121 protein-coding genes (2 of these 121 running past the window's edge) are annotated in these 108336 nt (G+C 70.0%); 30 read left to right on the top strand and 91 right to left on the bottom strand.

All coding sequences use genetic code 11. The annotated features are described in order from the left end of the window. Both ACIBH1_RS26565 and rfbC read left to right on the top strand, forming a co-directional pair. Nucleotides 1-798: the 3' portion of an aminotransferase class V-fold PLP-dependent enzyme gene (locus ACIBH1_RS26565; protein WP_397316626.1), read on the top strand. It extends 306 nt beyond the left edge of the window; only the last 798 of its 1104 coding nucleotides appear in the window; the start codon falls outside the window, past its left edge; it ends in the stop codon at nucleotides 796-798. Next, nucleotides 786-1370, top strand: coding sequence for a dTDP-4-dehydrorhamnose 3,5-epimerase (rfbC, locus tag ACIBH1_RS26560; RefSeq protein ID WP_397316625.1), 585 nt, complete (start codon nucleotides 786-788; stop codon nucleotides 1368-1370). The genes ACIBH1_RS26565 and rfbC overlap by 13 nt, the downstream gene beginning before the upstream one ends. Here rfbC and rfbD read toward each other — a convergent pair. The 4 genes from rfbD to ACIBH1_RS26540 are packed head-to-tail and all read right to left on the bottom strand — an operon-like array spanning nucleotide 1314 to nucleotide 5477. Further along, complete coding sequence (gene rfbD, locus ACIBH1_RS26555; RefSeq protein ID WP_397316624.1) at nucleotides 1314-2123, bottom strand: dTDP-4-dehydrorhamnose reductase; 810 nt, start codon at nucleotides 2121-2123, stop codon at nucleotides 1314-1316. The two genes, rfbC and rfbD, sit on opposite strands and share 57 nt — an antisense overlap. Beyond that, nucleotides 2120-3052, bottom strand: a complete 933-nt coding sequence (gene rfbB, locus ACIBH1_RS26550) for a dTDP-glucose 4,6-dehydratase (RefSeq protein WP_397316623.1) — start codon at nucleotides 3050-3052, stop codon at nucleotides 2120-2122. The genes rfbD and rfbB overlap by 4 nt, the downstream gene beginning before the upstream one ends. Further along, a complete protein-coding gene (locus ACIBH1_RS26545; RefSeq protein ID WP_397316622.1) occupies nucleotides 3049-4110 on the bottom strand; it encodes a glucose-1-phosphate thymidylyltransferase in 1062 nt (353 codons plus the stop codon). The genes rfbB and ACIBH1_RS26545 overlap by 4 nt, the downstream gene beginning before the upstream one ends. Further along, nucleotides 4110-5477, bottom strand: a complete 1368-nt coding sequence (locus ACIBH1_RS26540) for a sugar transferase (RefSeq protein WP_397316621.1) — start codon at nucleotides 5475-5477, stop codon at nucleotides 4110-4112. The genes ACIBH1_RS26545 and ACIBH1_RS26540 overlap by 1 nt, the downstream gene beginning before the upstream one ends. Nucleotides 5478-5808: 331 nt before the next feature. Between ACIBH1_RS26540 and ACIBH1_RS26535 the strand changes: the two genes are divergently transcribed. Beyond that, nucleotides 5809-6621, top strand: coding sequence for a glycosyltransferase (locus ACIBH1_RS26535; protein WP_397316620.1), 813 nt, complete (start codon nucleotides 5809-5811; stop codon nucleotides 6619-6621). Here ACIBH1_RS26535 and ACIBH1_RS26530 read toward each other — a convergent pair. From ACIBH1_RS26530 to ACIBH1_RS26510, 5 genes are all read right to left on the bottom strand, one after another. Next, nucleotides 6573-7691 carry a hypothetical protein gene (locus ACIBH1_RS26530; protein ID WP_397316619.1) on the bottom strand — a complete coding sequence of 373 codons (1119 nt, stop codon included), beginning with the start codon at nucleotides 7689-7691 and terminating at the stop codon, nucleotides 6573-6575. The two genes, ACIBH1_RS26535 and ACIBH1_RS26530, sit on opposite strands and share 49 nt — an antisense overlap. Then, entirely contained in the window at nucleotides 7688-8431 is a 744-nt protein-coding gene (locus tag ACIBH1_RS26525) for a WecB/TagA/CpsF family glycosyltransferase (protein ID WP_397316618.1), read from the bottom strand. Before ACIBH1_RS26525 ends, ACIBH1_RS26530 begins: the two co-directional genes overlap by 4 nt. Before the next feature lie 79 nt (nucleotides 8432-8510). Further along, nucleotides 8511-8861, bottom strand: a complete 351-nt coding sequence (locus ACIBH1_RS26520; RefSeq protein WP_181616626.1) for a hypothetical protein — start codon at nucleotides 8859-8861, stop codon at nucleotides 8511-8513. Between the two features lie 42 nt (nucleotides 8862-8903). Further along, nucleotides 8904-9506 (bottom strand): GntR family transcriptional regulator, encoded by a 603-nt coding sequence (locus ACIBH1_RS26515; protein ID WP_397316617.1) that lies wholly within the window; start codon nucleotides 9504-9506, stop codon nucleotides 8904-8906. After that, nucleotides 9469-10368: a DMT family transporter gene (locus ACIBH1_RS26510; RefSeq protein ID WP_397316616.1), complete on the bottom strand. Its 900-nt coding sequence runs from the start codon at nucleotides 10366-10368 to the stop codon at nucleotides 9469-9471. The genes ACIBH1_RS26515 and ACIBH1_RS26510 overlap by 38 nt, the downstream gene beginning before the upstream one ends. Nucleotides 10369-10430: 62 nt before the next feature. Between ACIBH1_RS26510 and ACIBH1_RS26505 the strand changes: the two genes are divergently transcribed. After that, nucleotides 10431-10787, top strand: a complete 357-nt coding sequence (locus tag ACIBH1_RS26505; RefSeq protein WP_397316615.1) for a ribonuclease domain-containing protein — start codon at nucleotides 10431-10433, stop codon at nucleotides 10785-10787. Beyond that, the gene (locus tag ACIBH1_RS26500) at nucleotides 10784-11077 is read left to right on the top strand and encodes a barstar family protein (protein WP_397316614.1); all 294 of its coding nucleotides are present in this window, start codon (nucleotides 10784-10786) and stop codon (nucleotides 11075-11077) included. Before ACIBH1_RS26505 ends, ACIBH1_RS26500 begins: the two co-directional genes overlap by 4 nt. A gap of 91 nt (nucleotides 11078-11168) precedes the next feature. Here the strand turns inward: ACIBH1_RS26500 and ACIBH1_RS26495 are convergent, their stop codons facing one another. Genes ACIBH1_RS26495 through ACIBH1_RS26485 form a run of 3 tightly spaced genes read right to left on the bottom strand, consistent with a single transcriptional unit; the run spans nucleotide 11169 to nucleotide 12951 of the window. Next, the gene (locus ACIBH1_RS26495; protein ID WP_397316613.1) at nucleotides 11169-11651 is read right to left on the bottom strand and encodes a GNAT family N-acetyltransferase; all 483 of its coding nucleotides are present in this window, start codon (nucleotides 11649-11651) and stop codon (nucleotides 11169-11171) included. Between the two features lie 10 nt (nucleotides 11652-11661). Beyond that, complete coding sequence (locus ACIBH1_RS26490) at nucleotides 11662-12555, bottom strand: phosphotransferase (RefSeq protein WP_397316612.1); 894 nt, start codon at nucleotides 12553-12555, stop codon at nucleotides 11662-11664. Nucleotides 12556-12606: 51 nt separating this feature from the next. After that, nucleotides 12607-12951 (bottom strand): MmcQ/YjbR family DNA-binding protein, encoded by a 345-nt coding sequence (locus ACIBH1_RS26485; protein WP_397316611.1) that lies wholly within the window; start codon nucleotides 12949-12951, stop codon nucleotides 12607-12609. Between the two features lie 60 nt (nucleotides 12952-13011). On the opposite strand from ACIBH1_RS26485, the gene ACIBH1_RS26480 reads away from it, so the two are divergent. Further along, nucleotides 13012-13416, top strand: a complete 405-nt coding sequence (locus tag ACIBH1_RS26480) for a hypothetical protein (protein ID WP_397316610.1) — start codon at nucleotides 13012-13014, stop codon at nucleotides 13414-13416. Between the two features lie 26 nt (nucleotides 13417-13442). On the opposite strand, the gene ACIBH1_RS26475 is transcribed toward ACIBH1_RS26480, so the two are convergent. Continuing rightward, complete coding sequence (locus ACIBH1_RS26475; RefSeq protein ID WP_397316608.1) at nucleotides 13443-15008, bottom strand: ABC transporter permease; 1566 nt, start codon at nucleotides 15006-15008, stop codon at nucleotides 13443-13445. Then, nucleotides 15005-15889 carry an ATP-binding cassette domain-containing protein gene (locus ACIBH1_RS26470; protein WP_397316607.1) on the bottom strand — a complete coding sequence of 295 codons (885 nt, stop codon included), beginning with the start codon at nucleotides 15887-15889 and terminating at the stop codon, nucleotides 15005-15007. Before ACIBH1_RS26470 ends, ACIBH1_RS26475 begins: the two co-directional genes overlap by 4 nt. Nucleotides 15890-15963: 74 nt before the next feature. Here ACIBH1_RS26470 and ACIBH1_RS26465 point away from each other — a divergent pair, with 74 nt between their 5' ends. Beyond that, nucleotides 15964-17247, top strand: a complete 1284-nt coding sequence (locus tag ACIBH1_RS26465; protein WP_397316606.1) for an FG-GAP-like repeat-containing protein — start codon at nucleotides 15964-15966, stop codon at nucleotides 17245-17247. Nucleotides 17248-17272: 25 nt separating this feature from the next. On the opposite strand, the gene ACIBH1_RS26460 is transcribed toward ACIBH1_RS26465, so the two are convergent. Continuing rightward, entirely contained in the window at nucleotides 17273-17794 is a 522-nt protein-coding gene (locus ACIBH1_RS26460) for a winged helix-turn-helix transcriptional regulator (protein ID WP_397316605.1), read from the bottom strand. Between the two features lie 48 nt (nucleotides 17795-17842). On the opposite strand from ACIBH1_RS26460, the gene ACIBH1_RS26455 reads away from it, so the two are divergent. Beyond that, a complete protein-coding gene (locus tag ACIBH1_RS26455) occupies nucleotides 17843-18649 on the top strand; it encodes an SDR family NAD(P)-dependent oxidoreductase (protein WP_397316604.1) in 807 nt (268 codons plus the stop codon). Between the two features lie 14 nt (nucleotides 18650-18663). Here ACIBH1_RS26455 and ACIBH1_RS26450 read toward each other — a convergent pair whose 3' ends face one another. Further along, a complete protein-coding gene (locus ACIBH1_RS26450; RefSeq protein ID WP_397316603.1) occupies nucleotides 18664-19299 on the bottom strand; it encodes a TetR/AcrR family transcriptional regulator in 636 nt (211 codons plus the stop codon). A gap of 138 nt (nucleotides 19300-19437) precedes the next feature. Between ACIBH1_RS26450 and ACIBH1_RS26445 the strand changes: the two genes are divergently transcribed. After that, on the top strand, nucleotides 19438-20991 hold the full coding sequence (locus ACIBH1_RS26445; RefSeq protein ID WP_397316602.1) for an alpha/beta hydrolase family protein: 1554 nt from the start codon (nucleotides 19438-19440) through the stop codon (nucleotides 20989-20991). 290 nt (nucleotides 20992-21281) lie between these two features. On the opposite strand, the gene ACIBH1_RS26440 is transcribed toward ACIBH1_RS26445, so the two are convergent. Further along, entirely contained in the window at nucleotides 21282-21749 is a 468-nt protein-coding gene (locus tag ACIBH1_RS26440; protein WP_397316601.1) for a hypothetical protein, read from the bottom strand. Between the two features lie 632 nt (nucleotides 21750-22381). Further along, nucleotides 22382-23044, bottom strand: coding sequence for a peptide-methionine (S)-S-oxide reductase MsrA (gene msrA, locus ACIBH1_RS26435; RefSeq protein ID WP_397316600.1), 663 nt, complete (start codon nucleotides 23042-23044; stop codon nucleotides 22382-22384). A 98-nt stretch (nucleotides 23045-23142) separates the two neighbouring features. Here msrA and rarD point away from each other — a divergent pair, with 98 nt between their 5' ends. Then, nucleotides 23143-24063, top strand: a complete 921-nt coding sequence (gene rarD, locus ACIBH1_RS26430) for an EamA family transporter RarD (protein ID WP_397316599.1) — start codon at nucleotides 23143-23145, stop codon at nucleotides 24061-24063. Continuing rightward, complete coding sequence (locus ACIBH1_RS26425) at nucleotides 24060-24410, top strand: hypothetical protein (RefSeq protein ID WP_397316598.1); 351 nt, start codon at nucleotides 24060-24062, stop codon at nucleotides 24408-24410. The genes rarD and ACIBH1_RS26425 overlap by 4 nt, the downstream gene beginning before the upstream one ends. A gap of 336 nt (nucleotides 24411-24746) precedes the next feature. Here the strand turns inward: ACIBH1_RS26425 and ACIBH1_RS26420 are convergent, their stop codons facing one another. The 19 genes from ACIBH1_RS26420 to ACIBH1_RS26330 all read right to left on the bottom strand — a co-directional run bounded on the left by ACIBH1_RS26420 (nucleotide 24747) and on the right by ACIBH1_RS26330 (nucleotide 43751). After that, entirely contained in the window at nucleotides 24747-25736 is a 990-nt protein-coding gene (locus ACIBH1_RS26420; protein WP_397316597.1) for a polyprenyl synthetase family protein, read from the bottom strand. A 15-nt stretch (nucleotides 25737-25751) separates the two neighbouring features. Then, nucleotides 25752-27332, bottom strand: coding sequence for an NADH-quinone oxidoreductase subunit NuoN (nuoN, locus tag ACIBH1_RS26415; RefSeq protein ID WP_397316596.1), 1581 nt, complete (start codon nucleotides 27330-27332; stop codon nucleotides 25752-25754). Beyond that, nucleotides 27329-28906: an NADH-quinone oxidoreductase subunit M gene (locus ACIBH1_RS26410; RefSeq protein ID WP_397316595.1), complete on the bottom strand. Its 1578-nt coding sequence runs from the start codon at nucleotides 28904-28906 to the stop codon at nucleotides 27329-27331. Before ACIBH1_RS26410 ends, nuoN begins: the two co-directional genes overlap by 4 nt. Beyond that, nucleotides 28906-30747, bottom strand: a complete 1842-nt coding sequence (gene nuoL, locus ACIBH1_RS26405) for an NADH-quinone oxidoreductase subunit L (RefSeq protein WP_397316783.1) — start codon at nucleotides 30745-30747, stop codon at nucleotides 28906-28908. Before nuoL ends, ACIBH1_RS26410 begins: the two co-directional genes overlap by 1 nt. Before the next feature lie 70 nt (nucleotides 30748-30817). Then, nucleotides 30818-31114, bottom strand: coding sequence for an NADH-quinone oxidoreductase subunit NuoK (nuoK, locus tag ACIBH1_RS26400; protein ID WP_181616606.1), 297 nt, complete (start codon nucleotides 31112-31114; stop codon nucleotides 30818-30820). Continuing rightward, on the bottom strand, nucleotides 31111-31938 hold the full coding sequence (locus ACIBH1_RS26395; protein ID WP_397316594.1) for an NADH-quinone oxidoreductase subunit J: 828 nt from the start codon (nucleotides 31936-31938) through the stop codon (nucleotides 31111-31113). Before ACIBH1_RS26395 ends, nuoK begins: the two co-directional genes overlap by 4 nt. Next, a complete protein-coding gene (nuoI, locus tag ACIBH1_RS26390; RefSeq protein WP_181616604.1) occupies nucleotides 31931-32446 on the bottom strand; it encodes an NADH-quinone oxidoreductase subunit NuoI in 516 nt (171 codons plus the stop codon). Before nuoI ends, ACIBH1_RS26395 begins: the two co-directional genes overlap by 8 nt. Beyond that, nucleotides 32433-33728, bottom strand: a complete 1296-nt coding sequence (nuoH, locus tag ACIBH1_RS26385; RefSeq protein ID WP_397316593.1) for an NADH-quinone oxidoreductase subunit NuoH — start codon at nucleotides 33726-33728, stop codon at nucleotides 32433-32435. The genes nuoI and nuoH overlap by 14 nt, the downstream gene beginning before the upstream one ends. After that, nucleotides 33725-36088 (bottom strand): NADH-quinone oxidoreductase subunit G, encoded by a 2364-nt coding sequence (locus ACIBH1_RS26380; RefSeq protein ID WP_397316592.1) that lies wholly within the window; start codon nucleotides 36086-36088, stop codon nucleotides 33725-33727. Before ACIBH1_RS26380 ends, nuoH begins: the two co-directional genes overlap by 4 nt. After that, nucleotides 36085-37374, bottom strand: coding sequence for an NADH-quinone oxidoreductase subunit NuoF (gene nuoF / locus ACIBH1_RS26375; protein ID WP_397316591.1), 1290 nt, complete (start codon nucleotides 37372-37374; stop codon nucleotides 36085-36087). The genes ACIBH1_RS26380 and nuoF overlap by 4 nt, the downstream gene beginning before the upstream one ends. Further along, the gene (nuoE, locus tag ACIBH1_RS26370) at nucleotides 37371-38027 is read right to left on the bottom strand and encodes an NADH-quinone oxidoreductase subunit NuoE (RefSeq protein WP_397316590.1); all 657 of its coding nucleotides are present in this window, start codon (nucleotides 38025-38027) and stop codon (nucleotides 37371-37373) included. The genes nuoF and nuoE overlap by 4 nt, the downstream gene beginning before the upstream one ends. Further along, nucleotides 38024-39334 (bottom strand): NADH-quinone oxidoreductase subunit D, encoded by a 1311-nt coding sequence (locus ACIBH1_RS26365; protein WP_397316589.1) that lies wholly within the window; start codon nucleotides 39332-39334, stop codon nucleotides 38024-38026. The genes nuoE and ACIBH1_RS26365 overlap by 4 nt, the downstream gene beginning before the upstream one ends. Then, entirely contained in the window at nucleotides 39331-39981 is a 651-nt protein-coding gene (locus tag ACIBH1_RS26360) for an NADH-quinone oxidoreductase subunit C (protein ID WP_397316588.1), read from the bottom strand. Before ACIBH1_RS26360 ends, ACIBH1_RS26365 begins: the two co-directional genes overlap by 4 nt. Further along, nucleotides 39978-40529: an NADH-quinone oxidoreductase subunit B family protein gene (locus tag ACIBH1_RS26355; RefSeq protein WP_181616597.1), complete on the bottom strand. Its 552-nt coding sequence runs from the start codon at nucleotides 40527-40529 to the stop codon at nucleotides 39978-39980. The genes ACIBH1_RS26360 and ACIBH1_RS26355 overlap by 4 nt, the downstream gene beginning before the upstream one ends. Nucleotides 40530-40532: 3 nt before the next feature. Beyond that, nucleotides 40533-40892, bottom strand: a complete 360-nt coding sequence (locus ACIBH1_RS26350) for an NADH-quinone oxidoreductase subunit A (RefSeq protein ID WP_397316586.1) — start codon at nucleotides 40890-40892, stop codon at nucleotides 40533-40535. Nucleotides 40893-40947: 55 nt separating this feature from the next. After that, the gene (locus tag ACIBH1_RS26345) at nucleotides 40948-42201 is read right to left on the bottom strand and encodes a geranylgeranyl reductase family protein (RefSeq protein WP_397316585.1); all 1254 of its coding nucleotides are present in this window, start codon (nucleotides 42199-42201) and stop codon (nucleotides 40948-40950) included. A 96-nt stretch (nucleotides 42202-42297) separates the two neighbouring features. Beyond that, the gene (locus tag ACIBH1_RS26340) at nucleotides 42298-42492 is read right to left on the bottom strand and encodes a DUF397 domain-containing protein (protein ID WP_397316584.1); all 195 of its coding nucleotides are present in this window, start codon (nucleotides 42490-42492) and stop codon (nucleotides 42298-42300) included. A gap of 118 nt (nucleotides 42493-42610) precedes the next feature. Beyond that, nucleotides 42611-42820, bottom strand: coding sequence for a DUF397 domain-containing protein (locus ACIBH1_RS26335; RefSeq protein WP_397316583.1), 210 nt, complete (start codon nucleotides 42818-42820; stop codon nucleotides 42611-42613). Nucleotides 42821-42875: 55 nt separating this feature from the next. After that, nucleotides 42876-43751 carry a helix-turn-helix domain-containing protein gene (locus tag ACIBH1_RS26330; protein ID WP_397316582.1) on the bottom strand — a complete coding sequence of 292 codons (876 nt, stop codon included), beginning with the start codon at nucleotides 43749-43751 and terminating at the stop codon, nucleotides 42876-42878. Nucleotides 43752-43973: 222 nt separating this feature from the next. Between ACIBH1_RS26330 and ACIBH1_RS26325 the strand changes: the two genes are divergently transcribed. Beyond that, on the top strand, nucleotides 43974-44534 hold the full coding sequence (locus tag ACIBH1_RS26325; RefSeq protein WP_397316581.1) for a hypothetical protein: 561 nt from the start codon (nucleotides 43974-43976) through the stop codon (nucleotides 44532-44534). On the opposite strand, the gene ACIBH1_RS26320 is transcribed toward ACIBH1_RS26325, so the two are convergent. Beyond that, nucleotides 44516-45235, bottom strand: coding sequence for a demethylmenaquinone methyltransferase (locus ACIBH1_RS26320; RefSeq protein WP_397316580.1), 720 nt, complete (start codon nucleotides 45233-45235; stop codon nucleotides 44516-44518). The two genes, ACIBH1_RS26325 and ACIBH1_RS26320, sit on opposite strands and share 19 nt — an antisense overlap. Nucleotides 45236-45354: 119 nt before the next feature. On the opposite strand from ACIBH1_RS26320, the gene ACIBH1_RS26315 reads away from it, so the two are divergent. Then, the gene (locus ACIBH1_RS26315; protein ID WP_397316579.1) at nucleotides 45355-46542 is read left to right on the top strand and encodes a hypothetical protein; all 1188 of its coding nucleotides are present in this window, start codon (nucleotides 45355-45357) and stop codon (nucleotides 46540-46542) included. On the opposite strand, the gene ACIBH1_RS26310 is transcribed toward ACIBH1_RS26315, so the two are convergent. After that, the gene (locus ACIBH1_RS26310) at nucleotides 46539-46757 is read right to left on the bottom strand and encodes a DUF4229 domain-containing protein (RefSeq protein WP_397316578.1); all 219 of its coding nucleotides are present in this window, start codon (nucleotides 46755-46757) and stop codon (nucleotides 46539-46541) included. The genes ACIBH1_RS26315 and ACIBH1_RS26310 overlap by 4 nt on opposite strands. A 255-nt stretch (nucleotides 46758-47012) precedes the next feature. Here ACIBH1_RS26310 and ACIBH1_RS26305 point away from each other — a divergent pair, with 255 nt between their 5' ends. Beyond that, nucleotides 47013-47234 (top strand): BldC family transcriptional regulator, encoded by a 222-nt coding sequence (locus tag ACIBH1_RS26305; RefSeq protein ID WP_397316782.1) that lies wholly within the window; start codon nucleotides 47013-47015, stop codon nucleotides 47232-47234. Between the two features lie 38 nt (nucleotides 47235-47272). Here the strand turns inward: ACIBH1_RS26305 and ACIBH1_RS26300 are convergent, their stop codons facing one another. Beyond that, nucleotides 47273-47530 carry a hypothetical protein gene (locus tag ACIBH1_RS26300; RefSeq protein ID WP_397316576.1) on the bottom strand — a complete coding sequence of 86 codons (258 nt, stop codon included), beginning with the start codon at nucleotides 47528-47530 and terminating at the stop codon, nucleotides 47273-47275. A 10-nt stretch (nucleotides 47531-47540) separates the two neighbouring features. Then, nucleotides 47541-48389, bottom strand: a complete 849-nt coding sequence (locus ACIBH1_RS26295) for a hypothetical protein (protein ID WP_397316781.1) — start codon at nucleotides 48387-48389, stop codon at nucleotides 47541-47543. A 77-nt stretch (nucleotides 48390-48466) separates the two neighbouring features. Here ACIBH1_RS26295 and ACIBH1_RS26290 point away from each other — a divergent pair, with 77 nt between their 5' ends. Continuing rightward, nucleotides 48467-48778, top strand: a complete 312-nt coding sequence (locus ACIBH1_RS26290; protein ID WP_397316575.1) for a PLDc N-terminal domain-containing protein — start codon at nucleotides 48467-48469, stop codon at nucleotides 48776-48778. Here the strand turns inward: ACIBH1_RS26290 and ACIBH1_RS26285 are convergent. After that, a complete protein-coding gene (locus ACIBH1_RS26285) occupies nucleotides 48775-49101 on the bottom strand; it encodes a winged helix-turn-helix transcriptional regulator (RefSeq protein ID WP_397316574.1) in 327 nt (108 codons plus the stop codon). The genes ACIBH1_RS26290 and ACIBH1_RS26285 overlap by 4 nt on opposite strands. A 75-nt stretch (nucleotides 49102-49176) precedes the next feature. On the opposite strand from ACIBH1_RS26285, the gene ACIBH1_RS26280 reads away from it, so the two are divergent. After that, complete coding sequence (locus ACIBH1_RS26280) at nucleotides 49177-50040, top strand: NAD(P)-dependent oxidoreductase (RefSeq protein WP_397316573.1); 864 nt, start codon at nucleotides 49177-49179, stop codon at nucleotides 50038-50040. Here ACIBH1_RS26280 and ccsB read toward each other — a convergent pair. The 5 genes from ccsB to ACIBH1_RS26255 are packed head-to-tail and all read right to left on the bottom strand — an operon-like array spanning nucleotide 50017 to nucleotide 54398. After that, complete coding sequence (gene ccsB, locus ACIBH1_RS26275; RefSeq protein ID WP_397316572.1) at nucleotides 50017-50931, bottom strand: c-type cytochrome biogenesis protein CcsB; 915 nt, start codon at nucleotides 50929-50931, stop codon at nucleotides 50017-50019. The genes ACIBH1_RS26280 and ccsB overlap by 24 nt on opposite strands. Further along, nucleotides 50921-52441 (bottom strand): cytochrome c biogenesis protein ResB, encoded by a 1521-nt coding sequence (locus ACIBH1_RS26270; RefSeq protein WP_397316571.1) that lies wholly within the window; start codon nucleotides 52439-52441, stop codon nucleotides 50921-50923. Before ACIBH1_RS26270 ends, ccsB begins: the two co-directional genes overlap by 11 nt. Further along, nucleotides 52411-53154, bottom strand: coding sequence for a cytochrome c biogenesis CcdA family protein (locus tag ACIBH1_RS26265; protein WP_397316570.1), 744 nt, complete (start codon nucleotides 53152-53154; stop codon nucleotides 52411-52413). The genes ACIBH1_RS26270 and ACIBH1_RS26265 overlap by 31 nt, the downstream gene beginning before the upstream one ends. Then, entirely contained in the window at nucleotides 53147-53713 is a 567-nt protein-coding gene (locus ACIBH1_RS26260) for a TlpA family protein disulfide reductase (RefSeq protein WP_397316569.1), read from the bottom strand. The genes ACIBH1_RS26265 and ACIBH1_RS26260 overlap by 8 nt, the downstream gene beginning before the upstream one ends. Nucleotides 53714-53768: 55 nt before the next feature. Beyond that, entirely contained in the window at nucleotides 53769-54398 is a 630-nt protein-coding gene (locus tag ACIBH1_RS26255; RefSeq protein WP_397316568.1) for a histidine phosphatase family protein, read from the bottom strand. Between the two features lie 47 nt (nucleotides 54399-54445). On the opposite strand from ACIBH1_RS26255, the gene ACIBH1_RS26250 reads away from it, so the two are divergent. Continuing rightward, on the top strand, nucleotides 54446-55300 hold the full coding sequence (locus tag ACIBH1_RS26250; RefSeq protein WP_397316567.1) for an EamA family transporter: 855 nt from the start codon (nucleotides 54446-54448) through the stop codon (nucleotides 55298-55300). A gap of 18 nt (nucleotides 55301-55318) precedes the next feature. Here the strand turns inward: ACIBH1_RS26250 and ACIBH1_RS26245 are convergent, their stop codons facing one another. After that, entirely contained in the window at nucleotides 55319-56230 is a 912-nt protein-coding gene (locus tag ACIBH1_RS26245) for a LysR family transcriptional regulator (protein ID WP_397316566.1), read from the bottom strand. Between the two features lie 182 nt (nucleotides 56231-56412). Between ACIBH1_RS26245 and ACIBH1_RS26240 the strand changes: the two genes are divergently transcribed. Both ACIBH1_RS26240 and ACIBH1_RS26235 read left to right on the top strand, forming a co-directional pair. Then, complete coding sequence (locus ACIBH1_RS26240; RefSeq protein ID WP_397316565.1) at nucleotides 56413-57291, top strand: EamA family transporter; 879 nt, start codon at nucleotides 56413-56415, stop codon at nucleotides 57289-57291. Continuing rightward, entirely contained in the window at nucleotides 57288-58463 is a 1176-nt protein-coding gene (locus ACIBH1_RS26235; RefSeq protein WP_397316564.1) for a GrpB family protein, read from the top strand. Before ACIBH1_RS26240 ends, ACIBH1_RS26235 begins: the two co-directional genes overlap by 4 nt. A gap of 58 nt (nucleotides 58464-58521) precedes the next feature. Here the strand turns inward: ACIBH1_RS26235 and ACIBH1_RS26230 are convergent, their stop codons facing one another. Together ACIBH1_RS26230 and ACIBH1_RS26225 are read right to left on the bottom strand one after the other, a co-directional pair. Beyond that, entirely contained in the window at nucleotides 58522-59166 is a 645-nt protein-coding gene (locus ACIBH1_RS26230) for a hypothetical protein (RefSeq protein WP_397316563.1), read from the bottom strand. Continuing rightward, complete coding sequence (locus ACIBH1_RS26225) at nucleotides 59163-59708, bottom strand: RNA polymerase sigma factor (protein WP_397316562.1); 546 nt, start codon at nucleotides 59706-59708, stop codon at nucleotides 59163-59165. The genes ACIBH1_RS26230 and ACIBH1_RS26225 overlap by 4 nt, the downstream gene beginning before the upstream one ends. Nucleotides 59709-59851: 143 nt before the next feature. Between ACIBH1_RS26225 and ACIBH1_RS26220 the strand changes: the two genes are divergently transcribed. Continuing rightward, nucleotides 59852-60901, top strand: coding sequence for a serine hydrolase domain-containing protein (locus tag ACIBH1_RS26220; RefSeq protein WP_397316561.1), 1050 nt, complete (start codon nucleotides 59852-59854; stop codon nucleotides 60899-60901). On the opposite strand, the gene ACIBH1_RS26215 is transcribed toward ACIBH1_RS26220, so the two are convergent. After that, nucleotides 60898-61857 (bottom strand): NAD(P)H-dependent flavin oxidoreductase, encoded by a 960-nt coding sequence (locus ACIBH1_RS26215; protein ID WP_397316560.1) that lies wholly within the window; start codon nucleotides 61855-61857, stop codon nucleotides 60898-60900. The genes ACIBH1_RS26220 and ACIBH1_RS26215 overlap by 4 nt on opposite strands. A 71-nt stretch (nucleotides 61858-61928) precedes the next feature. Here ACIBH1_RS26215 and ACIBH1_RS26210 point away from each other — a divergent pair, with 71 nt between their 5' ends. Then, a complete protein-coding gene (locus ACIBH1_RS26210; protein WP_397316559.1) occupies nucleotides 61929-62753 on the top strand; it encodes an SMP-30/gluconolactonase/LRE family protein in 825 nt (274 codons plus the stop codon). 13 nt (nucleotides 62754-62766) lie between these two features. Here the strand turns inward: ACIBH1_RS26210 and ACIBH1_RS26205 are convergent, their stop codons facing one another. Genes ACIBH1_RS26205 through ACIBH1_RS26195 form a run of 3 tightly spaced genes read right to left on the bottom strand, consistent with a single transcriptional unit; the run spans nucleotide 62767 to nucleotide 64969 of the window. Beyond that, a complete protein-coding gene (locus tag ACIBH1_RS26205) occupies nucleotides 62767-63729 on the bottom strand; it encodes an ABC transporter permease (protein WP_397316558.1) in 963 nt (320 codons plus the stop codon). Further along, nucleotides 63726-64571, bottom strand: coding sequence for an ABC transporter ATP-binding protein (locus tag ACIBH1_RS26200; RefSeq protein ID WP_397316557.1), 846 nt, complete (start codon nucleotides 64569-64571; stop codon nucleotides 63726-63728). Before ACIBH1_RS26200 ends, ACIBH1_RS26205 begins: the two co-directional genes overlap by 4 nt. Beyond that, nucleotides 64568-64969 (bottom strand): GntR family transcriptional regulator, encoded by a 402-nt coding sequence (locus ACIBH1_RS26195; protein ID WP_397316556.1) that lies wholly within the window; start codon nucleotides 64967-64969, stop codon nucleotides 64568-64570. The genes ACIBH1_RS26200 and ACIBH1_RS26195 overlap by 4 nt, the downstream gene beginning before the upstream one ends. Before the next feature lie 246 nt (nucleotides 64970-65215). On the opposite strand from ACIBH1_RS26195, the gene ACIBH1_RS26190 reads away from it, so the two are divergent. Both ACIBH1_RS26190 and ACIBH1_RS26185 read left to right on the top strand, forming a co-directional pair. Continuing rightward, entirely contained in the window at nucleotides 65216-67891 is a 2676-nt protein-coding gene (locus ACIBH1_RS26190) for a hypothetical protein (protein WP_397316555.1), read from the top strand. Continuing rightward, nucleotides 67888-69120 (top strand): hypothetical protein, encoded by a 1233-nt coding sequence (locus ACIBH1_RS26185; protein WP_397316554.1) that lies wholly within the window; start codon nucleotides 67888-67890, stop codon nucleotides 69118-69120. Before ACIBH1_RS26190 ends, ACIBH1_RS26185 begins: the two co-directional genes overlap by 4 nt. A gap of 10 nt (nucleotides 69121-69130) precedes the next feature. On the opposite strand, the gene hemL is transcribed toward ACIBH1_RS26185, so the two are convergent. Further along, nucleotides 69131-70420, bottom strand: coding sequence for a glutamate-1-semialdehyde 2,1-aminomutase (gene hemL, locus ACIBH1_RS26180; protein ID WP_397316553.1), 1290 nt, complete (start codon nucleotides 70418-70420; stop codon nucleotides 69131-69133). Nucleotides 70421-70473: 53 nt separating this feature from the next. Between hemL and ACIBH1_RS26175 the strand changes: the two genes are divergently transcribed. Then, complete coding sequence (locus ACIBH1_RS26175) at nucleotides 70474-70872, top strand: nuclear transport factor 2 family protein (protein WP_397316552.1); 399 nt, start codon at nucleotides 70474-70476, stop codon at nucleotides 70870-70872. Here the strand turns inward: ACIBH1_RS26175 and ACIBH1_RS26170 are convergent. From ACIBH1_RS26170 to ACIBH1_RS26155, 4 genes are read right to left on the bottom strand one after another with little or no spacing between them, the layout of a single operon-like run. Then, nucleotides 70869-71615, bottom strand: coding sequence for an ABC transporter permease (locus ACIBH1_RS26170; RefSeq protein WP_397316551.1), 747 nt, complete (start codon nucleotides 71613-71615; stop codon nucleotides 70869-70871). The genes ACIBH1_RS26175 and ACIBH1_RS26170 overlap by 4 nt on opposite strands. Further along, nucleotides 71602-72585 (bottom strand): ABC transporter substrate-binding protein, encoded by a 984-nt coding sequence (locus ACIBH1_RS26165; RefSeq protein ID WP_397316550.1) that lies wholly within the window; start codon nucleotides 72583-72585, stop codon nucleotides 71602-71604. The genes ACIBH1_RS26170 and ACIBH1_RS26165 overlap by 14 nt, the downstream gene beginning before the upstream one ends. Continuing rightward, on the bottom strand, nucleotides 72585-73319 hold the full coding sequence (locus ACIBH1_RS26160; protein WP_397316549.1) for an ABC transporter permease: 735 nt from the start codon (nucleotides 73317-73319) through the stop codon (nucleotides 72585-72587). Before ACIBH1_RS26160 ends, ACIBH1_RS26165 begins: the two co-directional genes overlap by 1 nt. Then, a complete protein-coding gene (locus ACIBH1_RS26155) occupies nucleotides 73316-74065 on the bottom strand; it encodes an ABC transporter ATP-binding protein (protein WP_397316548.1) in 750 nt (249 codons plus the stop codon). The genes ACIBH1_RS26160 and ACIBH1_RS26155 overlap by 4 nt, the downstream gene beginning before the upstream one ends. 155 nt (nucleotides 74066-74220) lie before the next feature. On the opposite strand from ACIBH1_RS26155, the gene ACIBH1_RS26150 reads away from it, so the two are divergent. Together ACIBH1_RS26150 and ACIBH1_RS26145 are read left to right on the top strand one after the other, a co-directional pair. After that, entirely contained in the window at nucleotides 74221-74985 is a 765-nt protein-coding gene (locus ACIBH1_RS26150) for a nucleoside phosphorylase (RefSeq protein WP_397316547.1), read from the top strand. 94 nt (nucleotides 74986-75079) lie between these two features. After that, entirely contained in the window at nucleotides 75080-75835 is a 756-nt protein-coding gene (locus ACIBH1_RS26145; protein ID WP_397316546.1) for an IclR family transcriptional regulator, read from the top strand. Here the strand turns inward: ACIBH1_RS26145 and ACIBH1_RS26140 are convergent. From ACIBH1_RS26140 to ACIBH1_RS26020, 25 genes are all read right to left on the bottom strand, one after another. Then, the gene (locus ACIBH1_RS26140; protein ID WP_397316545.1) at nucleotides 75826-76572 is read right to left on the bottom strand and encodes an ABC transporter permease; all 747 of its coding nucleotides are present in this window, start codon (nucleotides 76570-76572) and stop codon (nucleotides 75826-75828) included. The two genes, ACIBH1_RS26145 and ACIBH1_RS26140, sit on opposite strands and share 10 nt — an antisense overlap. After that, the gene (locus ACIBH1_RS26135) at nucleotides 76559-77299 is read right to left on the bottom strand and encodes an ABC transporter permease (RefSeq protein WP_397316544.1); all 741 of its coding nucleotides are present in this window, start codon (nucleotides 77297-77299) and stop codon (nucleotides 76559-76561) included. Before ACIBH1_RS26135 ends, ACIBH1_RS26140 begins: the two co-directional genes overlap by 14 nt. Continuing rightward, nucleotides 77296-78198 (bottom strand): ABC transporter ATP-binding protein, encoded by a 903-nt coding sequence (locus ACIBH1_RS26130; protein WP_397316543.1) that lies wholly within the window; start codon nucleotides 78196-78198, stop codon nucleotides 77296-77298. Before ACIBH1_RS26130 ends, ACIBH1_RS26135 begins: the two co-directional genes overlap by 4 nt. Nucleotides 78199-78321: 123 nt before the next feature. Next, complete coding sequence (locus tag ACIBH1_RS26125; protein WP_397316542.1) at nucleotides 78322-79356, bottom strand: hypothetical protein; 1035 nt, start codon at nucleotides 79354-79356, stop codon at nucleotides 78322-78324. Beyond that, nucleotides 79353-80489: a metallopeptidase TldD-related protein gene (locus tag ACIBH1_RS26120; RefSeq protein WP_397316541.1), complete on the bottom strand. Its 1137-nt coding sequence runs from the start codon at nucleotides 80487-80489 to the stop codon at nucleotides 79353-79355. Before ACIBH1_RS26120 ends, ACIBH1_RS26125 begins: the two co-directional genes overlap by 4 nt. Beyond that, nucleotides 80482-81255 (bottom strand): BtpA/SgcQ family protein, encoded by a 774-nt coding sequence (locus ACIBH1_RS26115; protein ID WP_397316540.1) that lies wholly within the window; start codon nucleotides 81253-81255, stop codon nucleotides 80482-80484. Before ACIBH1_RS26115 ends, ACIBH1_RS26120 begins: the two co-directional genes overlap by 8 nt. Continuing rightward, complete coding sequence (pyrF, locus tag ACIBH1_RS26110) at nucleotides 81252-81962, bottom strand: orotidine-5'-phosphate decarboxylase (RefSeq protein ID WP_397316539.1); 711 nt, start codon at nucleotides 81960-81962, stop codon at nucleotides 81252-81254. The genes ACIBH1_RS26115 and pyrF overlap by 4 nt, the downstream gene beginning before the upstream one ends. A 1-nt stretch (nucleotide 81963) precedes the next feature. Further along, the gene (locus ACIBH1_RS26105; RefSeq protein ID WP_397316538.1) at nucleotides 81964-83238 is read right to left on the bottom strand and encodes a M20 family metallopeptidase; all 1275 of its coding nucleotides are present in this window, start codon (nucleotides 83236-83238) and stop codon (nucleotides 81964-81966) included. Beyond that, nucleotides 83222-83896 (bottom strand): dTMP kinase, encoded by a 675-nt coding sequence (gene tmk / locus ACIBH1_RS26100; RefSeq protein ID WP_397316537.1) that lies wholly within the window; start codon nucleotides 83894-83896, stop codon nucleotides 83222-83224. Before tmk ends, ACIBH1_RS26105 begins: the two co-directional genes overlap by 17 nt. Next, nucleotides 83893-84789: a hypothetical protein gene (locus ACIBH1_RS26095; protein WP_397316536.1), complete on the bottom strand. Its 897-nt coding sequence runs from the start codon at nucleotides 84787-84789 to the stop codon at nucleotides 83893-83895. Before ACIBH1_RS26095 ends, tmk begins: the two co-directional genes overlap by 4 nt. A 325-nt stretch (nucleotides 84790-85114) precedes the next feature. Next, nucleotides 85115-86371 carry a dihydroorotase gene (locus ACIBH1_RS26090; RefSeq protein WP_397316535.1) on the bottom strand — a complete coding sequence of 419 codons (1257 nt, stop codon included), beginning with the start codon at nucleotides 86369-86371 and terminating at the stop codon, nucleotides 85115-85117. Further along, the gene (locus ACIBH1_RS26085; RefSeq protein ID WP_397316534.1) at nucleotides 86368-87171 is read right to left on the bottom strand and encodes a hypothetical protein; all 804 of its coding nucleotides are present in this window, start codon (nucleotides 87169-87171) and stop codon (nucleotides 86368-86370) included. Before ACIBH1_RS26085 ends, ACIBH1_RS26090 begins: the two co-directional genes overlap by 4 nt. Further along, nucleotides 87168-88418: a Zn-dependent hydrolase gene (locus tag ACIBH1_RS26080; protein ID WP_397316533.1), complete on the bottom strand. Its 1251-nt coding sequence runs from the start codon at nucleotides 88416-88418 to the stop codon at nucleotides 87168-87170. The genes ACIBH1_RS26085 and ACIBH1_RS26080 overlap by 4 nt, the downstream gene beginning before the upstream one ends. Continuing rightward, nucleotides 88415-88861, bottom strand: a complete 447-nt coding sequence (locus tag ACIBH1_RS26075) for a hypothetical protein (protein ID WP_397316532.1) — start codon at nucleotides 88859-88861, stop codon at nucleotides 88415-88417. Before ACIBH1_RS26075 ends, ACIBH1_RS26080 begins: the two co-directional genes overlap by 4 nt. Further along, a complete protein-coding gene (locus tag ACIBH1_RS26070) occupies nucleotides 88858-89685 on the bottom strand; it encodes an IclR family transcriptional regulator (protein WP_397316779.1) in 828 nt (275 codons plus the stop codon). The genes ACIBH1_RS26075 and ACIBH1_RS26070 overlap by 4 nt, the downstream gene beginning before the upstream one ends. A gap of 17 nt (nucleotides 89686-89702) precedes the next feature. Beyond that, entirely contained in the window at nucleotides 89703-90611 is a 909-nt protein-coding gene (locus ACIBH1_RS26065) for a dihydroorotate dehydrogenase (protein ID WP_397316531.1), read from the bottom strand. A gap of 112 nt (nucleotides 90612-90723) precedes the next feature. After that, a complete protein-coding gene (locus ACIBH1_RS26060) occupies nucleotides 90724-91173 on the bottom strand; it encodes a hypothetical protein (RefSeq protein ID WP_397316530.1) in 450 nt (149 codons plus the stop codon). Then, a complete protein-coding gene (locus ACIBH1_RS26055) occupies nucleotides 91157-91981 on the bottom strand; it encodes an IclR family transcriptional regulator (RefSeq protein WP_397316529.1) in 825 nt (274 codons plus the stop codon). The genes ACIBH1_RS26060 and ACIBH1_RS26055 overlap by 17 nt, the downstream gene beginning before the upstream one ends. A 9-nt stretch (nucleotides 91982-91990) precedes the next feature. After that, on the bottom strand, nucleotides 91991-93235 hold the full coding sequence (locus ACIBH1_RS26050) for an MFS transporter (RefSeq protein WP_397316528.1): 1245 nt from the start codon (nucleotides 93233-93235) through the stop codon (nucleotides 91991-91993). A gap of 292 nt (nucleotides 93236-93527) precedes the next feature. Beyond that, nucleotides 93528-94157 carry a bifunctional DNA primase/polymerase gene (locus ACIBH1_RS26045; protein WP_397316527.1) on the bottom strand — a complete coding sequence of 210 codons (630 nt, stop codon included), beginning with the start codon at nucleotides 94155-94157 and terminating at the stop codon, nucleotides 93528-93530. A 138-nt stretch (nucleotides 94158-94295) separates the two neighbouring features. Continuing rightward, nucleotides 94296-95279, bottom strand: a complete 984-nt coding sequence (hemB, locus tag ACIBH1_RS26040) for a porphobilinogen synthase (RefSeq protein WP_397316526.1) — start codon at nucleotides 95277-95279, stop codon at nucleotides 94296-94298. Between the two features lie 11 nt (nucleotides 95280-95290). Next, nucleotides 95291-96796: a uroporphyrinogen-III synthase gene (locus tag ACIBH1_RS26035; protein WP_397316778.1), complete on the bottom strand. Its 1506-nt coding sequence runs from the start codon at nucleotides 96794-96796 to the stop codon at nucleotides 95291-95293. A 35-nt stretch (nucleotides 96797-96831) separates the two neighbouring features. Next, nucleotides 96832-97731 carry a hydroxymethylbilane synthase gene (gene hemC, locus ACIBH1_RS26030; RefSeq protein WP_397316525.1) on the bottom strand — a complete coding sequence of 300 codons (900 nt, stop codon included), beginning with the start codon at nucleotides 97729-97731 and terminating at the stop codon, nucleotides 96832-96834. Further along, nucleotides 97728-98975: a glutamyl-tRNA reductase gene (locus tag ACIBH1_RS26025; RefSeq protein WP_397316524.1), complete on the bottom strand. Its 1248-nt coding sequence runs from the start codon at nucleotides 98973-98975 to the stop codon at nucleotides 97728-97730. Before ACIBH1_RS26025 ends, hemC begins: the two co-directional genes overlap by 4 nt. Further along, complete coding sequence (locus ACIBH1_RS26020; protein ID WP_181610090.1) at nucleotides 98972-99664, bottom strand: redox-sensing transcriptional repressor Rex; 693 nt, start codon at nucleotides 99662-99664, stop codon at nucleotides 98972-98974. Before ACIBH1_RS26020 ends, ACIBH1_RS26025 begins: the two co-directional genes overlap by 4 nt. Before the next feature lie 118 nt (nucleotides 99665-99782). Between ACIBH1_RS26020 and ACIBH1_RS26015 the strand changes: the two genes are divergently transcribed. Further along, nucleotides 99783-100019 (top strand): glutaredoxin family protein, encoded by a 237-nt coding sequence (locus tag ACIBH1_RS26015; RefSeq protein ID WP_397316523.1) that lies wholly within the window; start codon nucleotides 99783-99785, stop codon nucleotides 100017-100019. 8 nt (nucleotides 100020-100027) lie between these two features. Here ACIBH1_RS26015 and ACIBH1_RS26010 read toward each other — a convergent pair whose 3' ends face one another. The 3 genes from ACIBH1_RS26010 to ACIBH1_RS26000 form a co-directional block, all read right to left on the bottom strand. Beyond that, the gene (locus tag ACIBH1_RS26010) at nucleotides 100028-100237 is read right to left on the bottom strand and encodes a helix-turn-helix domain-containing protein (protein WP_397316522.1); all 210 of its coding nucleotides are present in this window, start codon (nucleotides 100235-100237) and stop codon (nucleotides 100028-100030) included. Between the two features lies 1 nt (nucleotide 100238). Next, the gene (locus tag ACIBH1_RS26005; protein WP_397316521.1) at nucleotides 100239-100838 is read right to left on the bottom strand and encodes a DUF2975 domain-containing protein; all 600 of its coding nucleotides are present in this window, start codon (nucleotides 100836-100838) and stop codon (nucleotides 100239-100241) included. 286 nt (nucleotides 100839-101124) lie between these two features. After that, the gene (locus ACIBH1_RS26000) at nucleotides 101125-102693 is read right to left on the bottom strand and encodes a putative quinol monooxygenase (protein ID WP_397316520.1); all 1569 of its coding nucleotides are present in this window, start codon (nucleotides 102691-102693) and stop codon (nucleotides 101125-101127) included. A 188-nt stretch (nucleotides 102694-102881) separates the two neighbouring features. On the opposite strand from ACIBH1_RS26000, the gene ACIBH1_RS25995 reads away from it, so the two are divergent. The 3 genes from ACIBH1_RS25995 (at nucleotide 102882) to ACIBH1_RS25985 (ending at nucleotide 105089) form a co-directional block, all read left to right on the top strand. Next, nucleotides 102882-103508 (top strand): sigma-70 family RNA polymerase sigma factor, encoded by a 627-nt coding sequence (locus ACIBH1_RS25995; RefSeq protein ID WP_397316519.1) that lies wholly within the window; start codon nucleotides 102882-102884, stop codon nucleotides 103506-103508. 62 nt (nucleotides 103509-103570) lie between these two features. Continuing rightward, nucleotides 103571-104188, top strand: coding sequence for a DUF5667 domain-containing protein (locus tag ACIBH1_RS25990; RefSeq protein WP_397316518.1), 618 nt, complete (start codon nucleotides 103571-103573; stop codon nucleotides 104186-104188). A gap of 19 nt (nucleotides 104189-104207) precedes the next feature. Beyond that, nucleotides 104208-105089, top strand: a complete 882-nt coding sequence (locus ACIBH1_RS25985) for an HAD family hydrolase (RefSeq protein WP_397316517.1) — start codon at nucleotides 104208-104210, stop codon at nucleotides 105087-105089. Nucleotides 105090-105093: 4 nt separating this feature from the next. Here the strand turns inward: ACIBH1_RS25985 and ACIBH1_RS25980 are convergent, their stop codons facing one another. From ACIBH1_RS25980 to ACIBH1_RS25965, 4 genes are all read right to left on the bottom strand, one after another. Then, entirely contained in the window at nucleotides 105094-106089 is a 996-nt protein-coding gene (locus ACIBH1_RS25980) for an alpha/beta fold hydrolase (protein WP_397316516.1), read from the bottom strand. A gap of 33 nt (nucleotides 106090-106122) precedes the next feature. Continuing rightward, nucleotides 106123-107103, bottom strand: coding sequence for an LCP family protein (locus tag ACIBH1_RS25975; RefSeq protein WP_397316515.1), 981 nt, complete (start codon nucleotides 107101-107103; stop codon nucleotides 106123-106125). A gap of 1 nt (nucleotide 107104) precedes the next feature. Next, nucleotides 107105-107686, bottom strand: a complete 582-nt coding sequence (locus ACIBH1_RS25970) for an RNA polymerase sigma factor (RefSeq protein WP_397316514.1) — start codon at nucleotides 107684-107686, stop codon at nucleotides 107105-107107. A gap of 72 nt (nucleotides 107687-107758) precedes the next feature. Beyond that, nucleotides 107759-108336, bottom strand: the 3' portion of a protein-coding gene (locus tag ACIBH1_RS25965; protein ID WP_397316513.1) for a lysophospholipid acyltransferase family protein. Its footprint extends 325 nt past the window's final position; 578 of the gene's 903 nt are visible here — the last part of the coding sequence; its start codon lies beyond the right edge, outside the window; the stop codon is at nucleotides 107759-107761.

Below are 108336 nucleotides of genomic sequence, written 5' to 3'. Positions count from 1 at the left end.
GTGGTGGCGGCGGGCGACTTCCCCTCGGCATCGGACCCGTGGCGGCGCCACGGGATCGAGGTGCGCGAGGCGGACGTCTGGAGCGGCCCCTTCCTCGACCTCGTCGACGACCGCACCAGGGCGGTCTGCGTCTCCACGGTCAACTTCGCCTCCGGGCAGGCCGTACGCGGCCTGGAGGATTTGCGAGAGCGCGGCGTGCTGGTCGTCGTGGACGCCATCCAGACCCTGGGCACGCAACCCTTCGACGCCTCGCCGTACGACGTGGTGGTGGCCGACGGGCACAAATGGCTGCTGGCCCCCAAGGGCTGCGCGCTCATGTACGTCTCGCCGCGGGCGGCCGAGCAGCTGGTCCCTCCGGTGGTCGGCTGGCGCAACATGACGACGGAGCGCCCGTACGGCCCCGGCCTCGATCTGGTCGCGGGAGCCGGGCGGTTCGAGGCGGGCTCCCCCAACGTGCTGGGCATCGCCGGCATGGGCGAGGCGCTGCGCATGTTCGGCGAGGTGGGACTCGACGCGATCGAGGAGCGGCTGGCCGAGCTGCGCTCGGCGCTCGTCACGATCCTGCTGAAGCACGGACTGGCCGACGACGCCTGGGCGCCCGCGACCCCGCTGATCTCGCTGCCGCTGGCGCAGGAACGCGCCGAGAGCCTCTACCGTCATCTGGAGGCCGCGCGGATCAGCACCTCGGTGCGCCACGACGTCACCGGGCAGTGCTATCTGCGCTTCTCACCGCACTTCTACAACACCCTGGACGACCTGGCCCGGCTCGAGGAGGAAATCGGCGCATGGAGCCCCTGAGCATCCAGGGAGCGTGGACGCACACCCCCGTCGTGCACCGCGACTCCAGGGGCGAGTTCCTGGAGAGCTTCCGCGCCGCCGACCTGGCCGCCGTGGCCGGTCACCGGCTGCGGCTCGCCCAGGTCAATTGCTCGGTCTCCGAGCGCGGCGTCATCCGCGGACTGCACTTCGCCGACGTACCGCCCAGCCAGGCCAAGTACGTCACCTGCGTGGCGGGCACGGTGCTCGACGTGATCGTCGACGTCAGGGTCGGCTCGCCGACCTTCGGCCAGTGGACCTCGGTGCTGCTCGACGACAGGAATCGGCGCGGCGTCTACGTCGCCGAGGGCCTGGCGCACGGCTTCTCCGTGCTCAGCGACCGGGCGACCGTCACCTACCTGTGCTCCGAGCCGTACGCTCCAGGGCGCGAGCACGGCATCCACCCTCTCGACCCCGACCTCGACATCGACTGGCGGCTCGACGTCGAACCGGTGCTGTCCGACAAGGACGCCGCGGCGCCCACGCTCAAGGAGGCCTCAGGGCTGCTGCCCGGCTACCAGGCCTGCCTGGATCTCTACGAAAGCCTCGCCTAGGGCCTCGCGCCAGTCGCGCAGCCGCGGGTTGCCCAGGACGCTGTAGGCGGGCCTGGGCGCCGGCACGGGGTAATCGGAGGCCGGGATCGGCTTCACCCTTGCGGGATCGGCTCCGAGCAGCGTGAAGACCTCTCGGGCCAGACCGTGCCAGGTCGTCTGCCCGGCGTTGGTGCCATGGTGGATGCCGGGCGGGGCGTCGCCCAGCGTGGCCACGTAACGCGCCAGATCGGCGCTCCACGTCGGCCCGCCGTGCTGGTCGGCGACCACGCTGACGCTCTCGCGCTCCCGCTCCAGCCTGATCATCGTCTTGACGAAGTTCCGGCCGCTCGCGCCGTACAGCCAGGCCGTACGGACGATCACGTGGCCGTCCGCGGCGAGCTCGCCGACGAGCTTGCTGCGGCCGTAGGCGTTGACCGGCCGCGTCGGCGCGTCCTCGGCGTACGGCACGCGGGAGGTGCCGTCGAAGACGTAGTCGGTGGAGATCTGGATCAGCCGTGCCCCGGTGCCCGCCAGGTTGGCCACGGCGTGCCCGTTGACCGCGAGCGCCTCCTCCTCGTGGCGCTCGGCGTCGTCGACGGCGGTCCACGCCGCGCAGTTGACGATCACGTCGGGCCGGTGCTCACGGACGGCACGCGTCACGGCGTCCTTGTCACGGATGTCGAGCTCGGCCCGGCTCAGGGCCACGGCGTCGTCGAGCAGCCCGGCCAGGTCGGCGGCCAGCATGCCGCCCGCTCCGGTGATCAGCCACCTCACCGGCGTTCCTTCCACCACGACGGGTTGTCGACATACCAGCGCACCGTGGCCGCCAGGCCCTCGTCGAAGCCGACCTGCGGCTCGTAGCCCATGGCGCGCAGCCTGCTGTCGTCGAGGGAGTAACGGCGGTCGTGGCCCTTGCGGTCGGGAACCCTCTCGACCATGTCCCAGCCGGCCCCGAGGGCGTCGAGGAGGCGCTGGGTGAGCTCCAGGTTGGTCAGCTCCGCCGTACCGGCGATGTGGTAGACCTCGCCCGCCTCGCCGCGCTCGGCGACGAGCCGGATGCCGCGGCAGTGGTCGTCGACGTGGATCCAGTCGCGCACGTTGCCGCCGTCGCCGTAGAGCGGGACCTTGCGGCCCTGCAGCAGGTTGGTGACGAACAGCGGGATGACCTTCTCCGGATACTGGCGGGGTCCGTAGTTGTTGCCGCAGCGCGTGATGGAGACGTTCAGGCCGTGGGTGACGGCGTAGGCGCGGGCGATCAGGTCGCCGCCCGCCTTGGCCGCGGAGTACGGCGAGCGCGGCGCGAGCGGGGCGTCCTCGCTCCAGGAGCCGATGTCGACCGAGCCGTAGACCTCGTCGGTCGAGACCTGGACCACGCGCGGGATGCCGGCGTCGAGGCAGGCCTGCATGAGGGTCTGGGTGCCGAGCACGTTGGTGGTGACGAACGGGGCCGCGCCCTCGATGGAGCGGTCGACGTGGGACTCGGCGGCGAAGTTGAGCACCAGGTCGTGACCCCTCACGACGGTCTTGAGCAGGTCGCCGTCGCAGATGTCGCCGTGCACGAAGGCGTGCTCCACACCGTCGAGGTTGGCCGGGTTGCCCGCGTAGGTGAGCTTGTCGAGCACGGTCACCTCGTGCTCGGCCGCGGCCATGCGGGCATAGGCGGAGCCGATGAAGCCGGCTCCGCCGGTGATGAGGATCCTCATGAGGAGATTTGCACCTTGCTGTGGTCGCCTAGGACGAGTCTGTGCGCGCGGGGCGCGTGTGCCGCCGGGGTCACCTCGACGCCGCGCCCGATGAGCGAGGCCTCGATACGCCCGACTCCGACGATAGAGGCCTCGCGCAGCACGATCGAGTATTCGATCTCGCTGCCGATCACGTGGCAGTCGTCGGCGATGGAGGTGAAGGGGCCGATGTAGGAGTCGCGGATGACCGAGCCGGCCCCGATGATCGCGGGACCGACGATGCGGGAGCCGGTGATCGTCGCGCCTTCCTCGACCACGACCCGGCCGATGACCTCCGTGCTCTCGTCGACGTGGCCTCTGCTCTCGATGCTCTCCAGGACCAGCCGGTTGACCTCCAGCATGTCGGAGACGTTGCCGGTGTCCTTCCAGTAGCCGGAGATGACCGTGGAGTCGACCCGCAGGCCCGCGTCGAGCAGCCACTGGATGGCCTCGGTGATCTCCAGCTCGCCCCGCCACGAGGGTTCGAGCCTGGCCACGGCCTCGTGCACGGCCTTGGTGAACAGGTAGACGCCGACGAGCGCCAGGTCGCTCTTGGGCTCCTTCGGCTTCTCCTCCAGGCGCACCACGCGGCCGTCGGTGTCGAGCTCCGCCACGCCGAACTGGCGCGGGTCGGGCACCTTGGTGAGCATGATCTGCGCGTCGGGGCGCTGGGCGGTGAAGGTGGCCACGATGTCGTCGATGCCGCCGACGATGAAGTTGTCACCCAGGTACATGACGAAGTCGTCGTCGCCGAGGAAGTCGCGCGCGATCAGCACCGCGTGGGCCAGGCCGAGCGGGGCCTCCTGGCGCAGGTAGGTGACGTCGATGCCGAACGCGGAGCCGTCGCCGACGGCCGCCTCGATCTCCGCCTGGGTGTCGCCGACGATGATGCCGACCTCGCGGACGCCCGCCTGGGCGATGGCCTCCAGGCCGTAGAAGAGCACCGGCTTGTTGGCCACCGGCACGAGTTGCTTGGCCTGCGTGTGCGTGATGGGGCGCAGCCGGGTGCCCGAGCCTCCGGCCAGCACGATCGCCTTCATCAGTACGCCCCTTCGCCGCCGATGACGGCGGAAATCGTCTTCCACAGGATCTGCAGGTCCAGCATGAGCGACCAGTTCTCGACGTAGCGCAGATCCAGCCTGACCGACTCCTCCCACGACAGGTCGCTGCGGCCGCTCACCTGCCACAGTCCCGTGATGCCCGGCTTGACGACCAGGCGCCGGCGCACGTCCGCACCGTACTGTTCCACCTCTGAAGGTAGCGGCGGCCGGGGACCGACCAGTGACATGTCGCCGCGCATCACGTTGAACAGCTGCGGCAGCTCGTCGAGCGAGTAGCGGCGCAGGAACCCGCCGACCCCCGTGATCCGGGGATCGTTGCGGATCTTGAACAGCACGCCGTCGAACTCGTTGTCGTCGGTGAGCAGGAGCTTGACCTGCTCGGCGTCCTGCCGCATGGTGCGGAACTTCACGACCCTGAACTCCTGGCCGTTCCTGCCCACCCTGATCTGGTGGAACAGCGCGGGACCGGGGCTGGTGCTCCGGATGATCAGCCCGATGACGAGCATCGGCAGGCCGATCACCAGCAGGATCAGCGAGGCCACGATCTTGTCGAACACCGACTTGACCAGCTGGGCCGCGCCGTCGAGCCGCGGGTGCTCCACGTACAGCAGCGGCATGCCCGCCATCGGCCGGATGCTCGTGCGCGGTCCGGCCACGTCCAGGAGCGCGGGCGCGACGAACAGCTCCGTGCCCTTGGTCTCGATGCTCCACGCCAGCCGCCGCAGCGCGGCGCCGTCGAGCTCGGGACAGGCCAGCACCGCCACCGCGTCGGCGCCGGTCTTGTCGACCACGAGCGCGACGTCGCTGAAGTCGCCCATCACGGGCACGCCGTCGAGGCCGTTCCTGCGACGGCCGAACTCGATGTACGGCACGCACGCCGCGACCACCTTCATGCCGTGGTGCGACTGCCGCTTGAACTGCCTGACCAGGTCCAGGACCGACGACTCGTGCCCCACCGCGACGACGCGGCGCACGTTGATGCCCACCGCGCGCCTGCGGTGCAGCCGCCTGCGCATGCGGTGGTGGAAGACGAGCGTGAAGAGCGTGGCCACCGGCAGCATCGCCACCACGTAGCTACGCGCGACCGTCGCCTGCGTCATATAGGACGAGATCGCCACGACCGCGGTCAGGCCCAGCCAGGCGTTGACGACCGCGCGGAACTCCTCGCTGCCCTCTCCGAGGACGCGGCGCCGGTATCCGCCGCTGATCGCCAGCGCCAGCGGCCAGGCGAGGCCGATGGCCGTACCGAAGACGATGTCGTCGGTGGTGATGTAGATGTCCAGCCACAACCGCACGGCGGTGCCCCCGGCCAGCGCCAGGAAGGCGCAGCCGAGATCTCCCGCCACCAGCGCCCGACGATACGACCGCGTCCACGAGCCCCCCTCGGGCCTGACGATCGTCTCCTCGGCTAGCTCATGAACTTTTGATAACCCTGTCCGACCATTCACGCGTCGCCCCACCCGCTACTAAAACTCGATCACCTAGGCCATAGACGCCTAATGCACCTCATGGGTTGTCATGTTTCACAGAATTCACATTGGCCCCACGCACCACCCGTCCCCACCGTGATCAATGCTAGATACGAACTAATCCGTCGGGAATGACACAGACTGGCCTGATCCGGACTCAATCGGTCCTTGACGGAACGGTCCAGGAGTGCTTCGTTGCTCTGTTGTGGTGAGCATCGTGATTCCCGCGCACAACGAGGCCGCAGTGGTCGGCCGGTTGCTGTCCGCACTTCAGCCCTCCGAGTTCGACATCGTTGTCGTGGCCAACGGTTGCACCGACTCGACGGCCGCCGTCGCCGCCTCGCACGGCGCCCGCGTGATCGAGACGCCCGTCCCGTCCAAACGCGAGGCCCTACGCCTGGGCGACCAGGCCGCTGTCGGTTTTCCCCGGCTGTACGTCGACGCCGACGTGGTGATCGGCGCCGACGACGTCCGCCTGTTGTGTGACGCGCTCAGCACCGGAGGAGTTCTGGCCTCCGCCCCCGAACGTGACCTCGCGCTCGCCGACCGGCCGCTCGGCGTGCGCTGGTACTACTCCGTCTGGTCCCGGCTGCCCGAGGTCGCCTCCCAGCTCTTCGGACGCGGCGTCATCGCCGTCTCCGAGGAGGGCAACAAGCGCATCATGGAGCTTCCCCAGGTCATGGCCGACGACCTGGCTGCCTCGATGGCGTTCTCCGCCACCGAGCGGGCGGTCGTGCGGGGGGCCAGGGTCGTCATCCAGACCCCGCGCACCGTCGACGACCTGCTGCGCCGCCGCATCCGCGCCGTCACCAGCGTCGCGGAGTACGAACAGTCGTCGTCGGGTTCGTCGGCCCGCACCGGACTGGGCGACCTGGCCCGCATCGCCGTGCTGCGCCCGCTCCAGGTGGTGTGGTTCATGACCGTCGCGGTGCTCGCCCGGCGCGCGGGCCGCAAGATGATCGCCGCGGGCGACTACTCCACCTGGCTGCGCGACGAGTCGAGCCGGAATCCCCAGGCGTAGAGGAGCCAGCCCAGCTCGTACGGCCGGCACTCCCTGTCGACCGCCACCGGCGGATAGACACGGTCGAGCACGGCCACGCGGGTGCCCTTCTTGAGCCTGGTCGCGGCGGCCCTGACGCCTCTGACGAGCTTCTTGGGGTCCTGCCTGGCCGCCTTGCGCCAGGTCAGGTCGTCGAAGACCAGCTTCTCCGCGGTCTCGGGGCGCTCGTGCATCCAGCGCAGGCCCAGCTCGATCTCCTCGATCCGGTTCCTGCCGCCCGCCTCCATCAGGTCGAGCAGCGCCATGGGGCCCATCGCCAGCTGGTGCACGCTGTAGACGGGGTAGCCCTCGACCACCGAGCCGTCGCGGGAGTCGTAGTGCCACCACCACTGGCCCTCGGGCCCCTGCGCCTGGCAGATGCGGTCGGCGACCAGCTCGGCCGTCTTGACCGCCTCGGCGTCGCCCGCCCTGGCCAGGGCCTGGATGGGGTAGACCTGGTCGGCGAAGCAGCCGACGTGGCCGCGATACCAGGGCTGGCTGGCGTCCTGGCCGATGACGTGGGGGTAGAGGCCTCCCGCGCCGATGTTGTCGACGATCCTGGACCTGGCCGCCTTGTAGCGGTCGTCGGTGACCTTGGCGCTGGCGAGCGCGGCCAGCACCCACGACGCCTCCACCGTGAAGACGGCGCTCGCCACGTCCACCTCGGCGAGCCTGGCCAGCGCCTCGGCCACCCGGCCGCTGCCGGTCTCGGCCGCCGCCCAGCAGATCAGCGCCACGTCGCCCAGGTTCGTCACCGACGGCAGCCGGTCGACCAGCGCGTCGACCAGCTCGGCCAGGCTGTCTCCCGCCAGGGCCTCGCGCTGCCGCGCCTCCGGCACGGTGGCCAGGCCCAGCGCCACGATCGCGCTGTACCTGACGCTGCGCCCCTCGGGCTCGGCGACCCACGAGCCGTCGGCCTGCTGCTTGCCCCGCCGGGTGAAGACGAACTCGCGGTCGCCCTTCACGTAGCCCGGAGTCAGCCCCCGCACGGACATGTCCACCATCTCGGTGACGAATCCGGCCTGATCACCGAGCATGGCGATCCGCGTCACTTGGTCCTCCCCATTCGCTGCTGCGCGATCATCAGGATGAAGCGCGCGTTGGTCTTCAGGTAGCGCGGGCCGAGCCGTACCGGCTCCTGGATCAGCCGGTAGAACCATTCGAGGCCCAGCCGCTGCCAGCTTCTCGGCGCCCGCTTCGTCTGCCCCGACAGGATGTCGAACGAGCCGCCCACCCCGTGGACGACCATCGCCCCCGTGTGCCCGCCCCACTCCCTGACGAAGATCTCCTTCTTCGGCGAGGTCATCCCGAGGAAGAGCAGGTCGGCGCCGCTGTCGCGGATCTCCTGCGCCACCTGCCCGCTCTGCGCGTCGTCGAAGTAGCCGTTGCGCGCTCCGGCGATGACCAGGCCGGGGAACCTGTGGCCTATCTCGGCCGTCATCCGGTCCAGGACGTCCTGCGTGGCGCCCAGGAAGAACGCGCGGTATCCGCGCCGGTCCCCCTCGGCCAGCAGTTCCATGAAGAGGTCGACGCCCGCCACCCGTTCCGGCAACTTGGCGCCGAGCACCCGCGAGGCCCAGACCACGGCCTGGCCGTCGGCCAGCACCAGCTCGCAGGTCTCGACCGACTCGCGTAACAGCGCGTCGGCCCTCATGTTCACCAGCTTCGCCGCGTTGACGACACCGATCGTCAGCGGCCTGCGTAATGCGATGGCGTCGACGCACCGGCGGATGACCTCGTCCATCGTGAGCGGGTCGATCCGAGCGTCGAGCACCTCGCTGCGTACTGTCATGTTTTGCCGCACCCCACCCATACGCCAGCTATTGCAACTTTGTACCAGCCGCGTGCGAGATCAGAAAGGGGGGCGACTTCTAGTCATATTCCAGGTCAGGAAGTGCGCTCGGCGGATCGGGGCTGCGCCAGACCACGACAACGCCATCCATGGCCGACTCGGAAGCCAGATGCAAGCGGTCGAGATCAAAATCTGGCAAATACCTCAGGCGGGCAAGAAAGGTGGCATCCGTGGCGCTTCGTGGCACCACACAACCCTCCCCATCACGATCCAGGAGGATGTAGAAAACGTCGGCCTCCGGCTCGGCGCGCACCCGGACCTCGACGACGTCCTCCCACGCTAGGGCTTCGACGCTTCCGTCGGCGTAGTGTCGCGTGACGCCCTCTTCCGTGACGTACACGTAGGAGTCCGGCATCGCATTGCCGTGCATGGCCGCGATTCTCGCGACAACTATGCACATCCCGCAAGAGCCCTACGCTTCCCCCCAGGAATGGCTCAGATGCTCCGCAACCGCCGCCCTGCCGTCGCCCTCGGCGATGGCGTCGAGGAGGCCCTGGTGCTCGGACACCAGTTGCTCCCTGTCGGAGTAGGTGTCGCGCAGGCGCACCAGCCCCAGCCTGGTCTCGGCCGCCAGCGTGTTGTACAGCCGGACCAGGCGCGGGCTGCCGACCGCCTCGATCAGCGCCTCGTGCAACGCCATGTGCTCGGCCACCAGTTCCGACCACGGCGCGTCGGCCTTCAGCGCCATCCGCTCCAGAGCCGCCTGCGCCGCCTCGACCCTGTGCCCCTGCAGCCTGCGCGCCATCAGGTCCTCCAGCGGCCTGCGCACCAGCATCAGGTCGTCGAGATCCGCCAGGGTGACATCGGGGACGTAGGCGCTGCGGTTGCGCTCCCTGCGCAGCAGGCCCTCGTGCACCAGCGCCGCGATCGCCTCACGCACCGTCGGCCTGGCCACGCCGTACATCGCCGCGATCTCCTGCTCGGGCAGCGGCGTGCCGGGCTCGATCTCCCCCGACAACACCCGCTGCCGCAGCGCGTCAACCAGCGCGTTGACCGCTGACACCGGCTTCAGCACGAGGTTCCTCTCTGCTTCTCCGCTCCGGTAGGGCTACCGCCACGAGGCTAGCGCCCAGGAGCAGCAGCCCGCCCACGGACAACGCGGTCAGGCTCTCGTGCAGCACCAGCAGGCCGAGCAGCGCCGCCACCGCGGGCTCGGCCAGGGCGAGCGTCGCCGCCGTGGCCACCGGGGTGGTGCGCAGGCCCTTGCCGTACAGGAAGTAGGCCAGCGCCGTGGTGCCCAGCCCCAGGTAGAGCGCACCGAGCAGGCTCTTCGGCTCTGCCATCCAGCCGGGGCCCGTCCACATCAGGATCGGCAGCATGACCACCGCGGCGCCGCCGAACATCACGCCCATCACGGCATTGGAGTCAGCTCCCGCGCCGATGTGGCGGGCGGCCATCACCGCGTAGAAGGCGTAGATCAGGCCGCCCAGCAGGGCCAGCAGGATGCCGACGAGGTCCTCGGCCGCGCGGTCTCCCGCGACGGCCTGGTCGCCGCCGGCGCCGAGCAGGAGCGCCGCGCATCCCGCGATCGCCGCCGCCGTGGCCGCGGCCCACCGGCGCGAAGGCTTCTGCCCGTGGAGCAGCCAGCTGAGCAGGCCCGTGAAGACCGGGCCGCTGCCGATGGCCACCACCGTGCCTACGGCCACGCCGGTACGGCTCACGGCGGCGAAGTAGCACAGCTGGTAGGCGGCCACGGCCAGCGCCGCCAGGATCAGGCCCGGCCTCAGCTCGATGCGTGTCCCCCTGGCCAGCATCGCGAGCACCAGGCCGCCGATGACCAGGCGCGCGGCGGCCACCGAGATCGGGTCCGCGGTGATCAGCAATCCGGCCGTGCCGGCCGTACCCCACAGCACCGCTGCGGCTACCACTCTCCACATGGCATCGATTGTCTGACAACCAGACAAGATTCGTCCAGTCCTTTGTTGGGCACGCACACAGGGTGAACCTCCGGGGACTCCTCGCACCGGTGCTGGCAGCCCTGGCGTTCCTGGGCGGATGCGGCGCGACCACGACGGATGCGCGACCGATCTCCTCGCTGCCTGCCCAGGTGTCACGGACCTGGGAGCTCATCCAGCGAGGCGGGCCCTTCCCCTACAGCCGCGACGGCGTCGTCTTCGAGAACCGCGAGCGCCTGCTGCCCGCGCAGCGAAGGGGGTACTACCACGAGTACACGGTGCCCACCCCCGGACGCTCCGACCGCGGCGCCCGGCGGCTGGTCACCGGCGAGCGCGCCGCCGAGCTTTACTACACCCCGGACCACTATCGGAGCTTCGTCGTGGTGGATGTGACGAGATGAGCCTGGCCAGCTACCAGATCATGGGCGCGAGCCCCGCTGACGTGATCGCCAAGATCGCGCGCGAGCTGTCGTTTCCCGACTACTTCGGGGGCAACCTCGACGCGCTCTACGACTGCCTGACGGACCTGGGGTGGTTGCCGCCGGGCGACCACATGCTCATCTGGTCGGGGACCAGCGCCCTGGCGGCGGCCGACGGGGAGAGTTACGCGCGGCTGGCGGCGGTGCTCACCGACGCGGTCGCCGCCGGCACCGGCACCAACCGGCGGCTGAGCGTCATCTTCTGGCCCTAGCCGTTTTCCGGCCTTAACCGTTTTCCGGCCTTGGCCAGCCCTTCGCGTGCTCAGTCGTCGGCCAGGCGGGCGTGGCGTTCGACGCTTCGGCTCAGTCGTCGGCCAGGCGGGCGTGGCGTTCGACGTCGTAGCGCACGCCGTCGTACAGGAGCTTGCCGCGCTCGACGCCCTCGACCCTGAACCCCGCCCGGGTCGCCACCCGGCACGACGCCGGGTTGTTGGTGCGATGCCCCAGCTCCAGCCGGTACAGCCCGCGCTCCTTGAACGCCCACTCGGCCAGCAGCGAGGCGGCGGCCGACGCCACCCCGCGCCCCCTGACCTCGCGCACCGTCCAGTAGGACACCCACCCGTTGAGGTGCCGGTCGATGTCGGTGACCGCGGCGTTGCCCACCACCGCGCCGTCGAGGGTGACCGCGAAGGAGTGCTCGACACTCCTCACCGCGGCCACCCACCCGACGGCGTCCTGGATGGTCAGGATCGGCATGGCGGTCTGACGGCTCATCGCGGGATCCTGGAAGGCCCTGAGCACCACGGGCGCGTCCTCCTCGCGCCAGTCGCGCAGCTCGATCAGCACGGACGTCCTTTCAGAGCGGGAACCTGGCCGTATCCACGGTAATCAGGTCCGCGAAGAACGCCGCATGCCGGGGGTCGGCCCAGTCGTCGTTGCACACCGACCAGACGCCCCATTCCAGCAGCATGTAGGTCAGCGCGGTCGGCCACAGCGCCCGCTCGGTCTCGGTCAGCTCCACGTGCTCGAGGTAGGCGTCGCGGAAGGCCGCCCACTGGCGCTCGTCGAAGAGCGCCGCGGGCTCGCCCGCGAGGTCGTTGTGGAACAGCAGCGTCGCCAGCGCCAGGTCGAGCAGGCGCGGGATGTGCTCGCCGTTGTCGGGGTCGATGAGCACCGGGCCATGATCGGTGTAGACGAGGTTGACCGCCTTGTAGTCGACGGTCGCGTCGACCGCGGGCAGCCCGGCGTCGCGGATCGCGGGCAGGGTGGTGGACATGAAGGCGCGCAGCAGCGGCGCCAGCCGGTCGAGCACCTGCTCGCGCAGGTCGGGGCGGTAGGTGCTCAGGGCCTTGGTGAGCCCGTCGATGTCGTCCTGCACCGACTCCTCGTCGTGGTCGGGCCAGGGGAAGGCGGGCAGCGACTCGCCCCGCTGGGCGTGCAGCCGCCCCAGGAACGCGCCCGCCGCGGCGACGTCGTCGATCGAACCGTCGTAGACCCGCCCGTCGATCCACGGGTAGGCGACCCAGTGGAAATCGCCGATCTTGTGAGGCCCGGCCAGTGGCGTCACCACGGCGATGCCGTTGTCGTGGAGCTCGCGCACCCAGGGGCCCATGAACTCGGCGTAGTGGGTGCGCTTCACCGCGACCTGGCGGCCGTCGATCTCGCCGCGGAAGACGGGAGAGTACGGATATATCGACTCCTGCGGCTCGATGCCGAACCGCTGGAAGACCTCTGAATAGTCGGCAGTCACGCCGCCGACCCTAAGATGTTGCACTTGTAACTTGCATCCAGTTTTGCCCGTTCAGCGGCGGGCCTCGTGCGCATCGAGCAGCAGCTTGGGCGCCGTCAGGCACCAGGCCTCGTCGACCAGCTCCTCCAGCTCGTCGCGGTCGATGCGGTCGAGATGCACCACGACCCAGCCGAACCTGCCGGCGGTGAACTGGATCTCGAACACCTCGGGCCGCTCGGCCACCAGCGCCAGCTGCTCGGCGATCGTCGCCTTCAGACCGACCGTGCGAGTCTTCTCCCACAGGTAGCCGAAGCCCTTGCCGCGCACCTTGATGGCGGTCCACTCGCCGCCGTCGCTCAGCTTGACCTCGGGCAGACCTTCCACGATCTCCAGGAACTCATCGACGCTCACACCCATGCCGTGATGAAACCAGACGGCACTGACAGTCCGCCAAGGGTGGTGCGATACTTCCGGATTGTGCCGACAACCGTGCGCACGGCCCAGCTCCTGATCTTCCTCCAGGCGGCCTTCAGCCTGCTCAGCGTCGGCCTGATCATCGCGGGCATCGGCACGGATGTCCCGCTCGTCGTGCTCCTCATGGTCGCCGTGAATCTTCCCTGGATCGTCGCGGGGTGGCTGGCCGGGCGGTGGCGCGCGCCGCGGCCATGGCATCTGGGGGCCGCGATCGCGCTGCAGGTCGCGGGCCTCGCCTTGGGGGACACGATGAGGCTCCTCGACGGCGAGGAGCTCTCCAGTCTGCTCGACGTCACGCTCGTGGCGCCGGCGGCCGTCGTGGTGCTGCTCATCCTGCCCGCCTCCCGCGCCTGGTTCCGCGAACGCGTCGGCGCGGTGCCCCCGATGGGCACCGCGCCGAACCACTAGACGAACCCTCCCGACGTCCCCGCACCTCAGACGAGCGCCCGTCGCCGCAGCCCGCCCAGCCCCGCCGCGACCAGCGCCACCGTGACCGCGAGCATGACCGCCGGCGGCAGCACCGTGAACGCCTCGCCCGAGACCACCATCGGCAGGTTCGGATAGGGCACGAAGAACTTGGCGATCCAGTAGTCGATCCCCAGGATCGGCCCCAGCACCTCGCCGAAGAGGTTGACGAACAGGAAGCCCGCCCAGCTGATCGCCGCCGCGGCCCTGGGCAGCAGCCCGAAGGCGGCCACTCCGAGCCCCGCCATGATCCAGGTCGCCGGGATCTGGATGAGCGTGCCCGCCAGCACCTTGCCCGGCTGTCCGACCGCCAGCCCCATGGTCAGCCCCGCCGCCGCCAGGATCGCCGCGCTGCCCAGCAGGGCGATCACCAGGTGACCCGCCGCCCAGCGCAGCCGGTCGACCGGCCCGGCGAGCAGGAGTTCCGCCCGTCCCGACAGCTCCTCGTTGCGCATCCTCAGGACGGCCAGCAGCGGGTAGAGGGCCGAGACGTAGCCGAGGCTCAGCGCGATCAGCCACAGGTAGGCGTCGGTCATGGTGGCCTCGGGGCCGCCGGTGTAGCGGCGGAAGAACTCCTCGATCGCCGCGCCCTGCCGCGACACCTCGCCGATCGAGGCGGCCAGGGCTCCGAAGACCAGTCCGGCGACCGCGTAGCCGATGGTCCAACCGGTCAGCAGTCCCCGGTGCAGCCTCCAGGCGAGGGCGAGCGGGCTGCGCAGCCGTACGGAACCCGCGGGTCCCGGCTTCTCGGGCAGGATGCCGGCGCCCAGGTCGCGGCGGTTGTTGAGCCGTACGGCCAGCGCGATCGCGGCGGCGCAGAAGGCGACGCTGATCCCGAGCACCGCGAAGTCGTCGTCGCCGTACGGCTTGACCAGGTGCGACCAGCCCTGAGGCGACAGCCACTTCAGCGCGCTCACGCCGCTGCCGTCGGCGACGAACCGCAGCAGGTAGCTGAGCCCCAGCCCGACTCCGGCCAGGCCGATGGCGGCGCGGGCGCCGCGGGTGAGCTGCGCCGCCACGGCGCCGATGCCGAGGAAGGCCAGGCCGGCGGCGGTGACGGCGGCGCCGAAGGCGAGCGAGCCAGTGGTGTCGGCGCCCGCCTTGATCATCGCGACGGCGGTGAGCAGTCCGGCGAGCACGGCCGAGGCCGCGGTGACGGCCAGCGCGGCGGCCAGCGGTGCGAGGCGGCCGACCACTCCGGCGCCGACCAGTTCGGCGCGGCCGCTCTCCTCCTCGCCGCGCGTGTGGCGCACGATCGTCAGGATCATGATGAGGCCGAGGACGGTGTAGATCGCGTCGGCGTTCTTCCACACCGCCATGCCCGCCACGGTGGCCGAGTAGACCTCCCCGGCGAAGGCCGTCAGCGCCTTGTTGTTCACCATTTCGGCGGCGAAGGCCTTGATGTCGGGGATCTGCTCGGCATAGCGGCCGTACTGCCCGGCCGCCAGGACGGCCAGGAGCAGGATCCACAAGGGAGCGATCAGCCGTTCCCTGCGGATGATCAACTTGGCGAGGGTCCAGGTCCCGGTCATCATCGCTCGCTCCCGTAGTGCCGCATGAACAGGTCTTCCAACGACGGCGGACGGCTGGTCAGGCCGACGATCCCGGCCTGCGCCAGGCGGTCCATGGCTTTGCCGAGGTCCTCACCCGCGACCTGGAAGGTCAGCTTCCTGCCGTCGGCCACCAGGTCGTGGGCCCACGGCAGATCGGGCGCCGGGCCGGCGAGCTCGACATCGATCCTGGTCATCGTCAGGTGCCTGAGCTCGGCCAGCGTGCCCGCCTCCACCGTGCGGCCGGCCCGGATGATGCTCACCCGGTCGCACAGCGCCTCGACCTCGCTCAGGATGTGGCTCGACAGCAGGATGGTGCGGCCCTTGGCCTTCTCCTCGGCCACGCACTGCTGGAAGATCGCCTCCATCAGCGGGTCGAGCCCGGAGGTCGGCTCGTCCAGGATGAGCAGGTCGGCGTTCGACGCGAACGCCGCCACGAGAGCCACCTTCTGCCGGTTGCCCTTGGAGTAGGCCCTGGCCTTCTTCCTCGGATCCAGCTCGAACCTCTCGACCAGCTCGCGCCTGCGCTCCTGGTCGAGGCCACCGCGCAGCGTGCCGAGCAGGTCGATCGCCTCCCCGCCCGTCAGCGCGGGCCAGAGGTTCACGTCGCCCGGCACGTAGGCCAGGCGCCGGTGCAGGCGGGTGGAGTCCTTCCACGGGTCCCCGCCGAGCAGTACGGCGCCGCCGCGGTCCGCGCGCATGAGGCCGAGAAGGATGCGGATGGTGGTCGACTTGCCCGAGCCGTTGGGACCGAGGAAGCCGTGCACCTCCCCTGTGTTGACGGTGAGGCTCAAACCGTCGAGTGCGTGTGCCCGCCCGAAACTCTTGTGCAGTCCGGTGACGGCGATTGCGGTCGTGGTGTTCACAAGTCATGACGCTAGAATCGGCCGCTTTCTCCGGGTATCGGACATCTGCCCTATGTTCCGGCTAGGGTGCCGACATGACTCCTCGCGCCCTGGCCGTGGCGCTGGCACTGGTGCTCTCCGCAACCACCGTCGAGCCCGCCCACGCCGCCGCGGCGCGTCCCATCCGGGGCGACGTCAACGGCGACGGCGGAGCCGACCTCGTCGTGGCCGGAACCGGCAACCTCACCATCCAGTCGCTGCGCGGCAGACCCGTCACCCTCGCCCAGGCGGCCACGGCGCTGTCCACCGGCGACTTCGACGGCGACGGCCTCGCGGACGTGGCCACCGGCACCTCGGGCAAGGTCACCATCAGGTACGGCACGCGCGGACCCTCCTACGTCTCCCGCACCGCCCACTTCACCCCCGGCCAGGGCGGCGTGCCGGGCCTCGGCACCGGCCACGGCTTCGGCGACGCGCTGACCACCTCCGACTTCAACCGCGACGGCTACACCGACCTCGCCGCCGGCGCACCCCAGACCACCCTCGACGGCGCGGCCGTGCACGGCGGCGCCGCGATCGTCCTGTACGGCTCCCGCCGCGGCCTCACCGCCACCCGCGCACTCAAGCTCAGCGAGAACACCCCCGGCGTGACCGGCTTCAGCCAGCACAGCCGCCTGTTCGGCGCCGCACTCGCCGCCGGTGACGTGACCGGCGACGGCTACCCCGACCTCGTCGTCACCGCCCCCTCCGGACGCCCCGGCTTCGACATCGGCGGCGCCGTCCACCTGTTCAAGGGCTCGGCCAAGGGCGTCACCCTCGCCGGCGACACCATGGTCACCAGCGGGAACGTGGACGGGCGCGTGATGAACATCCAGGACTGCTCGGGCGGCGCGCAGGGGGCGAACGACACGTCCAAGACCGGGATGTGCACCCGCGAGGCCTTCGGGTGGTCCGTACGGGCCGGGCGCTTCTACGGCGGCAAGTACGCCGACGTGGCCATCGCCTACGGCGGCGGCAGGCTCGTGGTGCTGCGCGGCGGGCCCGGCGGCATCTCCCGCGGCCGGATCACCAAGGTCGCCGTGCCCGGACTGCTGCCCGCCACCGCCGGGGCCCTGGCCGCCGGCGACATCGACGAGGACGGCCGCTCGGACCTCGTGGCCGCCACGAAGGGCGAGGTCGTGGTGCTGCGCGGCTCGGCCGGCGGGCTGCGTGAGTCGCAGCGCCTGGCGGTGGCCGGGGCGACGGTGGCGCTGATCGACGTGGACGGCGACTCGTCGCCGGAGCTCGCGGTGGCGAAGGGGGCGGCGGTGCAGGTCCACTGGTTCAGGGGCGGCAAAGCCCGCAGCTTCCCGATCTCCGGCACCCTGATCGCCCGCTAGGCCCCTGCCAGGCCGCGCGCCCGGCTCACCGCCGGCCGGCCCTCCCCTGCTCGCCCCTCCCTACCCGGCTCTCACTTACCTCGCTCGCCCCCGCCCGGCTCTCACCTGCCCGGCTCGCCCCAGCCCGGCTTTCCCCCGCACGGCTCTCCGAGGCTGCTCGTCTCGCCTCCGCCATCCCCGGCTCATGCCGTACAGCCCAGTCGGCCAGCGCCGACAACGGCCCCAGCAACGACACCCCCAGCTCCGTCAGCCCGTACTCCACCCCCGGCGGCACCGTCGGATGCACCCGCCGCCACACCAGCCCGTCATCCTCCAGCCCCCGCAACGTCCGCGTGAGCATCCGCTGGCTGATCCCCTCGATGGCCCGGTGCAACTCGTTGTACCGATGCGCCCGCCCACCCAGCAGGATCACCACCAGCATGCTCCACTTGTCGCCAACCCGGCGGAACACCTCACTCGCCGGACACGCCGCCAGCTCGTCCATCGGCACCGGTCGCGGCAACTCGTGAGCGAGCACGGAGGGCACACGCGTGTTCGTATCGGACATGAAACTGCCTTCTTCCCGCTTCCGCTGCCGTCTCGCACGATGGGTGCCGTGCCCAAGAACGTAGTCATCAGCGGCGGCACCAGCGGCATGGGCCGCGCGACCGCCCTCGAACGCCTCGGCCGCGGCGACACGGTCACGGTGATCGGATCATCGCCCAGCACCCTGCCCCCGCACCCCAACCTGCACGCCCTCCAGGCGGACCTGTCGTCGGTCGCCGAGGTGGAACGCGTCGTCACCCACCTCTCAGAACACTACGACGCCATCGACGCCCTCGCCCTGTTCGCCAACCGCCCCATGCCCCGGCGCCGCCAGACGCCCGACGGCCTGGAGTACACCTTCGCCCTGTACTACCTGAGCCGCCATCTGCTCAGCCACCGCCTCGCACCCCTGCTCGACGCCGCCCCGCACCCCGTGATCGTCAACGTGGCGGGCGTCGGCACCACGGCGGGCCGCATCCACTGGGACGACCCCCAGCTCACCCGCGGCTACGGCCAGGTCCGCGCCCAGCTCCAGGCGGGCCGCGCCAACGACCTGCTGGGTGTCGACTTCGCCGCCCGCTCGTCGAGCAAGGCCCGCTACGTGCTCTACCACCCCGGCTTCACCCGCAGCGGCGTCGACAACCACCCGTCACCCATGGTGCGAGCCTCCCTCAGGCTCCTGGGCCGGCTCTTCGCCCGCCCTGTGGCAGCCTCGGCCAGCCCGATCGTCGAGTGGATCGACCACCCGCCCACGACGCCCCTCACCGCCGTCGACCGCGGCAAGGAACTGGACCTCTCGCTCAAAACCCTCGACCTTGACGATGCGGCTCGCCTGGCGGCCTATACCGAGAAACTTCTGAGCGACATCGGGGGATGACACGAGACCCGCGCTCAGCCAGTCCCCTGCCGACTGCCCTGATCCCGGATTCCGCCGAGCACGGTGTCAAGGATCCGATCGAACTCCTCCACGGACCCGAAACCTGACTGCAGGGAGGCGAGCGCCGCCATCGTCGGATACGTGGTGGCGTTGATCGCGGGCATGTCGGATCCACCGCTGACGACCGCCAGCAGATACCCGTTGAGGAAACCGAACACCGTCAGCGGCGCATCGGCGATCACCTGGTCGGGCAGGCCGGCCTCACGCATCGCGCTGACCAGTCGTTCCAGGGCGGCGAGGGCCACCGGCGAGGTCTGGGCACGCGTGGCCAGCAGCGGGAACACCCGGGGGTGCCGGTAGGCCATCTGCCGGTAGGCGTGCGCCGTGCGGCGGGCGATCTCCTCCCAGCCTTGGGGCGCGTCGTCCGCGGCGACCTCCACCTCGGCGAGCACGGCCTCGGACATCGCATCCAGCAGCGCCGCCTTGCCCTTGATGTGGTGATAGATCGACATCGGATCCACCCCGAGATCCTCCGCGAGCCGCCGTACCCCGAAGCGCTCGAGGCCGTCGCGGTCGACGAGCGCGACGGCGGCGGCGGCGATGCGCTCGCGGTCGAGCCCCGCCGAGGTGCCCTGCGCGCGTCTGGCCATGTCCGTTCCTCCCGAACGCCAAACCTACACCGTAGAATATGCTCACAGGACAAACCTACACCGTAGGTTTGAAGCGGCGTCAGACACGTGCGATGCGCTCCGGTCCGACCCGGCCCTCCACACCCTGAGGAGCACCCGATGAGACCCCTGGAACTCCTGCTGTCGGCCGTCAACCTGCTGGGACTCGCGATCGTGACGCTCCCCCGGCTGCGCACGCGGCGCCTTCCAGGCTTGGCGGTGATGCCCGCCGCGCTGCTCCTGGCGACAGCACAGGTCCTCGTCGAAGGCCCGCGCTGGCAGACGGCTCCGGCCTACGCGCTGACCGCCGTCCTCTTCCTGACCTGGCTGAAGCGCCTGGTCCGGCCGAGCGCCAAGCACGTCAACCGGCTGGGCGCCGGACTCGGCGCGCTGGCAGCCCTCGCCACCGTCCTCCTTGCGACGGTGATGCCCGTGTTCCGCTTCCCCGAGCCGACCGGACCGTATGCGGTCGGCACCACGACCTACCACTGGGCAGACCCAGGCCGCCCGGAGCTGTTCACCGACAGCCCCGATGACCACCGGGAGCTCATGGCGCAGGTCTGGTACCCCGCCGAGCCCCAGCCCTCCGCACCACGCGCCCCCTACATCCAGGACGCCGACGTGGTGACGCCGGCGATGGCGCGCCTGGCCGGCTTCCCCGAACTCGTCTTCAGCCAGCTCGGTGACGTGACCTCCCACGCCGTCGCGTCCGCCCGCGTGGCCGCCGACCACCCCCGCTACCCGGTGCTCATCTCCCTCACCGGACTCGGCGGGTTCCGCGCCGCGAGCACCTTCCAGATCCAGGAGCTCGTCTCGCACGGCTACGTGGTCGTCGGGCTCGACCAGCCGGGCGCCGCCGCCATGACACGTTTCCCCGACGGGCGGGAGATTCCCGGGTGGCCCAGGGACGAGATCTACCCGCTGATCCGCCAGAGCTGGACACCGCGCCCTAACGCGCCAACCCTCCAGGGGGAGGCGCTTCCCGACGGGATCATCCCGTACTTCGCGCAGGACGTCAGCCTCGCGCTCGACCACCTCACGAAGCTGAACGAGGCCGCTCCCGACGGCATCCTGACCGGCCGCCTCGACCTCGAACGCGCCGGCGTCTTCGGGATCTCCTGGGGCGGCGCGACCGCAGCCGAGGCCTGCGCGAACGACCCGCGCCTCAAGGCATGCCTCATCATGGACGTCCAGATGACGGCCCACGTCGTCAAGGCCGGCCTCCGACAGCCGACCCTCTTCATGACCCGCGATGCCGCGACCTTCCGCCTCGAACGGGAACGCAGCGGCGGCTGGCCGGAGGAGGAGATCTCCGGGACCATCGACACCATGACCGACGTGCACCGGCGCCTACCGGGCGCCGGCTACTACGTGGAGATCCCCGGCTTGTTCCACGTCGACTTCACCGACGTCCCGGCCTGGTCACCGATGACACCGCAGCTTGGCCTCAACGGGACGATCGACGCGCGGCGAGCACACGACATCATCAACGCGTACTCGCTCGCGTTCTTCGACAAGCATCTCGTGGGACGATCACCGTCACTGCTGGAAGGACCATCGAGCCGCTTCCCAGAGGCGCGGTTGCTCTACACCTCACCAGAGGTCAGCCCGACCGGACAGGAGACTCCCGTCCCTCCCGGCGCAAGGTTGCGTAGCCAATCAAATTCTTGGTGACCCTGATCAACGATTACAGCGCTGACCAGAGTCTTGATCGGATTCTGGAGATCCGAACATGACCGACGGTGCTCCCCACCCCGGAACCTCAGCCGCTTCACCTGGGGCCTCATCAACGGCCGTCCTTGAGGTGCACGACTACCAGCGTCACTCCGACCTTGCGAGCGGTCCTGCTCCAACTTCACCTCGCCGGACGGTGGCCATACCACGAAACGCACATGTGGTGGATGCGGGTCGTTGGCGGCCAAGCCTGGTAGACCCACCTAGCAGCAGGCGCCTTCCCCGACTGCTTACAGGGAGGGAAAGCCCACCTCGGCTGCGAGTTCAGGAGTGAAGAGAACCATGACGTCGTCGGTGCCCAGGGTGAAGTCCCCGGAGGGTGGCCATGCAGCTGGACGCCCTGCGGCTATCCACACGGCCTTTTCCCGCGCACCCAACCGGATCGCGTACGGCACCCGAGGACAGGAAGGAGAGTCTTGGCCCCAAGCGATCTCGACGCGAGTCAACTTCCTGCCGACCACACCCGACCAGCACGGATGATCGGTTACATCTACCGCGGCCGAACCGCCCTGTTCGCCGATCATCCGTAGGTGGGCGGTCATCGGCTCACGATAGACCTCAAGCCCGTAGTGGTCGAAGCTGCTGCCCCACACTGCGGAGTAACAACCGTCGTCGGTATGCAGTTCCACGCCCATGGTGGGCTCGTGCCACGTTCCGCAGTCCCACTCATCGACGTCGAGGCCGCTCTCCCCTGCCATCAGGGGGTAGTAGACAACCCTTCGGATGTGACTGCCTCGAAGTGAAGCAGCCGTACGTTCGTACTTCTCAGCAGTCAACACCCCTACAGCATCGTTCGACGCAGGCGACCTGAGCCATCACATTTTCGCGGGCTCCTCGACGAGCAGGCCGGACGTACGGTTCCAGCAAACGTCCGTTGCGGGCGAAGCTTGCAAGGTATCCGTCCATAACGGTGACGCCCCTCGCCGTCTACCGCGGATTCTGCTAACTGATAGGCCACAGGCGGTCCGCCCCGGGCCCTGTAGAGCAAGGTTCTCGCCGTCGCTACCTTGCGTGACCGGACGTCGTTGCCGAATCACTCAGGACAAGCTCGGCCATCCGCACCAAACGACTCAGGTACGCACGCTCTTCCTTATGCCCGATCCTCGAAAGCAGCGCCCGTAGATCTCGGGCACATTCCCTAAGAACTCGAAGCCGGTCCACGTCCAGGACGCCGTGCCCACTCCCGACGTAGCTGGTCAAGCACCCTGCCATGTAGAGATCCAGCAGCATGACCGGCTGTCCGTGGATCTCCACATCACGCAGATCATCGGGGCAACACTGCGCCCTGTGCTCCCCCACAGCACCGAGACCTCGTTGAAGATCTCTCGGTTCACTCACCGGCAGGCGCGATGCCTACCGGGCAGCTGACTCCGGTCCCTCCGATCCCGCAGTAGCCGCCGGGGTTCTTGAACAAGTACTGCTGGTGATAATCCTCCGCGAAGTAGAACGGCCCCGCCGCCGCGATCTCCGTCGTGATGTCCTTGTACCCCGCCGCGCCCAGCACCTTCGCGTAGGCGTCACGCGAAGCCAGCGCCGACTTCTCCTGCTCGGGCGAGTGGAAGTAGATCGACGACCGGTACTGCGTGCCCACGTCGTTGCCCTGCCGCATCCCCTGCGTCGGGTCGTGCGCCTCCCAGAACACGCGCAGCAGTTCCTCGTACGACACCTTGGCCGGGTCGAACACCACCCTGACCACCTCGGTGTGCCCGGTCCGCCCGCTGCACACCTCTTCGTACGTCGGGTTGGGGGTGTACCCGCCCTGGTAGCCGACCGCGGTGGTCACCACGCCCGGGGTCTGCCAGAACTTGCGCTCGGCGCCCCAGAAGCAGCCCAGCCCGAAGTCGGCGATCTCCACGCCTTCGGGGTACGGCGGAGCCAGCGGGGCGTCGAGCACCGCGTGCCGCGCGGGCACCGGCATCTCGTCTGAGCGCCCCGGAAGAGCGTCGGAAGGGGAGACCATCGAGGTCTTGTTCGTGCCGAAAAGCCAGCCCATGCCATCAGCTTACGTCACCGGATGCTGAAGCAGCGCTTAACTGTCCGGATATCAAGACTTATTTGTCATTAAGCTGGTAACCAGCGAAAATGTTCTTCATGCCTGACTATCGCCGTGGGGTGCTCTTCGGAATCGCGGCCTACGCCATGTGGGGGCTCTTCCCCCTCTACTGGCCGCTGCTCAAGCCGTCCGAGCCGCTCGAGATCCTCGCGCATCGCATGGCGTGGTCGCTGGTGGCGGTGGTGGCCATCCTCGCCATCCGGCGGCACTGGTCGTGGTTCCGAGGGCTGGTCAAGCAGCCGAAGACGATGGGGCTGCTCGCGCTCGCGGCGGTCCTTGTCTCACTCAACTGGCTGACCTACATCCACGCCGTCAACAGCGGCCAGGTGGTGGAAAGCGCCCTCGGCTACTTCATCAACCCCCTCGTCAGCGTGCTCTTCGGCGTCCTGCTGCTCAAGGAGCGGCTGCGGAACCTGCAGTGGGTGGCCGTCGGCTTCGGCGCCCTCGCCGTCGTCGTGCTCGCGGTCGGGTACGGCAGGCCGCCGTGGATCGCCCTCATCCTGGCGGTGAGCTTCGGCGTCTACGGTCTGGTCAAGAAGAAGGCCAACGTGGGCGCCGCCGAGAGCCTCACCATCGAGACGCTCGTACTGCTCGCCCCGGCGCTGGCCTACCTCGTCTACCTCGAGACGCAGGGCACCGCGACCTTCGGCCACAGCACCCCGTGGCACGCGCTCCTGCTCGCCGGCGCGGGCGTGATCACCGCGGTGCCGCTGATGTGCTTCACCTCGGCCGCGATCCGGGTGCCCCTGAGCACGATCGGGCTGCTGCAGTACATCGCGCCGATCCTGCAGTTCCTGGTGGGCGTGCTGATCGCCAAGGAGACGATGCCCGTGAGCCGGTGGCTCGGGTTCTCTATCGTGTGGCTGGCGTTGGCGATCTTCAGCTACGACAGCCTGCGTACGGCACGGCGGGCGCGCAAGGCTCTGGCGGAGGGGCCCGGCCTCGTCGCGTCACGATGATCACCGGGATCTACGCGGGGGATGTGCAGGTGTTCCGGTTCTACCGGGACGGCGTGGTCCTCGACGCCCTTGTACGGCCGGCACCGGGCGTGGCGGAGGGCGAGGCGATCGCCCGATGGCTGGTGCCGGAGGCCGCGACGCCAGGGCGCGGCATCCACGTGGCGCGGTACGAGGTGAGGGGCGGGGTACTGCGCTTCACGACGCGCGGCCACCTGCGGGACGAGGTGGTGGAGGTGGAGGCACGCGTGGGCCGCGACCACCTGACGGTCACCCGCCGCGACGGCGGCCGCCGCACGACCGGCCTGCGTTTCGAGCGCATCCACAGCGGGAGTGGCGGCACTCGCTGACGCCCCAGGACGCCCGAGGCCTCAAGCACGATGCCCCGGGACGCCCGTGGCCACGAGCACAGCGCGACCCCGAGGCCTCAAGCCCGCCGCCCAGCGGCACCCGTGTCCTCAAGCACGGCGCGGCGGCCGCCTGCAACTGCCGTGCCGCGCCTGCTCGCGCCCAGTGGCACCCTGTGGCCTTGAGCCGGACACCCGGCAGCCCACGGCGGCACGTCGGCGCACAACACGGTCCGGCGAGCCCGAGGCGGCACGGCAAGCGAGCCATGGCCAGCGCGAGCCAGCGAGCCCCACGGCCTGGTGAGCCCCCGCGCGAACGGAAGCCCACCCGGTCACCCGTCAGCCCGAGCGTTCCACCACGTAGTCGCACAGCGCGAGGAACGCCTCCCGGGCCGGAATGTCCGGCAAAGCCGACAGGTCGTTGCGCGCCCGGTCCACCCATGCGTTGAGCTCGGCCCGTGCCTCAGCCATCGCCGTGGACGCCCGAAGCAGCGTGAGAGCCTCCTCCAGGTCCTCGTCGGCCACGGGCCCCGACAGGAGCTCCTTCAGCCGCGACGGCTCGCTGGAGCGCAGCACGTACAGCACCGGCAGCGTGCGGATGCCCTCGCGCAGGTCGGTGCCGGGCGTCTTGCCCGACTGCGACGACGTGGAGGCCACGTCGAGCAGGTCGTCGCCGAGCTGCCACGCGACGCCGATGGCCTCGCAGGCGCGGCTGATGCGCTCCTCGACGTCGGAGGGGGCACCGGCCAGCAGGGCGCCGAAGCGGCCGGAGGCGGCGATCAGGGAGCCGGTCTTGTCGGCCAGCACGTTGATGTAGTGGGAGACCGCGTCCTCACCGGGCCGCACGCCGATGGTCTCGTGGATCTGCCCCTGGACCAGGCGGGAGAAGGTCTGCGCCTGGATGCGGATGAGCGCGGGCCCGAGGTCGGCGAGGATCTCCGAGGCCTGGGCGAACAGGTAGTCGCCGGTCAGGATGGCGACGGTGTTGCCGAAGCGGGTGTTGGCCGACTCCGAGCCCCGCCGTACGGTCGCCTCGTCCATGACGTCGTCGTGGTAGAGCGAGCCGAGGTGGGTGAGCTCGATGACCACGGCGCCGGGCACGACGCCCGGCGCCGACGGGTCTCCGAACTGGGCGGCGAGCAGCACCATGAGGGTGCGGAAACGCTTGCCGCCTGCTTCGATGAGGTGCTTGGAGGCCTCGGTGACGAAGGCGTCCTCGGTCTCGACAGAGGACCGCAGGAGCTTCTCGACCGAGGCCATCCCGGTGGACAGATCCTGCGCCAACCTCTCGTCGACGATCGGAAGGTCAACCACGGGTGGCGCAGCCATCTAAATCCCCCTACTTCACCGGATGAACAGGCCAGAGGCCGCATCTCTGGCGATGTCCAGAATAGGCTGCGGGAAAACACCCGCGATAACCGTCACTGCCATCGCCACACCGATTACGAACTGCAGGCTGAACGAAGGGGCCACCACGGTGGGCCCGTCGGCCGCCGGCTCGCTGAAGAACATCAGCACGATGACGCGCACGTAGAAGAAGGCGGCGATCGCCGAGGCGATCACACCCACCACCACGATGCCGGCCATCCAGCCGCCCAGCGAGTCGCCCGCCTCGTTGCCGCTGCCCAGGGCTGCGGCGAACACGGCGTACTTGCCGAAGAACCCGCTGGTCAGCGGGATGCCCGCGAACGCCAGCAGGAAGAAGGCGAACGTGCCCGCCAGCAGCGGCGAACGCTTGCCCAGTCCGGCCCAGCGCGACAGGTGACCCGCCTCGCCGCCCGCGTCGCGCACCATGGTGACCACCGCGAAGGCGCCGACCGTGGTGAAGCCGTAGACCAGCAGGTAGAACAGGATCGCCGACAACGACTTGGCGTTGCCGTCGGGCGCGTCGTAGGTGGCCAGCACGCCGATCAGCAGGAAGCCCGCGTGAGCGATCGAGGAGTAGGCCAGCATGCGCTTGATCTCGGTCTGCGTGATCGCCAGGACCGCGCCGACGAGCATCGTGAGCGCCGCGACGCCCCACATGACCGGGCGCCAGTCCCAGTCCATGTTGCCCAGCGCGACCCAGAACACCCGCAGCACCGCGCCAACGGCCGCGACGAGCACGCCGGAGGCCATCAGGGCCGTGATGGGCGTGGGCGCGCCCTGGTAGACGTCGGGCTTCCAGGCCTGGAACGGAGCCGCACCGATCTTAAACATCAGGCCGACGCCGAGCAGCGCCAGACCGACGAGCAGGAGCGGGTCGAGCAGCGCGCCCGTCGAGAGGGCGGTGCTGATCTTGGCGAGCTCGACGGAACCGGCGTAGCCGTAGACCAGCGCGGTGCCGTACAGGAAGAACGCCGACGAGAAGGCGCCCAGCAGGAAGTACTTCAGCGACGCCTCCTGCGAGAGCAGGCGGCGACGGCGGGCCAGGCCGCACATGAGGTACAGCGGCAGCGACATGACCTCGAGCGCCACGAACATGACCAGCAGGTCGTTGGAGGCGGGGAAGAGCATCATGCCGCCGACGGCGAAGAGCACCAGCGGGTAGATCTCGGTGTGGGCGAAGCCCTCGCGCTCGGCCTCCTCCTCGTCGGAGGAGCCGGGTACGGCTGCCGCCGAGGCCACGAAGTGGTCCTCGTCGTTGATCAGCAACACTGAGACGAACGCCAGGACGATGATGACGCCCCAGATGAACAGCGCCGGGCCGTCGACCGCCACCGCGCCCATGGCGACGGCGGCCTTCGGGACGCCGGCCATGGTCTGGATGATGACCAGCGCGAACGCGCCGATCAGGCCGAGCAGGGTGAGCGGCAGGTGGATGGACCTGCGCAGGTAGCGAGGCGCGAAGGCCTCGACGAGTACGCCGAGCACGGCCGCGCCGAAGATCAGCAGCAGCGGCGCGAGCGTGCCGTACTCGATGGTAGGTGCCGGAATCTGGTTCACTCGCCCGCACCCTTCTCAGCGACAGCGGGATTGTCGACCTTGACGTTGACCAGGGTGTCGGTCACCGCAGGCTTGATGATGTCGAGCAGCGGCTTGGGGAAGAAGCCGAAGCCGATGATCAGCGCCAGCAGCGGGGCGACGACCCACAGTTCGCGCTTGCTCAGGTCCTTCATGCCCGACACCGACTCGGCGGTGGGGCCGTGCAGCGTGCGCTGGACCATCCACAGGATGTAGACGGCGGCCAGGATGACCGCGACCGCGGAGACGATCGCCGCCACCGCCAGCGCGCCGCTGCCGAACGCGGTGCTGGAGTAGGTGCCGATCATGACCATGAACTCGCTGACGAAGGACGACAGTCCCGGCAGCGACAGTCCGGCCAGGCCGGCGATGAAGAACGCCCCGGCCAGCAGCGGCGCCACCTTCTGCACGCCGCCGTAGTCGGCGATGTACGGCGAGCCGCGGCGGGCGATGAGGAAGCCCGCGGCCAGGAAGAGCATGCCGGTCGCGAAGCCGTGGTTGACCATGTAGAGGGTCGCGCCCTCCTGTGCGGTCTGCGACATCGCGAAGACGCCCATGGCGATGAAGCCGAAGTGCGAGATCGAGGTGTAGGCGATCAGGCGCTTCATGTCGGTCTGGCCGATCGCCACGATGGCGCCGTAGATGATGCCCACCACCGACAGCACGATCACCAGCGGCGTGGCCCACTTGGAGGCTTCGGGGAACAGCTCGAGGCAGAAGCGGAGCATGCCGTAGGTGCCGACCTTGTCGAGCACGCCGACCAGCAGGACCGCCGCGCCGGCCGGAGCCTGCGCGGCCGCGTCGGGCAGCCAGGTGTGGAACGGCACCAGCGGCGCCTTGATCGCGAAGGCGATGAAGAAGCCCGCGAACAGCCACTTGGCGGTGCCGGAGTCGATCGTCTGGGTCTTCAGCGCCTCGATGATGTCGGGGAACATGAAGGTGCCGTTGGCGAACAGCGGCTGTCCGTCGCCGCCGACCCAGCTGGTGGTGACCACGTAGAGGCCGATGACCGCGACCAGCATGAGCAGGCCGCCGAACAGGGAGTACAGCAGGAACTTGATGGCGGCGTAGGAACGCTGCGCCCCGCCGTACGACCCGATCATGAAGTACATCGGGATCAGCATGGCTTCGAAGAAGACGTAGAACAGGAAGATGTCGGTGGCCGCGAAGACCCCGATCATCATCGCCAGCAGCGCCAGCATGAGGGCGAAGTACGTCTTCACCGAGTACTTGGCGTGCGGCGCGTCCGCGTCGTGCCACGAGGCCGCGATCACGATCGGGGTGAGCACCGCGGTCAGCCCGATGAGGACCAGCGCGATGCCGTCGACGCCGAGGCCGAACTTCACGCCGAAGGCGGGGATCCAGTCAGCCTCGAAGACGAACTGGAAGCGCTCGCCACCCGGCTTGAACTGGAAGGCCATGACCAGGGTGAGGGCCAGCACGACCAGGGAGGTCGCCAGGGTGAGCCACTTGGCCCAGGACTTGGGCCCCGCACCCACAACCACGGCGCCCACCACAGGCACCGCGATCAGCAGTGGTAGCCAGAGTGACGTCATCACAGGTTCCCAACGAGGAGCAGGGCGCCGGTCAGGAGGGCGGCACCGAACAGGATGGACAGCGCATAGCTTCTCGCGAATCCGGTCTGGACCTTGCGGAGCCTGCCGGACGAGCCGCCGATCGTCGCGGCCAGTCCGTTGACCAGGCCGTCGATGCCGCGGTTGTCGAAGAACACCGCGAGGCGGGTCAGCCACTGGCCGGGGCGCATGAACAGCGACTCGTTGAGCGCGTCGCCGTACAGGTCACGACGGGCGAAGGTGGTGAGGAACGAACCGCGCGGGGCGGTGACCGGGACCTCGGCCCTGCCGTACTTGAACCAGGCGATGACGACGCCCACGGCGACCAGCGCCAGGGTGATCAGGCCGGGGCCGGAGACGATGTGGAAGACCGGCTCCTCCGCGGCCGCGCCCACCGCCGGCACGAGCCAGTTGTAGAGCGTGTTGTTCAGCACCAGGAACGCGCCGAGGAAGATTGCGCCGATCGACAGGATGATCAGCGGAATCGTCATGACCGCCGGCGACTCGTGCGGGTGGGCGTCCTTGTCCCAGCGCGCCTTGCCGAAGAAGGTCATGAAGATCATGCGCGACATGTAGAAGCCGGTCAGACCGGCGCCGGCGACCGCGAGCCAGCCCATGACCGGGTTGTGCTCGAGGGCGGTCTCGATGATGCCGTCCTTCGTGAAGAAGCCGGACATCAGCGGGAAGCCGATGATCGCGAGATAGCCGATGATGAAGGTGATCGCGGTGATCTTCATCTTGGGGAACAGCCCGCCGTACTTGCGCATGTCGACTTCGTCGTTCATGGCGTGCATGACAGAACCGGCGCCGAGGAACATGTCGGCCTTGAAGAAGCCGTGCGTGATCAGGTGACCGATCGCGAACGCGTAGCCGACGGGCCCGAAGGCCGCGCCCAGCATCATGTAGCCGATCTGCGACATCGTCGAGCCCGCGAGGCCCTTCTTGATGTCGTCCTTCGCGCAACCGATGATCGCACCGGCGAGCAGCGTGGCAGTGCCGACGATGCCGGCGACCAGCGCCGCGGTGGAGTCGACCGGGAAGAAGAACGCACCGGAGCGGACCACGAGGTAGACACCGGCGGTGACCATGGTCGCGGCGTGGATGAGGGCCGAGACCGGGGTCGGGCCCTCCATCGCGTCGAGCAACCAGGACTGCAGCGGGAGCTGGGCGGACTTGCCGCACGCACCCAGGAGCAGCAGCAGGCCGATCGCGGTGGCGGTGCCGTTCTGCTCGATGGTCGCCTCGCCCAGCTTGGCGAACGACAGCGTGCCGAACGTGGTCCACATCACGAACATGCCGACCAGGAGGCCGAAGTCACCGACGCGGTTGACGATGAAGGCCTTCTTGGCCGCGACCGCGGCCGACGGCTTGAAGTACCAGAACCCGATCAGCAGGTAGGACGCGAGACCCACGCCCTCCCAGCCGATGAACAGCCCGACGTAGTTGTCGGCCAGCACCAGCAGGAGCATCGCCGCGACGAACAGGTTCAGGTAGGCGAAGAACCGCCGCCGCTCCGGGTCGTGCGACATGTAGCCGATCGAGTAGATGTGGATCAGCGATCCGACACCCGTGATCAGCAGCGCGAAGCTGACCGACAGCGGGTCGATCAGCAGGCCCATGTCGACCATGCCCGGAATGAACTCGTACAGGTGCACGCTCTGGCGCCGCGAGGCATCGTCGAGGCCGAGCAGCTGGACGAGGGCGAGCACGGCCACCACGAAGGAGCCCAGTGACATGGCGACACCGAGCAGGTGTCCCCACTTGTTGGTACGGCGACCGCCGATGAGCAGGATCGCCGCGCCGATCAGCGGCAGGACGATCATCAGCCACGAGACCCCGATCGCCCCACCGGCGTTCGGAATGATCTCTACAGGATTTTCCACCGGTCGCCCCTCAGTACTTCAGCAGGTTCGCGTCGTCGACAGACGCGGACCTGCGGGTCCGGAAGATCGTCACAATGATCGCCAGGCCGATGACAACCTCGGCCGCGGCCACCACCATCACGAAGAAGGCGATGATCTGGCCGTCGAGGTTGCCCCACTGGCGGGCGAAGGTGACGAACGCAAGGTTGCACGCGTTGAGCATGAGCTCGACGCACATGAACACCACGATCGCGTTGCGCCGGATCAGCACGCCGACAGCGCCGATCACGAAGAGGATCGCGGAAAGGACCAGATACTCGGTCGTCACTTGGAGTCCTCCTCAGCGGCGGAGCTCTCCGCGTCGAGCTCGCGCTTGACGCGGGCCGTCTCGGCGAACTCCGGCTCGGCCGCGTGGCGGATCGCCTCGGCCAGCTCCGGGTCGGCGGGCAGGTGCCCGTCTTCCACGTCGTGGCGGGCGATGGTGCGGTTGACCGACAGCTCGGAGAGGGTGCCGTCGGGCAGGCGCGCCGGCATGTCGATGGCGTTGTTGCGGGCGTAGGTGCCGGGGCCGGGCAGCGGCGACGGGTCGTTGCCGTCGAGGAAGCGGGCGCGGGCCAGCTCCTTCTGCGAAGGCCGGGAGCGCAGCTTCTCGCGGTGCGCCAGCACCATCGCGCCGAGCGCGGCGGTGATCAGCAGCGCCGAGGTCACCTCGAAGGCGAACACGTGGCGCGTGAAGATCAGCCTGGCCAGCGAGCCGACCGCTCCGCCGTTCTCCTGGTAGAGCGCGCCGAGCCCGGAGGGCGCGGTGAAGACCGCGTTGCCGAAGGCCAGCACCAGCAGGACCGCGAAGCCCAGGCCGGCGACGGCCGCCCAGAAGCGCTGCCCCTTGAGGGTCTCGACGAGGGAGTCCGCGGAATCGACACCGACCAGCATGAGCACGAACAGGAAGAGCATCATGATGGCGCCGGTGTAGACGATGATCTGCACAGCGGCCAGGAACGGCGCCTCCTGCACGGCGTAGAGCGCCGCCAGGCAGAGCATCACCGTGCCGAGCATCAGCGCGGAGTACACCGCCTTGCGGTTGAACACCATGCCGAGAGCAGCACCGACGGAGACGACGGCGAGCACCCAGAATGTGACTTGCTCACCCATTGGTACGTCCCAGCCGGTAGTAGTCCTCTTCGGTCTCGCCGAGACGCATCGGATGCGGAGGCTGCTCCATACCGGGAGTGAGGTCCGCGAGGAGCATCTCCTTGGTGTAGATCAGGCTCTCACGCGAGGTGTCGGCGAGTTCGTACTCGTTGGTCATGGTCAGCGCCCGAGTCGGGCAAGCCTCGATGCACAGGCCGCACAGGATGCACCGCAGATAGTTGATCTGGTAGGTGCGCCCATAGCGCTCACCGGGAGAGAACCGCTCCTCCTCGGTGTTGTCCGCGCCCTCGACATAGATCGCGTCAGCCGGACACGCCCACGCGCACAGCTCGCAACCGACACACTTCTCGAGCCCGTCAGGCCAGCGGTTGAGCTGGTGCCTACCGTGGAAGCGAGGAGCCGTGGGCTTCTTCTCCTCCGGGTAGTTCGTCGTGACGGGCTTCTTGAACATGTGGTGGAAGGTGACCCCGAAGCCCTTGATGGGGTTCAGCCAGTCAGTTGCTCCCACTGGACACCTCCTTGCGGGTGACGCCGTGGTAGTGCGGCAGGTCGAGCGGCGGAACCGGGAATCCGCCGGCATCCGGCTCGCTCCTGAGGGTTTCGTACTCCTCGTCGACCTCGGTCTTCTTGACTTCCTTGCGGCGCTGGCTGACCGTGTCGAAGCGGGCCCAGATGGCCAGGCCGGCGATGAGGATGATCGCCGTGATGCCGACCGCCCAGTACCAGTCGCCGGTGCCCATGTCCTGACCGCGGACGGTCTGGATGCCGGCCACCAGGAGCAGCCAGGCCAGGTTGAGCGGGATCAGGACCTTCCAGCCCAGCGCCATCAGCTGGTCGTAGCGCACTCGCGGAAGCGAGGCGCGCACCCAGACCACGAAGCTGAAGGCGAGCACGAACTTGATGAAGAACCAGAGGAAGCCCCAGTAGCCGTCGTCGGGCAGGAACCCGACCGGCGAGTGCCAGCCGCCCAGGAAGAGCGTGACCGCGATGCCGGCGGCGGTGAAGGTGTGGAGGTACTCGCCCATCATGATGAGCGCGAACTTCAGCGACGAGGAGTACTCGGTCTGGAAGCCGCCGACGAGCTCGCCCTCACCCTCGGGCAGGTCGAACGGGATGCGCGCGGCCTCGCCGAACATGCAGACCACGTAGATCAGGAACGACGGCAGCAGCAGGATCACGTACCACAGGTCGCCCTGCGCGCCGACGATCTCGGAGGTCGACAGCGTGCCCGCGAAGAGGAAGACGCCCACGAAGGACAACCCCATCGCGATCTCGTAGGAGACCACCTGGGCCGCCGACCGCAGTCCGCCGAGCAGGGCGTACGGCGAGCGGGACGACCATCCGGCCAGCACCACGCCGTAGACCGAGATGGCGCCCATGGCCAGCATGAACAGCACCGCGACCGGCAGGTCGAGCAGCTGCAGCGGCGTCTCGACGCCGAACAGGTTGACCATGCCGGCGAACGGGGTGATGGAGAAGGCCAGGAACGCCGGGATCACCATGATCACTGGCGCCAGCAGGTAGAGCACCTTGTCGACGGTGTTCGGGAAGAGGTCTTCCTTCAGACCCATCTTCAGACCGTCGGCCACCGACTGCAGCAGACCGAACTTGCCGGCCCGGTTGGGGCCGTAGCGGTGCTGCATGCGGGAGATGAGCTTGCGCTCGTACCAGACGCCGAACAGGATGCCGAGCATCACCAGGACGAAGAAGAAGAGCGTCTTGACGATGGTGATCCAGAGCGGATCCTTCCCGAAATCGGAAAGGGTCGGATCAGTTGCCAGGTGGATCATGAAGCGCTCCCGATAGTGACGATGTCACCGGAGGCGGCTCCCAGGACGGAAGAACCGCCGGAGTTGGCCGGCACCCACACGACGCGGTCAGGCAGATCGGCGATCCTGACCGGCAGGGTCACACTCTGCCCGAGCCCACCGACAGTTCCGGCGACCACCAGCTTGTCGCCCTCGGAGACGCCGACTTCTGCGGCGGTCGACTCGGACAGCAGGGCCTCCGCCGGACGGGCGGTCCCCGCCAGGTACGGCTCGCCGTCCTGCAGCCGACCCCCGTCGAGCATGAGGTGCCAGCTGGCCAGCAGCGCCTGACCTGCCTGCGGCGCGGCGGAAGCCGTACCCGACAGGTTCGGCGCCGCGGCGCGGGAGCCGCGCCAGGCGCCGAGCGAGCTGAGCTCGCGGCGGGCGGCGGCGGCGTCGGGCAGACCCAGGTGGACGTCCATGTGGTCGGCGATCGCGGAGATCACTTCGAGGTCGCTCATCAGGCCGGGCACCTTGATCGCGCGCTCGAAGATGCGCCCGCGACCCTCCCAGTTGACGAACGTGCCGCTCTTCTCCTGCACCGCCGCGACCGGGAGGATCACGTCGGCGCGGTCGGTGACGGCGCTGGCGCGGATCTCCAGGCTGACGATGAACGGGGTGTTCTCCAGCGCGGCGAGCGCGGCGGCCGGGTCGGGCAGGTCGTACGGGTCGACGCCCGCGACGACCAGCGCGTCGAGTTCCTCGGTGAGCGCCGCGGTCAGGATGCCCGTGGTGTCGCGGCCCGGAGCCGACGGCAGCGAGCTGACGTTCCACGCGAGGGCCACCTCGGCCCTGGCGGCCTCGTCGTCGACCGGGCGGCCGATCGGCAGCAGGTTCGGCAGCGCGCCCGCCTCGATCGCCCCGCGCTCACCGGCGCGGCGCGGGATCCAGGCCAGCTTGGCGCCGGACGAGGCGCCGAGCCGCGCCAGGGCCGACAGCGCGCCGGGCACGGCGGCCAGGCGCTCGCCCGCGAGGATCACTGTGCCTTCGGCCAGTTCGACCGAGCCCAGGGCGTCGGCCTCGCCGCCGGGGGCGGTCTTGATCAGGGTGCCGCCCATCTTCGCCAGACCGGCGGAGGCGAACGGCGCGATCGCGGTGACCTTGAGGCCCTTCTTCCTCCACGCCTTGCGCAGGCGCAGGAAGAGGATGGGCGACTCGTCCTCGGGCTCGAACCCGACGAGCAGGACCGCCGGGGCGTTCTCGACGTCGGTGTAGGAGAGCTCGATGCCCTTGCCCGCCACCGCGTGCGCGAGGAACTGCGTCTCCTCCGCGCTCAGGGGCCGGGCGCGGAAGTCGATGTCGTTCGTGGCCAGCGCCAGCCGGGCGAACTTGCTGTAGCCGTACGAGTCCTCGACGGTCAGGCGTCCGCCGACGAGCACGCCGGTCCTGCCGCGTGCGGCGGCCAGGCCGCGCGCGGCCACGGCCAGCGCCTCGGGCCACGACGCGGCGACCAGCTGGCCCTCCTCGTCGCGGATCAGCGGGGTGCGCAGGCGGTCGGGCTGCGTCGCGTAGGTGAAGGCGAAGCGGCCCTTGTCGCAGTTCCACTCCTCGTTCACCGCCGGGTCGTTGCCGGCCAGGCGGCGGGTGACGCGGCCGCGGCGGTGGTCGGTGCGCAGGGCGCAACCACCGGCGCAGTGCTCACACGTCGACGGGGTCGAGACCAGGTCGAACGGGCGGGCGCGGAACCGGTAGGCCGCCGAGGTCAGCGCTCCGACCGGGCAGATCTGGATGGTGTTGCCAGAGAAGTAGGAGTTGAACGGCTTGCCGTCGGCCGTACGGACCTGCTCCTTGGCCCCGCGCTCGAAGAACTCGATGAGCGGGTCACCGGCGATCTCGTCGGAGAAGCGGATGCAGCGCGCGCACTGCACGCAGCGCTCGCGGTCGAGCAGGACCTGCGTCGACAGCGCGATCGGCTTGGGGAAGGTGCGCTTGTGCTCGTGGAAACGGGACTCGCCCTGCCCGTTCGACATCGCCTGGTTCTGCAGGGGGCACTCGCCGCCCTTGTCGCAGACCGGGCAGTCGAGCGGGTGGTTCATCAGCAGCAGCTCCATGGCCGCCCGCTGGGCCTTCTCCGCCACCGGCGAGGTCAGCGCCGTCTGCACGACCATGCCCTCGGCGACCTCGATGGCGCAGGAGGGCTGCGGCTTGGGGAAGCCGCGGCCGTTGCCCGCGTCGGGGATGTCGACGAGACACTGGCGGCAGTTGGCCGCCGGGTCGAGCAGCGGGTGGTCGCAGAAGCGCGGGATCTGGATCCCGAGAAGCTCCGCCGCCCGGATGATCAGAGTGCCCTTCGGAACGCTGACGGAGAACCCGTCAATCGTCAGGGTCACCAAATCGGTCATGAGTCACCCCAGAGAGTGGACTTCTTCGCGTCGAACGGGCAGCCGCCGATCTCGAAGTGCTTCAGGTACTCGTCGCGGAAGTACTTCACCGACGAGTGGATCGGGCTGGTCGCACCGTCGCCCAGCGCGCAGAAGGAGCGGCCGAGGATGTTGTCGGCGATGTCGGTGATGAGCGAGAGGTCGTCTTCGGTGCCCTCGCCCTTCTCCAGCCGCTTGAGCACCTGCTTGAGCCAGTAGGTGCCTTCACGGCAGGGCGTGCACTTGCCGCAGGACTCGTGCGCGTAGAACTCGGTCCAGCGCAGGACAGTACGGACCACACAGGTGGTCTCGTCGAAGATCTGCAGCGCGCGGGTGCCGAGCATGGAGCCCTTGGCGCCGACCGCCTCGAAGTCGAGCGGCACGTCGAGGTGCTCGTCGGTGAAGATCGGCGTCGAGGAGCCGCCCGGGGTCCAGAACTTGATCTGGTGCCCCTCGCGGATGCCGCCCGCCATGTCGAGCAGCTCGCGCAGCGTGATGCCCAGCGGGGCTTCGTACTGCCCCGGCCGCGTCACGTGGCCGCTGAGCGAGAAGATCCCGAAGCCCTTCGACTTCTCGGTGCCCATGCCGGCGAACCAGTCGGCGCCGTTGGCCACGATCGAGGGAACAGAGGCGATCGACTCGACGTTGTTCACCACAGTGGGCGAGGCGTACAGGCCCGCCACCGCGGGGAAGGGGGGCTTGAGTCGCGGCTGACCACGGAAGCCCTCCAGCGAGTCGAGCAGAGCCGTCTCCTCGCCGCAGATGTAGGCGCCCGCTCCGCTGTGGACAACCAGCTCCAGGTCGTAGCCGGAGCCGAAGATGTCCTTGCCCAGGTAGCCCTTCTCGTAGGCCTCACGCACGGCCGCGTGCAGGCGGCGGATCACGTGGAGGACCTCGCCGCGCACGTAGATGAACGCGTGGTTGGCGCGGATCGCGAAGGCCGTGATGATGACGCCCTCGACCAGCGAGTGCGGGTTGGCCATCATCAGCGGGATGTCCTTGCAGGTGCCCGGCTCCGACTCGTCGGCGTTGACGACGAGGTAGTGCGGCTTGCCGTCGCCCTGCGGGATGAAGCCCCACTTCATGCCGGTGGGGAATCCGGCTCCGCCTCGGCCGCGCAGGCCGGAGTCCTTGACCGCCTGGATGACGGCGTCGGGGTCCATCGCCAGCGCCTTCTTGGCGGCGTCGTAGGGGCCGTAACCCTCCAGGGTGAAGGAGTTCGGCTGGTCCCAGTTGGCGGTGAGGACCGGCGTCAGAGTAGTGCTCATGCCTCGGGGGCCTTCCATCCGTTGGCCTTGGCGACCTTCAGACCCTCGAGCGAGGCGCCGGCGGCCGACGGGCCGTCACCGGCCAGGTCGTCGGGCAGGCCGGACAGCACGCGCGAAGCCTCCTTGAAGGTGCACAGCTTCTTCGGGCCGCGCGTGGGCGAGACGTCCTTGCCGTCGCGCAGGTCGTCGACGAGCTGCTTGGCCGAGGCGGGCGTCTGGTTGTCGAAGAACTCCCAGTTGACCATCATGACCGGCGCGAAGTCGCAGGCGGCGTTGCACTCGAGGCGCTCGAGCGAGATCTTGCCGTCGGCGGTCGACTCGTCGTGTCCGACGCCGACGTGCTCGCTGAGCTCGTCCCAGATCTGGTCGCCGCCCATGACCGCGCAGAGCGCGTTGATGCAGACGCCGACGTGGTATTCGCCCATCGGCTTGCGCTTGTACATGGTGTAGAACGTCGACACGCCCACGACCTCGGCCTTGGAGATGCCCAGCATCTCGGCGCAGAACTCGTGGCCGTCGTCGGAGACGAAGCCGTCCTCCGACTGCACCAGGTGCAGCAGCGGCAGCAGCGCCGAGCGCGTCTTCGGGTACTTCCCGATGATCTCCTTGGCGTCGCGCTCGAGACGCTCTCGGATTTCCGGTGCGTAAGTCACCGGTCCACACCTCCCATGACGGGGTCGATCGAGGCCACGGCCGCGATGACATCGGCGACCTGGCCACCCTCCGCCATGGCGGGGAAGGACTGCAGGTTCGTGAAGGACGGCTCGCGGAAGTGCACGCGGTAGGGGCGGGTTCCGCCGTCGCTGACCACGTGCGCGCCCAGCTCGCCGCGCGGCGACTCGACGCTGGCGTACGCCTGGCCGGCCGGCACGCGGAAGCCCTCGGTCACCAGCTTGAAGTGGTGGATCAGGGCTTCCATGGACTGGCCCATGATGTGCGCGATGTGGTCGGGCGAGTTGCCGAAGCCGTCGGGTCCGAGCGCGAGCTGCGCGGGCCAGCCGATCTTCTTGTCCTCGATCATCACGGGCTGGCCCTTCAGCGGACCGGCGAGCCGGTCGAGAGCCTGCTCGATGATCTTGAGGGACTCCTCCATCTCCTTCATGCGGACCAGGTAGCGGCCGAACACGTCGGCGCTCGTCTCGACGGCGACGTCGAAGTCGTAGGTCTCGTAGCCGCAGTAGGGCTGCGACTTGCGCAGGTCCCACGGCAGGCCGGCGGAGCGGAGGATCGGTCCCGTGATGCCCAGCGCCATGCAGCCGGTCAGGTCGAGGTAGCCGACGTCCTTGGTGCGGCGCAGGTAGACGGGGTTCTCGTCGAGAAGCTTGCGGATGTCCTTGATCCGCTTGGGCATCTCCTTGAGGAACTCGCCGACCTTGTCGACGGCGCCCGCGGGCAGGTCGACGCTCACGCCGCCGGGCCGGATGTAGGCCATGTTCATGCGCAGGCCGGTGATGTACTCCAGCAGCTCCATGATCAGCTCGCGGTCGCGGTAGCCGAACAGGAACGGCGTGGTCGCGCCCAGCTCCATGCCGAAAGTGCCCATCGCAACCAGGTGCGAGGAGATGCGGGTGAGCTCCATCGTCAGCACCCGGATGGCCTGGGCGCGCTCCGGGATGCGGTCGGTGATGCCCAGCAGCTTCTCGACGCCCAGGCAGTAGGCCGTCTCGTTGAAGATCGGCGCGAGGTAGTCCATGCGGGTGACGAACGTGACGCCCTGCGTCCACGTCCGGAACTCCATGTTCTTCTCGATGCCGGTGTGGAGGTAGCCGATCACGCCGCGCGCCTCGGTCACCGTCTCGCCGTCGAGGGCGAGCACGAGCCGGAGCACGCCGTGGGTCGACGGGTGCTGCGGGCCCATGTTGATGATGAGGCGCTCGTCCTCCGAGTCGCGCACCTCGCTGACCAGCTGGTCCCAGTCGCCGCCGTCGACTGAATAGATCTTGCCCTCAGTCGTCGTCATGAGTAGGTCCTCCTCTGGTCCGGCGCGGGGATCTCGGCGCCGCGGTACTCGACCGGGATGCCGCCGAGCGGGTAGTCCTTGCGCTGCGGGTGCCCGTCCCAGTCGTCCGGCATCATGATGCGGGTCAGCGCGGGGTGGCCGTCGAAGACGATGCCGAAGAAGTCGTACGTCTCGCGCTCGTGCCAGTTGTTCGTCGGGTAGACGCCCACGAGCGAGGGGATGTGCGGGTCGGCGTCGGGGGCGCTGACCTCCACCCGCACCCGGCGGTTGTGCGTGATCGACAGCAGGTGGTACACCGCGTGCAGTTCCTCACCCGCGAGGTGCGGGTAGTGCACGCCCGACACGCCCAGGCACATCTCGAAGCGCAGCGCCGCGTCGTCGCGCAGCTTCTGGGCGACCTCCAGCAGGCGCTCGCGCTTGACGTGCAGGGTCAGCTCGCCGCGGTCGACCACGACCCGCTCGATCGCGTCGTCGAGCGCCAGCGTGTCGACGACATCGTCGAAGTACTCGCCGTAGGGACGAGGCGTGGCCAGTTGCGGCGGACGACGGACGACCAGGCCACCGAAACCGGAGGTGTCACCCGAGTCGTGGGCGCCGAACATGCCGTGACGCGCCACCGGCTCTTCAGGTACGGCAGGCACGGTCATTTGGCGGTCCCCTGGTCGATGAGCGGAAGCTGGCGCAGAGCCTTGAGCTCGAGCTCGTCGATCTGCTTGGCACGGTGCGCGCCGAACTTCGTGTTCTGGATCTTGTCGTGCAGCTTCACGATCGCGTCGATCAGCATCTCCGGCCGCGGCGGGCAGCCAGGCAGGTAGATGTCGACCGGGACGATGTGGTCCACGCCCTGCACGATGGCGTAGTTGTTGAACATGCCGCCCGAGGACGCGCACACGCCCATGGCGATGACCCACTTGGGCTCGGCCATCTGGTCGTAGATCTGGCGCAGCACCGGCGCCATCTTCTGCGACACACGGCCCGCCACGATCATCAGGTCGGCCTGGCGGGGAGACGCGGAAGCGCGCTCCATACCGAAGCGCGCCAGGTCGTAGTGGGGGCCACCGGTGGCCATCAGCTCGATGGCGCAACACGCGAGGCCGAAGGTGGCCGGCCATACCGAGTTCTTGCGCGCCCAGCCCGCCACCTGCTCGACCGTGCTGAGGATGAATCCGCTGGGGAGTTTCTCTTCAAGTCCCATGTCTCAGTCCCACTCCAGACCCTTGCGCCGCCACACGTACGCGTAGGCGACAAGCACGGTCAGGATGAACAGCAGCATCTCGACCAGTGCGAACACCCCGAGTGCCTTGAAGGAGACGGCCCACGGGTAAAGGAAGATGATCTCGATGTCGAACACGATGAACAACATCGCGGTGACCATGTATTTGAGCGGGAACCGTCCGCCACCGACAGGCTGGGGCGTCGGCTCGATGCCGCATTCGTATGCGTCAAGCTTGGCGCGGTTCCAGCGCTTGGGACCGGTGAAAGGAGCGATCGCGACGGAGAAGACCGCGAACCCTCCAGCGAGAACGGCGAGCACCAGGATGGGCACATAAAGGTCCACCGCTACGCCTCCTCAAGGATGTGTGACTTACAAGTTTGCCGGGTGGCTGATCTGTTCATGCGCGCGGGGCGGCCTTCGAGAGTGCGTTGATGATCCGGTCTGACGCATCGCCTCGCCGGTCGGTGAGATTACCAAGGAGCTTCAGCGCGAAGCGCATCAGCCTCGGGTGCGGCAGTCCGTGCCGTACCCCAAAGCTCATCAGACCCGGCTTCCCAATCGCCTCGACAAACAACCTGCCCAAGGTGAAATATCCGCCATAAGCGTCCTTGAGGGTCTTGGGATAGGTCCGCAGGATGCGCTCCTGCTCAGCCCTCCCGGGCGCCTTCAGCGCCCGGGCGATGACCTCGGCCGCGATCTCGCCCGTCTCCATGGCGTAGGCGATGCCCTCGCCGTTGAACGGATTGATCGCGCCCCCGGAGTCTCCGACCAGCACCAGGCCCCGGGTGTAGTGCGGCTGCCGGTTGAAGGCCATCGGGAGGGCCGCGCCACGGATCGGCGCGGTCATGTTCTCCTCGGTGAAGCCCCACTCGGCCGGCATGTTCTTGGTCCAGCGCCGCAACAGGTCGCGGTAGTCGACCTTGTTGAAGTGGTCGCTGGTGTTCAGCAGCCCCAGCCCGACGTTCGCGGTGCCGTCGCTGACGCCGAAGACCCACCCGTAACCGGGCAGCAGGGTCTCCTCGTCCCACAGCTCCAGCCAGATCTCCAGATAGTCGTCGTCGTGGCGGGGGCTGGTGTAATACGTGCGCACGGCCACGCCCATCGGGCGGTCCTCACGCTTGTGCAGACCCATCGCCAGGGCCAGCCGCGTGGAGTTGCCGTCGGCCGCGACCACGAGACGGCTCCTGAACGTGGCACCGTCCTTGGTCGTCACGCCCACGATGTGACCGCTGCGGTCGTCGAGAACCGGACCCGTCACGGTGACGCCCTGCATCAGGCGGACACCCGCCTTGACAGCGTTGTCCGCGAGGATCTCGTCGAAGTCCTGACGGGTGCGCACCAGGCCGAAGTCGGGGAAGCGCTCCAGCTGGGGCCAGTCGAGGTCGAAGCGGTGCCCACCGCCGACCACCCGAAGGCCCTTGTTGCGCACCCAGCCGGGGGCGTCGAAGTCGATGCCCATGTTCATGAGCTGCTTGACGGCTCGAGGAGTCAGGCCGTCGCCGCAGACCTTCTCGCGCGGGAAGGTCGTCTTCTCCAGGAGAAGCACGTCCAGACCGGCCTGGGCGAGGTAGAAGGCGGTAGCGGAGCCTGCGGGACCGGCGCCGACGACGATGACGTCGGCGTCAGCCTGTAGAGCGGCTGGCACGGTCACGGGACTGTCCTAGGTCGGCGCTTTGTGAAGGTCTTCACAAACTTTGTCGCCCGGCAGTCTAACGCCTTTTGCGGACTAGGTGGCAGTCGGGGTGGATCAGACGTCAAACTCGCCGTCAACGGCACCCTTGAGGAAGGCACGCCACTCACCGGCAGTGAAGGTCAGGGTGGGGCCGGAGGGATCCTTGGAGTCGCGGACGTGCACGGCGGAGCCGGTGCGGGCGATCTCTACGCACTCTCCGTTCGACATGGAGTACGTACTCTTTTGCCACTCACGTCCGATTTGCGACATCTCTTCTACGCTCCTGCACTCCATGGACCAGGGCAGCCCAGTCCGAGGAGTTGCAGGGCTGTAAAATCACAGGCTGCCACTACGCGGGGCCAGGGTGTAGCGTTTTTGCGTAACGAGTTTAGAGATCTTCAGTAACAGGAAGATCATGCAGATCGAACTCCCCCTTGATGACTCCCGCTACGAATGCCGTCCACTCACCGGCCGAGTAGTGGAGCATGGCTCCCTCAGGATCCTTGGAGTGACGGACAACGACATCACCGGTCGAGAGTCGGGCGACTTCGACGCACTCCCCGTTCGCAAGACTGAATGAGCTCTTCCGCCACGCCATCGCACGTCCTTCTGGAGGGGCCGCAGAAGGGATACCCGGTTCATTTGGTTAGGAATCACCCCGCTCGCTCCGCCGCTGCCGCGATCAGCCTCAGCGACTCCCCCTCGTCGAGTGCTCGCCCCGCCAGCGTGCCAAAAATACGCACGTGACGGAAAGTGATGTCCTCGTCGTCCTCAAGGCTCTCGCCGGTCGAGGCCTCCTGGTACAGGACATCGGGATGGAGAACCCGCAAGGGGCCCTTCCGCTCCGGGTAGCGCAACACGACGAACTGGGCCAACGCGGAGCTGCGTGGAACCGAGAACGGCAGAACGCGGATAGACACACTGGGCAATGCGGCCATCTTCTGCAGGTGACGGAACTGGTCTCTAACGATCTCCCTGCTGCCGTACATCAGGTGAAGAACCGATTCGTCGATGACCGCCTCCAGCCTCAGGGGGTCCTCTGCAGTCAGCAGCTTCTGGCGGCGCATTCGCACCTCCGTCCGACGTCGAACCATTCCCGGCGTCAGCTCTTCGACCATGTCCGCTCCCAGCATCGAAGCGGTGTATTCGGGGGTCTGCAGCAAACCGGGAACCACACTGATCTGCCAGTTCAGCTCGACTGTGGCCCCCGCCTCCAGCCCAATGAAGGCCAAGTAGGGCTCAGACAGGAAGTCGCTGTGTGCATCCCACCAAGCCTTCTCTGCGGACTCTGTTGCCAGCTCAAGCAACGCCTTGCGGAGAGGATCGATTAGGCCGTACAGCCGCATCAACGCCTCGACATCCTCGATCGGAATGCCGACCTGCGCTTTTTCGATACGAGACACTCGGGACGACGACCAGTCAAGCGCTTTGGCGACCTCACTGCCGGTCTTCCCGGCCTCCTCCCGCGCACGCCGCAGCTCCGCCGCCAGCCTACGGCGACTCACGACGGGACTTGGGTTCCGCTTCACACTGACATCCCCTTCGATGTCTGGATTCGGCCACACTCCCCTTACTCCACGAAATCAAGGGACTCCCAGCGGGATTCCCGCCAGCAATCCCGGCGATAATCGTGGAGAGCCTCCCGCCGGGAAATTCCAGCATAGAACGCGTCGGGCGGATGGTGGCACCCATCCGCCCGAAAAGTCCCGCAGCACTTCCTCCACAGACCTCGGGACAGGAGCGCACAGAACATGACCAGAGTCACCCCCCACCGCGTCTGGCGCAAGAGGAGCTTGCTCCTCTGGACTTCCACGATCATCGACGAGGAGTACATCCCACCCGCCAAAGGGCCCCTGGCGGCAGTCGGCAAGCTCGTTCGCTGGAGGTCGGAGATCGGCGCCACCGCGGTGCTGTCTCTGACGGCCTACCAGATCACCGTCTGGTCCGATGCGACCATCGCGGCGCTCTCCTTCGCGGGCATGGTGATCGCCTCACTAGGCACGCCGGCCCTGCGCAAGCGGTGCGTGGAGTATGCGGTCGGCCTGATCGTCCGCCACCGGTTCCAGGGGTTATGCCAGCAGACCCTGATGAGGACCAAAACCGGCAGGCTGCCGCTCGTGCTGAAGACGGAGGTGCACGACGGCAGCGTGTATCTGCTTCTCGGCCTGCGTTCGGGGATGTCGCCGGAGCTGATCGAGGACTATCTGCCGGAGATCAGGACGGCCTGCCTGGCGGAGGGCGTCGACCTCGCGCCGCATCCGCTCAAAGGTCCTCTGGTCACCCTGAGAGTCGATCAGCCCTGGGGCTTGTAGCCCCGGTGCATCGCCACGATTCCCAGCGACATGTTCCGCCAAGCCACCCGCTCCCACCCGGCCCGCTGGATGACCGCCGCGAGCGATGGCTGGTCGTGCCAGTCGCGGATCGACTCCGCCAGGTACTCGTAGGAGTCGTCGTTCGACCCGAACACCTTGGCCACCTTCGGCAGCATCCGCATCAGGTACTCGCGATACACCACGTCGAACGACTTGATGGTGACGTGCGAGAACTCCAGGATCACCAGCCTCCCGCCCGGCCTGGTCACCCGCAGCATCTCCCTCAGCGCCCGTTCGGTGTCGTTGACGTTGCGCAGCGCCACGGAGATGGTCACCGCGTCGAACGAGTCGTCGGCGAACGGCAGCCTGGTCGCGTCGCCGGCGATGAACGGCAGCCCGTCGCCCGACAGCGCGTTGCCGCCCCTTCGGCGTACGCCGGTGGCGAGCATGCCCATGGAGAAGTCGCACGCGATCGCCCTGGCGCCCAGGGTGGTGAAGGAGTCGGTGGAGGTGCCCGTGCCGGCGCCCAGGTCGAGCACGACCTCGCCGGGACCCGCGTCGACCGCGGCGGCGACGGCCTTGCGCCACAACCTGACCTGGCCCATCGAGATCACGTCGTTGACCAGGTCGTAGCGGCGGGCCGTGCGATCGAACATCGCGGCGACCTCGTGCGGCTTCTTGTCCAACTGGGCGCGGGTCATGCGTCAAGCCTACGGGTCATGCGTCAAGCGTAGAGGCCGGGTGAACCGGGCCTGTGTACGGCACAGGAAAACGCACAAGGTAGCGATGCCGTTACAAAGAGTGTGCTAGGACTTGGCGGATGATTGCCCGTACGGTCCTTGCGGCGGCACTCGCCATGGCTCCGGTCGCCCACTCCCGCGTGGTGAGCACCGACCCGGCCGACAACACGCCGCACGTCCTTGACGGCATCGTCAACGCGCTCGCCCTGGTCGGTGACACGGTGGTGGTGGGCGGGTCGTTCAGCGAGGTGGCCGACGCCTCCAGGAGCAGGACCTATCCGCGCGACAACGTGTTCGCCTTCGACCTCAAGACCGGCCGTATCAAGGAGGCGTTCGCGCCCGGCCTCGACGGTCCGGTGCACGCTCTGGTGGCGGGCGCCGACGGCACCGTCTATGTGGGTGGCGACTTCTCGTCCGCCAAGCTGCGCCGTCTGCGCCTGTCGGACGGCAGTGCCGTACGCGGCTTCTCCCCCAGGGTCTCCGGCGGCATGGTGACCGCGCTGGCGCGCCGCGGCGCGCAGTTGTACGTGGGCGGCGACTTCGTTCGCCCGCGTACGGCTCTGGCCAGGCTGGACGCCAGCACCGGGGCGGCGGATCCGGGCTTCGACATCGTCGCCGGCGCGCCGCGCACCCCGCGCGTGAAGGTGTACGCCATGGCGGTCTCGAAGGACCGGCTGGTGGTCGACGGCACTTTCACCACGCTCGACGGCCTGCCGCGTCCGCAGCTCGGAGTGATCGACACGGTTGCGGCGAAGGTGGCCGACTGGCACACCGACGCCTACGAGCCGGAGTGCATGGACGTCTTCCCGTCGTATGTGCGCGGCCTGGACCTGTCGCCGGACGGCCGCTACTTCGCGGTGGTGACCACCGGCGGCCCGATGGGGCCCGGCAAGCTGTGCGACACGACGGCCAGGTTCGAGACGTACGACAAGGGCACGGACATCGATCCCACGTGGGTCAACCACACCGGCGGCGACTCGTTGTACTCGGTGGCCGTGACCGGCAAGGCCGTATATGTGGGGGGTCACCAGCGGTGGCTCGACAACCCGCTCGGCCGCGATTCAGCGGGGCACGGAGCGGTGGAGCGCGAAGGCATCGGGGCGATTCACCCGAAGACCGGAAAAGCGCTCGGCTGGAATCCCGGTCGCGAACGCGGGATCGGGGTCAAAGCATTTCTTGCGCACCGTGACGGCCTACTCGTCGGTAGTGACACAACGCGGCTCGGTCAGGAGTACCATGCCCGGATTGGCATGTTCCCCCTGCCTTAGGCCCCTTCTGTGGGCTTGGGCTGGTCGAGCCTGTTGCTGATCTTCGAACTCACCGCGTCGCGCTGCTTCGACAGCAGCACATAGCTGGCGACTCCGCTCACCACGAAGGCGAGAGCCAGGAGCAGAATCCCTCTGGCGCCGAGGAGAAAGAGAAGCCCGAGGCTGACGAGGAACAGGCCGATTCGGGACAAGGTGTAAACGAGGACAGGATGCACAGGTCGAGATTACTCGGCCTCGCGGGTGTCCGCTCTTCGCATCCGGCGCTTGCACTGCTACTGTTCCCAGTCAGGTGCTTTCGTAAAGAAACACCCACGAGAGCCCCAAAGAGGCTCTATCATATAACAATCGGGCAGTCAGCTGGTAACAACCGTGGATCATTGGCTGAAACCACGGATAAATCAGGCTTCGCTCGACACACTGGTTACCTGTCCGCCCGCTGGCAGGAAGCGGGATGCGAGGGGGAGAGATTGGTGGAGAGTAGCAGCGAGCGTCTGCTGACCCCGGGTGAGGTTGCCGCCCTCTTCCGGGTAGACCCAAAGACGGTGACGCGCTGGGCCGCGGCAGGCCGCATCAGTAGCATCCGCACCCCCGGAGGGCACCGGCGCTTCCGTGAATCGGAAGTTCATGCCCTTCTTCGTGGCGAGGACGTGCTCACGGCCGACAGGCCGTCGGGCGAGTCCCCGCGCGTCTGACGTTCCGTCATCGGTGATCCTGCGTCACAACCGCAGGGTCACCGCTCGGATTCGCGCTGTGCCTCTTTCTGGGCCTTGTACTCCTGGAACTCGCGCTCCAGCTCGTCGTTCTCCGCTGCCCAGCGCTTCTGCCGCTCGGCCAGCTCCTCCTCGGTGACCGACTCCCCCACCCACTTGTCGTAGTCGGGGTCGTCGGGAGCGAGCTCGACGTAGGCATTGCCGATCAACCGCCCGTCTTCGCTGGTGACGCTCTGCGGCACGCGCAGGGTCCCGTCAGCGAGGCGGATGACGTACATGGGTGACCACCTAAATCCCGTAGCGCCGGTTGAAGAAGAGCATGATGTCGAGCGCCAGCCTCGTGTCGCCGCTCAGCATGTCGACCAGCGCGGGACGTTGCCTCGACGCGATCGCCGCGAAGGCGTCGGCGAAGAACTCCTTGCGCCCCAGCCCGCCGCCCTGCCGGTGGAACGAGGAGGCCAGTAACGGTCTGGCCCGATCGTAGAGTGCCATGAACTGGGGCGAGTCGGAGACCCAATCACCATACGCGGCGTCGACGTCGTCGATCGCGTGACCCACCTCGTGCATCATCACATCGGGCGTGGGCGAGGGGCGATCCCCCACCACGATCTTGCGGTCGCCGTACGCGCCCGCGCAGATGTCCCACGTGGCCCGTCCCGACGGCAGCGGCGCACCGCGCAGGTAGCCCATGTCGTCGAGCTCGGGCACGCCGCCCGGCCCCACGTAGATGCCTTCAAGCCGGTCGGCCAGCAGTTCCTTGAGCCGGTCGGGCAGCCGCGCCAGGCTCTCCACGGCCCGTACGGCATCGGCGGAGGGAGGCCCGCGCCGCGCGTCCCACTGGCGGTGCAGGATGCGCTCCAGCTTGCCGCAGTGCTGCAGCCCGTCGCCGCGCGGCGGGAAGTCGGGCCGGTTGGGCTGGGCCCGCGGCGACTCGTAGGCCAGCTCGAAGTCCTGCCAGGTGTACTGAGGCCGGTCCACGACGGCCGCTGAGAGCCGCTCAGGCGCCTTCTCGGGCTTGTCGACCCAGATGGAGCGGTCGGAACCTCTTGGCGCGTTCCTGCGCCGGGAGAAGAGGTAGGAGCCTCGCCGCCACCAGCTCCCCCGCCGATGGCGGCCGCCGTCATCCGAGCGCGACATCACGCCCAGAAGGTTACGACGTGCTCCCCCTCCTGCGACAGGTCTCGCACGGCCCCGGAATGGCTTACAGTGCGGGCATGGCAGGTGTTCTTATCAGCCTTGCGGTGCTGGCCTTCTGGCTCTACTCGCTCTTCGACGTCATCACCACGCCCGAGGAGGAGACCAGGAACCTGCCGAAGGTGCTCTGGGTCCTCGTGATAGTCCTCGTCCCGATCATCGGCAGCGTCTTCTGGCTGATGCTCGGCCGCCCGCAGGGCCCGCGTGCCCCGCGCATGAGGTCTCCCCGGCTCGGCGGCGAGCCGCAGGCTCCCGCGCAGCCGCCGAAGGGTCCCGACGACGACCCCGACTTCCTCAAGGATCTCGAACGGCGGATGCGCGGCGAAGACTAGCCCGCCGCCTTCACGGCCAGCACGTTGCGGCGCCCCCACTCACCGAGGGGCGCCAGCGCCTCGTTCAGCGAGACGCCGCGCTCGGTCAGCGAATACTCCACGTGCGGCGGCACCTCGTCGAAGACCCGCCGGTGCACGATGCCGTCGTCCTCCAGCTCGCGCAGCTGGGCCGCGAGCACCTTCTCGGTGGCGCCGACCTCGCGCCGCAACTCGCCGAACCGGTGCGGGCGTTCTTCCAGCGCCCACAGGATCAGCACCTTCCACTTGCCGCCGATCACGTCCATCGCCGCGTCGATCCCGCAGTGGTAAGCCCCCGGCCTCATCACTAACCCTCCGGTAACCACGCACTCGAAAGTGCGTACTTGCTGGCTGACGCTCCGGAAGACAGCCTAATCGGCATGAATATCTCTGTTCTGGGCGCCGGTGCGATGGGCGCCGCTCTGATCCGTTCGTGGCTGGCGGCGGGCGCCGACGTGACCGTGTGGAACCGTACGGCCGGCAGGGCGCGGGCCATCGAGGGCGTCCGCGTGGCCGGCACTGTGGCCGAGGCGGTCGCCGCGTCCGACCTGGTGATCGTGGTCCTGCTCGACGACGCGTCGGTCGGTCAGGCGCTCGCGCAGGCCGATCTGGCGGGCAAGGACGTGGTCAACCTCACGACGAGCACGCCCGCCGAGGCCAGGGCGCGTGCCGAGTGGGTCGCGGCGCGGGGGGCGCGCTACCTCGACGGCGGCATCATGGCGGTGCCGCCGATGGTCGGCGTGCCCGAGGCGGGTGGCTACGTCTTCTACAGCGGGCCGGCGGAGGCGTTCGAGGCCCACCGTGACACCCTGGCCGTCCCGCTGGGCACCCGCTACGTCGGCGCCGACGCGGGGTTGGCGGCGCTCTACGACGTCGCCCTGCTCAGCGGTATGACCGGGTTGTTCGCCGGCATCTCGCACGCCTTCGCCCTGGTGCGCGGCGAGCAGGTCGACCTGAAGGAGTTCGCCGCGCTGCTGACCGCCTGGTTGTCGGCCATGGTGCCGGTCACCGACGAGATCGCCGCGCAGCTCGCCAGCGGCGACTACGTCACGGGGGTGAGCTCCAACCTGGCCATGATGGTCGAGGGCAACGCCACCCTGCTGCGCACCGCCGACGAGCAGGGCGTCAGCCCGGAGCTGCTGACGCCCTACATGGACCTGATGGCCAGGCGGCTGGCCGCCGGGCACGGCGACGAGGGCTCGACGGGCGTGATCGAGCTGCTAGACACCGGCGTAGCTGTGTAGCCCGCCCAGGAAGATGTTGACGCCGATCAGGTTGAACAGCAGGCAGCCGAAGGCCAGCAGCTGCACGACCGTGGCCGACTTGCCCCGCCATCCCGCCGTCACGCGGGCGTGCAGGTAGGCGGCGTAGGCCACCCAGGTGATGAAGGCCCACACCTCCTTGGGGTCCCAGCCCCAGTAGCGGCCCCAGGCCTTGTCGGCCCACATCGCGCCCGCGATGACGGCGAAGGTCCACACCGGGAAGGCCAGCACGATCGCCCGGTGCGCGATGCGCTCCAGGTCGGCGCGGGCGGGCAGGCGGGAGACGCCGTCGCCGCGCACGAGATACAGGATGCCCGCGACGGCTGCCACCACGAACATGCCCGTCGCCAGGATCGCGGCGGTGACGTGGATGGCGATCCAGTAGGAGTTGAGCGCCGGGACGACGGGACCGGCGGTGGTGTACCAGAACTTCACCGCCGCGCCCAGCCCGAGCGTGCCCGCGATCATCACGAAGGTGCCGAGCACCCTGACGTTGTAGCGGGTCTGCGTGATCAGGAAGGCGGCCACGGCGGCGAAGCTGATCGAGATCACGAACTCGTACAGGTTGCCCCACGGCCATCGGCCCACCGCCAGGCCGCGCAGCACGATGGCCGTCAGGTTGGCGAGCGCGCCGATCCAGGCCACCAGCAGCGCGGCCTTCCCGGCGGTCAGCGCCCAGGCCGGAGGTTCCGGGGTGCGCTCCTCCTCGGCGGCCTCGGCCCCTGCCGCGCCGACCGCGACCTTCTGCGGCTTCTCCGCGCGGGCCTTGCCGTACGCCAGCTCCAGAGCGAAGCCGATCATGGCGGCGAGGTAGGCCAGGACGGACACGAGGATGAGCGTGTCGCTCACCTCGGCCATCATCTCAACGGACATCCCTGTCTCCATCGGATAGGACCTTGACGATGTCTGAGAACTCCTCGGCGAAACCCGCCGCTGAGCCCTCGGTGCGAGTGAGCGCGCCGACCTCGCCGTCGCGCACGAAGACGCGGCGACGGCGGATCATGAGCGACATGACGATGCCCACGACGGCCAGCACGGCCGAGACCAGCGCCGGCGTGCGACCGGGATCGTAGGCGATCTGGAGCGTCATCCACTCCCTCACCCCGGTGAACTCGACCTTCGCGGTGCCGTCGGGCAGCGTGAACGAATCGCCGACCTTGAGCGCCTGCGAGCCCATGAAGCTGCGCTTCATCTTGGCCAGCACCTCGTCGGGGGCGATCTGGTAGACCGACGCGGGGATGCCGGAGCGGGTGCCGAGGTCGCCGCTGAAGGCGGCCATCAGGCGCAGCTCGGGCTCCAGCGCGGCCGGGTGGTACGACGCGCCGTGGCCGTCGCTCGAGGGCAGGAAGTTGAAGTACAGGCCCAGCTGCGACGGCTGGGCGTCGGGCAGCTTGACCACGCACTCCGACTGGAGCGTGGCCTTGGCCAGGATCAGGCAGGGCACCGCGCGGTCGGCGACCACGTCGCCCTTGCCGTCGGTGACCTTGATGATCGGGGCGTAGCCGTGGCCGATCAGGTACGTCTGGGTGCCGTTGATCTCCAGCGGCTCGTTGACCTTCAGCTCGTAGTCGTCGGTGTCGTTGACCTTGAGGAAGGCGGAGTAGTCGAGCTCCTGGCCGGTGGCCGAATAGCTGGTCTTGAAGTCGTCGAGCGTGAACCAGAAGGGTTCGAGCGACTCGGCGTTGACCTGCGAGCCGGGGATGAACCGGTCGTAGGTGGCCACGGTGTTGGCGAAGCCGTCGCCCTCGACGACCAGCACGTTGCCGCGGTAGCCGTACAGAGAGCCGATGCCGACCGCGACCAGCAGGCCCAGCAGCGAGACGTGGAAGAGCAGGTTGCCGGTCTCGCGCAGGTACCCCTTCTCGGCCGAGACCCAGCCGTCGCCGGTCTGCACGCGGAAGCGCTGCTTGCGCAGGCGGCGGGCCGCCTCGTCCAGCGGGATGTCGACGGGCGCGTGGTGCGGCAGGCGCGACAGGTTGCGCGGCGCTTCCGGCGGCCTGCGCCGCAGCTCCTTCACGAAGGTGAGGGTGCGCGGGATGATGCAGCCGATCAGCGAGGTGAACAGCAGCAGGTAGATCGCGGCGAACCACGGCGAGGTGAAGACGTCGAACAGCGACAGCCGTTCGTACCACTCGGCCAGCGCCGGGTCGTTCTGGTAGATCTGCGCGACCTTCTCTGGCTCCACGCCGCGCTGCGGCACCAGCGAGCCGGGGATGGAGGCCAGCGCGAACAGGAACAGCAGGATCAGCGCGGTCTTCATCGACGTCAGCGTGCGCCAGATCCAGCGCAGCCAGCCGAGGACGCCCAGGCCCTTCGGCTGCTGGGCGGCCTTCTCCGGAGTCTCCACGGCCATCAGATCACCGGCCTGAATCCGCCGATCCACGACTGCATCGAGGCCACCAGCTGGCCCCACAGTCCGGTCACGAGCAGCAGTCCGACGACCACCAGCAGGCCTCCGCCGATCCGGGTGATCATCGGGGTGTACCGCCTGATCGCCTTGAAAGTGGACAGCGCCTTGCTGTAGGCCAGCGCGGCGACGATGAAGGGGATGCCCAGGCCCAGGGCGTAGGCGACCGCCAGCAGCGCTCCGCGTCCGGCGCTGCCCTCGGTGACGCTCAGCGAGAGCACCACGGCCAGCATGGGGCCGATGCACGGGGTCCAGCCCAGGCCGAACACCACGCCGAGCAGCGGCGCGCCCGCCAGGCCCGCGGTGGGGGCGCGGTGGATGCGCACGTCGCGCATGAAACCGGGCAGCACGCCGAGGAAGGCCAGGCCCATCACGATGGTCAGGACGCCCACGATGCGGGTGATCACGTCGGCTCCGCCGTACAGCAGCGAGCCGAGCCCGCCGAACAGCGCGCCGCCCGCGACGAAGACGGCCGCGAAGCCGGCCACGAACAGCAGCGTGCCGACCACCAGGCGGCCCCGGCGCGGGTCGGCGCTCATGCCGGTGACGTACGACAGGTAGCCGGGCACCAGCGGCAGCACGCACGGCGAGAGGAACGAGACCAGCCCAGCCAGGACCGCGATCGGGAAGGCGAGCAGGAGCGAGCCGGAGGCGACGGTCTGCGACCAGGCGTCGACGAGGTCACTCATCGCGCACCTTGGTGACGGCGTTCATCAGGTCGGTGTACTTGACCGCGCCCAGCGCGCGGGCGGCGATGCGGCCCTGCTCGTCGATGATCAGCGTCGAGGGGATCGCCGCGGGCGGGATGGTGCCCTGGAAGGCCAGCGCGAGCCTGCCAGGCTGGTCGAACAGGCTCGGGTAGCCGGGCTGCTCGCTCTTCTCGAACGCCAGCGCCTCGGCCTTGCTGTCCTTGAAGTCGATGCCCAGGAACTCCACGCCGCTCGCCTTGGTCTTGGCCGCCACGTCCTTGAGGATCGGCGCCTCGGCGCGGCACGGGTTGCACCAGGAGGCCCAGAAGTTGAGCACGACGACCTTGCCCTGGAGCGCCTTGAGCGAGGCGGTGCCGCCGTCGAGGGTCGGGCCCTCGATCACGGGCGCGGGCTTGCGGTCGGCCGCCGCGAAGATCGTCATCTTGCCGTCGCCGGCGACGAAGCGGGTGTCGCCCGCCTGCGGCTGGCCATCCTGACCTGCCGCGCAGCCGGTGGCGACGACGGCGAGGAGTGCGAGAGCGAGGGAGGCAGCGCGCACGGAGGAAGATCTCCTTGTACTACAAGCGGTAGAGCTTGCAACTCTACCGGCGCGGTCAGGCGCCCGGCACAGTAGGGCCCTTGATGAGACTCCTGGCGGGCTCGCTGTAGCCGACGCTCACCAGGCGGTCGCCGTCGAAGGTGAAGCTCGTCAGGCTCGCGAGCTCGCACTGGCGGCGGCGCGGGTCGTGCCACAACCGCCGGCTCTCGGCGGCCAGGCGGCTCACCCAGATCGGCAGCTGGTGGCTGACCAGCACCGCTTCGTGGCCGCGCGCCTGCTCGCGCGCGGTCAGGATCATCGAGCGCATGCGGGCGACGACCTCGACGTACGGCTCGCCCCACGAAGGGCGGCGGGGGTTGAGGAAGTAGCGGTAGTTCTCCGGCCTGCGCATGAAGCCGGCGACCACCTTGCCCTCGAGGAAGTTGGCCGCCTCGATCAGGCGCTCGTCGAGCGTGGGCTCCATGCCGAGCGAGGCCGCCAGCGGGGCCGCCGTCTCCTGGGCACGCTCCAGGGGCGAGCTGAACAGGGCGACGATGTCGCGACCGGCCACCGACTTGGCGACGATCTCGGCCATCTGCCGCCCGCGCTCCGACAGGTGGTAATCGGGCAGCCTGCCGTACAGGACGCCTTGAGGATTGTGGACCTCACCGTGCCGCAGCAGGTGAACGACGGTCGTCTCAGCCATGGTGGGGCCAGCCTAGCGCGGTGACAGGCGTGAAAGGGTTGTGGGTCGTGAGCCCCCTCGCCATGTCGCTCGTCCTGGTCGCCGCCGCCTGCCACGCCTCGTGGAACCTGCTCAGCAAGCAGGCCTCCCGGGTCGACGGGGTGGTGTTCGTGTGGATCGTCGCGGTGGCCTCGACCGTGCTGTGGGCGCCGGTGGGAGCCGGCTACGTGCTCGTCACCGGCGACCTGCCCGGGTGGGACGACCTGGCGGTCGTGGCCGTCAGCGCGGCCCTGCACACCGCCTACTTCGTGACGCTCCAGCGCGGCTATCTCAAGGGCGACCTGTCCGTGGTCTACCCGATCGCCCGCGGCACCGGGCCGATGCTCGCCAGTGCTTTCGCCGTCGTCGTGCTGCACGAGCGGCCGGGGCTCATCGGCGGGCTGGGCATCGTGCTCGTCGGCATCGGGGTGTTCCTGATGAGCGGCGGCGGGCGCGCCGACGGGCCCGGCATCCTGTTCGGGCTGCTCACCGGGCTGTTCATCGCGGGCTACACGGTGTGGGACGCGCAGGTGGTCGGCGCCTTCGGGGTGGCGCCGCTGATCCTCACCTCGCTCGGGGAGGCGGGACGGGTGGTCCTGCTGGCGCCCGCGGTCCTGGGGCGCAAACGCAGCATGATCGCGGGCGTGTGGCGGGAGCACCGGTGGCGGATCATGGCGTCGGCGGTGCTGATGCCGCTGTCGTACCTGCTGGTGCTTTTCGCCTTCACCATGGCGCCGGTCAGCGTGGTCGCGCCGGCGCGGGAGGTGAGCGTGCTCATCGCGGTGCTGCTCGGCGGCAGGCTGCTGGCCGAGGGCGACCTGCGGCGCAGGCTGCTGGCCGCCGGGGTGATCCTCGGCGGCGTGGTGGCGATCGCGCTGAGCTGATCGCTTTCGGCTGCTCGGCTAGAGGCGGGCGCTGAACTCCTCGCCGGCCTCCGCCAGCGCCTCCACGGCGGCCCTGATCGCCGGGCGGCGGGCGGCGTCGGCGCGCCACAGCGTGTAGATACGCCGCGTCAGCCGCGGCAGCAACGGCACCATGCGCACCCCCTCCGGCACGCTCGTGCGCCCCATCCGCGGCACGATCGCGCACCCCAGCCCCGCCGCGACCAGGGCGAGCTGGGTGGGGTACTCGTCGGCCGTGATGCTGATGTCGGGCTCCAGCTCGGCGGTGCGCAGCGTGTAGACGAGCCAGTCGTAGCAGACCTGACCGACCGAGCTGCTGATCCACTTCTCGCCGATGAGGTCGGGCAGCTCCAGCTCCCGCCGTACGGCCAGCGGGTGGTCGGCGGGCAGGGCCAGGTCGGCGATGTCGTCGAAGAGGGTGCGCCGCGACAGCCCGTCGGGCGTGGCGAGCGGGCGGTTCATCCAGTCCTGCGCGACCACCAGGTCCAGCTCGCCGCGGGCGACCTCGCGCAGCGTGCGGTCGGGCTCGCGCTCGAACAGGTGGACCTCGAGCTCGGGGTGGCGCTCGCGCAGGATGACCAGCGCCCGGGGCAGCAGCCCGCGCGCGGCGGTCGGGAAGGCGCCGACGTTGAGGCGGCCGACGACGGCGCCACGCAGCGCCTGGAAGTCGGCCTCGGCGGTCTCGACCAGGGCCAGGATGCGTTCGGCGTGCTCGGCGAGCAGGCCGGCGGCGTCGGTCAGGCGCACGCCCCTGCCGTTGCGTTCGACCAGGGTCGCGCCGGTCTCCCGCTCCAGCTTGGCCAGCTGCTGGGAGACCGCGCTGGGGGTGACCATCAGCGCGTCGGCGGCCGCACCGACGGATCCGTAGACGTGCACGGCGTGAAGGGCCTTGAGACGGTTCAAGTCCAACATGTAAGCAAGCCTAAAGGGTTTAGCGTAGAAAGTCTCGCTTGTGGTTGAAGATGTAGCGTTGGAAAATATATGCATGCGAATGATTAAGCGGAACAAGCAGCAGTCGTCCGAGTCCTCCTACCTCCGGGTGCTCGCCGAGCAGGCCCGCAACCGCCGCGCCACCGCCGCTTCCAAGAAGTAGCGTGCGCCCCCGCCACGTGGCACTGGCCGTCGCACTGGCGGCCGTCTGGGGCTTCAACTTCGTCGTCATGCAAGTCGGCCTCCGCCACTTCCCGCCCCTGCTCTACGCCGCCCTCCGGTTCGGCCTGGCAGCCTTTCCCGCGCTGCTGTTCGTCGGCCGCCCCGGAGTGGCCTGGCGCTGGGTCCTCGGCGTCGCGGGCGCGATCGGCATCGGGCAGTTCGGCCTCCTGCTCGTCGGCATGAAGCTGGGGATGCCCGCCGGGCTCGCCTCCCTGGTCCTGCAGGCCTCCGCGGTGTTCACCGTGGTCTTCGCCGTCCTCCTGCTCGGGGAGCGGCTCACCACCCGCCGCGTGGTCGGCCTCGCCATCGCCTTCGCCGGCATCTTCCTGGTCGCCGTCGACTTCGGGCTCAGCGCGCCGCTGCTGCCCTTCCTGCTCTGCGTGGGCGCCGCCGCCGCCTGGGGACTGGGCAACGTCATCCAGCGCCGCGCCACCCCTCCCGACTCCCTGCGCTTCATGGTCTGGGTGAGCGCCCTGTCCGCGCCTCCCCTGCTCCTGCTGTCGCTCCTCGTCGAGGGCATGCCGGTGATCTCCTTCGAGCTCGAAGGATGGCTGTCGCTCGGCTACGTCGCCTTCATCTCGACGCTGGGCGGATTCGGCGTGTGGGGCTGGCTGCTCAAGCGCTACGACGCCTCGACCGTCGCGCCGTACTCCCTGCTCGTGCCGGTCTTCGGGCTGACCTCCGCGGCGCTGTTCGCCGGCGAGAGCGTCTCGGCCGTCGACGTGGCCGCCGGGATCCTGGTCGTCTGCGGCGTCCTCTACGCGGGGACCAGGCCACGCACCACCCCGCCGGCGAGGGAACTGGCTAGCCTGAAGGCGTGAGCGATCTCTCCTCTGTCGGGCTGGAGCGCGGTCGCGTCAGGCTCGCCGAGCACGACCCCCGCTGGTCCGCCGCCTTCGAGGACGTCAGGGCGCCGCTCGCCGCCGCGCTCGGCCCGCTCGCGGCGGGCATCGAGCACGTCGGCTCCACCGCCGTCCCCGGCCTGCCCGCCAAGCCGATCATCGACGTAGCCGTCGGGCTGACGCATGACGCGGACGTCGAGGCCGTGGTCGCCGCGCTCACCGGGCTCGGCTACCTGTTCAAGGGCGACCAGGGCGACGAGGGCGGGCTCCTGTTCGAGCTGCGCTCCGGCCCCGACGTCGGCGTCGCCCACGTGCACGCCGTACGGCACGGCGACCCGCAGTGGGTCGCCTACCTGGCCTTCCGCGACCGGCTCAGGGACGACGCGACGTTGCGCGACTCCTACGCGGCGCTGAAGCGGTCGCTGGCCGGGCGGTTCCCCTCCGACCGGCTGGAGTACACCGAGGGCAAGTCGCCGTTCATCAGGTCGCTCCCCGATCTGGCCTGGCTGGCGCACTCGTGGGCGCTGGTGCGCGCGCAGTTGCCGTCCGCGCCCGCCCGGATCCTGGAGGTCGGGTGCGGGCCGCTGGGCGGGCACGTGGCCGCGATGGCGGCGCTCGGCCACGACGTCACCGGCGTCGATCCGGAGGCTCCCGAGGGTCCGCCGTTCCACCGCACGCCAATCGAGGAGCTGCCTGACCGCGGACCGTACGACGTCGTCGTCGCGAGCCTGTCCCTCCACCACGTCGCCGACCCCGGCCAGGTGGTGGCGCTGCTGCACTCCCTGCTGGCTCCAGGCGGGCGGCTGGTGATCGTGGAGTGGGCGAGCGAGCGTTTCGACGAGGCCACCGCGCGCTGGTGCTTCGACCGCCTCGGATCCACCAGCGGGTGGTTGTCGCGGCGGGCGGCCGGGTGGCGCGAGTCCGGGCTGGGCTGGGACGACTTCGTGACCACATGGACGAAGGAGCACGGGATGCACCCGGCGGCCCGCATCCGCGACGCCGTCGCCGGGAGTTTCACGATACTCGAGGAGAGCTGGGGCCCGTACTACTTCGCCGACCTGGACGGGGTCACGGTCGAGGAGGAGCTCGCTGCGATCGACGCGGGAGAGGTCACCGCGTGCTGCCTGCGCCTCACCGCCCGGCGCCGATGAGGCCCGGCGGCCCCCGTGCTGCTCGGGTGGGGGCCGCCGGGCCTTCGCGCGGAGAGGGCTAGTTCCCGCCGCTCTCCTTGAGGATGGTCTGCTTCGGCCCGGAGCCCTCGGGCTCCACGTTCAGGGCCGGGCCGCCGTCGCCGTCACCGACCGGCCCGTGGGACGGCTGGGGCATGTCGACCTCCTCGCACGCCGCCACCGGGCCCTCGACGATCTCCAGCTGGCTGCCGAACACCGACGCGCCCACGCCCGACAGCGTCAGCACCAGGGTCTGGTTCTCGCCGATCTGCCCCTCGGTCACCTCGAAGGTGAATCCGCCGCTGCCCGCGCTCATGCCGACGGCGAGCTTGCCGTCCGGGCCGGACGCCTTGCCCCGAGGGCCCTTGCAGGCGCGGCCTTCCGGCAGGAAGTCCACCACCGCGTCGACACCCTTGGCCTTCAGCGCCGCCTCCAGGCCTTCCGGGTCGCTCAGCTCGTTGACCTGGACCTTCACCGTGCCGTCCGGGTCCTCGATCACCGCGTAGGCGGCGGACGCTCCGCCGTACAGGTTGAACGCGAACAGCGTGGCCGCCGCGACCCCCGCCACGGCGGCGGACCAGCCCGCCACCCGGCGGCCCGTGTGCCGCCGCGGCGGGACGACCGGCTCCCGCGTGGCCATCTCCTGCTTGAGCGCGGTCAGCAGGCGCTCCTCGAAGTTGCTCATGCCTTCTCCTCCACCAGTGCCACCGACGGCGAAGCGACGTCTTCCAGGGCCCGTCTGGCCCGATGCAATCTGACCCGCGCGGTCACCTGCCTGATCCCCAGCGCCGCGGCCGCCTCCGTCACCGTGAGCTGGTCGATCGCGACCAGCTCAAGGACGGCGCGCTCGCCCTCGGGGAGGCTGTCCATGGCCAGGATCGCCTCGCGCCCTCCGCGCTCGGCGTCGATCCGTTCCTCCATCCTGGCCAGGTCGTCGTCGTCCATGAGGCGTCTGCCCGCCATGCGGCTGTTGGCCGCCGCCTCCCGTGCCCGGTCGCGCCGGTGGGAGGCGATCACGTTGCGGGCTATGCCGTACAGCCAGGCCGTGTGCGTGCCCTTGCCGGAGCGGTAGCCGTGCGCGGAGTCGAGTGCCGCCAGAAAGATGTCGGCCGTCAGGTCGGCCGCCAGGTGGGGATCGTCCACCCGGCGCGCCACGAACCTCAGGACGCTGTCTATGTGGCGGCGATAGAAGGCCTCGAAGGCCCCGGGATCATCATGGAGGCGCACCGGCCTCGCTCCCTTCGTCGTTCGCCCTTACGACTGTTCTTGGATCGGGCGGCGCGAAGCGTTTCCACGGTAGGGCAGGCCCTACCTCCAGGAGACGGGGTGACGTGACTGATCTCGCGGCCCTGCCTCGACAGGATGATCACATGCGTCGATACCTTGCCGCCGCGGTGCTCGCGGCCGTCGTCCTTGGCACTGCTGCCCCTGCGGTGGCCGCCGTGCAACCCCTCCAGAAGCAGCTCGACCACTTGATCACGCGCGACGGCCTGCCCGGGGCGCTGCTGTCCGTACGGGAGCCGGACGGCACCGTCCGCACCCTGACCGCCGGCACCGCCGAGCGCGGCACGGGCCGGCCGATGGTCGGCGCGGACGCGCACTTCCGCATCGCGAGCGTGACCAAGCCGGTGATCGCCGCCGCGGTGCTCGATCTCGTACGGCAGGGCAGGATCGAGCTGGACGCGCCGGTGGAGAAGTACGCCCCCGGACTGCTCGACGGCCGCCCGATCACGGTCAGGCAGCTCCTCAACCACACCAGCGGCCTGCCCGAGTACGTCGACCACGTCGACCCGTCGGGACCGCTGAACGACAAGGTCTTCCTGCGCGCGGCACTCGACGCCGATCCCGTGGGTCCCGGTTGGTCGTACGCCAACACCAATTACCTGGTGGCCGGGATGCTGATCGAGAAGGTGACCGGCAAGGGTTTCCGCACCTACACGCGGCAGACCGTGCTGCGCTCGCTCGACGGCACGTACTGGCCGCGCCAGGACGAGACGGGCATCCGCGGCGAGCACGCGCACACCTACGGCGTGGACCCGTTCAACCCGGAGAGCCAGGGCAAGAAGGTCGTCGACACGACGCACCAGCCCGGCTACCTGTTCGGGGCGTCGGGCGGGCTGATCTCGACGCCCGACGACCTGAACCGGTTCTGGCAGTCGCTGCCCACCTCGACGCTCAAGACGATGTCGGCCTCGACCGTCCCGGCCGCCGACCCGCCCGGCGCGCGCCAGGGGCTCGGTCCCGCGGTCGTCCGGCTGAGCTGCGGGCCCGTGTGGATGCACGGCGGCGGGCTTCCCGGCGTCAGGAGCCTGAGCGGCCGTGACCGTGCTGGACGCGCGGTCACGCTTTACGTGACGGGCGTGCCCAAGGACGAGAGGCGGCTCTTCGAGGTGTTCGACGCGGCGATGTGCGCGCGTTAGCGGCCCAGCGCCCTGGTCAGGGACTCCTCGGCCTGGGCGGCCATGGCGACGACGAGGTCGAGCGCGGAGGGCACGTCGGAGATGAGGTCGACGGCCTCGCCTGCCCACACCGGCAGCGGCGGGATCGCCCCGCGCGCCACATCGTCCTGGTAGTCCTGGCGTGCCCGGGAGTCGGCGGCGAGCTCGTCCTCCCTGCCGCGCCAGCGGTCGAGGTACGGGTGGCCGAGGGTCCGTGCCGGATACTCCCGCGGCCAGGCCGAGCCCCGCGCGATGTCCAGCACGCGGCTTCGCTCGGTGTCCTGGCCGCGCCCCTCGACGATGGCCTGGGTGACCGACGGGTCGACCAGGGCCTCGGCGGTGGCCTGGAAGCGGGTGCCGACAAGCGCGCCCGCCGCCCCCAGCGCGAGGGCCGCCGCCACGCCCCTGCCGTCGGCGATGCCCCCGGCCGCCAGCACCGGCACGGGGGCCACGAGGTCCACCACGGCGGGTACGAAGGGCAGCGTGGACCGGCCGTCCTGGCCGCCGTGCCCGCCCGCCTCCGTCCCCTGCGCGACGATGAGGTCGGCGCCCAGGTCGACGGCCCGCCTGGCCTCCTCAAGGCCGGTGACCTGGAGCATCAGCAGGGCCCCCGCATCGCGGACGGACTTCGTGTAGGGGCTCGGGTCGCCGAAGGACAACATCACCGCCCTGGGGCCGTACTCCAGCGCCCGCTCCACGGCGGTGGCGTCGATGGCCCAGGTCAGGAAGCCGATGCCCCACGGGAGCCCGGTGCCTGCCACGATCGGCGCCTCTCGTGCCAGCCATGCCGCGTCGCCGTACCCGCCGCCCAGGAGCCCGAGGCCGCCGCCGCGGCAGACGGCGGCGGCCAGCGCGCCTCCGGCGGACCCGCCCATCGGCGCCAGCGCGATCGGGTGCCGCACGCCGAGCATCTCCGTGAACGCGGTCGAGAGCGCCATGGGGTCGTCCTTTGCGATGAGTTTCTCCCTTCCCTCCAGTCTGTCCTCCCATCCGAGGGAAAGGACCTGACGTGAGCGCAGGCGAAGTGTTGATGGAAGGCATCGTGTTCGGCGAGTCGCCCCGCTGGCACGACGGGAGGCTCTGGTTGTCCGACTGGGGCGCCAACCAGGTGGTGACGCTCGACGGCGTGGTGAGGGCGTCGGTGCCGTCGTTCCCGATGTGCATCGACTTCCTGCCCGACGGCAGGCTGCTCGTCGTGGACTCGGCGCACCAGCAGGTGCTGCGCCAGGAGGCCGACGGTTCCCTGGTACGGCACGCGGATCTGTCGGGCGTGTCGAGCAAGCCCTGGAACGAGATCGTGGTCGACGGTCAGGGCAACGCCTACGTGAACAGCATCGGCTTCGACTTCCCCGAGGGGGAGTACGCGCCCGGGTTCGTCGTGCGCGTCTCGGCCGACGGGCGGCAGGTGGAGCGGGTCGCCGACGACCTGGCGTTCCCGAACGGCATGGCGATCACGCCCGACGGGTCCACGCTGATCGTGGCCGAGTCGTACGCCAACCGGCTCACCGCCTTCGACATCGTCTCCGGCGGCGGCCTGGACGGCAGGCGTGTCTGGGCGGCGACGCCCGGCGACCACCCCGACGGGATCTGCCTCGACGAGGACGGCTCGATCTGGTACGCCGACGTGGGCAACAAGCACTGCGTGCTGGTGCGCGAGGGCGGCACGATCGACGCCGTCCTCGGCATCGACAGGGGCGCCTTCGCCTGCGCGCTCAGCCGCGAGGACAAGCCCCGGCTGTTCGTCGTCGGTCAGGAGTGGGGCGGGCCGGGCGCCCAGCCGAGCGGGCAGGTCATCGCCTTCCCCGTGCCCGTCCAGGGCGCGCCCAGGCCCTGACCCGTCAGCCCCGTCAGCCTGGCCGCCGCAGCGTGCGGTGGACGGCGAGGCCGCCGAGCGCCGCCGCCGCGACGGTCAGGATGCCCGCCTCCGTCCACTGGAAGTGCCAGAACCGCGAAGCCGGGTGGTAGTACACCGCGAACCGGTAGCCCTTGCCGAACAGGCACGCCTGCCAGGCCTCGGCGTTCCTGCTGCTCTGCCCCACGTCCACGCGGCGGGCGCATCCGGTGTCCGACGGCTCGCCGACCTCCCTGCCCGTCGGCTCCACCCACGCGGAGCCGACCAGGCGCACGTCGGGGTCCTCCAGCACCACGGTGCCCGACAACTCCGTGCGCGCGGGCTCGGCGTAGTGATCGCTGACCTGGACCAGCGTGAACATGGTCGCCGCCACACCGGCCACGACCAGCGCCATCGCGGGCAGCGTGCGCCTGAACAGGGTGCCGGCCGCGGTGCCCAGCGCGAACGCGTACAACCACCACGCGGCGGGGGCCACGCCGACCATGTTGAACACCCCGACGTTGCCGAACGCGGTGTCGACACCCGCCCTGAACACCGGCCGCCACAGGCTGACCATGAGCGACAGCAGCAGCCCGCCCGCCACGACCGCGCCGCCCAAAACCGCCAGCTTGACCGCCAGCCACCGCCGCACGGACACGGCCTGGGTCCAGGCCAGACGATGGGTGCCGCGTTCGTACTCCCGGCCGAGCAGCGGCGCGCCCCAGAACGCCCCGATCAGCGCGGGCGCCACCAGCGGCATCCAGCCGAACACGGAGTACACCGTGTCGTAGCGCTGCCCGAGCGCCACCGCCACCTCCCCGCACGCGACGGCGGGCCCCGGGCAGCCGGGCGGGGCGTGCTCGGCCAGGTAGCGGCTCGCTTCCACGGCCGAGCCGAGCAGCAGCAGCCCGAGCAGCGCCAGGAAGGCCGCCGTCACCAGGATCTGCGCCCGGTGCTGGCGCCACGTCACCCAGATCACGGGCGCACCCCCGTCAGCGCGGGCATCGCCGCGGACTCGGGATTGCGCAGGTAACCCATCACGAGCTCCTCCAGCCCCGGCCGCCGCGCCCGCCATCGGGGGTCGGGCGAGGGCGTGCCCCTGACGAGCAGGCCGACCTGCCTGTCCGTACGGCTCGCGCTCACGACCCGCATGCCCGCCTCCGACGCGCCGGCCGGTCCCGTGAGCACCAGATGGTCGTCGAGCAGTTCCTCGATGTCGCCGCTGACCTGCAGCCGTCCCCCGTTGAGCACGATCAGCCAGTCGCACGTCTCCTCCAGGTCGGAGACGACGTGCGACGACAGCAGCACGGTCAGCTCGCGCCCTGCCGCCTCGGCCATGATCGTGCGCATCACGTCGTGGCGGGCGAGCGGGTCGAGGTTGGCCAGGGGCTCGTCCAGCACGAGCAGGTCGGGTCGGCTGGCGAGCGCCAGCGTGACGGCCACCTGCGCCTGCTGCCCGCCTGACAGGCCGCCGACCTTCCGCTCCAGGGGGATGCCCAGCCCGCCGAGCCGTACGGCGGCGGCCTCGCCGTCCCAGCGCCGGTTCGTCCTGCGCCCGAAGGTGAGCATCTCGGCGACGGTGAAGCTGTCGTAGAGGGGCTTGTCCTGGGCGACGAAAGCCGCCTCGCCGGCCACGCGGACACGGCCCGCGGCGGGGCGCAGCAGCCCGACGGCGGCGTGCATGAGCGTCGTCTTGCCGGCGCCGTTGGGCCCGACAAGCGCGGCGACGCGTCCGGCGGGAATCGAGAGCGAGCAGTCGTGCAGCGCCCAGGCCCGGCGGTAGCGCACGCCCAGCCCGGTGACCTCCAGCGCGGCGCTCACGCCACGTCCTCCTTCGCGAGGTCGGCCATGACGACGGTGAAGAGCACGCGCAGGTCTTCCTGATCGAGCCCTGCCGCCCGCGCGTCGCGCATCCAGGCTTCGAGGCCGCGCCGCACCCGCGTGTGGTCGGCCAGCGTGGGACCCGCCACACCCTGCCGGACGAACGTGCCCATCCCGGGACGCCCCTCGACCAGGCCCTCGCGTTCCAGCTCGCGGTAGGCCTTGAGGACGGTGTTGGGGTTGATGGCCAGGCTCTCGACGACCTCGCGGGCGGTGGGCAGCTGGTCGCCGGGGCGGAGCGTGCCCAGGCGCAGGGCCTGCTTCACCTGGTGGGCCAGCTGGAGGTAGGTGGACACACCCGAGGAGCGGTCGAGGGTGAACTCGATCAAGCAAAACACCCTTTCACTATTTGAATAGTGAAAGGGTGTTGGATTGCGGGTCAGGTTGTCAACCCGGCGAATGCTGGGCCGGGCGGGTGGCGCGATGAAACAATCACCTCACGCATGGACTCTCGTGGGAGGCGGCGTGAAGACAGGAGCCGAACGGGCCGTCGCGGGCGCCGACGTCGAGGACTCCGATACCGATGTGTCAGGCGACAGGCCGACCGCCTCGTGAGGTGGCCCCGGTTCAGGCGCCCGCTCAAGATGGAGGTCTCCGGCCCCGGCGCGATCGTCGCCGGCGGCGACATCACGGGCTCCACGACGAACATCACCTACACCATGGTGCTTCCGGATCACCTCCCGCCGCCGCCCGGCGATCCCGACCTCGACCTGCTCCACCGCCGCCGCCAGGCCACGGAGCGCCGCGACGCCGCCTTCGCCGAGCACTTCCTGCCCAAGGCCAGGGCATCGGTCACGGAGGACGGCTTCACATGGGACTTCGTCGGCCGCCACCAGGCGCTCGGGCGGATCGCCTCCTGGCTCGCCGACCCCGCCGGCGCGCCCGCCGCCCTGGCGGTGACCGGCGGGCCTGGCTCCGGCAAGACCGCCGTGCTCGGGCTCGTCGCGGCGCTGGCCGACCCCAGGTACGAGCCGCACGTGCCCCGTTCGCGCATCGACCTCGACGACGGGCTGGCTCCCCCACCGGCCGCCTTCGACGAGACGCTCTACGCGGGCGGCATGCTCCTGGACGAGATCGTCGACGCCGTGGGCGTCGCCGCGGGCCTGGCCGACCGCCCGTCCCTGTCCGAGCTGCGCCGCCGGCTACGTCAGCGGCGGGCCGCGGGCGGTGCTCCACTCGTCGTGCTCGTCGATGCCGTCGACGAGGCGGAGGATCCGGAACTGCTCATCGGCACGCTGGCCGGACTGCTCGGCGACGGGACCGTGCGCCTGCTCCTCGGCCTGCGTCCCCAGGCGCTCACCATGCTCGACGGGCTCTGCGAGCGCATCGACCTCGACGGCGGCTACGCCGATCCCGAGGCCATGCGCCGTTCGGTCGAGCACGGCCTGCTCCAGGCCGCGCCTTCGAGCCCGTTCCGCCAGGCCGGCGAGAGCGTCGTGGCCCGCGTCGCCGACGGCGTGATCCGTACGGCGGGGTCGTCCTTCCTGGTCGCCCGCCTCCTGGTCCGGATGCTCGCCCATCGTCCCGATCTGAGCTGGCTCACCCCCGGCTGGCGCGAGGAGCTCTCCCGCGCTCCCGGGGAGATCATGGAGCAGAGCCTGCGCGAGCGGCTCGGCGACGACCGGGCCGACCGGGCCCTCGACCTGATGCGCCCGCTGGCCTTCGCGGAGGGCAGCCTGCCTGACGAGGACATCTGGATCGCCCTGGCCGTCCGGCTGTCGGGCCGCCACTACGACTACGCCGACGTCATATGGCTGCGCGAGCACGCGGCCAGCTACGTCGTCGCCACCACCACCGACCAGGGTCACCGGGTCTACCGGCCCTTCCACGAGACGCTCTCCGGCCACTTGCGCGACGTCCGTGACCAGCGGGCCGTCCATCGGCAGATCGCCGACTTCCTGCTCGAACACACGCCCGTCCATCCAGACGGCACCCGTCAGTGGGACAGGGCCGGCTTCTACACCCGCTCCTCCCTGGCCACCCACATCGGCAAGGCAGGCGGTCACGAGGCTTTCGACGACCTGGTGCTGGATCCCGGCTTCCTGCTCGCCGCCGAGCCGTACCGCCTGCTCGGCGCCCTGGCCGGGCACCGTCCCCGCGATCCCGACGCCGGCGCGGCCGTCAGCGCCTACCGGCAGGCCGCCCCAGACTTCCTGCGCTTCCCCGGCTCTCCGCGCCTGGCCGTCCTCGACCTCGCGGCCCGCTCCCACGATGCGCGCACGCTCCTCGACCGGCTGCCACGCGTGCCGGCCTCCGCGCCCTGGCGGGTCCGGTGGCTGGATCTGAAGCCCGAGGGGCGCGGGCGCTACACCCTGACCACGCTGCCCGGCTCCATCACGCGGATGTCGCTCTTCGAGCACGAAGGGCGGCCCCACGTGCTCGTCGCCTCCTCGGCCGGCGAGTTCGAGGTGTGGAATCTCGAGACGAGCGGCAACGTGGTGTCCGGGCGGATGGGGGGCGGCCTGCCGATCACGGGCACCGCGGTCGCCGTCCACGACGAGCACGTCTACCTGGCCATGAGCAACAGGTCCGACATCCTGCTCTGGGACCTGTTCGGCGCCGATCACCCGATACGCGAGTGGAAGGGCAGCCGGTGGCGGATGAGCAGCGAGACGACCGCGGTGGCCTTCGCGGAGCTCGACGGATCGCTCGTCCTCCACGTGATGGGCGAGCGGCACAAAGTCGACCGTTACGACGTGACCGCGCAGGCCGAGCTGCCCGCCTTCGAGGTGGCCGAGGGGTATGAGTTCCTCGCGCAGAGGGCGTCGGTCGACGTGGCGGTCCTGGGCGGGCGCGCGTTCGCCGCGATCGGGGCCCTGAACCGGGTTCTCCTGATCGACCTGCGCTCAGGGGAGGTCTCGGAACACTTCTGCCGCGACTCCGGATTCGTCACGAGCGTCCGCCTCGTCCCGGGCGATCGTCCACGGCTCTTCACCGGACAGGACACCCATCAGCTCACCGAGTTCGATCTCGGCGACGGGCCCGTGAACAGAGTCCAGGCACGCGAGAGCGTGTTCGACGTCGACGCGCACGTCCGCGACGGGGTCACGCTCATGGCAGCCGCCTACGACTACTGCGACCGTCCCCTGGAGGTCTTCCGCGTCGGCGAGACGTACGAGAGGATCACCGGCTTCCACGAGCCGCCCGCGGCCGTCACCCAGGTGAGGATCGTCAGGCTGAGTCACGGCCACACGGTGGTCGTGGCGGGCGAGCGGACCGGGCGTGTCCAGGTGTGGGACCTGCCGGAGGCGGCCTCGTGAACGCCCGGGACGAACCCGGGGAGCCGATCGCCCTGCACGCGGCCGAGGTGGACGGACGTACCGTCCTGGTCATCGTCCACAAGGGCGGCCACGTCGTGCTGCTCACCACCGCCGACGGCAAGGCCCGCGCCGGCCGACGCCTGGCCGCAGGAATCAGCGCCTCGGCGTGCACCGGCTCCACGCTCTTCGTGGCGACAGACGACGGACGGCTGCTCGCCCACGACCTCGGAACGGAGGTCACCACCACGGTTGTCACCGGCCTCGCACCGGTCACCGCGCTGGCCTGCGAGCGAATCACCGGCTTCCTCACCGTCGCCGCGGGCGGCCGGGACGGCACGGTCACGCTCTGCGCGCATCTGGGAGAGGGCGGGTGGGAGTCGTCGTCCGCCCGCCGTCACATCCGCAAAGTCGTCTCCGTGGCCCTGGGCAGGCTCGGCCGCGCACACGTGGTGCTCAGCTGTGCGGAGGACGGCACGGTTTCCGCCGTCGCGACCGGAACCCTCCTGTCTCGCTCACTGATCTGGACCGTCGACTGGAGCGACACCCCGGCCCGGTCGCCGGGCATGTCCAGCGACTGGTCACGTGGCCTGCCCCCCGGTCCCGCCCTCCTCGCCGCGACCCTCGAACCCGACACGCAGGACGCCTGGCGGCATCGCCAGAAGCTGGCGGAGAGGGTGGTGACCTGCGACCTGCTCGACATCAAGGGGACCACGGTCGTCCTCGTCAGCGGACGTCACCGGTCCAGGCCGGTGATCGCCATCGACGACCTGCCGGGCGGCGAGTCGGCCACATCGCGGCTGGCGGCGGCGCGGGCGACGGCTCCGCTCGCCGCCGTCCGTCCGACCGCCGACGGCGCGACCCTCGCCTTCGCCCAGGGCTCGACGCTTCACGTCGAGGAACTACGGGTTCGCGCCGATCGCCCCTGGGTGGAGCTGGCGCTGCGGGCGGTCATGGCTCCCGTGTGCCTGGGGGTGATCTTCTTCAGCGTGCCCTCGTGGTTCACGGGTGCGGCCGCGGCGATCTGGGGCGGGTGGAACCTCTTCCGGGTGCTGCGCGCTCCCCTGCACTGGGACGACCGGCTTCGCAGGACCACGGCCGAGTGGAAGATGACGCGAATCGTTTCCGTCGACCTCCATGCCGACATCACGCATGTCGTCTTCGACCGGCCGGGCGGGGTGGTGGCGCTGACCCGGAGAGGGGTGGCGGCGCTGGACCTCGGAGCAGGGTGACGCCGGAGCTCTACGCCTGGGCCGTGGCCGCCGCCTTGGCCGCCGCGGGAAGCGCCTCGACGATCCGACCGATCGCCTCGTCGTCGTGCGAGGCCGACAGGAACCACGCCTCGTAGGCCGACGGCGGCAGGTAGACGCCCTGGTCGAGCATCGAGTGGAAGAACGCCCTGAACGCCCCCGTGTCCTGCGTCTGGGCCTCCTCGAAGTTCGTGACCTCACGATCCGTGAAGAAGATCGAGAACAGGCTCCCCGCCGTCTGCAGGCGATGCGGCACCCCGGCGGCGCCGAGCGCGGAGGAGGCCGCCTGCGCCACGGTCGTGGCGGCGGCGTCGACGCGCGCGTAGACCTCGGGCGTGAGCGCCCGGAGCGTCGCGAGCCCCGAGGCGCACGCCAGCGGGTTGCCCGACAGGGTCCCCGCCTGGTAGACGGGCCCATTGGGCGCCAGGTAGGCCATGACGTCGGCGCGCCCGCCGAAGGCCGCGGCCGGGAGCCCGCCGCCCATGACCTTGCCGAAGGTCATCAGGTCGGCGGCCACCGGGTCGAGCCCGTACCACCCGGCGCTCGACACGCGGAAGCCGGTCAGCACCTCGTCGATGATGAGCAGCGCCCCGTTGGCCGTGCAGATCTCGCGCAGGAACGCGTTGAAGCCGGGAGCGGGCGGGACCACGCCCATGTTCGCCGGGCAGGCCTCGGTGATGACGCAGGCGATTTCGAAGGCGGCGAAGGCCTCGCGCACCGCGTCGAAGGAGTTGTACGGCAGGACGATCGTGTCGGCGGCCGAGGCCCCGGTGACGCCGGGCGTGTCGGGCAGCCCGAAGGTGACCACACCGGACCCGGCCGAGGCCAGGAGCGCGTCGACGTGACCGTGGTAGCAACCGGCGAACTTGATGACCTTCGAGCGCCCCGTGAAGCCGCGGGCGAGCCTGACGGCGCTCATGGTGGCCTCGGTGCCCGAGCTGACCAGGCGGACCTGCTCGATGGGCTCGACGCGGGCGACGATCTCTTCGGCGAGGGCGACCTCGCCCGGCGTGGCGGTGCCGTACGAGAAGCCGTCCATGAGCGCGGCCGACACGGCGGTGACGACCGACGGGTCGCGGTGGCCGAGGATCATCGGACCCCACGAGCAGACCAGGTCGACGTAGGTGTTGCCGTCGACGTCGGTGATGTAGGGGCCCTGGCCCGAGGCCATGAAGCGCGGCGTGCCGCCGACGGCGCCGAAGGCGCGGACCGGGGAGTTGACGCCGCCGGGGACGATGGCGCGGGCGCGGGCGAACAGTGCCTCGGACTTCTCGATGCTCACCGCATCAAGGTTACCGTTTGGCAACTCCGTACGGCGTACGGTACAACGTACATATGAGCATCGAGAAGTGGTTCGAGGACTACGACAAGCTGGCGGAGACCGGAGACATCGAGAAATTGGCCGACATGGCGGTCTTCCCCATGAACGTGGTCACGGACGTGCCGGGCGGCTACGCGGCGGCCAAGCAGTGGACCCGAGAGGAGTACGTCGAGGCGATGAAGGAGGCGATGGGCGGCGGCACGGCGGACCTGAACCTCAGGTCGAAGCGCACCCCGCACCACCTGACCGAGAACCTCTGCGTCGTGGAGACCGAGGCCACGATGACGATCGACGGCCAGGAGCAGACCATGCACTACGCGGACCTGCTGGTGCGCACCGAGGACGGCTGGGCGTTCCAGACCATGGTCCAGGGCGGATGGGGTTACGGCTGGGAGCCCGCCAAGCGGGGCTAGGCCCCGAAGCGCTCGCCCACCCGGCGCTCCACCAGCCCCACCAGGGCGTAGAGCGCCCAGGCCACCAGGCACAGCAGCCCCAGCGAGATCATCACCAGCCGGATGTCGTCGTTCTCGGCCGCCTGCCGCTCCAGGTAGCCGAGTCCGGCCTCCGCGCCGATGAACTCTCCGATCACCGCGGCCGTGACCCCGGCCAGCACCCCCAGCCGCAGGCCCAGCGCCACGGCGGGCAGGGCGTACGGCAGGTCGATCTTGACCAGCCGCGCGACGGGACCCAGCCGCAGCAGCCGCACCAGGTCCTCGACGCCCTGCGGGATTCCCCGCAGGCGCATGACCATGTTCACCAGCACGGGATAGAAGGAGACCAGCGCGATCAGAGCGATCTTCGAGCCGATCCCCAGGCCCAGCCACAACACGATCAAGGGGGCGATGGAGATCTTGGGCGTGACCTGAGCCACCACGATGACGGGCATCAGCAGCCGCTCGACCACGGGGACGCGGACGAACACCACCGCGACGACCACCCCTAGCGTGCTGCCCAGCAGGACCCCTTGCACGACCTCCGCAAGGGTCTGCTGGATGTGCAGGGTCAGCGCCCCCTCCCCCGCCAGCGCCAGGGCGTGCGAGGCCACCGCCCCTGGCGTGGGCAGGCGGTAGGCCGGGATGGAGAAGACCACCGCGACCAGCCACCAGAGTGCCACCCCCGCCAGGAGCGAAAGAGCGCCGAGACTAGCCGAGCGCATCCGGCTTCACCACCATGTCGCCCGCCTTGAAGGAGGCGTCGATGAGCTTGTAGCCCACCTGGGCGTCGATCGCCTGCTGCCAGCGGTTCTCGTCGGCGTGGCCGAAACCGTCGGGCGAGTGCCAGAGCGTCTTCACGAAGACGTCCTTCACGATGGCGGTGACCGCCTCCTGCTGCCCGTTGAAGGTCGGCGCGTACTTCTCCACCGCCATGGAGACCGCGGCGGCCGGATCCTTGGAGGCGTATTCGAGCCCCTGGTCGAGGGCGCTGACGAAGGCCTTGACGGTGGCCGGGTCGTCCTTCACCTTCTCCGGGCTGGTCACCACGACGTTGCCGAAGGACGGCAGGAACTCGTCGCTGAGGATCTGGCGCACGTCCACCCCCGCCGACTTGAGCGCGTAGTAGCGCAGCCGCGAGAAGACGATGGCGTCGACCTGCCCGTTCTTCAGCGCGTCCACGATGGCGCCGGTGCCGATCGTGGTCACGTTCACATCCTGCAGGGACAGGCCCGCCTGCTTGAGCATCGCCTGGAGCTGGATGTAGTTGGGGCTGCCGAGGTCGGTCACGGCCACGTTCTTGCCCTTGAGGTCGGCGGGCGTGTTGATGCCGGCCTTCGCGGTCGACAGCAGCGCGCCGATGCCCTGCTGGTAGGTCGTGTGGACGACCTGGGCCTTGACGCCCTTGCCGTACGCGGTGATGACCGAGTCGCCGTTGGGGAAGCCGAAGTCGACGTTGCCCGCGGCCACGTTCTTGACGATGTCGGAGCCCGCGGCGTAGGTGAAGGACACATCGAGCCCGGCCTTGGAGAAGAAGCCCTGCTCCTTGGCGGCGTAGAGGGGCGCGTAGTACGGCACGGCGGCGCCGTCGATCTGGATGGTGACCCGCTTGACGCCGTCGGCCGACTCCGTGGAGGCGGCCGGGCTGCAGCCGGTCACGAGTGCTGCTAACAGGACGAAAAAGATCTTCTTCATCAGATTCTCCTCAGTCTTTCCACGAGCGAGACCAGGCCGAAGCCGGTCAGCCCGACCAGGACCGTGACCAGCACGGCGGCTATGAGCAGTGGGGTGTCGTTGGACGTGTTGCCGAGGATCATCAGGTAGCCGAGCCCCCGCTGCGCCGAGAGATACTCGGCCAGGAAGGCGCCCGTCATCGCGTCGATCACGGCGATCTTGGCTCCGGCCAGCAGCGCGGGAGTCGCCGCCGGGATCTGGATCTTGAACAGATACTGCGCGCGTGACAGGTTCAGCAGCCTGCCCAGCGTGGCCACGTCGGCGGGAACGTCCCTCAGTCCCAGCATCGTGGCGGCCATCATCGGGAAGAACACCAGCAGCAGGATCAGCACGTACTGCGAGGTCAGGCTGAGCCCGAACCAGAGCACGAGCAGCGGCGCCACCGCGATCTTGGGAGCGGCCTGGAGCAGCACGAGATAGGGATTGAGCAGTTCCCGCAACAGCCGCGAGGACCACAGCGCCCAGCCGAGCGCGATCCCGATCAGCGAACCGCCCGCGAAGCCCAGCACGATGTTGCGCGCCGTGTAGAGCAGGTGCGGCCAGAGTGTCCCGTCGCCCACCAGCCCGGCGAGGGCCCCGAGCACCTCCTCGGGCGCGGGGAGCAGGTAGGCGGGCACGTCGGCCAGCCGGACGTACAGGCTCCAGAGCCCGACGATGACGACCGCGTAGCCGAGGGTCCTGAGCAGGCGGCTCATTCCAGCTCCTGCCGCAACATCCCGGCGAACTCCGCGAACTGCGGCAGCCGCCGGGTCGAGGGGTCGCGGTCACGATCCAGCGGAACCCGGTGCACGGCCTTGATCCGTCCGGGTCGCGCCGACATCACCGCCACCCGGTCCGCGAGATAGGTCGCCTCCTCGACGCTGTGCGTGACGAGGATGATCGTCTTGCGGGTGGCCTCCCAGATGCGCAGCAGGTCGTCGTGCAGCCGGTCCCGGGTGATCGCGTCCAGCGCGCCGAAGGGCTCGTCCATCAGCAGGATGCGCGGGTCGTAGGCGAGCGCCCGCGCGATGGCGGCCCGCTGGCGCATCCCTCCGGACAGTTCCTTGGGGAAGGACTGGGCGAAGTCGGCCAGGCCGACCAGGTCCAGTAGATCGCTGACGCGCCGGCGGGCCTCCGGGGAGTTGTCACGCAGGGCTTCCAGCCCCAGCGACACGTTCCGCTCCACCGAACGCCACGGCAGCAGAGCGGGCTCCTGGAAGACGAACCCGATGTCCTTTCCGGGACGCGGAGGTTTTGTCCACATCAGTTCCCCGTCGAAGTCGCCGTCCAGACCGGCGATCATGCGCAGCAGCGTCGACTTGCCGCAGCCCGACGGTCCGATGAGGGCGACGACCTCCCCTTCCGCGACGTCGAGGTCCACGTCCGCCAGCGCCGTGACCTGCTGACCCTTGGCGCCGGTGTAGGTCTTGCCGACCTCACGGACGGACAGGAGTTCACGCACCTCAAAGGCTCCTTGTTTCCAATAATGGAATTTATGCTTCCATCAATGCCGGACGGACGGATTGGGTGTCAAGAGCCTGGAAACGGCTTGACTCGGCATCCTTGGGGCCTTCAAACTCCAAGACCGGAAACAGTTCTTCCGGATCGAGGAGTCGAATGAGTCGCAGCGCCCGCGACCCCTGGCTCGAGGACACGGCCCCCCACCTGCCGGCCCGCCTCGGCGCCCTGCCGCCGGTCTGCCTGCTCCCCGGCGACCCCGCCAGGGTCGACCTGGCCGCCGGCGTGCTCGACGACTTCGAGATCCTGGGCCACAACCGCGAGTTCCGGCTGGGAGCCGGAACCCTGGACGGCGTCCCGATCGCGCTCTGCTCCACCGGGATCGGCGGCCCGTCCGCGGAGATCACCGTGGTCGAGCTGGCCCGCCTGGGAGTGCGCACCGTCCTGCGCACCGGCGGCATGGGGGCCCTGCGCCCGGATCTCGCACCGGGCACGCTCTGCGCGGTCACCGCCGCCGTCCCCGGTGGCGGAGCGGGCGCCTTCTACGCCCCTGGCTCGGTCCGTACGGCGAGCGAGACCGTCCTGGCCTGCCTGCGCACCCAGGCCGAACGGCTGGGCCTGTCCCTGACCGAGGTCGTGGTGGCCTCCATCGACTCGTACTACCTGGGCCAGGGCCGTCCCCTGCCCGGCCACGAGGCCCAGGCGGCCCGCCGGCTCCAGGAGCTCCAGGCCCTGGGCGTCGACGGCGTCGACATGGAGACGGAGACCGTCCTGGCCGTGGCGGGCTCACTCGGCCTGCGGACGGGAGCGCTCCTGGTCGCCCACGCCAACCGCGCGACCGACGCCTGGCTCGAGGATTACGAGCCCGCCCAGCTCGACATGCTGAAGCTTGCGGTCCACACCGCGAAGTACACGGCAGGGTGATCAAAGAGCCTAAACTGGCCCTACCCGGGACCCGGGTGGGCGCGTAATCGGGGACGCGACCAAGGGAAGCAGCGGAAAACGGGGATAGCCACGCATGCAAGTTCTCAGCCGAGCCCTGAACGTCCTCAAGAAGCTGTCTGTGACACCTCAGGGGATGACCCTCCAGGAACTGCACGAAGAGCTGGAGATCCCGATCGGGAGCATGCACCGCCTGCTCGCCGCCCTGGTCGAGGAGCAGTACATCACCCGCTCCCCGCACAACCGCCGCTACTTCCTGGGATCGGCCGCGGCCGAGCTGGTCGGGGCGCCCGCGGCGCACAGCTCCCTGGTCCCCGCCCCCGAGTTGCTGGTGCGGGCGAACAAGGAGAGCGGTGAGACCGTCTTCCTGACCTCGCTCACGGGTTCTCGCATCGTGTGCATCTCGATCGTGGAGGCGACCCACCCGCTGCGGCTGTTCGTCCAGCTGGGCCAGGAGATGCCCTGGCACGCCGCGGCCGCCGCCCGGAGCGTGCTGGCGTATCTGCCGCAGGAGACCATCGACGGCATCGTGTCCGGCCTGGAGTTCAACGCCTACACCCCCGGCACGCCGAAGACGCCCGAGGAGGTGCGAGCCCACCTGGCCGAGATCCGCTCCCGCGGCTACGACGTCTGCGAGAACGAGCTCGACGAGAACGTGTGGGCTGTGGCCGCCCCGGTGTTCACGAGCACGGGAGTCGTGGTGGCGAGCGTGACGCTGGCCGCCGCCGGGCACCGGATGCGTGATCCGATCCGCCGGGTGCAGGCCACGGAGATCGTGCTGCGCACGGCGCGGGCGATGTCGGAGGAACTCGGCCACGAGAGTCAGGTGTAGTCGTCCAGGCCCAGCCGCCGGGCCCGGCCTGTCTGCCAGAGGTAGGCGAGCCACGCCACCAGGGCCCAGCCGAGCCCGATGACGACCTCCCACACCAGCGACGGGAGCCAGGGTCGGCCCGCCAGCGCCGACCGCACGGCGTCGAGGCCGTGCCGTACGGGAAGCACCGCCCCCACCGCGTCCAGGACGGGTAGGCGTCCGGGCGGGACGAGCGCGCCGGAACAGGCGATGACCAGCCAGGTGGCCGCATTGCCCGCGAAGACGTCGGCGCGGCGGCCCACCACCTGCGCGACCACGGCCAGGCCCAGAGCGGTGGTGCTGAACAGCATGACCGCGTAGATCGGCAGGACGGGCAGGACCGTCAGCGCCAGGCCGCTGACCGGGCCCACGACGGCCCAGACCAGGAGGACGGCCAGCCCGCCGTGCACGATCAACGGCAGCGAGCGGAGCGCGAACACCAGCGGGATGTGGACCTCGCCGAGCCGCAGCCGGGAGTAGGTCCCGTTCCACTTGTCGGCCATCGGGACATCGGCCACGCCCACCACCGTGAAGGCCAGCATGGTGATGGCCAGGGCCCCGGCGAACGCGTGCTCCTCCAGACCGAGCACCCGGCCGAGCAGCGTGAAGAACAGGCCCTGGAGCAGCACCCGCGGCCAGACCGCGGTGACCGTGATCGACCAGGGCTCCGAGGCGCGGAAGAGCAGGCGGCCGAGCCGTACGACCTCAAGATAGATCAAGGGTGCCTTCCTTCCTCGCCAGGACGGTCACCCGCTGGAAGGCGAAGGCCCCCAGGACGAAATAGACCACGGTCAGCGCTCCTGCCAGGCCGAGCGCGGCGAAGTCGGGTGTGCCGCGCGCCGCTCCGGCCAGGAACTCCTGCACCCATCGCAGGTTGATCACCCAGCTCAGCGGCCGCGTCCAGCCGGGCAGCATGGAGACAGGGATGAGCAGCCCGGACAGCAGGGTCACAGGAGCCACGGCCAGCGCCGACAGCTGCGGGCCGTACCTCGACAGCAGGAACAGGCAGCTCAGCAGGAATCCCGCCGCCGTCCCCGTCACCGCCACCAGCGCCAGCCCAACGCCGAACCAGAACGGCAGGGCGATCGCCATGGACCGGCCGGACAGCAGGACGAAGGCGGCGACGGTCACGGAGATCACCGCGAGGATCAGCAGGCTCGCTCCCGTGGTCTTGCCCAGAAGCACCAGCCGCGGGTCGCGCACGCCGAGCATGGTGGGGGCGAGCGTGCCCTCCATCTTCTCCCTGCGCAGGATGCCCGCCCCGCTCCAGACCGTCGACCCCCAGAAGCTCATCAGCATGACCGCGGTCACCGTCTCGGTCGCCGGGACCTTCGACAGCACGATCAGCAGGTAGACGACGGGTTGCAGCACCCCGAGCAACACGAGGAACTGCCAGGAGGCCCGCATGAGCGCCATCTGGTGCCGCATCGCCGCGAAGAAGATCATGCCGTGGCCAGCTTGGTGAACGCGTCCTCCAGCCGGACCTCACGGACGGACAGGTCGCTCACCTCGTACCCCGCGAGCTCATGGCCCAGCTCGGCGAAGACCGAGGCGTCCCACTCGCGGACGCGGAGGGTCAGCTCCCAGGTGTCGCCGTCCACGGCCACGGCGGCATCACGCGGAACGGGATGCGGGCCGCGTCCGCGGACCACGACCAGGGCCGCGTAGCCCGCGAGCCCGGTGAACGACGCCAGCGGCAGGTCCTCGGTGATACGCCCGCCCTGCAACAGCAGCACCCGGTCGGCCAGCTGCTCGACGTCGAGCAGCAGATGGCTGGTGAGCAGCACGGTCAGCCCGGAGCCGCGCAGGTCGCGGACGGTGTCCCTGAGCCGCTGGGCTTCGATCACGTCCAGGCCCACGGTCGGTTCGTCCAGGAGCAGCACCTGGGGTGAGGCGATGAAGCCGACCGCGAGATGCAGCCGCTGCCGCATGCCCTTGGAGTAGGTCTGGACCGGCCGGTCGGCCGCCGCCCCCAGGCCGACCCTTTCCAGGGCGGAGTCCACGCGGGCACGCAGGCCGCGGCGGCCCAGCCCGGCCAGCATCGCGAAGAAGCGCAGGTTGTCGCGGCCGCTGAGCCGCCCGTAGAGCCCGCCGTCGCCGCCGAACACCACACCGGTCGCCGCGCGGCAGGCCTTCGCCTCGCCCGCGACGTCATGCCCCATGATCTGGGCACTCCCCCCGCTGGGCAGCAGCAGCGTGGAAAGTATCTTGGTCAGCGTGGTCTTGCCCGCCCCGTTGACCCCGAGCAGGGCGACCACCTCACCCGGCGCCACCTCGAACGACACGTCGTCCAGCGCCCGCACTCCGCCGAAGGACCTGCTCAGGCCCTTCACCACGATCGACACACGTCCTCCACAGCCGGGTGGCGGGCCCGCAGACCCGCCACCCACAGACCGACCTACATCGGGTCCGCGTCGCAGTACTCGTCCTCGACGATCTCCCACTGGTTCGTCATGTCCTTCACCTCCTCACGTCTCCGTCGACGACGCCGGCGGCGTCGCCACGCCTGATCGGACCAGGCCCTCCACGCAGGAGGTGACCTGGTCGGCCTGGATGTCGCCGTATCCGGCGGCCCGGAGCTCGGCGGCGATCGCCTCGGGCGCCCGCCCGTCGAGCCTGATCCACACGGCGGCGACCAGCTCGGTGACCCGCATGCTCTTGCCAGGTCCCGACAGCGCCCAGCGGTCCGCGAATCGCTGCAGGCCGAAGGCGGGATCGCGCAAGGGCCGTCCCGTGTGACCGACGCCGAGCGGCGGCAGCGACTCCAGCGGCTTGTCCCATCCGTGGACCAGGGACCAGCCGTTCAGCGCGGCCGCGGCGTGCAACCTGGCCCCCACGTCGGGGGTCTGCTGGTTCAGCAGCCCCCACAACTCGGGGGTGAGCAGGCCGGCGCGGCCCAGCCGGCGCAGCAGGAACCGGTCCATGGCGTAGATGTCGCCGGTGCCCGCGAGGGCGACCTCCAGGGCCGCCTTCAGCGCCAGCAGCGCGGCGTGCGAAGCCCCGTAGGGATCGTCGAAGGCGAGCATGCCCGCCGCGTCCTCGGCGTTCCTCGCCACCTTGTGCATGAAGTTGGCCATGACGACCTGCCTGGCCACCTCGCCGTCGCAGCGGGCCAGCAGGTCGGAGCACTCCGCGTCGGCCAGCAGGACGGTGCCGCTCGCGAGCCTGACGAAATTCCACAACTGCTCGAACGTCAGCGTGGACTGCGCCCGCGAGGCCGCCGTCGCGACGTAGGCCTCCGACAGCGACACGTACTCCAGCAGCACCGCTCTGGACACCGGCGTCAGCTGCACCTCGACCCCGTCGTGGACGAACGTGCGGCGCGGCAGCGAGGCCCCCTCACGCAGCACCACGTGCACGTCGGTGTCGGAGTAGGCGTGACCGAGGCCTGCCGCCCTGCTCCCGGAGAGAACCGCGACGCCGAACACCTCGGTGCCGCCCAGCGACTCCAGGACCGCCCTGACGGCGGCCACCTGCTGGGGGTCGTGCGTGCCGAGCTTCATGCCACACCTACCGGGACATCGGAGAACGAGGTGGTCGGGGCGCCGCTCTCCACGAGGGCGGCGTGCGCGTTCTTGAGGCAGAGGCTGGGATGCCACTCCACGTCGGAGCCCACCCCCGTCATCCGCCCGAGCAGGTCTTCCAGACCCATCCGGATCACCCCGCCGACACCCAGCGACGTACGGCCCAGCGTGAGGGTCACCTCGCGCGTGGCGGGGTTCATGCGGCCCCAGGCGACGCTCTCCACGTGGAGCCCGGCCGGCGCAGCCGCGGACTCGCCGGGTTCGAGCAGCAGCCTGGCCAGCCGCGGCACGGGAGTCTCCCCGTGCCAGGGGGCCAGCGCGTGCCCGGTGGAGACCCGGCCTGACAGGGCCGCGTACTTCCGGGAGGTCAGCACGCCCACGACGGTGCCCCGCCGTACCAGGTCGACGGGGCCCGAGGCCGAGCCCTCGTCGTCGGCGCCGGAGCCGAGGCCCAGGTCGCGTGCCGACAGCAGGTCCGTCCCGATGCGCTGCTCCAGCGAGCGGAAGGACTTCACGTAGTTGTCGGCCTCGACCAGGTGCCCGACGGCCTCGTGCAGCAGGACGCCGGAGGCGGCGGGCGAGAAGCTCACGGCGCCGTGGAAGCCGGGGAAGTCGGGTGCGGCGGCGAGGTCGGCCGCCCGCGCGGACGCGGTGGCGAAGGCCCCGGCGACCGCATCGGGCGTGATCCCGGCCAGCCCTTCGGCGGAGAGCACCGCAGAACGTCCCTGCCGCCCGAGCGGCACGGTCGCCTTGTCGCCCACGATCGCGCTGACGCGCGCGTGGCCGCGCCCGTTGCGCCGGCAGGACTCCACGATCGCCCGCCGGCCGCACGCGCGGGCCACCCGCACCAGCTCGTGCGCCCTGGCGATCTCGGCCGCGAGCGGATCCACCCAGTCTTCGCGCCGAGCGCCGTGCAGCAGCAGGTCGGCGTCCCGGTCCAGGTCCGCGAGGCTGGACCCCACGACGGTCCCGTACGGCCCGGCGTCCACGACATATTGCGCCCTGGTCGTGGCACCGGCGTCGTCACCCAGCTGGAAGCGCAGGTGGAAGGCATACCCGGCCTCCACCGGCGAGGTCAGGAGCCCGCCCGAGTAGACGGGGAGATCAGCCACGGCCGAGGCTCTTCATGAACTGCTGCACCCGGCCCTCGTCGACCGGGTTCGCCGCCAGGCCGTCGACCTTGAAGTAGCTGCCCACGATGAACCCGTCTGCATGGTCGCGGACCCGGCCCACGTTGTCCGGCGTGACCCCGCTGCCCACGTAGACCGGGCCCTTCGTGCGGGAGCGCGCGGCGATCAGATCCTCCGGCGCGGTCTCCAGCCCGGTCAGCTCTCCGGAGACGATGATCCCGTCCGCGAGCCCGGTCAGATCCCGCACCTCGGTGGCCAGGTCCGGGTAGGCGAACGGCTGCGAGTGCTTCACCCCCGCGTCGGCCAGCACCGCCACGTCCGCCTGGAGCGTGCGGCGCAGACGCATGGTCTCGTGGCTGCTGCCCGTCAGCATGCCCTGGGCCGCCAGCACGGCGCCCGCGTGCACGTTGACCCGGACGAACCGCGCCCCGGCCGCGACCGCCACCGCCACCGCGGCGTGCGCGTCGTTGCGCAGCACCGCCACCCCGACCGGCACGCTGGAGGACCGCACGATCTCCCGGGTGACGCCCGCCATCATCGCGACCGTCTCGGCAGGTACGGCCTGCGGGTAGAACGGCAGGTCACCCGCGTTCTCCACGAGCAGGGCATCCGCGCCCTCCCGCAGGAAGACCTCGGCCTCACGCAGGGCCCGCTCGTAGATGGCGTCGACGTCACCGCCGTAGCGCGGCGAGCCCGGCGTGGGCAACAGGTGGATACAGGCGATGACCGCCTTGTCGGGGAGGTTCACGACATCTCCGCCGTGACTTCGAGGGCGGCGGCGACCCGGTCCGGGGCGTCCAGGATGCGGCGGCCCACCACCAGCAGGCTGGATCCGGCCGCCACCGCCTCGGCGTGCGTGCCGGTGCGGCGGTGGTCGTCGTCGCTCTGGCCGGGCGAGCGGGCGCCGGGGGTGACGAAGAAGAAGTCCTCCGGCACGACGCCGCGCACCAGCGGGATCTCCGGCGGCGCGCAGACCATGCCGTCGAGTCCCGCCTTGGCGGCCAGGGCGGCGCGGCTGCGCAGCTCGTCCTCGATCGAACCCGGCACGTTGAGCTCGTCGTTGAGCACCTGCTGGTCGACGCTGGTCAGCAAGGTGACGCCCACCAGCTTCGGACGCTCGGTCCCCAGCTCAGCGGCCTCGGCGTCGGCGGCGGCCACGGCGGTGCGCATCATCTCGATGCCGCCCGCGGTGTGCATGGTCACCAGGTGCACGCCCAGGCGGGTGACCGCGCGGGCGTATCCGGCCAGGGTGTTGGGGATGTCGTGCAGCTTCAGGTCGAGGAAGACCTTCACGTCCCTGTCGAGGATCTCGCGGACCAGTTCGGGGCCGTGGAGGGTGAAGGCGGAGTTCACCTTGAACCAGCCCACGTGCTCCTTCAGCTCGTCGACCAGGGCGAGGATCTCGTCGCGGTCGGACATGTCGAGGGCTAGGCAGAGCCTGTCGTCGGCGGGCATCTCAGTTCTCCAGCGGTGACGGGGTGAGCAGGCGGCGGAAGATCTCGGTCGCGGCGTCGAGCTCGGCCAGCGGCACGCCCTCTTCCCAGGCGTGCGAGAAGCGGGCGTCGCCTGGGCCGAAGACCAGGGCGGCGTCCGCGAAGGTGGCCAGGACGCCGGCTTCGCTGCCGTAGGAGAAGCCCTCGGGCTCGCAGCGGCCGGCGACCTCGCGGACGTGGCCGAGGAACTCGGCGACGAGGGGGGTGTCGACGTCGGCCGCGTTGGGCGGGGAGACGAAGGTCAGCTCGTCCATGACGAAGTCGACATCGGTCAGGGCGCGCAGGTCGCGGTCGACCTGCCGCGCGAAGGCCCATCCGGCGGCCTCTGCCGGAGCGGCCTCTGCCGGAGCCTCTGCCCGTGCGGCCTCTGCCCGTGCGGCCTCTGCCCGTGCGGCTTCCGGCAAGCCCGCTTCTGGCAGCGCGGCTCCTGAAGGCGCCGGGCGCGGCGTCGCGGGTTCCGGGAGGAAACGCCCGTCGAACCACACGATCACCTCGCGGGCGGCAAGGTTCATGCCGCCGTCGCTCTGGATGCGGGTGACCGTCATGGTCGGCGCCCCGAGCATCGCGGCGGCCGGTCCCTCCGCGTAGCGCCGGTTGAGCACCCCCACCGCCTCGACCAGTCGGGCGGCCTCGGTGATCGCTGTCTTCTCTGTCGGATAGGCGGCGTGGGCGGCGGGCCCGCTCACCCGCCACGAGCCGCGCACGATGCCCTTCTGCGCCACGACCGGGACGAGGTTGCTCGGCTCCCCGGTGATCGCCAGCGTCGGCGCGACCTCCAGCGCCGCCAGGGCTTTGACGCCCAGCATCAGGCATTCCTCGTCGAGGGTCGCCACCAGGTAGGTCTCACGGCGGTGCGGGGAGCGTGCGGCCGTCAGGAAGGCGGTGGTCATGGCCGCCAGCACGCCCTTGGCGTCGGCGCTGCCCCGGCCGTAGAGCATGCCGTCCTCGACGACGGCCCGGTAGCCGGCGTGGGGTCCGCCGGCCGGGTAGGTGTCCATGTGGCCGGTCAGCATGACGATCGCGTCGTCCGCCGCGCCCGCGCGGTCGATCCTGGCGACCACGTTGCAGCGGCCGTCCTTGACCTCCTGCAGTTCGACGGCGACGCCCTCGTCCCGCAGGTGGCCGGCCAGGAAGGCGGCGACCGCGCGCTCGTCGTCCTGCGGGGCGGCGCCCGGCAGCAGCGGGTTGACGCTCGGGATGCCGACCAGGCCGGACAGGAGTTCAGCCGCGCTCAGCATCGCTGCCCGCAGGGTCGCTCGTGGCCTCGGCGTCGCGGCCCATGTGGTCGATCATGGCCTTGGTGACCTCGTCGCGGCCCATCGTGCCGTCGATCACGGTGAGCTCGTCGCCCAGGCGTTCGTACGTCCCGGTGATCGACTCGATCCGCGCGGTCGTCTTCTCCTCGTGCTTCAGCCGGTCGCCGTCGCGGACACGCAGCCGCTGGACCAGGTCCTCGGCGGGCAGGCGCAGGTAGAAGGCGTGGTCGGGGCGCGGGACTCCTTCGTTGATCGTGATCAGGAAGTCGAGGTCCACGCCCCGGTGCACGAAGACACCGAAGGTGGCGTAGACGTAGCGGTCGCAGAGCACGACCGCTCCCCTGGCCAGCGCGGGGTCCACGACCTCCATGACGTGCCGCCTGCGGTCGGCCGCCGACAGCAGGGCGAGCACGTGCGCGGTCTCGGCCGAGCCGCCCTGGTCGTGGAAGACCTGGACCTCGGAGAGTTCGCGGTACCAGTCGGTGGGCTGCCTGGTTTCCACCACCTCGCGGCCCTGGGCGCGGAAGTGGTCGCCCAGGCGCTCGATCTGGGTGGTCTTGCCGGAGCCGTCGAAACCGACCACGGAAATCAGCAGGCCGCGATCGTGATGCTCGGGGCGGAAAACCCGCTCGACACTCATCTTTTCTGTTCCCTGATGCAGTCGTGAATGGCGAGGCCGGTTTCCGAGAAAATCTCCGCGGCATGCGGCGAAATCAATTCGAGGTCGATTTCGTGACGCTCCGAGGTTTCCTTCAACGGCTCCGCGAAATCGGCGCGCTCCGCGTCGGTCAGCAGGTCACCGGCGAGCAGCGCGGTATAAACCTGGCATTCCATGGACTCGGTGTAGAGGCCGTGGAAGGCGTCATAGAGAGCGCGCGGGTCGTCGCCGCCGACGTAGTCGGAGAGAGGGGCCTCCGGGTCGCCGGTGAAGAAGTCGCCGCGGCTCAGGGTGGCCTCGCTGAAGAGCACGTGGCCGCCCTGGTGGGTGAGCTGCTCGACGAAGAAGGCGGGCCCGGCGGCGGCCGGGGTGTTGAGGAAGATCATGCCGTGCATGCCGAGGGCGGCGAAGGATTCGGCGTCCGGGTGGCGGAAGAGCAGCACCGCCCTGAGCGACTCGGTCAGCGCCTCGTGGAAGACCGGGCGCACCGCCGCGATCAGCTCCAGGGCTCGCCGCAGCGCGGGCAGGTGGGCGGCGGGGTCCTCGGTCAGGCTGAGCTCCTCCGGGCGGTCCAGGTTGTCCGCCAGGAAGGCCGACAGGATCTGGTCCAGGCCGGTGACCAGCTCGATCGTCGTGCCAGGCACGAAGGTCGCGTCGTGGGGGCCGTGCAGCAACCGGGTGAGGGTCGCGCGGTCGATGCCGCCCTGGGCGAGCTGGGTGTAGAGGCGGGGCTCGAAGTAGGCGGCCGTCTGCGCCGGCGCCACGTCGGGCTCGGCTTCGTGGGACAGCACCCGCATCGCCTCGGCCAGTTCGGCCCGGCCTTCGCGCCGCCGGTCCCCGAGGATCTCGTCGAGGAGCATGTTCTTCTCTCTCACTTCCGGACCACGGCGGCCGGCCTCGCGCGGCGGCCGCCGTGATCGTGTCGGACTACTTGCCGCCGTTCTGGCAGCCACGCTTGACGGCGCCAGTGGACAGCTGGCGAAGAACGTCGGCGGAAATCTTCTTCATTGCAAACCTCCCATCGGATCTTCTCGGTCAGCCACCATTGAACAGAGCGCCGTTTAATCGCGTCAACGGTGTGCAATTGCAGGTGGCAGAATTTCCGTCTGGCGCGAAACCCGTTCGGACGGGGTGGCGTGTTTCGGAAAGGTGGGGCCTGTTGTTTCCACTCCCGCGGAGTGCGGAGCGCGAAACAATTCGTTAATCCAATGCCTCGTCCGGATCGTGGGTCGGCTCGCCGGCGCGCAGGGTGGCGACCACCCGGACACCGAAGCTCCGCCCGGCGAACGGGGTGTTGGCGCTCCTGCCGTAGAGGGTGACGGGGGCGTCCGCGCCGGGGTCCACGAGGCAGAGGTGGGCGGGCTCTCCGACCGCGATGGGCCGGCCGTGGCGCTCGCCGATCCCGGCCAGCCTGGCGGGTTCGGTGGACATGACGCGGGCGACCTGTTCCCAGGACGGACCGTCGCCGGGCGGCCAGAAGCTCCGCATGGCCTCGACCACCACGGGCAGCGCGGTTTCCAGGCCGATCACTCCGAAGGGCGCCTGCGGCCAGGGCAGGGCCTTCCTGTCCGCCGGGTGCGGCGCATGGTCGGTGGCGACCACGTCGATGATCCCCTCCGCCAGCGCCTCCCGGAGCGCCCGGACGTCGTCAGGCGCCCTGAGCGGCGGGTTCATCTTGTATCGCGGATCCCGTCCGGCCGCGTCCGCCTCCGTCAGCGTCAGGTGGTGCGGCGTGACCTCGGCGGTGACCGGCAGCCCCCGGCTCTTGGCCCAGCGCAGCACCTCGACGCTCGCCCGGGTCGAGACGTGGCAGATGTGCAACCGGGCGCCGCTGTCCGAGGCGAGCAGCACGTCACGGGCGACGATCACCGCTTCCGCCAGGGCGGGCCACTCCTGCACGTCCAGCACGACCCCGGTGCGGTCGAGCGCCCGGGTGTCGCCTCCCGCCAGCACCGGGTCCTGGGCATGCTGGGCCACCAGCAGCCCTGACCGGCCCGCGCGTCGCAGTGCCGTACGCATCAGGGCGGGGTCGGCCAGGCACCGGCCGTCGTCGGAGAAGACCCGCACGCCCTCCTCCGCCATCGGTTCCATGTCGACCAGCGAGGTCCCGGCCAGACCGTGGGTGATGGCGGAGACCGGGTGCACGTCCGCGTGTGCCTCGGCCGCCAGGACCCGTCTGACCAGGGCGGGAGTGTCGATCACCGGGGCGGTGTTGGCCATCGCCACCACCGCCGTGTAGCCGCCTGCGGCGGCGGCGCGGGTGCCGGTCAGGATGGTCTCGGCCTCCTCACCGCCCGGTTCGCGCAGGTGGGTGTGGAGGTCCACGAAGCCAGGGAGTAGGACGAGGGGTCCAGGGGTGGCGGCCGGGGTGATCGAGGTGATGATCCCGCCCTCGATCAGCACGTCCATGGGGGCGGCGCCGTACGGTCTGACTCCGCGCAGGAGACGGCGGGTCATCGCGGTGCCGGGCGGTAGCGGAAGACCGGGCCGTCGGCGCAGACGAGCGGGGCCTCCGCCTGGGCGGTGCGGGCGCCGGTGGAGCAGCCGTGGCAGTAGCCCAGGCCGCAGGCCATCGGCGCTTCCAGCGCGATCTGCACCTCGGCGGTGTGGGCGTGGTCGGCGGCCAGTTGCTCCAGGCGCGCGGAGCCGCAGGCGGTCACGTAGGTGGGGACGAAGTCGAGGTTCCTGAGGTGTTCCGGGTCGCTGGTCCCGCTCTCGTCGTCCACCCGGAGCACCGGCACCCCTGCCTCCTCCAGTTCTTCGGTGCCGACGACGGCCTGCGGGGTGCGGCCGCTGGCCACGACCAGGACCTCCCATCCCGCCGCGTGCAGTTCGCGGCCCAGCAGGCTCAGCGAACAGATCCCGATGCCCCGGCTGAGCAGCAGCGCCCGTCCGGGCGTGGCGGGCGGGGCGAACGGGCGGCCGAGCGGTCCGAGGGTGCCGACGGTGGCGCCGGGCTCCAGGGCGGCCATCTCGCGGGTGCCGATCCCGACGACGCCGTAGACGATGTCGATCGTGCCCGTCTCCGGGTCGGCGTCGTGCACGGCCATCGGGCGGGGCAGCGCCAGGGCGGGTGAGCTGAGCGTCAGCATGACGAACTGGCCCGGCCTGGCGCGTTCCGCCGCGAGGGGAGCGGCCAGCCGCAGCCGGTGGTAGCGGTCGGCCAGGTGCACGTTGCTCAGTACCGGGGCGTCGATCCAGGTCGGCTGCGCCTCCTCGCTCGCCGGTAGCACGTCCATGAAGCCAGTGGTGATCATGAGGTTCCTTCGTCGGAGAGCCGGAGCAGCGCGCTCAGCAGGATGTCCACGCCGGTGGCCAGTTCCTCCGGCGAGGTCCACTCCTCCGGCACGTGGCTGACGCCCGACCGGCTGGGCACGAAGAGCATCCCGGCTGGAATGATCTTGTTGACGATCTGCGCGTCGTGACTCGCCCCACTGGTCATCACCCGGTACTCGGCCCCGTGCGCGGCGGCGGCGCCGGCGAGCACGTCGCGGATCCACAGGGGCAGCACGACCGGCGACGAGTCGCCGATCAGGCGGTAGTCGAGCCGCACGCCCCGGTCGTCGCCTGCCGCCTGCGCGTGCCTGACGATCTCGGCCGCGGTACGGCGCTGCCGGTCGCTGTCCACGTCGCGCACGTCGAGCGAGAGGGAGACCTGGCCGGGGATGGTCGTGACGGAGCCCGGGCTGACGCGTAACTCGCCCACGGTGGCCCGGGTGCCCCGGTGGCGGGCGTCACCGGCGACGGCGTCGGCCGCGAGCACCACCTGGGCCGCGGCCACCAGGGCGTCCGAGCGGCCCGCCATCGGCGTGGCTCCCGTGTGGGACGGCCGGCCGGTCAGGTCGAGGCGCAGCCGGGTCGAGCCCGAGACGGTGTCCACGACCCCGATCGGCAGTCCGGCACGTTCCAAGACGTCGCCCTGCTCGACGTGGAGTTCGACGAAGGCGGCCCAGTCCCGCGGGTCCCAGCGGGCCTCACCCACCCTCGCGGGGTCCAGGCCGACGCCGCGCATCGCCTCGGCGACGCTGACGCCGTCGGCGTCCCTGAGCTGTTCCAGGTCGTGCGGGGTGTGGAGGCCGGCGGCCAGGCGGCTGCCCAGGCAGGCAAGGCCGAAGCGGGCTCCTTCCTCCGCGGCGAAGGCGACGAAGCGCAGAGGACGGCGATGCCGCAGGCCACTGCGGGGGTCGGCCAGGACGGTGGCGACCTCCATGGCCGCGACGACCCCCGCGATGCCGTCGAACCGGCCGCCGCGGGGCACGCTGTCGAGATGGGAGCCGGTGCCCAGGGCGGGCAGGTCGTCGGTCCCCGGCCGCTCCGCGATGGTGTTGCCCGCGGCGTCGGTGCGGACATCGAGGCCCAGGGCGCTCATGTGCTCGGCGAAGACCCGGTGGGCCTGGCGTTCGAGCGGGGTGTAGGCCAGGCGGGTGACGCCCTGACCGTCCTCGCTGATCGTCGCGAGGCGATCGATCAGCGAGGCTAACCGCGCCGGATCGGCATATTTCATGACAGCTCCACGGCCGCGATGACGTTTCGAGAAGGCTGCAGCGCGAGTCCGGCCAGCACGGTCTCCGCCCCCGTCGCCGCCGACAGCGCGGCGGCTGACGCGCCCGTGGAGACCACGGCGGCGACCAGCACCGCCCGCTCACCCGGGAACAGATCACCCATCGGGGTGTCGCCCAGCACGGCGAAGGGCACCCCCGTCTCCAGCGCCAGCGCCGCCGCCAGCGGCAGACTGCCGGGCGAGCACACCAGCCGGTCCGTGCCGGGCGGGACGTGGGCGGCCAGCGACGACGCCATACGCCGCAGGATCGACGGCCTGGTCAGCATGGCCGACAACTCCAGGCGCCCGCCCTGCCGTACGACCGCGTTGACCACGTCCTGGCGGAGCTCGGCCCGGCGCACCTCGACGCTCTGCACGTCGAGAGGGGTCTCGACGGGGAAGGTCACAGCGTCACCCTCCTCAGTGGGGCCGTGCCCGGTTCCATCTCCGGCAGGTCGTCCCAGACGACCACCGGGGCGGCCTGCACGTAGCCGAGGTCCTCCGACATACGCTGCGCCGCGCGCAGCACCAGGTCACGGAAGACCTCGCGCTGCTCGGGGCGCTCGGATCTGTGGGAGGGAGTCGCCAGCGTGACGCTGGCGTAGACGCGTCCCGTGGACGTGCGGATGGGCGCGGAGACCGCCCACACCCCACGGTCGAGTTCGTCGTCGCAGGTGTCGTAGCCGCGCTGCCTGATCAACGCCAGCCGCTCGGTGACGTCGGCCAGCGTGGCGGGCGTGTCCTCGGTGAACGGCGTCAGCGACCTCGACTCCAGCAGCTGGAGCGTGGCCTGGTCCTCCAGGAAGGCGAGGATGGCTCGCGCGGAGGCGGCGGCGTGCAGCGGCATCTCCTGGCCGATCCTGACGAACAGGCGCAGCGGATGCAGGCCCTCGACCAGCGCGGTGCAGACCGCCCGGTCGCCGAAGATCTCGGTCAGGAAGGCGGTCTCCGCCGACTGCTCCACCAGCGCGCCCAGCTCGGGATGCGGCGTGACCAGTGACGGGTTGCGTCCCCTGCCCCGCTCGGTGAGCCCTCGCGCCTCCACACCCAGGAAGTAGCGCCGGTTGGTGGGCGAACGGCTGACGAAATGTTGCTCCTCCAGGACCGCGAGCAGCCGGTGCATGCTGCCCAGCGGGATCTCCAGCTCCAGGACGAGTTCCTGCAGGGTCATGCCCTCCTTGGCGGCGGAGATGGCCTTGAGGACGTTGAGCGCTCTGACGATCACCTGCATCTTGCGCACACTCCGTTCTACGCGGTGGCCAGGGTGCCGACGAGATCGTCGACGTCGTGCGCGCCGAGCCGGTCGAGCAGTTCCGGAAGGGCCTCGACGATCTCGGACATCACGGTGGGCCGGGTGAAGTTGGCGGTGCCGACCTGCACCGCCCTGGCCCCGGCGACCAGGAACTCCGCGGCGTCCCGCACGGAGGCGATCCCGCCACACCCGATCACCGGGATCCTTACGGCACGCGACGCCTGCATGACCAGGCGCAGCGCCAGCGGCTTGATGGCCGGGCCCGACATGCCCCCGGTGACGTTGCCGAGCACCGGGCGGCGGGTGTCGAGATCGACCGCGAGACCGACGAAGGTGTTGGCCACCGTCAGCGCCTCGGCCCCCGCGTTCTCGGCCGCGTGCGCGATGTCGGCGACGGAGGTCACGTTCGGGGTCATCTTGACGATGACCGGCCGGTCGCCGCCCCTGTCCCTGACCCCTCGCGTGATGGCCTCGATGGCGCGCGGGTCGGTGCCGATGTCGAGTCCGCCGTGTTCCAGGTTGGGGCAGGAGACGTTGACCTCGAAGGCGGCGAACTCCTCGTCGGCCAGCCCGGCCGCGACCTCCAGGTAGTCGCGGACGGCCAGCCCGCCGATGCTGACGATGACCTTGGGCCCGAGCGCCCGGTAGGCGGGCAGGGTCGTGGCGCGAAATCCGGCCAGGCCAGGGCTGGGGATGCCGACCGCGTTGAGCATGCCGGCGCGGGTCTCGGCCAGCCGCGATGCGGGATTGCCCGAACGCAGGTCGCTGAAGACGGTCTTCGTCACCACGGCGCCGAGCCGGTCCATCGACGTCACCGTACGTAACTCGGGGCCGAAACAGCCGGAGGCCGGCATCACCGGGCTGCACAGGTCAAGGCGGCCCAGACGCACCGCGGTTCTCCGCATATTCGCAACTCCAGAAACATGCTTTCCATAATCCGTAAGCCCCGATCACGAGAATCGGGGCTTACAGTCCTACCAGGATTTGCGGCCTATTCTTGGAAATGGAAAAAGGTCCTCACGCCTTTTCATCCGCCGCTGTCAGGGTCGTTCCGCCCCCTGCCGCGTAGGCCTCCAGAACAGGCGTGGTGACCAGGCTCGCCGCCGCCACCGGCAGGCCGTGGCGGTGACGCACGAGCCCGAGAAGGGCGTTCAGTTCCTTGCCGGTGCGGAAGGCGTCGGCGAGCAGCACCACACGCGCGCCCTCCGGCAGGCGCGTGGTGAATTCGAGCACTCCCGACTCCTCGACGGCGGCCACGCAGCTCACGCCCAGGGCGCGGGCCACGACGTGGCCCAGGACGGCGTCCTCCGCGCCGTCCCACAAGGCGAGCACGTCAGGCTCGAGGCCGGCGATCCTGGCCGCCAGCGCCCTGCCCGCCTCCTCGACGGCGGCCGGGTGGGTCAGCACGTCGGCCTTCTCCTGGCCCCGCAGGAGCGTGGCGAGAGCTTCTTCAACCTGTGTCGGCATGGACGTCGTCCTCCTTCAGGTCGGCGGCGGGCCACCGTCGCCGGTCGTCCGAATAGCCGAGTTCGGCGGCGATCACCGCCGCCGTCTCGATCGTGAGATCCCTGATCCCGGCTCTGACGGCGGGCTCGGCCACCTGCGAGGCGTGCCCGGCCACCGTGATGGTGGCGGTCAGGTTCCTGGCTCCGTCCCTGACCGGGGCGGAGAGGGTCCAGATGCCCGACTCCCACTCGTCGAAGCCGACGCCGTACCCGTGTCTCCTGGTCTCTTCCAGATGGGTCCAGATCGCTTCGACCGTGGCCGGGGTCCTGGTGGTGTAGCGGGTGAACTCCCAGCCGCTGAGCAGGCGCCACACTTCGTGCCTGTCCAGGTCGAGCAGGAGCGTGCGCGCGGCGGACGAGGCGTGCCATGGCAGCCTCGCCCCGACCTGCGCGCTGGTGGAGGCGCCCGCGCCGCGCACGCCCAGCGGATCGAGCCTGGCCGTGCAGACCGCCCGGCCGGCGTGGTTCTCCGTGACCACCACGGGGTGCCCGGCGGCTCTGGCGAGCTCTCGCAGGTGGTCGTAGGCGACGCCGAGAAGCGTGTGCCGCCCGGCCTGGCCGAATCCGGCGGTGGTGGCCGCCGGTCCGATGAAGTAGCGCCGGTTGCTCGGCGACCTGGCGACGAACCCCTCCTCCTCCAGCGTGGGCAGAAGGCGGTGCACGCTCGCGATCGGCGCCGAGATGGCCGTGGACAGATCCTGCAGGGTCAGACCGCACTCCACCCGGGCGAGCGCGCCCATGACCTGGAGTGCGCGGACAAGCGGTTGCACCAAGCCCTCCTAGTCGGCCAGTGCGGCGCCCTTACGCTCGGGGATGAGCAGCATGGCGGCCATTTCCAGGACGTACAGGGCGGCGAGTGCGCCGATCGCGATGGCGAATCCGTGTTCCGTGGCGACCAGCGCGACCACCACAGGAGCGAAGGCGCCGACGCCCCTGCCCAGGTTGAACAGCACGTTCTGCGCCAGCGACCTGATCTGCGTGCGGTAGCTCTCGGCCATCAGCGCGCCGAGACCGCCGAGCATGCCGTTGACGAAGAAGCCCATCACCGCGCCGCCGAACAGGAGCGCGATCTCGTTGCTGAGCTGGCTGTAGACGAGCAGGCTGACCACGGCGCCCGCCTGGTAGGCCCAGAAGGTGGGCCTACGGCCGAACCTGTCGGCGAACTGGCCGAACAGGAAGATGCCCGCCATCATGCCGACGACGGTGACGGCGGTCCACAGGCTCGACTTGGTCAGCCCGAGCTGCAGCGAGTCGCTCAGGTAGGTGGGCAGCCAGGTCATCACGCCGTAGTAGCCGAAGTTCTGCACCGAGCAGAGAACCAGGATGCCGATCGTGGCCATCGCCGTGGTCCGATCGGCGAACAGCATCTTGAGCTGGGCGCCGAAGCTGGGTTTCGGTTCCGTGCTGGCCCGCTGGAAGATCTCGGGCTCGCCGATGCGCTTGCGCACCACGAAGGCGATGACCGCGGGGACGGCGCCGATGGCGAACAGGCCGCGCCAGCCGAACTGCGAGATGGCCCAGGGCGAGACGAACGCGGCGGCGAGCACGCCGACCTGCCAGCCGATGCCGACCAGTGCGGTGGCCCTGGCCCTCTTGGCCGCCGGCCACGCCTCGGCCGCCAGCGTCATGCCGATGCCGAATTCGCCGCCCAGGCCCATGCCCGCGACGAAGCGCAGGACCGCGAGGGTCTCCAGATTGGGTGATAGCGCGCACAATCCGGTGAAGACGGCGAACAGGATGATCGACCAGGCCAGCATCTTGGCCCGGCCGAACCGGTCGGCCAGCACCCCGAACAGGACGCCGCCGACGACGGCTCCCCAGAGGGTGACGGAGGTGAGGGCGCCCGCTTCGGCCTTGGTCACACCGAAGCTCTGGGCGATCGCCAGCATGCCGAAGCTGAGGATCAGGAGGTCGAAGCCGTCCATGGCGTAACCGGAGGCGGAGGCGAAAATCGCGCGCTTCGCATATCCGTCGGACGGGTTCTTGGGCGTTAAGGAGGGGCTGAGAACGGGGCTGTCTGACATGACCACGCGTCCAGAAAGAAGGGGGGTGGATTTCCAGGTTTCCGCTTTACGGAAACATCACTTCCATAACCGGAAGGAGTATTGCAGTCAGTGTTTTCAGCAGTCAAGAGAGCGCACACTCACAACAGAGAGTCACCGAAGTGAAGACGGACGGGCCTCAGGCACACGTCGAAGGGCTCGGTGCGGCAGATGGCGGCACGGAGAGAAGAAGCCATGGCCGGGATGGCGCGGCGGCATGCCGGGCCCGCGTCCAGCGTGGCGCCCAGGGGCAGCCCCTGGGGAATCAGGTCATCTAGACCAGGAAGTCGAGGATCCGCAGCGGATCGGGCAGCGGGCGGTGGTCGGGGGCCCGCAGCCACGTGGCCGGGCGTCCGCCCGGCAGGGTCGAGCCGGGAGCGAGCACGTAGCTGTCACGGCAGTGCCAGCGCAGTCCGGGCGTGTCCTCGATGGCCGAGGGCACGCAGTCGAGGCTGCACGACCACCACTCGTCCTCGTCGTCGGGGTTGCCACGAGTGGCCACATAAAACAGGACCCGGTCGCCGTTCTCGGCGACCGGGCCTGTGAAGACGCCTGCGGCGTCGATGCGGGAGAGGGCGGCCAGCCCGTGGGCGGCGGGTACGTCGAAGACGTCGAAAACCCTGCCCGTGGGGAGAATCACATTCGCCTCGGCCTCGCGCTGCCACCAGAGCGTGAGCATCGCGGTGTCCGTCGTGGCCTGAACGTTCCAGGCGGGAGAGAGCGGATGCTGGCCGGGGTCGGGACAGCCGATGCGGTCACACGAACACGCGCGGGTGCCGTGGCGCATGGGATGCGCGCCGGGAGCGCACGCCCAGCCCAGGGCCGCATAGCCGAGCACGATGTCGATGCGGGTGGGGTGCGCGACCCGTTTCCTGGTGCGCCGAGCAAGCGGTACGCCGACCATGCTTCAACTCCCGTCCGAAATCTGGAGTGGTCCAGACTCCGGGCAGAAACGCACACGAGAAGCCTTCACATGGGACACACCCGCACTGTTCTGTGCACTCTAACGCACACGCCTCAGCGGCTGAGGGGAAACCCCCGGTTAGAGGCGTCGCGCCACTTCGGTCGCCCAGTAGGTGAGGATCAGATCGGCCCCCGCGCGCCGGATGGCGACGAGAGACTCCGTGATCGCCCGCTCCCGGTCGATCCAGCCGTTGGCCGCGGCCGCCTCGATCATGGCGTACTCGCCGCTGACCTGGTAGGCGGCAACGGGAACGTCGGACATGGCCTTTACCTGATGCAGGATGTCGAGGTAGGCCAGGGCGGGCTTGACCATGACGATGTCGGCGCCCTCCTCGATGTCGAGCGCGACCTCGCGCAGCGACTCGCCCGCGTAGCCCGCGGGGTCCTGCTGGTAGGCCTTGCGGTCGCCGAAGTTCGCGGGCATCTCGACGGCCTCGCGGAAGGGCCCGTAGAAGCCCGAGGCGAACTTCGCCGAGTAGGCCAGGATCGCCACGTGAGGGTGGCCGGCGCGGTCGAGCGCCCGCCTGATGTAGCCGACCTGGCCGTCCATCATCCCGCTCGGCGAGATCAGCTGCGAGCCCGCCTCGGCCTGCGCGACCGCCATCGAGGCGTAACGTTCCAGTGTCAGGTCGTTGTCGACCTCGCCGGACGGCGTGAGCACGCCGCAGTGGCCGTGGTCGGTCACCTCGTCGAGGCAGGTGTCGGCGCCGACCACCAGGGCGTCGCCCACCTCGGCGGCCAGGTCGCGCAGCGCCACCTGGGTGATGCCCTCGGGGTCGTCGGCCGCCGAGCCGTACCCGTCCTTCTCCTCGGGGATGCCGAACAGCATCACGCAGCCGACGCCCGCCTCGGCGGCCTCGTGGGCCGCCTTGCGCAGCGAGTCGCGGGTGTGCTGGACGACGCCGGGCATGGACCCGACCGGCCGGGGCTCGGTCAGCCCCTCCTTCACGAACAGCGGCAGGATCAGCTCCGACGGGTGCAGCCGCACCCCGGTGACCATGCGGCGCAGCGCGGGGGTACGGCGAAGCCTCCGCGGTCGCGCCGCGGGGAACTGGCTAGTCATAGATCGAACCTCTACTTGAGTCGGCGGCGCGCCCCTCGGCGCGTCTGAGAGGGCCGCCGGGGCACATCACCCGCCGCGATGGCGGCCTGTCGTCTCTTCTGACCGTACTCCGCCAGAGCCGCCGCCAAGGCGGAAGCGGAAGGTTTGTCCGCCATCACATCGACGCGCAGCCCGAACTCCTCGGCCGTCTTGGCCGTCTGCGGCCCGATGACCGCGATGACCGTGACGTTGTGCGGCTTGCCCGCGATGCCGACGAGGTTCCTGACGGTCGACGACGAGGTGAACAGCACCGCGTCGAAGCCGCCGCCCTTGATGGCCTCGCGGATCGGCTGGGGCGGCGGGGCCGCGCGCACGGTCCGGTAGGCCGTCACGTCGTCGCACTCCCAGCCCAGCTCGGTCAGGCCGGCGATGAGCGTGTCGGTGGCGATGTCGGCACGCGGCAGCAGCACCCGGTTGATCGGGTCGAGCATCGAGTCGTAGGGCGGCCACTCGGCCAGCAGGCCCTCCGACGACTGCTCGCCGGTCGGCAGCAGGTCGGGCTTGACCCCGAACTCCACCAGCGCCTGCGAGGTCGCCTCGCCCACGGCGGCCACCTTGAGCCCGGCGAACGCGCGGGCGTCGAGGCCGTACTCCTCGAACTTCTCGCGGATCGCCTTGACCGCGTTGGCGCTGGTGAAGGCCACCCACTCGTAGCGGCCGGTGACCAGGCCCTTGATCGCCCTGTCCATCTGCTGCGGGGTGCGCGGCGGCTCGACCGAGATGGTCGGCACCTCCTCGGGCACCGCGCCGTAGGACCTGAGCTGGTCCGACAGGCCCGCGGCCTGCTCCTTGGTGCGCGGCACCAGCACCCGCCAGCCGAACAGCGGCCGGGTCTCGAACCACGACAGCCGGTCGCGCATGCCGACCGCGTCGCCGACGACGATCATGGCGGGCTCGGTGAAGCCGGCGTGCTTGAGGTCGGGCTGCATGCGGCCGAGCGTCGTCACGACCGTGTACTGCTCGGTCGTCGTGCCCGCGCTGGAGACCGCGGCGGGCGTCGAGTCGGGCTTGCCGCCCGCGATCAGCGCCTTGGCGATCGGCACGGCCTGGTCGATGCCGTTGTAGATGACCAGGGTGCCCGGGCACGCGGCGTGCGAGGCCCAGTCCTGCTCCATGGCCGCGTCGACGACCCTGAACTCGGGTACGGCGGCCGCAGGCGGGATGCCCGCGTAGGTGAGCACGGCCGTGGCGGGCGGCACCCCCGGGACGATCTCGAAGTCCACCTCCGCGGCGGCGCACGCCGCGGCCTCCTCGGAGATCGAGGAGAACAGCATCGGGTCACCCTCGCACACGCGCACGACGAGCTTGCCCGCCTTGGCGCGCGGGATGTAGTCGCCCGCGAGGACCTCGACCCCCTCGCGGCAGTGCTGCAGCAGCGGGCCGAAGGCGTCCTCGTCGAGGACCACCACGTCGGCCTTGCCCAGCAGCTCGGCACCGCGCAGGGTCAGCAGGTTGGGGTCGCCGGGACCGGCGCCCACGAAGGCCACGAACGCTGTGGTTGGACTATCGGCTGTCAATGGGAATGCTCCCCCATCAATCTGTCGGCCCCCTCGGCCAGCATCTGCGCCGCCAGCAGGCGGCCCAGGCGTGCGGCGTCCGAAGAGGAACCGGCGGCGGACTTGCGAACCGCTCGCGTGCCGTCGATGGCGACGACAGCGGCGGTGATGTTCAGAGTGTGCCCGTCGTCGAGCGCGAAGGCACCCACCGGAGCGGAGCAACCGGCTTCGAGCGCGTTGAGCACGGTGCGCTCGGCGACCACGGCGTTGCGGGTCTGCGCGCAGTCGAGCACGCTGAGGAACTCGATCAGGTCGGTGCGCTCGGCCAGGCACTCCACGGCCAGCGACCCCTGCCCTGGCGCGGGCAGCAGCTCCTCGACCTCGAAGATCTGGGCGACCTCCGCCTGCCTGCCGATCCTGGTCAGCCCGGCGCTGGCCAGGATGACCGCGTCGAGCTCGCCGGAGTGCACCTTGCCGATGCGGGTGTCGGCGTTGCCGCGGATCGGGACGTACTCCAGGTCAGGGCGCAGGGCACGCAGCATCGCGATGCGGCGCGGCGAGCCGGTGCCGACCTTGGCGCCCGCGGGCAGGTCGGCCAGCTTGGCGGTGCCGACCAGGGCGTCGCGGTGGTCGTGGCGCCGCGGCAGGGCCGCCAGCACGAAGCGGTCGTCCTGCTTGGTCGGCAGGTCCTTCAGCGAGTGGACCGCGAAGTCGACCTCGCCCTCGACCAGCTTGTCGCGCAGAGCGCTGACGAACACGCCAGTGCCGCCGAGCTGGGCCAGGTGGGCCTTGGTCACGTCGCCGAACGTCGTGATGCCGACCAGCTCGATCGCCTGGCCGGTGCGCTCCGTGTAGAGGTCGGCGACCATCTGCGACTGGGTGGTCGCCATGAGGCTCTTACGGGTGCCGAGTCTCATCCCTCCACCTCTCTGACCGCTTCCGGCATCTTCGGGTCCAAATCGAACAGCTCGCGCAGAGCTTCCGCATAATGATCGCCCGCCGGGGACGTCGCGAGCCGCTTGACACGCACAGTGGGCTCGTGAAGCAGTTTGTCGACGACTCGCCGGACAGTCTGGGCCACCTCGTCGCGCGCCTTGTCGTCGAGGTCCGGCATGCGCATCATGAGGCGTCCGAGCTCGGCCTCGACCACGTCGGCCGCCTTGCTGCGCAACGCCACCACGGTCGGCGTCACCCGGGCGGCGCGCTCGGCGCCCAGGTAGGCTTCCAGCTCCTCCGCGACCAGGCGCCTGACGGCCTGGACCGCCTCGCCTCCGGCGCCGATGCCGGAATCCTTGATCGTCTCGAGGTCGATCAGGGTCACGCCGGGCAGCTCGCGCACCGCGGGGTCCACGTCGTGCGGCATCGCCAGGTCGATCAGGACCACCGGGCCGGTGATCATCGAGGTGGTGATCAGGTGCCTGCCCGCCCCCGTGCAGGTGATCACCAGGTCGACGTCGTCGAGCCGTACGTCGTCGAGCCCGATCGCCCGGCCACCGGCCTCCTGCGCCAGCCGTACGGCCTTGTCGTAGGTCCGGTTGGCCACCACGATCTCGCCCGCGCCCGCGCGGCGCAGCGTCGCGACCGCCAGGCCGCTCATCGCGCCCGCGCCGACGACCAGCGCCCGCCTGCCCTCGACCGGGCCGCTCAGCTCCAGCCCCGCGCTCACCAGCGACGGACCCGCCCTGTCGAGGTCGGTCTCCGCGTGCGCCTTCTTGCCCACGCGCAGCGCCTGCTGCACCAGCTCGTTCAGCACCGCGCCGACGGTGCCGCCCTCCTGCGCCAGCCGCAGCGCCTGCCGCACCTGGCCCAGGATCTGGCCCTCGCCCACGACCATCGAGTCGAGCCCGGCTGCCATCGAGAACAGGTGCTCGACGGCGCGGTCCTCGTAGTGCACGTAGAGGCTGCGGGTCAGCTCGTCGGCTCCGACCCCGGTGTGTACGGCGAGCAGCTCGGTGATCGCGTTCAGCGCCGCGTGGAACCTGTCCACCGCGGCGTAGACCTCGACCCTGTTGCACGTCGAGACCACCATGACCTCGGCCACGCAGACGTCCTGCTGGACGTCGAAGAGCAGCTTCTCCAGCCGCTCACCGCCGAGCGCGACGCGCTCGAGCAACGCCACCGGAGCGGTCCGGTGGCTCAGTCCAACCACGAGAACGCTCATTGGTTCTCCACGGCCATGAGTGGCCCCCCACTTTCGCGATCCGCTTTGCGCTGCTCGTGGAACGCAAGGATCTGCAGCTCGATCGATAGGTCGACCTTACGGACTTCGACGCTCTCCGGCACGGAAAGCACGACGGGGGCGAAGTTCAGGATGCTGGTGACTCCGGCGTTGACCACGCGATCGCACACCGCCTGTGCCGCCTGGGCCGGGGTCGCCAGGACCACGATCGACACCCCTCGCCGCTTGATCACGGTTTCAAGTTCGTCGATGTGGACAACATTCAACCCCGCGATGGTGTCGCCCACCACTTCGGGGTCGGCATCCAGCAGCGCCGCCACCCGGAAACCCCGGGAGACGAAGCCGCCGTAGTTCGCCAGCGCGCGACCGAGGTTACCCACTCCCACGATCGCCACCGCCCAGTCCTGGGTCAGGCCCAGCTCCCTGGAGATCTGGTAGACGAGGTACTCGACCTCGTAACCGACGCCGCGCGTGCCGTACGAGCCCAGGTGGGACAGGTCCTTGCGCAGCTTCGCCGAGTTCACGCCCGCCGCGGCGGCCAGGTCCTCCGAACTGACCGTGGCGATCCCGCGTTCGGCCAGCCCGGTCAGCGCCCGCAGGTACAGCGGCAGCCTGGCCACCGTCGCCTCGGGAATGCCGCGGTCACGGGTCGGAGAGGGGCGACGGGACACGGAGCTCCAGGTCGTGCGGGCGATCCCCGTGGTGGGGATCGCGTCAATGAAATCGAACCATCCTTCAGGTTAATCCCTTTGTGAACCGACGCACAAAGTCAGTGGATAGTCTGGGGCTATGCATCGCGTCACCCTCCTCGGCAAGCCAGGCTGCCATCTGTGCGACGACGCCCGCTCTGTGATCTCCAAAGTGGCCGCCGAGCTGGGGGTTTCCTGGGAGGAAGTCGACATCGAGTCGTCTCAGGAGCTGTACGACAAGTACTGGGAAATGATCCCGGTGACGCTGGTGGACGGGGTGCAGCACGACTTCTGGCGCGTCTCGGAGGACCGGCTGCGCGCCGCCCTGTCGAGCTGAGCCCGCGGTCACTGGGCTTCGTAGGCCAGCAGATCCCCCGGCTGGCACTCCAGCGCCTCGCACAACCGCACCAGCGTCGAGAACCTGATCGCCCTGGCGTGCCCGTTCTTGAGGATCGACAGGTTGACCACGGTGATCTCGACCCGTTGCGACAGCTCCGTGAGCGTCATCCCCCGATCCTTGAGCACCTCGTCCAGTCGTACGCGGATGATCGACATGTCAGATCGTGGCCTCGACCTCTTCGAGCAGGGCCAGGCCCCGGCGGATGATCTCCGACACCGCCAGCGCGCCCGCTCCTGCCACGATGGCGGTCAGGGTGCTTATGGCCGGCAGGGTGACGGGTGCGCTCTCGGTGAGCAGCAGGGACGACAGTAGCGCCTTCGCCAGCACGCCCAGCAGGGCGGCGATCAGCGTGCCGCCGATCACGGTCCAGCCGAGCCTCCGCAGGAGCCGCACGGTGGCGTGCGAGAACAGGGCGCGGTCGCCCGAGCGGGCGCGGTGCAGGGCGCGGGTGAGGGTGCGGATGGCGACCAGCCCGACGACGAGCGCGGGCAGCGTGTCGAGCAGGTAGAGGCCCGCGATCGGCAACGAGGGGTCGAGGGGCGTGACCATGAGGTCGGCCCCGGCGCTGTGCAGGCGCACCCCGTCGGCCACGAGGCCCTCGATGTCGACGCCAGGGACGCGGAGCTGGACCCCCATGCCGTTGAAGCCGCCCGCGAAGGCGAGGAAGGCCGCCTGCGCGAGGATGGCGAGCCCGACGAGGCAGCCGAGGACGAAGGCGGTGGTGAACACGATCTCTAAGCGGTTTATCCATCGCATATCGTTAATCGTAAATATCGATTATCGATATGTCGAGCGGTAGAACAGCTCCGGATCGCCCTCATCCCGTGGCGGTGAAGAGTTTTCGGTCGTGCGCGCGACCCTGGGCGGGGCTTGGGAGCGCCCCACAGGCAGCTCAGCGACGAGCAGGGAGCCCTCCTGGCACCACCTGGGCCGTTGCGCCTCGCCGCCGCCGTACGAGGCGGGAGCGGCCAGCGCGGGCACGTCGGAGGGCGGGCCCGGCCTGAAGGTGGCTGGCGTGGGCCCGAGCCTGACAGCGGGAGCGTCAGAACATCGCCGTGGGGAGCGGCATCACCTTGGCTGCGTTCACATTGAGCTCGATGACGTTGGTCGCCAGCACCATCGCCTGGCGGTCGTTGACGAACCGCATGACGTGGGGCTGGCGCTGGTGGTCGGCGTAGGCGACCTCGTCGCGGTAGAGCTCGTAGATGATGCGCTGCAGCGGCGCCGACTTCACCCCGTGGCAGACGTAGATGAGCGTGTCGGGCTCGTTGCGCCGCACGGCCTCGACGGTGTCGTCGGCGAGGCGGTCGAAGGCGTCGCCGGTGCCGTCCATGAGGGTGAAGACGGTGAGCATGCCGAAGATGTTCGGCGAGGGGCGTGTGGAGCCGCCCGGAGCGGCCTGGACTTCGGCGCCGGGGTAGAAGGCGCCCGTGGCGGGAGCGGGCTCGGCGGGGAAGGCGGCGTGCGGGCCGGTGCGCGGGGCCCGGTAGTCGCCGGGGATGTGCTGCGGCGCGCCGTGGCGCCCGTATTCGCCGGAGGCCGCGCCGACACCCGCGCCGGCACCCGCGCCGTAACCGGCCGCGGCGCCCGCGGCAGCTCCGGCCGCTCCGGCGCCGTATCCGGCCCCCGCGCCCGCGCCGTAACCGGCGGACGCGCCGTACTCGCCGGCGCCGTCGGCCGGGCCGTAGCCCGTTGAGCGCGACGAGCTGACCCGCTCGTACTCCGGGGAGGGCGAGCCGTAGTCGCCGCCCGCGAACATGCCCGTGGCGGGACCCGCGTCGAAGGACTCGGCGCGGGCGGGAGCGAGCTCGTTGTCGCCCGCGCGGTACTCGGCCACCAGGTCGCCCAGTCCGGACGAGGATCGGCGGGGCGAAACGGCCGGAGTGTCCGCGGCGCGCTTCGCGTAGGCGCGATCGATGTCGTCATCCTCCTCGTCGTCTTCGTACGGCGCCAGCGGGCGCAGCACGGAGTACCAGATGCCCGCGCCCGCCACGAGCAGCAGCGCGGTGGTGAAGATCGGCGGCACGGTGAACCTGAGCGCGCCCAGCAGCGCGAGCCCGGAGGGCGCGATGACCAGCGCCGCGTGCAGGTTGTCGGTGTCGTACTCGTCGCCGGTGCGCCAGCGCAGTGCCGCGGCCACGATGCAGGTGATCATGATCAGCGTGACCAGCACGTGCACGCCGACCAGCAGGGAGCCGGGGATGATCGCCCAGTGCGCGCCGCCGGTCGGCAGCGTCTTGCCCGTCACGGTGGCCTTCAGCGGGTCGAACACCATTACCACGGAGGCCACGACCGTCAGGGCGATGCCGAACAGCCAGCCGGCGAACTTGACGGGCACCCGCTCGGCCAGCAGCTGGACGAGGCCGATCGCCATCCACAGGGGCGCCAGCAGCGAGCCGCCCAGCTGGAAGATCTTGAAGGTCACGATGCCGAAGCCCATCAGGCAACCCGTGCCCACCGCCGCGAGCGCCAGAGCCAGGGCGATCGCTGCAACGGTCCAGGCGATGAGATACCCCTCCGCCTCCTCGCGCAGGCGGCTTATCAGCGCGCCCGCGGCGATGACGGCGAGCAACGCGCCGGCGAACGCCAATACAGCAACAAGGATCTCCATGATGACTCCAATGCTGCCTGACAAGACCTCCCAGCGGATAGCCGAAGAGGGGAAACGGGTTGCGCCACACGTTATCTGGAGCCCGCCGGTGCCCATGCCAGCGTGCTCAACTCAGCATGTTGGTGCATTGTGGAATTCCAGCTTGATTTCTAGAGTGTTCGAGCACGCCGAACCCCCAGGGATGCCGGATGCCAGAAGCACCACTCGCGGGCACGTTCGCCGGGACTCTCACCAAGCCGACCCGGGCGAGCGAGCCTGCCGTGCGCGAAGACGAGCTGCGCACCCTGGTCTTACGCGCCAAGACCGGTGACAGCGACGCCTTCGGAACGCTCTATGACCGATATCTGGATCTGGTCTACCGCTACATCTACTTCCGGGTGGGTTCCCACCCGCTCGCCGAGGATCTCACCAGCGAGACCTTCCTCCGCGCGCTTCGCAGAATCACCGACTTCACCTGGCAGGGCCGTGACTTCGGGGCCTGGCTCGTGACCATCGCGAGAAACCTGGTCACCGATCATTTCAAGTCCGGGCGTTACCGCCTGGAGGTGCCCACGGGAGAGGTGCTCGACGTCCCGTTGGACGGCGCGCACATCCCGGAGAACGCCGTGGTGACCGCGCTGGTCAACGACCATCTGCTGCGTGCCGTACGGGATCTCAACGCCGAGCAGCAGGAGTGCATCGTGCTGAGGTTCCTGCACGGGCTCTCGCTGGCCGAGACCGCGCTGATCATGGGGAAGAAGAGTGGAGCGATCAAGGCGCTGCAGTTCAGAGCCGTCCGTGCCCTCGCCAGAGCACTCAGGGCCGACCTGGCGTAACCTCCCCCGGCGACTTGTCGTTAGGCACTGTGCACCCGTGGATCTTCCGGGAAGAGGGGGACATGCGTAAGCGCAGGGCTCAGGAGGAGCGCCTCCTGGCCCAGCTGTCGGAGCTGGGAGCGGGACCGCTGGGCGGCGACCCCGACGCGGACTTCCGCGCGCGGTTGCGCCACCAGCTGATGGTCGCGCGCCCGGAGACCGGCGACGAGCCCACGGCCGTCAAGGCGCCGGTCCGCCGCCGCGCGTCCTGGTTGTCGCAGCTGGCGACCGCGGGCCTGGCCGCCTCGATGATGTTCTCGGCCGTGGTGACCTACCACTCGGTGCCGGGCGACGCGCTCTACCCGCTCAAGCGAGCCGCGGAGGACACTCTTGTACGGCTCAGCGCCGACCCGGTCGACCGCGCCGAGCGCGAGCTGGTGTCGGCGCAGACGCGTGCCGAGGAGCTCAACGCGCTGCTGCACTCCCCCACGGGCGGCCCGCACGTCTCGGCGACGCTCAAGGACATGGCCGAGTCGACCAGGTCGGGCATCAGCAAGCTGCCCCGCTCGGCCGACATCAAGAAGTTCGCCGAGACGCAGCGGAACATGATCGAGCCGATGCTCGACCAGATGGACGGCGACCAGCAGCAGCAGGTCTACGGCTACCTCGACTACATCGCCGAGCTCGAAGCCCCTCAGTGAGACCCCTTAAGCTGACTTCATGAGGCGGCTACTTCGACGACGTCAGCAGGGGGAAGCGGAGATCGCCGGTGAGGTCGCGGCAGCGGCGGCGGCGGTGGCCACCCCGCCGGCGGTCGCACCCGACACCCAGGCGGCGGCCTTCTTCGACGTCGACAACACGATGATGCGCGGCGCCTCGATCTACCACTTCGCGCGAGGGCTGGCCACGCGCGGCATGTTCAGCACCTCCGACCTGGTCAAGTTCGCCGTGGGCCAGGCCGCCTTCCGGCTGCGCGGAAGCGAGAACCCCGAGCACATCGCCGTTGCGCGCGAGACGGCCCTGGCCTTCGTCGCGGGCAGCAAGGTCGAGGACGTCGTACGGCTCGGCGAGGAGATCTACGACGAGGCGATGGCCGACCGGATCTGGGCGGGCACCCGAGCCCTGGCGCAGGCTCACCTCGACGCCGGACAGCGGGTGTGGCTGGTCACCGCGACGCCGGTGGAGCTGGCGCGCGTCATCGCGCAGCGGCTCGGCCTGACCGGCGCGCTGGGCACGGTCGCCGAGACCGCCGACGGCGTCTACACCGGGCGCCTGGTCGGAGACCTGCTGCACGGGCCCGCCAAGGCCGAGGCCGTGCGGGCGCTGGCCCGCCGCGAGGGTCTCGACCTGACGCGGTGCACCGCCTACAGCGACTCGGCCAACGACCTGCCGTTGTTGTCGCTGGTGGGGCATGCGGTGGCCATCAATCCCGACTCGGAGCTGACCGAGCACGCGAAGAAGCACGACTGGCCGATCAAGGACTACCGCACCGGGCGGAAGGCGACCATGATCGCCATCCCGGTGGCGGCGGGAGCGGGCGTCGTGGCGGGTGGCATCGCCGCCGCGCTGGCCCTGCGCCGCCACTACCGCCGCAAGGCCTGACATCTCATCGCGCGGCGGCTCTCACCAGCCGCCCGAGCACCTCGTTGACCGTGTCGGGGCGTTCGAGGCCCAGCATGTGCCCGGCCGAGGGCACCACCGTGAGCGTGGCGTGCGGCAGCGCCCCGGCGATGCGGCGGGCGTGGGCGGGTGAGGTGAGGCGGTCGTGCGAGCCGACCAGCACGTGCGTCTCGACTCCCGCGAGCGCCCGCAGCGCCGAGAGCTTGTCGTGCGCCAGGATGCCGTTGAAGAATCCCACCATCACCTCGGTGGGTGTCGCGGCGATCATGTCGTTGACGAGCTTCACGTCCTGCGGCCGCGCGCCGGGCCCGAAGGCCAGGTAGCGGGTCGCCGGCCGGTTGGTCCGCGCCCTGACCGCCGTGCGGCGGTCGATCCACGCCGCCTGCTTCAGCGCCCGCTCCATCACCAGCGGCGTCAGCCTTGGCACCAGGCGGCCGACGGGACCCGGCAGCCCGAAGGTGTTGCCCGCCATCCCGCCGCACGAGGTGCTCATCAGCACCACGCTCCGCACCCGCTCGCCGAAGAGCTCGGGCCGCCGGGCGGCCAGCCCCATGACGGTCATCCCGCCCATCGAGTGCCCGACGAGCACGACCGGCACCCCGGCGGGCACCACGGCCTCGATGACCGCTTCGAGGTCCTCGGCGAGCTGCTCGATCGTGCAGCAGTCGGAGGACCCTGCGGTGGAGGCGCCGTGACCGCGGTGGTCGTAGGCGACCAGCATGGCCTGGCCCGCCAGGGCCTCCCGCTGGGGGAACCACGCGTGGCGGTTGAGCACCCATCCGTGGGCGAACACGACGGCCGCCTTCGGATCGGTGGCCCGGTCGACCTCGACGGCCAGCCGTACGCCGTCGGCGGTGGTCACGGTGACCTGCTCGCCCATCGCCGGCTCGGGCGAGGCCGGGCGGGCGCGCCGCCGCCGGGCCAGCAACCCCGCGGCGGCGCCGACCCCGACACCGGCCAGCAGAACGACGCTCTTCCTCATGCGCCAGAGATTAGACGAATTATCCAATAAGGGCTATTTCAGCTTGTCGAACAGCTTCTGGGCGTCCGGCTGGACCCACTTGAGCCGGTTCGGGTCCTGCGGATACGGCCCGACGGGAACGCTCAGGAACTCCACCTCGCCATCGAGGACGTCGAACAGCGAAGAAGGGTCGAGATCCGTCCTGACCATCCTGGCCGCGGACTCGAGGAACAGCCTGAGCTTGGCCGGATCGTCGAGGCTCCGCTTGGCCTGGTCGACCATGGCCGCCATGAGGGCCTGCTGCCGCTTGATCCGGGTGAGGTCCTTGCCGTCGCCCGCGTGGCGCAGCCGGAGCCAGCCGAGCGCCTGCTCGCCGTCGAGCACCTGCCTGCCCTTCTTGAGCTCCAGCTTGGCATTGCGGTCGCTGACGTCTTCCGGGACGGTGAACTCGACGCCGCCCAGCGCGTCGACCACGCCCTTGAGCCCGGCGAAGTCGACCTCCACCGTGTGGTCGATGCGCAGGCCCGTCAGTTGCTCGACCGTCTCCCTGGTGCACGCCACGCCGCCGGTGTTGTAGGCGGAATTGATCATGTCGATCCGCCCGCCCCCGCAGCGGGGCAGTTCGACCATCGAGTCACGCGGGATGTTGACCACCGTGATCCGCTCGCGGCCGGCGGGGATGTGCGCCACGAGCAGCGTGTCGGACCTCCTGCCTCCGGCGTCGCCCATCCGCGACAGCGCCGGGCCGTACTTGGAGTTCTCCTGCCCCTCGCGGCTGTCGGACCCGACCAGCAGGACGTTCATCGATGTCCGGGGCGCCACCGCGGGAATCCCGTGCACGACCGGCCGCAGATCCGCGATCACGGTGGGTACGGCGATCGCCACCGCCGTGGCCAGCGCGGCCAAGGAGATGGTCAGCCATGCCAGCCGGGGGCGCCGCTTGCGGAAGACGCGCTCGCGTTGCCGTACGAGCCTGGCCGGCGGTTCGTTCTCCAGCTCGCGACCGAGATCGCGCAGCATCGTCAGGTCGTCCATGTCACGCCTCCTCGGTCAACGGGTTGGTCTCGCCCAGTTCGGCCCGCACCTTGCGCCTGGCCCGGTTGAGCCTGGACCGTACGGTTCCCACGGGGATGTCCAGAGCCCTGGCCACCTCCTCGTAGGTCAGGTCGCACCAGGCGTAGAGCAGCAGCGCGTCGCGGTCCCGCTTGGGCAGGACGGCCAGCGCCGTCGCGAGCTGTCGCCTGGCCGCCCGGGCGGAGACCCCGGCCGCCACCCGCTCGGCGGGCGACTCGACGGGCCCGTCCTGGGGGCTGCGCAACAGGGCGCGGTATCGCGCGGCCTCGGAGCGGTGGTGCCGCGAGACGAGCTTGGTGGCGATGCCGAACAGCCAGGGCCTGGCGTCGAGATAGGTCTGGTCGTAGGAGCTCCGGCGCGCGAAGGCGACGGCGAAGGTCTCGCCCACCAGGTCCTCGGCGGGCTCGGGACCGAGCCGCTTGGACACATATCTGAAGATCATGCCGGAGTAGCGATCGAACAATTCGGCGAACGCCTCCGGCTCGGCCATGGACGTCCGGATCACGTCGCTGTCCGTGACCCGGGCGAGCGGGGGTGCGGTCATGAAGGAGGTCTTCCGTCGGGGAGTCTGTCGGACATGTCTCGCCGCTTCGTCCCCTCAGGGTTCACGCGCCCGTCAGAAGAACGGCGGGAAGGCGTGTCCGCGCCGCAACCGCAGCTCGTTGAGCATCTGCTGGATGCTCTCGCGCACGTGGTCGGTGAGGTTGAACACCACCATCGGATCGTCGGCCGCGGCGGGCTCGAACTCGTCAGTGCGGATCGGCTCACCGAACTCGATCATCCACTTCGACGGCAGCGGCACCAGCCCGGCCAGCCCGAGCCACGGGAAGAACGGCGTGATCGGGAGGTAGGGCAGGCCGAGGAGGCGGGCGATCGTCCTGAGGTCGCCGATCTTGGGATAGATCTCCTCCGCGCCGACGATGGCGGTGGGCACGATCGGCACGCCCGCGCGGATGGCGGAGGCCACGAAGCCGCCGCGGCCGAACCTCTGCAGCTTGTAGCGCTCGGAGAAGGGCTTGCCGATGCCCTTGAAGCCCTCGGGGAAGACTCCGACGAGCTCACCCTTGCGCAGCAGCCGGTCGGCGTCCTCGCGGCAGGCCAGCGTGTGGCCTGACTTGCGCGACAGGTGGCCCAGGAGCGGCAGCTGGTAGACCAGGTCGGCGCCGAGCAGGCGGCACGGGCGGCCCGCCTCGT

Source organism: Nonomuraea sp. NPDC050663, assembly GCF_044456985.1.
Classification (GTDB): Bacteria; Actinomycetota; Actinomycetes; order Streptosporangiales; family Streptosporangiaceae; genus Nonomuraea.
This window is presented reverse-complemented; position numbering and strand designations above follow the sequence as displayed.

What these genes read in the sequence shown, in the direction of transcription:
- rfbC (WP_397316625.1), top strand. Translation starts at nt 786, where the DNA reads ATGGAGCCCCTGAGCATCCAGGGAGCGTGGACGCACACCCCCGTCGTG.
- rfbB (WP_397316623.1), bottom strand. Translation starts at nt 3,052, where the DNA reads ATGAGGATCCTCATCACCGGCGGAGCCGGCTTCATCGGCTCCGCCTAT.
- ACIBH1_RS26545 (WP_397316622.1), bottom strand. Translation starts at nt 4,110, where the DNA reads ATGAAGGCGATCGTGCTGGCCGGAGGCTCGGGCACCCGGCTGCGCCCC.
- ACIBH1_RS26525 (WP_397316618.1), bottom strand. Translation starts at nt 8,431, where the DNA reads ATGACAGTACGCAGCGAGGTGCTCGACGCTCGGATCGACCCGCTCACG.
- ACIBH1_RS26520 (WP_181616626.1), bottom strand. Translation starts at nt 8,861, where the DNA reads ATGCACGGCAATGCGATGCCGGACTCCTACGTGTACGTCACGGAAGAG.
- ACIBH1_RS26510 (WP_397316616.1), bottom strand. Translation starts at nt 10,368, where the DNA reads ATGTGGAGAGTGGTAGCCGCAGCGGTGCTGTGGGGTACGGCCGGCACG.
- ACIBH1_RS26500 (WP_397316614.1), top strand. Translation starts at nt 10,784, where the DNA reads ATGAGCCTGGCCAGCTACCAGATCATGGGCGCGAGCCCCGCTGACGTG.
- ACIBH1_RS26485 (WP_397316611.1), bottom strand. Translation starts at nt 12,951, where the DNA reads ATGGGTGTGAGCGTCGATGAGTTCCTGGAGATCGTGGAAGGTCTGCCC.
- ACIBH1_RS26475 (WP_397316608.1), bottom strand. Translation starts at nt 15,008, where the DNA reads ATGATGACCGGGACCTGGACCCTCGCCAAGTTGATCATCCGCAGGGAA.
- ACIBH1_RS26465 (WP_397316606.1), top strand. Translation starts at nt 15,964, where the DNA reads ATGACTCCTCGCGCCCTGGCCGTGGCGCTGGCACTGGTGCTCTCCGCA.
- ACIBH1_RS26460 (WP_397316605.1), bottom strand. Translation starts at nt 17,794, where the DNA reads ATGTCCGATACGAACACGCGTGTGCCCTCCGTGCTCGCTCACGAGTTG.
- ACIBH1_RS26450 (WP_397316603.1), bottom strand. Translation starts at nt 19,299, where the DNA reads ATGGCCAGACGCGCGCAGGGCACCTCGGCGGGGCTCGACCGCGAGCGC.
- ACIBH1_RS26445 (WP_397316602.1), top strand. Translation starts at nt 19,438, where the DNA reads ATGAGACCCCTGGAACTCCTGCTGTCGGCCGTCAACCTGCTGGGACTC.
- ACIBH1_RS26440 (WP_397316601.1), bottom strand. Translation starts at nt 21,749, where the DNA reads ATGGCAGGGGAGAGCGGCCTCGACGTCGATGAGTGGGACTGCGGAACG.
- msrA (WP_397316600.1), bottom strand. Translation starts at nt 23,044, where the DNA reads ATGGGCTGGCTTTTCGGCACGAACAAGACCTCGATGGTCTCCCCTTCC.
- rarD (WP_397316599.1), top strand. Translation starts at nt 23,143, where the DNA reads ATGCCTGACTATCGCCGTGGGGTGCTCTTCGGAATCGCGGCCTACGCC.
- ACIBH1_RS26425 (WP_397316598.1), top strand. Translation starts at nt 24,060, where the DNA reads ATGATCACCGGGATCTACGCGGGGGATGTGCAGGTGTTCCGGTTCTAC.
- ACIBH1_RS26420 (WP_397316597.1), bottom strand. Translation starts at nt 25,736, where the DNA reads ATGGCTGCGCCACCCGTGGTTGACCTTCCGATCGTCGACGAGAGGTTG.
- ACIBH1_RS26410 (WP_397316595.1), bottom strand. Translation starts at nt 28,906, where the DNA reads ATGACGTCACTCTGGCTACCACTGCTGATCGCGGTGCCTGTGGTGGGC.
- nuoL (WP_397316783.1), bottom strand. Translation starts at nt 30,747, where the DNA reads ATGATCGTCCTGCCGCTGATCGGCGCGGCGATCCTGCTCATCGGCGGT.
- ACIBH1_RS26395 (WP_397316594.1), bottom strand. Translation starts at nt 31,938, where the DNA reads ATGGGTGAGCAAGTCACATTCTGGGTGCTCGCCGTCGTCTCCGTCGGT.
- nuoH (WP_397316593.1), bottom strand. Translation starts at nt 33,728, where the DNA reads ATGATCCACCTGGCAACTGATCCGACCCTTTCCGATTTCGGGAAGGAT.
- ACIBH1_RS26380 (WP_397316592.1), bottom strand. Translation starts at nt 36,088, where the DNA reads ATGACCGATTTGGTGACCCTGACGATTGACGGGTTCTCCGTCAGCGTT.
- nuoF (WP_397316591.1), bottom strand. Translation starts at nt 37,374, where the DNA reads ATGAGCACTACTCTGACGCCGGTCCTCACCGCCAACTGGGACCAGCCG.
- ACIBH1_RS26365 (WP_397316589.1), bottom strand. Translation starts at nt 39,334, where the DNA reads ATGACGACGACTGAGGGCAAGATCTATTCAGTCGACGGCGGCGACTGG.
- ACIBH1_RS26360 (WP_397316588.1), bottom strand. Translation starts at nt 39,981, where the DNA reads ATGACCGTGCCTGCCGTACCTGAAGAGCCGGTGGCGCGTCACGGCATG.
- ACIBH1_RS26355 (WP_181616597.1), bottom strand. Translation starts at nt 40,529, where the DNA reads ATGGGACTTGAAGAGAAACTCCCCAGCGGATTCATCCTCAGCACGGTC.
- ACIBH1_RS26340 (WP_397316584.1), bottom strand. Translation starts at nt 42,492, where the DNA reads ATGTCGCAAATCGGACGTGAGTGGCAAAAGAGTACGTACTCCATGTCG.
- ACIBH1_RS26335 (WP_397316583.1), bottom strand. Translation starts at nt 42,820, where the DNA reads ATGGCGTGGCGGAAGAGCTCATTCAGTCTTGCGAACGGGGAGTGCGTC.
- ACIBH1_RS26325 (WP_397316581.1), top strand. Translation starts at nt 43,974, where the DNA reads ATGACCAGAGTCACCCCCCACCGCGTCTGGCGCAAGAGGAGCTTGCTC.
- ACIBH1_RS26320 (WP_397316580.1), bottom strand. Translation starts at nt 45,235, where the DNA reads ATGACCCGCGCCCAGTTGGACAAGAAGCCGCACGAGGTCGCCGCGATG.
- ACIBH1_RS26315 (WP_397316579.1), top strand. Translation starts at nt 45,355, where the DNA reads ATGATTGCCCGTACGGTCCTTGCGGCGGCACTCGCCATGGCTCCGGTC.
- ACIBH1_RS26300 (WP_397316576.1), bottom strand. Translation starts at nt 47,530, where the DNA reads ATGTACGTCATCCGCCTCGCTGACGGGACCCTGCGCGTGCCGCAGAGC.
- ACIBH1_RS26295 (WP_397316781.1), bottom strand. Translation starts at nt 48,389, where the DNA reads ATGTCGCGCTCGGATGACGGCGGCCGCCATCGGCGGGGGAGCTGGTGG.
- ACIBH1_RS26290 (WP_397316575.1), top strand. Translation starts at nt 48,467, where the DNA reads ATGGCAGGTGTTCTTATCAGCCTTGCGGTGCTGGCCTTCTGGCTCTAC.
- ACIBH1_RS26285 (WP_397316574.1), bottom strand. Translation starts at nt 49,101, where the DNA reads ATGAGGCCGGGGGCTTACCACTGCGGGATCGACGCGGCGATGGACGTG.
- ACIBH1_RS26280 (WP_397316573.1), top strand. Translation starts at nt 49,177, where the DNA reads ATGAATATCTCTGTTCTGGGCGCCGGTGCGATGGGCGCCGCTCTGATC.
- ccsB (WP_397316572.1), bottom strand. Translation starts at nt 50,931, where the DNA reads ATGTCCGTTGAGATGATGGCCGAGGTGAGCGACACGCTCATCCTCGTG.
- ACIBH1_RS26265 (WP_397316570.1), bottom strand. Translation starts at nt 53,154, where the DNA reads ATGAGTGACCTCGTCGACGCCTGGTCGCAGACCGTCGCCTCCGGCTCG.
- ACIBH1_RS26255 (WP_397316568.1), bottom strand. Translation starts at nt 54,398, where the DNA reads ATGGCTGAGACGACCGTCGTTCACCTGCTGCGGCACGGTGAGGTCCAC.
- ACIBH1_RS26245 (WP_397316566.1), bottom strand. Translation starts at nt 56,230, where the DNA reads ATGTTGGACTTGAACCGTCTCAAGGCCCTTCACGCCGTGCACGTCTAC.
- ACIBH1_RS26230 (WP_397316563.1), bottom strand. Translation starts at nt 59,166, where the DNA reads ATGAGCAACTTCGAGGAGCGCCTGCTGACCGCGCTCAAGCAGGAGATG.
- ACIBH1_RS26220 (WP_397316561.1), top strand. Translation starts at nt 59,852, where the DNA reads ATGCGTCGATACCTTGCCGCCGCGGTGCTCGCGGCCGTCGTCCTTGGC.
- ACIBH1_RS26215 (WP_397316560.1), bottom strand. Translation starts at nt 61,857, where the DNA reads ATGGCGCTCTCGACCGCGTTCACGGAGATGCTCGGCGTGCGGCACCCG.
- ACIBH1_RS26190 (WP_397316555.1), top strand. Translation starts at nt 65,216, where the DNA reads ATGGAGGTCTCCGGCCCCGGCGCGATCGTCGCCGGCGGCGACATCACG.
- ACIBH1_RS26175 (WP_397316552.1), top strand. Translation starts at nt 70,474, where the DNA reads ATGAGCATCGAGAAGTGGTTCGAGGACTACGACAAGCTGGCGGAGACC.
- ACIBH1_RS26170 (WP_397316551.1), bottom strand. Translation starts at nt 71,615, where the DNA reads ATGCGCTCGGCTAGTCTCGGCGCTCTTTCGCTCCTGGCGGGGGTGGCA.
- ACIBH1_RS26165 (WP_397316550.1), bottom strand. Translation starts at nt 72,585, where the DNA reads ATGAAGAAGATCTTTTTCGTCCTGTTAGCAGCACTCGTGACCGGCTGC.
- ACIBH1_RS26160 (WP_397316549.1), bottom strand. Translation starts at nt 73,319, where the DNA reads ATGAGCCGCCTGCTCAGGACCCTCGGCTACGCGGTCGTCATCGTCGGG.
- ACIBH1_RS26150 (WP_397316547.1), top strand. Translation starts at nt 74,221, where the DNA reads ATGAGTCGCAGCGCCCGCGACCCCTGGCTCGAGGACACGGCCCCCCAC.
- ACIBH1_RS26145 (WP_397316546.1), top strand. Translation starts at nt 75,080, where the DNA reads ATGCAAGTTCTCAGCCGAGCCCTGAACGTCCTCAAGAAGCTGTCTGTG.
- ACIBH1_RS26135 (WP_397316544.1), bottom strand. Translation starts at nt 77,299, where the DNA reads ATGATCTTCTTCGCGGCGATGCGGCACCAGATGGCGCTCATGCGGGCC.
- ACIBH1_RS26125 (WP_397316542.1), bottom strand. Translation starts at nt 79,356, where the DNA reads ATGAAGCTCGGCACGCACGACCCCCAGCAGGTGGCCGCCGTCAGGGCG.
- pyrF (WP_397316539.1), bottom strand. Translation starts at nt 81,962, where the DNA reads ATGCCCGCCGACGACAGGCTCTGCCTAGCCCTCGACATGTCCGACCGC.
- ACIBH1_RS26105 (WP_397316538.1), bottom strand. Translation starts at nt 83,238, where the DNA reads ATGCTGAGCGCGGCTGAACTCCTGTCCGGCCTGGTCGGCATCCCGAGC.
- tmk (WP_397316537.1), bottom strand. Translation starts at nt 83,896, where the DNA reads ATGAGTGTCGAGCGGGTTTTCCGCCCCGAGCATCACGATCGCGGCCTG.
- ACIBH1_RS26090 (WP_397316535.1), bottom strand. Translation starts at nt 86,371, where the DNA reads ATGACCCGCCGTCTCCTGCGCGGAGTCAGACCGTACGGCGCCGCCCCC.
- ACIBH1_RS26085 (WP_397316534.1), bottom strand. Translation starts at nt 87,171, where the DNA reads ATGATCACCACTGGCTTCATGGACGTGCTACCGGCGAGCGAGGAGGCG.
- ACIBH1_RS26080 (WP_397316533.1), bottom strand. Translation starts at nt 88,418, where the DNA reads ATGAAATATGCCGATCCGGCGCGGTTAGCCTCGCTGATCGATCGCCTC.
- ACIBH1_RS26070 (WP_397316779.1), bottom strand. Translation starts at nt 89,685, where the DNA reads ATGCAGGTGATCGTCAGAGCGCTCAACGTCCTCAAGGCCATCTCCGCC.
- ACIBH1_RS26065 (WP_397316531.1), bottom strand. Translation starts at nt 90,611, where the DNA reads ATGCGGAGAACCGCGGTGCGTCTGGGCCGCCTTGACCTGTGCAGCCCG.
- ACIBH1_RS26060 (WP_397316530.1), bottom strand. Translation starts at nt 91,173, where the DNA reads ATGCCGACACAGGTTGAAGAAGCTCTCGCCACGCTCCTGCGGGGCCAG.
- ACIBH1_RS26050 (WP_397316528.1), bottom strand. Translation starts at nt 93,235, where the DNA reads ATGTCAGACAGCCCCGTTCTCAGCCCCTCCTTAACGCCCAAGAACCCG.
- ACIBH1_RS26045 (WP_397316527.1), bottom strand. Translation starts at nt 94,157, where the DNA reads ATGGTCGGCGTACCGCTTGCTCGGCGCACCAGGAAACGGGTCGCGCAC.
- hemB (WP_397316526.1), bottom strand. Translation starts at nt 95,279, where the DNA reads ATGACTAGCCAGTTCCCCGCGGCGCGACCGCGGAGGCTTCGCCGTACC.
- hemC (WP_397316525.1), bottom strand. Translation starts at nt 97,731, where the DNA reads ATGAGACTCGGCACCCGTAAGAGCCTCATGGCGACCACCCAGTCGCAG.
- ACIBH1_RS26025 (WP_397316524.1), bottom strand. Translation starts at nt 98,975, where the DNA reads ATGAGCGTTCTCGTGGTTGGACTGAGCCACCGGACCGCTCCGGTGGCG.
- ACIBH1_RS26015 (WP_397316523.1), top strand. Translation starts at nt 99,783, where the DNA reads ATGCATCGCGTCACCCTCCTCGGCAAGCCAGGCTGCCATCTGTGCGAC.
- ACIBH1_RS26010 (WP_397316522.1), bottom strand. Translation starts at nt 100,237, where the DNA reads ATGTCGATCATCCGCGTACGACTGGACGAGGTGCTCAAGGATCGGGGG.
- ACIBH1_RS26005 (WP_397316521.1), bottom strand. Translation starts at nt 100,838, where the DNA reads ATGCGATGGATAAACCGCTTAGAGATCGTGTTCACCACCGCCTTCGTC.
- ACIBH1_RS26000 (WP_397316520.1), bottom strand. Translation starts at nt 102,693, where the DNA reads ATGGAGATCCTTGTTGCTGTATTGGCGTTCGCCGGCGCGTTGCTCGCC.
- ACIBH1_RS25995 (WP_397316519.1), top strand. Translation starts at nt 102,882, where the DNA reads ATGCCAGAAGCACCACTCGCGGGCACGTTCGCCGGGACTCTCACCAAG.
- ACIBH1_RS25990 (WP_397316518.1), top strand. Translation starts at nt 103,571, where the DNA reads ATGCGTAAGCGCAGGGCTCAGGAGGAGCGCCTCCTGGCCCAGCTGTCG.
- ACIBH1_RS25985 (WP_397316517.1), top strand. Translation starts at nt 104,208, where the DNA reads ATGAGGCGGCTACTTCGACGACGTCAGCAGGGGGAAGCGGAGATCGCC.
- ACIBH1_RS25980 (WP_397316516.1), bottom strand. Translation starts at nt 106,089, where the DNA reads ATGAGGAAGAGCGTCGTTCTGCTGGCCGGTGTCGGGGTCGGCGCCGCC.
- ACIBH1_RS25975 (WP_397316515.1), bottom strand. Translation starts at nt 107,103, where the DNA reads ATGGACGACCTGACGATGCTGCGCGATCTCGGTCGCGAGCTGGAGAAC.
- ACIBH1_RS25970 (WP_397316514.1), bottom strand. Translation starts at nt 107,686, where the DNA reads ATGACCGCACCCCCGCTCGCCCGGGTCACGGACAGCGACGTGATCCGG.